This window comes from Algoriphagus algorifonticola (genome assembly GCF_007655305.1).
In the GTDB taxonomy this organism is placed as follows: Bacteria; Bacteroidota; Bacteroidia; order Cytophagales; family Cyclobacteriaceae; genus Algoriphagus; species Algoriphagus algorifonticola.
This window is the reverse complement of the sequence record NZ_VLOG01000053.1, coordinates 1-112,632: the sequence shown is the minus strand read 5'-3', so window position 1 is coordinate 112,632 and position 112,632 is coordinate 1. Positions and strand designations below refer to the sequence as shown.

The window sequence follows — 112,632 nt, the reverse complement described above, 5'->3', positions numbered from 1 at the left end:
GCTTCATCCATTCTACGGATAAGGCTTTCATGAAGTGAATCGAGGAATTTTGTCCTTCCTGTCTTTCTGATACGTATTTCGAGGAATGTGCGGTGGTATTGTCCTAAATCAACTCCAAAAGTGTCTTCCATACATTTGGAAATTTCTTTCAAGTCTGCTCTACCATGGTTAAAAACCCCACGGGCATGGAGGGCGTACATCAGCTCAATCAGCGCTACTTTGGAGTCTGTCCATGTCATTTTCACCTTCGGTTCGACTTGTGTTTTTCCGTTGTTTAAATCTGTCAAGCTCAGCTTGTTCAACTCATCTTCCAGATAGACATTGAGCAAATCATTTGCAAGAATGTTAGAAACCTTGAAATCGTGGCTGGTAGAGAAATTTGGATCAGTCTCGAAAAAAAATGAATCAAGGGTTAAGCGTATATCTTGCTTGCCACGGACAAAATACTTGTGGTCTAGGTAGTTGCTGTGGGTACGGTAATAGCGGTAAAATTCCAGGTTATTATCAAAATACCGTTTGAGCTTGTCTAGCTCATTCTGATAGTATTTACGTTTTACCTTGATTCCTCCGTTTGGGTTTGTTAGTTTCGATATTGAACACACTCAGATGATAGATCAGCTTGCTGATGAACTTGGGTTTGATCTCCTTGAAAAACGAGATTTCATCGTTTTGTGAGACCAGCGGTTTTTGTTGCAAGTTATCTCTCAACTGATTAATTGCCCGAAGGGCTATTTGAAAGCTTTGCTCTGATTTTTTGAGAATGTTGTCCTCTTCCAGATCAATCATTCTAAGCTTGTCCTCTAAATCTTCATATAGGTGGTTATAAATTTCAGACATTTAAAAACTGAGTTTATTATTTTCATGGCTTAAAGTATTCTTAGTTTCTCTGTATCCTCACGGCATTCAATATTGCCAACAGCGCCACACCTACATCGGCAAAGACAGCTTCCCACATGGTAGCCAGGCCTCCGGCTCCCAGTGCCAACACAATGAGCTTCACCCCAAAGGCCAGGCTGATATTTTGCCATACGATCCGTTTGGTTTGTTTGCCAATCTGGATGGCAGTGGCAATTTTAGAGGGCTGGTCGGTCTGGATGACCACATCGGCCGTCTCGATGGCGGCATCACTGCCCAGGCCTCCCATGGCCATGCCCACATCGGCCAAGGCCAATACGGGGGCATCATTGATGCCATCACCCACAAAGGCGATGACACGGTTGGCGTCTTTTTTCAACTCTTCCACCTTCTCCACCTTTTGCTCGGGCAGCAAGTCTCCAAAAGCCTTGTCTATACCCAGTGTTTTTGCTACTTGTTGAGTCACAGCATCCTTGTCTCCTGATAGCATGATCAGTTCCCGAACTCCTGATTTGTGTAAGGCATTGATTGCCTGGGCAGCATCCTCTTTGAGTTCATCTGCTATCACCAGGTAACCGGCATATTTTTGGTCAACGGCTATATGGATGACGGTATTAACCTCTCCGGCAGCATCAGCACAGGTAACGATCCCCTCCTTGTCCATCAGCTTTTGATTGCCGATGAGCACATGCTTGCCATTTACTTTTCCTTTCAGACCGTGCCCGGCTATTTCTTCCTGTTGCTCGGGTTCTGAAATTTCTTTGCCCTGCTTTTTAGCATACTCTGTAATGGCTTTTGCGATGGGATGGGTGGATTTGCTTTCCATTGCTGCCGCCAAACTCAGCCAATCTGTGGTGATTCCGTCCATGGTCACTGCTTTCTGAACCTCAAACACTCCCTTGGTAAGCGTGCCTGTTTTGTCCATCACCACGGTATTTACTTGGGTCATGAGGTCAAGAAAGTTGGAACCTTTGAACAGGATGCCTTTGCGGGAAGCTGCCCCAATCCCTCCGAAATAACCAAGTGGAATAGAAATGACAAGCGCACAGGGACATGAGATCACCAAAAAGATTAATGCCCGGTAAAGCCAGTCTTCAAACACATAGTTTTCTACAAAAAAGTAAGGCAGGAAGGTCAATCCCACTGCCAGAAAGGTAACAATGGGTGTGTAAACCCGTGCAAACTTACGGATGAACTGCTCGGTTTTTGCCTTGCGGGCGGTGGCGTTCTGCACCAGCTCCAAGATGCGGGCAAGTGAACTTTCGTTGAACCGTCTGGTTACTTTCAGCTCAATCAGCCTGTCGAGATTCACCATCCCAGCCAGCACATTTTCTCCTTTGTTGTAGGTGGCAGGTTTACTTTCACCAGTCAGGGCGGAAGTATTGAAGCTGCTTTTTTCACTGATCATTTCCCCATCGAGCGGTACTTTTTCTCCGGGTTTCACCTGTATGGTTTCCCCAATTTGTACTTCTTCCGGGTGTACGGACACCATTTGCCCGCTTCTATATACAGAGGCCGAATCCGGGCGTATGTCCAGCAGGGCTTTGATGTTGCGTTTGGCCCTGTTCACTGCTGCATCCTGAAACAGCTCCCCGATGGCATAGAAAAGCATCACCGCCACCGCCTCAGGATATTCGCCTATGGCAAAAGCTCCCAGAGTGGCTATGCCCATGAGGAAAAATTCAGTGAACACATCACCTTTCAGTATGGACTTCCAGCCTTTGACCAATACCGGCCAACCCACAGGCAAATAGGCCAGCACATACCAGCCTATGCGGATCCATCCCTGGAAAAATGCAGGCTGTCCCCATTGATCAGCGGCTATTCCTGCAAGCAGAATGACAAGGCTTACAATACCACTTCCCCAGGTTTGCAGGAAACTGGAGGAGGTTTTTTCCTCCTGCTTTTTTGGTTTGTCCGGATGCTGGTCGGTGCTGCAGCAGGCTTTGTTGTCTATATTGTTAGTATTAGTCATACGCTTGTCTGTTTTAATGTGTGAAAAAGGAAATGATGCCCGTGACAATGAGGATGCACCCCGAAACCAGCCCGGTATTATGCTCCAGCCTGTGCCAGTTGAAACGGTGCAGGCCTTTCTGGGCGAGGTACACCCAAAAGGTGATCCCTAACACGGAAACGATGGTGTAGAGCAAGCCCACGGTCAGGATCATCGGCCATCCATGAGTCCCTGCCATCAGAAAGTAGGCTTCAATTTCCAGGCAGGGGGAAAGAAACATCATAAATACCAGCAAGGTCACTACTTGTGTTGCTCCGGCCTGGTCCAGCTTTTGCTTTTCATTGAAGTGAAAATGATGGTGTCTGTGGTGTTGGATGATGAAATAGAACCCTATGGCAATGAGCAAAGCAGGAATGACCCAACGGGTGTAACTGTTAAGCGTTTCTGCCAGTGAAAGGCTGAATAAGCCCAGAAACACGCCCAACAGAAAGGTACTCAGCGAATGAGCCAGAGCTGCCATAGCCGCAATGCGAACCGTCTTGCTACCTTGCCAGCCAAACCGTTCTTTCAGTGCCAGCACAAGCAACCAATGGCTGGGGATCAGACCGTGCAGGAGACTGAGCATGATGGTACCGGTGAGTAAGGTGGTCATGTTCGGCTTGGGTTAAATCTAGAATTCTATCTCGTTTTCGATAAATGCTTTTGCTCCACCGGGCCCTGATAGTTCAAGCCAGATAGGAGATCTTGGCCCGGCAACCGTAAGACTGAAAGTGAAAAAGTCACAGCAAAGCCGTTCGGTTTTGATGAAGTCGCTGATTAGGTCCAGCGTTTGATCCGAGCCATCAAACCTGTACCTGAACCCGTTGACAAGTTCCTGTTTTTCTAATACCATCTCTTTTAAGGAAGCTATCACAGTAGCTTTTCTTAACCTCAGCTCCAGAGTAGTGAGCTTGCAAGTGATTTTGTTTTCGTCCATAGTGATTGCTTTAAGAAGTTCGTGGGGCATACATGATTATGAGTATTGAATCTCATCTTGTTAAGTACCTACCTGAAAATACGTGTAAACACAATGCACAGTCATTGCAATTTTCATCCTGCACACTTACCACAAATACCCTTTACCACCAGGTTGGCTTCTTCACCTATGAACTTACCGGGCAGGTCAATTTCAGGGATTTTGTACTTGGGCAAACAGAAGGTTTCACTGCATACCCGGCAATGGAAATGTACGTGCAAATCCCGTTCAATATTGCATTCACAGCCTTCTTCGCATAAGGCGTATTTAGGTGCTCCGGTACCGTCATCTATACTGTGCACCAGTCCCTTTTCCTGAAAGGTCTTCAGGGTGCGGAATAGTGTAACCCTGTCTGACTTTTCAAATGCTTTTTCCAGGTCAGAAAGGCTGATGGCTGCCTCCTGAATGGTCAGGGCTTCCAGCACCAACAGCCGCATGGCGGTTGGCCGGATGTCCTTCTCCTTGAGTTTATTTTCGAGTTCTTTGATCATTCCAACTTTCTTTTTGCGATGAATTTGGCTCCACATGAATATGTACATTCAATACACGAGGTACTTTTTCATTATTTTGTCCTTTATTTCATGGGCTATATCATGGACATGTTTTACCGTCAATTCACCATTGATCCAGATATGTAAATCAACATGGTAGCCAGTGACCATTTTCCGGGAATGGCACTTTTATTCGTGCTGCACAGCATTTACGTTCTCTTCAATCCTAGCGATTTCCTCCTGAAGTCCAGGCTCCAGGGCTTCATCTAACAGTTCACCAGTAGCGGGACGAGCAATGCCATAAGCATTGTAAATGACGAACCCACCTGCTAAGAGGGCAGCAAAGTCATCAGCTACTTCATAACCCTCTCCGCCAATCACTGCAATGGAAATCCCTATGAAGGCAGCCGCAGAAGTGATGGCATCACTTCTGTGGAGAAAGGCATCTGCTTTTATTGCACGGCTATTGATTTCAGTTCTCATTTTCGGTAAATAGCGGTACAAAAGTTCTTTAGTCATTATTACCACCACCAAGATGATAAGTGTATAAGGAGCCGGGTTTTGTGCGGTTTTATAATGTGCAGCCAGCTATCCCAGATGACAATACAAGTAGCTATTACCAATGCCAGGGAATGACCAAAGCAATTAACGCTTCGGCTTTTCCATGACCATAGGGGTGATTTTCGTCAGCGGGCTTTGCCGACCACTTCAAGCCAACCCACAGCATGGTAGAGGTAAAGACATCTGCTTCGGATTCTATGGCATCCGCAATCAGGGCATAGGAATGGCCGAAAATGCCTCCCAATGCTTTTACAATAGCCAATAGTGCACTTCCAACAATACCAGTCAGGGTGGTTTTTAACCCTTTTTCAGATATTGCATTGGGATTTCTTTTACTTTTCATTTAGCCAATTTCAAAATTTTTACAGCCCTCGCATCACAAAGACGAAAACTATCCCCTCTAATCGCCAGGTCAGTCCTTTACTATCCAGCCATTAAATCAGCACGCCAGCAGCTTACTCGCCAACTGTTTTCTTTTTGGCAACTGCCCAGTGCCAACTTTTAAATTTCTATTTCTTATACGCTAACAACCTCAACGCATTAAACACCACCACCAGCGTAGAACCTTCGTGAATCAGTACCGCAATACCTATATTGGCCCATCCTAAAATGGTTGAGGGAATCAGAATCGCAACGATTCCCAAACTCACCCAAAGGTTTTGCCTGATAATTCCTTTGGCTTTTCGGCTCAGGCCGATAGCAAAAGGCAAGGTTTCCAGTTTGTCTGCCATTAATGCAATATCTGCTGTTTCCAGGGCTACATCGCTTCCCGCTGCTCCCATGGCAATGCCCACTGTACTGTTGGCCATGGCCGGAGCATCATTTACACCATCGCCTACCATAGCTACTTTGTCTTCTGTTTTGCGGAGTTTTTTAATGGCTTCTACTTTTTCCTCGGGAAGCAAACTTCCCCAAGCATCTGTAAGGCCAATTTCCTTGGCTACCGCATCGGCTACTTTTTGGTTATCACCGGTAAGCATGATCATACGCTTGATGCCGATTTTCTTCAGTTGCTTCAAGGTTTCTTTGGCCTCTTTTCTCGGGGTATCCATCAGGGCAATGATGCCTATGTAATTGTCATTTTGCCTGATGAGCATGGTGGTGTTACCATCTGATTCCAGATTTTTGACCTGTTCCTCTATTTCATTGGATGGTTTTTTATCGTCTAGTTCTTCATACAAATCCAAGTTTCCAATATAGATTTTGTCATTTCCTAAAGAAGCCTTAATTCCTTTTCCCAAAACGGCTTCTAAGTCTTTTGCCTCAGGAATATCAGTACCTTTCAATCGCTCTTTGCCGTCTCGCACCACAGCTTTAGCCAAAGGATGGTCACTTAATCCTTCTACTGCCACTGCTATTTTCAGCATTTCATCTTCGCCAATATCTTGTAGAGCAACCACCTTGGTAAGCTTTGGTTTGCCTTCTGTAAGGGTCCCTGTTTTGTCAAAAGCCAAAGCCGTAAGCACTCCCAGGTCTTCCAGTGGTCGCCCGCCTTTGATAAGTACGCCACCTCTCGCAGCCCTGGCTACTCCGCTGAGCACTGCACTAGGGGTGGAAATGGCCAAAGCACAGGGGCTTGCAGCTACCAGCACAGCCATGGCCCGATAGAAGCTTTCACTGAATGTTTCATCTATCACCAGAAAAGCAAAAAGCAAAATCACCACGAGGGCCAAAACTGAAGGCACAAAAATCTTCTCAAACTTATCAGTAAGCAGTTGGGTAGGCGATTTTTGCGTTTGAGCTTCGTTTACCAGTTTCACCAACCGAGAAAGCGTAGAATCTTTTGCCTCTTTGATGACTTTGATTTCCAGTGTATTGTTGCCATTGATGGTGCCGGAAAAAGCACGGTTCTGGTCTTTGATATCATCCTCCTGCGACCAGTCTTTATCAGGATCATCCACTGGCTGTTTATCTACGGGCACACTTTCCCCGGTTATCGGAGCCTGATTTACACTGCTCGTACCGCTGACGATTACCCCATCAGCCGGGATTTTGCTATTGGGCTTCACCACGATGATGTCTCCAATCTTCAGTTCTTCTATACCAACTTCTTCTGTTTTACCATTTCTCTTGAGCAATGCTGTTTTAGGCGTGAGTTCAGCTAAAGCAGCTATTGATTTCCTTGCCTTGTTCATGGCGTAGTGTTCCAGCGCATGCCCCATGCTAAAGAGGAACAGCAGTAATGCGCCTTCTGCCCATTCACCCAAGATGGCTGCACCAATGGCTGCCACGAGCATAAGGAAATCAATCTCAAAGCCGCCCTTGGCAACCGTTTGGATGGCTTCCTTAGCTGTAAAATATCCACCAAAGAAATATGCCCCGATGTAAAGTGAAAGGCTGACCCAGGAAGGAATTGTATCTACATAGGAAAGGCCGAAACCTATACCCAAAAATGCACCGCAGATAATGGAAAAGATCAGCTCTGTGTTTTTTCCGAAAATACCACCATCAGAGTGCCCATGATCTTCTTCACCATCCGGATGGTCATGTTCTTTTTGATCGGGTTCATTCTGATCTACTCCCGTTATTTTAATATACCGTTCCACATCTACATCAGTGACAAGAATATCGAGCCCTTCTTTGCGCAAAGCTGTCAGGATCTTCTCCTCATTAATTTTTGAGGTTTCAAACTCTATTCCTATCATTCCGGATGCAGAAACCGCAGCCTGTAGAATACCATCCATCCTGTTGAGTGACGCTTCAATTTTTCTAGCGTGTCTGACATGGCGAATACCTTCCACCTCAATTAATTTATGACCGTATTTTTCTCCAATCTCCGCTCCCGTACGCTTGGCTATTTGTTGAATGCTATTGATAGAGATTAATTCAGGATTGTAGTGAAAGCAGAGCTGTGGCACACCATTGTCGGTTTCATCAGCCACATGTACCTTTTCCAGCCCCTCTGTATCCTGTAGGGCATTGATCAGTTTCTCCACACACTGATCTTTTTCATCCTGTACTTTCGGAAGAATGAGTGGGATTTGTATTTGTAGTTTTTTCATTTTTGTAGCTTATTGTATTTTTTCAAAATAGGTAAGTGATGCAAAACGAGCAGCAGGGTGATTAGCAGCGTTCCGGTAACGCTGATATAATACATGCCATAACCAACCGCTATGCCTACTCCGGCTGTAGCCCAAATTGTGGCCGCTGTTGTCAGGCCTGAAACAGAGTTATTGGAGGAATCCCTGAAGATAATGCCCGCACCCAAAAAACCGATACCGGAAACAATGTTCGCTACAATGCGGGTTTGATCGCCCACCTCAATGTGCGAATTAACGATTGTTATTAAAGTTGCACCCAGGCACACGGCTGCATAAGTGCGTATGCCGGCTTCAATACCATGCATTTGCCTGTCAATGCCAATTATTATGCCCAGCACCACGGCAATGACCAAACGTGGTAACAGGTCTATTTCAGTTTGAAAGTCCATGCGATATTGATATTTAGAGTTTTCATATATTTTATCTTATGTCTAGTTGTTACAAAATGTAATAAGTTGAGGGGTTAACCTTTTCAGGGATTTCCCTATCATCAATCATCTGCCGTATGTTTATTTCAATTGTCTGAGCCAAATCCGTCATGGGTATATCCATCGGCTTATTTTCAAAAGGATCTTGCATAAGAATGGATGTCTTTTCTATGGCAATAAAAACGATAGGGATACCGATGGTAATGGCTATTTCCACTAAAAGGTATTCGTCCGACAGGCCGAAGGGGAGCAGCGTAGCAAAAACGTAAATGATGGTGTGGATCAAAAGGCTGTAGGCTTTTGGAAAAACTGTATTTTTTATCCGTTCGCATTTTCCCATCGAGTCGCACAACCGGGCAACCGTAGCATCCATTTGCACGTGTTGAAATGGATCGATCATTGAATTTTCTCTTGCATCGGCCAGTGCTCTGGAATGTTCCAGAAGAATGGCGTTAGGCACATTTTGAGCATTCATTTGGTCAGAATGTGCATCTATGTATGTTTTTACTCGTGCCGAAAACGGTATTCTTCTTAGGGATTCACCTAATGCGTAGCACCACATGATTTGACGCTGAGCAATCTCCTTTGTCTTCACCATGTACTGTTCATGATCTTTATCATAAAAGGAGATTGCTTGCCTGATGAGGGTGCGTGAATCGTTGACAATGGCACCCCATATTATTCGTGCTTCCCACCATCGTTCATACGACTGGCTGGTGCGAAAAGCCAATAACAAGGATACCGCAGTACCGAACACGGCTGTTATTCCAAGGGGAACGGAAATCTTACTTAACAAAGAATACTGATCCAAGACACCCACTGTAATAGCATAGCTGGTGATCAGGATAATATCCAACTTGATGGTTTTAATAAAATCCGGTACGGATATTCGTGTATTGAGTAGCATTCTTTATCTATTTATGGTGTCTTTTCCTCTCAGTGATTATTAAAATGTTGTTCGATATAATCGAGTGCTTCTGGTATATCTAGTTCACGGGTACTGTTTCCGGTACGTAGATGAAAGTGGGAACGATCCCCTTTACGGAGGTAAACCGGAGATCGGGTTGGTTTAATAACTAGATGACATACATCCCTTCCTTCCATTTGATAAAACGCTACTTCGACCTGTTTGCAAAACTGCGTGCCTAATTTGGTAGAAACTAGTTGCATGATAAATTGCTCAAAGCCGTCTCTTCCGGGTTTCTTTAATGAGCGATAATCCTCTAACAAGCCCAAGGGTTGCCCATCGTCATCTATACCAATAATCAGGTTTCCTTCATTGGTATTCATAAATCCTGCAATTGTTTTTACTACCACATCTTCAAGTGCCCCATTGGTTTTAAATTGGTGTAAATCCCATCGCAAAGTTGATTTAAACTCAGTATGCTGATTTTCACCTTGCCTGATTAGTGCTTTTACCGCTTGCAGCTTATCTCTTTGGCTGGTGAGGTGGAAAATCTTGTTACGTGCCGCAAACATCAATGCAATGGCAATACCCATCAGCCCAAAAAGCAGGCTTATAGCTACCTGATCTATATCTCCAATAGCAGCAATGTTGTTGAAACTTGTCAAAAGATAGTTCCCCCAACTGCCCCGGTCTTCCTGCATATCGAACATGTATAGAGATATAACAAGAGGGCGTAGCAATAATATGCCAAGAACAAACCCGAATATGGCAGTCTTAAATACTTGTGCTTTACTTCTCATAATTTTCTAATAAATTTTTGTCCCGGCAGGGGAATCGAACCCCCGATAAACTTTACACAGCATAACTGGGCAAGGCTTGTTCTTCCATTGAACTACCGGGCGAATGGCCAGTATGATAGCAGTGAAAAACAATTTTATTTGCTTCATTTGCTTCATTACATCCATACTTCGCCAGCCTTTCTGTATTCTGATTGCGATTGATTCATGTATAAATTTTTATTTAGAGGAAAGTCCCTGAAAATTGCAATTCAGGGACTATCACTTTTCCTAAACAATTTCTTTAATGCGCATGGCCTTCCTCCTCGCTGTTTTTCATTTTACCCAACAGGGAGAAAGCACCCTTGGTAACGATACTGGTGGATGACATATCAAGCCCGGCTGGTAAGAGGATTTCGGTAAAGCCATTTTCTGATACTCCCGTCTGTACCTGGGTCATTTCAAATGCATACAATTCTTGTCCATCCTCCATTTTTTTACCTTCGTCCAAGTAGATAAAATAATTACCCTCAAACTGTACCAGGGCTTCATCCGGTACAGAAGGCACCTGATTGCCTGCCGCCTCAATGACCGCCTGTATGTACATACCCGGCACGAGTTGGTTATCTTCATCTTCCAAGTGTGCGTGTATGCGCAAGCTCCTGTCTGATTCAATCTTTTTTCCCATCAAATAGACTTCCGCTTTATACTCCCTGGAGGGATCGTTCGGGATCGTGAACCGTACCTTCTGGCCAATGGCAATCTTAGGAAGGTCTTTTTCATAAACCGTAAGTTCGGCATGTAGGTGCTTTGCATCGATCAGCTCGAACATTGCATCCGTGGAGTTGACGTATTTCCCCAGGTTCACATTTACCTCTGATACATACCCGGTAACCGGTGAGTAGAGGTGAATGTACCGGGAAATTTTATCCTCCGTTAGATTGGTTGCATTAATTCCCAAAATCGCCAATTTCTCTTCTAAGCCTTTCACCTGTGCCTGCAGGTTTTTGTATTCCGCCTGGGTCTGCTGGAAGATTTTCAAAGCACTTACGTTCTCCCGGCTCAACTCTTCCTGTCGCTTGTATTCCAGCTCCATATAGGCCAACTGATTTTTGCTTTGTACATATTCCTGCTGAATGGTTACATAATCGGGATGTTCTAGGGTGACTAATAGCTGGCCTTTTTTAATGGCCATTCCCTGCAGCAAATCCGTTTTCCGTACAAAGCCCCCCATTGGAGCGCTGATGTTGATCAGGTTTTGTGGAGGTGCGTCAATGAGGCCGTTTACCCGCAGGGTGCTGCTCAGGTTTCTCATTTCTACCTTACCGAGTTGGATACCTGCGGCCTTAAATTGTGCAGGGGTGATCTCTGCTATGTTTTCCTCATCATGGCCTTCTTCACCATGTGCCTCGTCCTCATGCCCACCTGTTTCCACTGGTTTTTCCGTAGGGTTTTCCGAACCGGACGACCCTCCTGAACATCCCGCCAGAACAAGAATGAGGATTACTATCAAAGCCTTTCCGGCTTGATTTACCCACATGATGGGTGTTATTTGATTTATTGATATTTTCATTGCTTTAATGCTTTAGATTTTTACTGTTGACCAAATAGAAATTCCAGGTTGATTACTGCCTGATTATACTGATTGAGTGCATCGAGGTAGCCTGATTTGATGTCCATCGCACGTTGTACACCCTGCACATATTCCACATAACCTATCGCCCCCTGGCTAAATCCCCTTTCTGCATTTTCAAGGATGATGTTGGCCTGGGGCAGGGCGTTTTCTTCATAATAAGAGAGGGTGTTTCCCAGCTTTAGGTAAGCCTGTGAGAGCTTGGCGTATTCAGCACTAAGGTCATTCTCTGTAGCTCTGTAATCGGCTTGTGCGGCCTGTTTCAGTTTGTCGGCTGCACGGATGCGTGCCGATTGTGCTCCGAAAAACAGTGGTATGCTGATGCCGGCCTGTATCCCGGAAAAGCGATTGGAACCTGTGGCCAGTCCACCATCGCTCAATGGACTTCCAATGAGAGACTGGTTGAAGTAACCAATGGAGAAATCAGGGAGCAACTGGTTTTTCTCCAGTTTTTTGCTTTGCGCAGCTATGGCAATATCCTGTTTGGTATAAGCCAATAGCGGATTATTGGCCAAAGCGGCCGAATCCATTGACAAAACAAAGGGTCTGGCAATTAGCTGCCCCATGTTCAGTATCAGGCTGTCCTGCGTATTCAGCAGGGTCTGCATTTGTTTGTACCACCCGAGGTAGTCTGCCCTGTTTTGATTGAGCAGGTTGCGGATTTCCATGAGTTGTGTTTCTGCCGTGGCTTTTTCCAGCATATTGCTCTCCCCGGTACGGAAGCGGACATCTGCTGCCTTGGCGAACTTTCCATATAAAGTATCCTGCTGAAAGAGCAGGTTTTGTACTTCGTCCAGATAGACCAACTGGTACCAGGCGGCTTTTACCCTGGCAGCAAGTTGGTTGGTTGTAATTTCCTTTTCCAGTTCCAAACTGGTGACCTGCTCCCTGAAGAGGGCTGCCTTGGCCGTGTACACCGTAGGAAATGAAAACCGCTGCGAAAGGTTGAGCGCCAGATCGGTTTCAAAGCTGTTGTACTGCCCGTATTGGAGGCCAACGTCAGTTTTAGCCGGATCAAAAGCCGTGCGTTTCAATGATCTTCCACCTTCTATCCGGTAGTCGTCTGCAGCAAGTGCCGGATGGCTGTTTTTGGTTGCCTCAATGGCCTGCTCCAGAGTATAGGACTTGGGTGTATTGCTATCCTGAGCCTTGGCTTGGTTAGTGGAGGCCAAACTCAATGCAAACAACAGGATGACAGAAGCGACTGTTTTATTGCCCAGTTTTTTAAACCCATTTTCCAAATAGGTGTACAGCACCGGCAATACCACAAGGGTAAGAAGAGTAGCCGTGAGGAGGCCACCAATTACCACGGTAGCTAATGGCCTCTGTACTTCCGCCCCGGAGGAGGTAGATAGGGCCATAGGCAGGAAGCCGAAGGAAGCTACCAAAGCGGTCATCAATACGGGCCTGAGCCTAGTGCGTGTTCCTTTGAGTATCCGTTCTTTCAGGTCAGTTACTCCATCCGCTTTCAGGTGGTTAAACTCCCCGATCAAAACAATGCCATTCAGCACAGCCACACCGAAGAGGGCAATGAAGCCAACACCCGCAGAAATGCTAAAAGGCATATCTCTGAAATAGAGGGCATAAACCCCGCCAATGGCCGACATGGGTATGGCCGTGAAAATGAGGACACTCTGCTTCACTGAATTGAAAGTGAAGTAGAGCAAAGCGAAAATAAGCCCCAACGCCAGGGGTACGGCAACAGCCAGACGCTGGCGTGCCTCTATCAGGTTTTCGAATTGGCCACCATAGGTGATGTAATACCCTACTGGAAGTTCGAGGGACTGGTCTATTTTTGCCTTGATCTCGTCCACTATACTCTCTACGTCCCTGTTCCGCACATTGAAGGCAATGGTGATCCTGCGCTTGGTATCGTCACGCTGGATCTGGATAGGGCCAGGGATCAACTGTATTTCTGCCACTTGGGTGATGGGCACCTGCTGGCCAGTGGGTGTATTGATATAGAGGCTCTTCACATCGCTAATATCCTTACGGTTGTTTTGCTCCAGCCTTACTACCAGGTCAAAACGCCTTTCACCCTCATACACAATTCCGGCACTTTGTCCGGCAAATGCCGTGTTGATCACATTATTGATGTCTTCCACATTCAACCCATAACGTGCAATAGCATCCCTGTCCATCTCTACTACGATCTGAGGTAACCCCGTTATTTTCTCCACATATAAATCCTGAGCGCCCTCTACGGTGTTCACAATGTCACCGACTTCTCTTGCTTGTGCGCTCAATACGTCCAGATCTTCACCATATATTTTGAGCACTACATCTTGCTTTGATCCAGTCATGAGTTCGTTGAACCGCATCTGGATGGGTTGCTGGAAGCTGAACACCACACCCGGCAAAACGGATAAAGCCTCATTCATTTTATTGGCCAACTCTTCCCTGTCTTCTGCACTTGTCCACTCCTTCTTGTCCTTGAGTACCACGATCATGTCGGTTGCCTCAATGGGCATGGGGTCGGTTGGGATTTCCCCTGATCCGGTTTTGCCTACGACTTCTTTCACTTCAGGAAAATTATCCATTAGGATTTTTGCCGCTCTGTTGGAAATTTCCACACTTTCAGTCAGTGAGGTTCCCGTCATCACCATCGTACCGATGGCAAAATCCCCTTCGTCCAGCGTTGGGATAAACTCCGCACCCATTCGGGAAAAAGTGAAGAGGCTAACGAAAAACAATACAACGGCAATCAGGACTACTGTAACCCTTCTTTTCAGAGCCAGACCAATTACGGGGCTGTATAGCCGCTGGAAAAAATCCATCATTTTGTCGGAAAAGTTTCTCTTATGTTCAGTCCTTTTACTCAAGACAAGCGCAGACATCATGGGTACGTAGGTTAGGGACAAAATGAAAGCACCCAGAATAGCAAAGCTTACCGTCATCGCCATAGGGCCAAACATTTTTCCCTCTATACCCACTAGGGTAAGCAAAGGCAAGTACACGATTAGGATAATAATCTCCCCGAAGGCAGCTGACTGCCTGATCTTGCTGGCTGCCCCGTACACCTCATCATCCATCTGCTGTTGGTTTAGCCGGGCTATGCCCATGTGATGGGATTTGCTCATGGTAATGCGGTGAACCACACTTTCTACTATGATCACTGCTCCGTCCACAATCAACCCAAAGTCAATGGCTCCCAGGCTCATCAGGTTACCGGATACTCCAAAAACGTTCATCATGGCTATGGCAAACAGCATGGCCAGCGGGATAACCGATGCGACCAGCAGACCGGCCCGCATGTTTCCAAGAAAAAGCACCAAAATGAAAATAACAATCAATGCCCCTTCTATCAAGTTTGTGGAAACGGTTGAAATTGCTTTGTCGACTAGTTTGGTACGGTCTATAAAAGGTTCGATAGTCACACCATCTGGTAAAGAATTTTTGATCTGTTCTACCCGTTCCTTTACATTTTCGATGACCTGTGCCCCATTCTCATCTTTCAGCATCATCACTACTGCTCCCACTACTTCTCCTTCGCCATTCCGTGTAATAGCTCCATAGCGGACAGCATGACCCAACTGCACCTTGGCCACATCCTTTACCAAAACGGGGATACCACTCTGGTTGACCCGCACTACGATCTTTTCAATGTCTTTCAGGTCATTCACTAAGCCAGAGGAACGAATGAAATAGGAATTTGGCTGTTTTTCGATATAAGCTCCACCAGTGTTCTGATTGTTCTTTTCCAAAGCCTGAAACAGATCTGCAATGGTAACATTCATACTACGAAGCTTATCCGGGTCAATCGCTATTTCGTATTGCTTGAGATAGCCCCCGAAGCTGCTCACGTCCGCAACACCGGGAGTCCCCAGCAACTGCCTGCGCACAATCCAATCCTGGATGGTGCGAAGTTCCATCGGGGTGTATTTTTCTTCATAGCCTTTCTCAGGCTGCAAAGTGTATTGATAAATTTCGCCAAGCCCGGTACTGATGGGAGCCATATAAGGGTCGCCCACGCCTGGAGGGATTTCCCTTGCTGCTTGTCCCAGCCGTTCGTTGACCTGCTGCCGTGCCCAATAGATATCGGTATTCTCCTTGAATACGATGGTAACAACTGACAGGCCGAACCGGGAAAACGAGCGTATCTCGTCTATCTCCGGGATGGTGGCCATGTTGATCTCTATAGGGAAGGTGATGAGTCGCTCCACTTCCTGGGCAGCCAGGGAAGGGGAAGCAGTAATAACCTGCACCTGGTTGTTGGTAATATCCGGCACCGCATCGATGGGAAGCTGTGTAAGCGAATAGCCTCCCCAGATGACCAGGGCCAGCGTGAACAGCCCAATGATCAGTTTGTTCCTGATGGAAAATTGAATGATTTTATCCAGCATTGAATTATGTTTGAAATTTTGATTTATTGAATAGAATAGAACGGGCGAAAAATGCCCATAGGAAGTATCCCGGACTGGAATAAACGAAAAGCCGCTTAAGGGCAATAGCCGATAACGGTGTAAATTTTAAAAGAAAGTCCGGTTAAATCAGGCCTGTGGAGGCTGGAAAGGGGATTCTGAGTACTCAGAACAAAGAGAAAAACTATAGCGTGTTGCTCTTATTTCTGTTGTAATGTGAATGGGAGTCATTTCTGTATACCCCCATAGTTGGGCTATGTAAGTGTATCCGTGACAGCACTGGTGCTGACCGTGAAAAGGTAAGTTTTTGTCATGCTCGTCATCATGGTGGCCTTTTGCATTTTGCCCGTCACCATAATGAAAGTCAATAAACTCTGCGAATGAAGTTCCATTATGTTCTGCATATTCCTCGTAGTGTTCAAAAAGCACCGGAAGCTTTGCTAATTCACAACATAAATCCAAAGTAGGTCCCATTGCCTGCATCAGGAACAGAAAGCTGAACGATATGGATAGAATGGAATTCATTTGCCTGCAAATATACGCAAAATTAATGTGCAAGGGTATTGCAAAAGTCGGCAAGTACCCTTGGGGATTCCTAAATAGTTCAGCTTTTCATCTTCCTTTTCAGCAATTGCGCATTAATGGCCACTATGACCGTACTCAGGCTCATGAATACTGCGCCTATTGCAGGACTAATCACCAGACCCGGAATAAATCCTGTGGCCAAAGGCAATGCGATGGCATTGTAGCCGGTGGCCCAGGCGAGGTTCTGAATCATCTTGTTGTAGGTGGCTCTGCCAAACAGTACCAGGTTGGCAATGTCTTTTGGGTTGCTATTGACCAGGATGATGTCGGCTGTCTCGGCAGCAACGTCTGTGCCTGAACCAACGGCAATGCCCACGTTGGCCTGTGCCAGTGCAGGGGCATCATTCACCCCATCACCCGTCATGGCCACAAAGTGCCCTTCTTTTTGGAGTTTCTTAATGATTTCCACTTTTTGATGGGGCAGTACTTCACCATAGTAGCCATCCAGCCCGAGTTTTTCACTGACTGCCTTGGCGGTTTTCTCATTGTCTCCGGTAGCCATATAGAGCTTCATGCCCTTTTCCCGAAGGGTTTCGATGGCTTTAGGGCTTTCTTCCCTGATTTGATCGGACAAGGCTATGAAGCCAATCAACTTTTCTTCCAAAAGCACAAAAACTATGGTTTCTGCGGCATCAGATCCTGCCTGTTCAGGGATGTTTATGTTGTTTTCTTTCAGATAGCCGGGGCTGACCACTTTCCAGTTTTGTCCATCGATCTTGCCCTGAATGCCCTTGGCCGTCAGCGATTCAAAATTTTCAACCTTTTTCAATGTCAGACCTGCCTCTTTCGCTACTTTCACAATGCCTTGAGCAATTGGATGCTCGGACTGCTGCTCCAACGAAGCGGCAAAGGCCAATAGCTCTTCTTTGTCTATATCATCCGTCAGACTCTCATATCGTGAAACCCCAAACTTCCCTTCGGTCAGAGTCCCGGTCTTGTCAAATACCATTGCAGTAATTTTCCGGGCATTTTCAAAAGCGGTACGGTTACGGATTAGCAAGCCTTTGCTTGCGGAAACAGCAGTGGAAATGGCTACAACCAGTGGTATGGCCAAACCCAATGCATGTGGACAGGAAATAACCATGACGGTCACCATTCGTTCCAGTGCAAAATCTAACGGCTTACCCAAGCTGATCCAGGTCACCAGCGTAGCTGTACCGGCACCAATGGCGATGAACGTGAGCCATCTGGCGGCAATGTTGGCCAGGTTTTGGGTTTTCGATTTAGCTTTCTGAGCCTCTTCTACCAGCGTGATCACTTTGTTGAGGTAGCTTTCTTTCCCGGTTTTGGACACCTTTACTTTGATGGACTGGCTGCCATTTACCGATCCACCAATGACCTGGTCTCCTTTGGATTTTTTCACCGGCTTGCTCTCACCGGTGAGCATGCTTTCGTCCAGGTGGCTTTCCCCATCCACCACTGTGCCGTCCGCAGGTATTTTCTCATTGGCTTTTATCAGGATGATATCCTCCTTTTTCAGTTGATCAACCTTGATGTCCTTGATTTGGTCTCCCTGAACCAAATGTGCTTCGGAAGGCATCATCTGCACCAGTAATTCGAGCGCTCTTGATGCACCCATTACCGATTTCATCTCGATCCAATGCCCCAGCAGCATGATGACGATCAGTGTGCCCAACTCCCAGAAGAAATCCATCCCTTCCAAACCAAACACCACTGCCGAGCTGTACACGTAGGCCACAGTAATGGCTACTGCAATCAGGGTCATCATACCCGGGTTTTTGTCTTTCAACTCATCCCAAAGTCCTTTGAGAAAAGGCCAGCCCCCATAAAAGAAGACAATGGTGGAAAGCCCAAAAAGGATGTACTGATCACCAAAAAAGGTCAGCTCAAATCCCAGTAATTGCTGAATCATGTGAGACAATGCAAGAATTGGTACGGTGAGCACAAGAGAAACCCAAAAACGTTTTTTGAAATCCTCGATCATCATGGCGTGGTGGTCGTGGTGTCCATGCTGATGGTCTGATTTGTTGTTGGTTTGATGCCCTGATGAATGGGACTTTTTAGTCTCGCTACCATGCTCATGATGGTGATGCTTTTGATGATCGTGGTTATGCTTTTCCATGAGTAAAATTTTTAGTGGTTAATCTGTTTTAAAGGGAAGGGAAATACTGAGCTTTTCCCATGACATGTGGATGGCACCTGAGCCTTCTCCTTTGTCTTCTATGGTATAAGTTAGCCGTTCGGTAAGTGGCATTCCCGTTTCCGGTGTTACCTCAATCCTGATGACATCATCGGCCTGATCGTAATCATCGGCCAGGTGCTGCTCCCAGTTTTTATTCAGGATCAATGTCCAGCGTTCCTGTCCGGGAATGGTAAAGAACGCATATTTTCCTTTTGGGATCGTAGTTTCTTCGATTTGGATTACTTTGGAAAATTCTATCGTGGTGGCACTGTGTGCCCCGGTTACCCAAACCTCATCATAGGGTACTAAGCCTCCCCAAATGACCCTACCTCTAACGGCTGGTGAATGGTAGTTAATAGAAACATGGGCATTACCCACATTGCCATGCGCTTCCTGAGGGATGCTCTTTTTCGAGTTGTCCGATTGCTCAGTAGGTGCTTTTTCCGGCTGATGGTGTTCGTGACCACCATTTTCACCTTTTTTGTTTTGGCAGGATACGATCAGCAATCCCAGTGCAAGTGTGTAAATCAGTTTGTTCATCATTTATTCTTTTTAAGTTTTGAAGTGGTTTTTAAGAAAGTTTTAGAGGATACTGCGTAAAGTGTAAAGCCTGATAGCACTGTAAATAGGCCAAAGACTGAAAATGCCCTGAGCAGCCAATTGTTAAAGTTGTCCCGCCCGGCATAATCCATGGTGTGGAACATCCAAAGAAAATCGAACCAACGCCAACGGCTGTGGCGTACCCGTTCGAAGTTGCCGTTACGGGCATCTACGTAGGCCGTAAGGTTTTCGGGATGCTCAAAGTGGACAGCCCAGGCTGGTAGCGGCCTGCCACGGTATTCATGATGGTTGTCGGTTTCAGTAATCCATTCTGTTTTCAGGATTTCCAGGTTTTTTACGAGATGGTTCTGTGCGATTTCAGTCGCCTCTTTTTCGGTTATACCTTTCTTTATTTGCCCGGTTTCTGCATTAAAAAGCAGGCTATCGTTGACCCAATAATGCGGTTGGTGATTGATGTAGCGAAGCTCAAGGGATGAAATACCAATCGTTGAATCCAATTGTGCCGGACTGATCAGGTTCCGGGGTGAATGGGTCGTGACATGCTCATGGTGGAACTGGTCTCCATGGATTTCGTCAATATCCGTCCAACTGAAATAGAGGCCGCTGACCGTCCACCCAATAAACTGAATGCCTATAAAAATCCCCAGATACCGGTGTATTTTTCGGATGTAGTAGTTTCTGTTTCGTTTCATTTTTGGGTAGATTTATCTGCTCGACTTAAGAACCATTTTTCACCTGCGAAAACTAGTAGCATCACAGATGCAGAAACAATAAGAACCAAAAGGTCAGATGATGCCTTGATCCATAAGAAAGCTGCCAATACGATGAAATCCAACACCATCGCTGTGAGTACAATTGTTCCATTGGCTTTCACCTCTTTCCTCAAATACTTATATACACCCCAATGAATAATGATGTCCATCACCAAATAAAAAATGGCTCCTATGGAAGCAATTCTGGACAGATCAAAGAAAATAGTCAGGATGATAGCGATAAACACCACATACACCAACATATGCTTCTGTATTCGGCCTGACATGCCCAAATGACTATGTGGAATAAGTTCCATATCTGTAAGCATAGCCGTCATACGAGAGACTGCAAAAATGCTGGCAATCACTCCCGAAATAGTAGCTATTATGGCAATAGCAACGGTAAAATGAAGACCAAAATCTCCAAAAGCAGGTCTGGCAGCTTCAGCAAGTGAGTAATCTTTGGCCTGAATAATTTCAGAGATTGTAAGGCTTGAGTTCACAGCGAAAGCAACCATAAAATACACCACTGTGCATATCAATAAAGAAATAATAATAGACCGGCCAACATTTTTTTTGGGTTCTGTAATTTCGCCACCACTATTAGTAATCGTAGTGAATCCTTTGTAGGCCAAAATGGAAAGTGCTAAGGCCCCAATATAACTGGTTGCTGAATAATCAGTGTTTTCGATGGCTTTTGGTATCAACCCTTCCAGAGAAAAGCCCACTGCCCAGAGAGCTCCTATGGCAAAAACCAGAATTCCGATAATTTTGATAAATGACATGAACTGTGATGACTTTCCTATCAGCTTGTTGCCAGAGATGTTAATCAACAATGCGCAGATCAGAAGAGCAACACCCAAAATTGGAATCCACAGTTCCTTATTTTCAACTTCGAATAATTGAAGAGTATAAGAGCCAAAAGTTCTGGCAACCAGGCTTTCGTTGATTACCATGGATAGTGCCATCAACAGTGATGCAGAACCTGTAATGGTTGATTTACCATAAGCTTTTTTCAAAATCATGGCTATTCCCCCGGCCGAAGGATAAGTATTAGAAACTTTGATGTAGGAGTAAGCACTGAAGGCTGAAATGATGGCTCCCAAAACGAAAATGTAAGGAAACCAGGTCCCTGACAGTTCAGCCACCTGGCCCAATAATGCAAAGATTCCAGCACCGATCATTACACCAGTACCTAAAGCAATTGATCCTAATAAACTTAAACTTCCCTTTTTATAAACTTCTTCCATAACTTCCATTTAAAACATGACTGACAATCCTGCACCTGCCCCAAAGCGATTGTCGTAGCTAGTCATCAGTGAAAAATTCTTAGACAGCATGTATTGTGCACCGGCACTCCATACAATTTCTTCTTTGTAATCTTGGCCAGCCTCCAGGCTGTTTACCCATCCTGCGTCAATTTGATATTCGTAATAGCCAAAAACGGACAATTTTGGAAATACCATAAGCGAGCGACCAATTCCGATCCTGGGCCGAAGTTCATTATCTACCCGCAGATCAACACTGAACATATAAGGTGTAAACCATCTGATGCCAGCCACTGCAATTGTCTTCATTTCATCTAAACTATTTCTGGTGGTATTCTCAACATTGACACCTCCGAAAACCCTCAAATAATCGTACAGATAATACTCATAAGAAAATTCAGCTTCCAGATTTTGATTCCATCCGTATTCCATTGATAAATTGAATTGATTGCGGATGTTTGAGGTGGTCAGATTTACGGTTGTATTATGTGAAGCAACATCTGCCATTCCCCAACTGTAAAAGCGGTTGGTTTCGTGGATCAGTTTGGAAATGGGAAATGGTTTCATTCTTGGGTCTTCCGGGGTATCATAGCTGACTACACGTGCCATTCCTCCCATCATGTGATAAAGAATATGACAATGAAAGAACCAATCTCCATATTCGTTCCCGTAAAACTCAATTGTAACTTTCTGCATCGGGGGTACATTCACCGTATGCTTCAGGGGCGAGTAGTCCCCGTTTTCGTTGATGACACGGAAAAAATGACCATGTAAGTGCATTGGGTGGTGCATCATGGTAAGGTTATTGAAAGTAATCCTTGTTACTTCTCCTTCATTGATCTTAATCTTATCGGTTTCAGAAAGTGGTATGCCATTCATACTCCAGATATAGCGGCTCATATTACCTGTCAGATTTAAGAGAATTTCTTTTACGGGAACATCCTCCGAGTAGGTTGTATTTTCTGTAGACTTGAGGTAATCATAGTTATATTCAGAAAACATATTCATTCCGCCCATTTCTGCAGATTCCATATTGGTTGATGGTGGTGAGGTTTGCATCATTTTATCATCACCCATTCCGCTCATTTTAGTTTCTTCAGGATCGTCCTTTTTCATATCCATCCCCTGATGCATTGATATGTCACTTTTCGTGTTGTCCATGTTCATGCCGCTCATTCCATCCTTCATCTGCATTCCCCAGTTTCGCATCATTTTTTCAGGGTCAACTTTTTTTGGACGGAATTTCAGGGCTGGGGCTCCCATACGCATATCCATTTTGGACATTTGCTTCATCATTGCAATTTTATCTGGCCGGGGCACCGCAGGTGCTGGTAGCATTTCACCTTGCCCCAGAAATGCGGATGCGGTACCGGATCCATCTTGCGCAGTGATTTTAAATTCCATTTTGCCTTCTTCTGGAATAGTCACAATGAAATCATACGTTTCGGCTATGGCGATGAAGGTCTTGTTGTGGGCAACAGGCTCCACATTAAGACCATCGGCAGAAACAATAGTGGGATTTCCACCACCAAAGGTCATCCAAAACTGCGTTGAAGCTGCGCCATTGATAATCCGTAACCTTACTTTTTCACCTGGTTTGAAGTCAGGGTATTCTTGCTTTTGCTCGCCATTCACCAAAAAAGCCGGGTAATAAATATCTGCTATGTCGGCACTTTCCATTCTCTGCCTCCAAAAATTAAGCTGTGCACCCAGTGCTCCACGAGCGATTACCTGGTTCAGTGGCGTGGCCGTTCCTTTTCGCCAGTTATACCACTCCGTTCCTCTTTTTAGAAAACGAAGAACGCTCATTGGATTTTCATTTGTCCAGTCTGAAAGCACCATCACCAACTCTTTATCATATTCAAGGGGCTCTTCCTTTGGTTGAATGACAATAGAGCCGTAAACCCCACTTTGTTCCTGAAGCATGGTATGCGAATGGTACCAGTATGTACCGGATTGCTTTAAAGGGAATTCATATTTTTGGGTATGGCCCGGCTCGATGGGTGGAGTGGTCAAGTAGGGTACCCCATCATAAAAATTAGGTAAAAGCAGTCCATGCCAATGAACTGAGGTTTCCACGTCCATTTCGTTTTTTACGTAGATCACGGCATACTCTCCTTCAGTGAACCGGAGGGTAGGCCCGGGAATGCTGCCATTAACAGTCATTCCTTTAACATCTTTGCCGGCTTTGTTGACCATTTCCTGTTTAAGCGTGATCGTGTATTCCCTAACCGGAAGGTTATCCACATTTCCTTCAACTGACTTTTCTGTAAGGTTTTGAGCCCTCGTAGACAGGCTAAGCAACGAAAAAGAAATGGTCAAAATATAGTAGAATCTTAAGTTCATGATTTCCGTAATTAAATTTGATTTTTGATTTTCAATGATTTAGTTCCCTCATAATAGCAAAATGACCCGATCCTGGTATTAATAAAGCCTGTCTCCTGCACATCCGAAAACCCTGCCTCACGGATGTAATCCGGCAGCAAGCCCTTCACATTGGCTGTGGTGGTTTAGAAACCGTCCAGAAGCTGCACGGTGTAAAAAACTGTGCGCATCCATCGGTTCTTTGCCTTGCCCCAATCGCCAATGATGAGCTTGCCTCCGGGCTTTAGAACCCGGTAGATTTCACTGAAACAATGCGCTTTAGTTTCATCATCTAACTGATGAAATACCAGACAACTGTAGGCCTTGTCAAAAACAGCATCATCATACGGAAAAATGCCCCCATTGTAGAGTTGGAGTTCAACCAGAATGTCTTTGTCTTTGAGCTTTGAAAAGGCAATCTCCCGTACTTTAGGGTCAATGTCTAATCCGAAAAATGAAGAGTTGGGAGACCGTGAAGAGGCAATCGCCAGATTAGCCCCTGTGCCAAAGCCAAACTCAAAAATTTGCTCATGAGGTTCGGGCTTTAAACGGTCTATTAGTTCGCTTCTAAATTTCTTTTCGGGCATGGTCAGCCTTATGGTGGTATCATAAAGGCCAGTAAGGAAATCATACCCCAGTGCGGGGATGAATTTCTTCTCAGTTTTATGTTCATGATTTTTCATTTTTTCTCTTAATTGTTTTTGTTCTAATTTTTCCCAGCCTTGGCTGACCAAGCATTTATGTGAGCCGAATGCACAAAAAATGCAGCATTGATCGCCCGGAACAGTAATCTCGCATTCACATCCCTTACAAATGAAGCTATCCAGCCGCTCGTTATAAGGTATTCTGCAAACCTGCTGCTGGCCACATACCGGACAGGTAAGTACCGAATCAAAAAATAACCCAGGCATACTGGTGATTTCAAGTCATTTAATGGTCATGCTCCAGTTCCAAAAATTTACCTTCCGGCCCTACACCTTCTATGTGTACCAATTGTGCTCCGTAATGTCCTGCCTGTGCCACAGCATAAGCAGCGCTCAATAACACAACTGCTACAATAGCCATTGCCCATCTTCTGGATTTGAAAATGAACAGGTTGACCCCTTGCAACAACACTCCAATAAACCCAAGATTGATCGTCCAGTCAGCCCAGAAGTCATGTTGTTCGAGCACGAGCTTGGCATGTTCGGTTAGTCCGTGCGTATGGGGATGGAAGTTTCTGCCGGCCAAGTACGCAGCTACAAAACCTACCAGCACCAGGGCAAAGGCTGTCCACGCCAATTCCTTTTTGATGAAATAGATGTTGACAACCGCCAGAATGGCCCCCACAATCAGTAATACGATAGCGAAATGGACAATCAGTGGATGGATTGTGGGGAAATCTGCCAAATCAGCCGTGACCTTTTTTTCGTGGTGTGCATCTTGAGGATGTGTATCGTGGCTCACTGCCTCACTGGTATGTTCATGTTCACTTTGATCTGCCTCGCTGGTGGGGGTGGTCATCACAGTATCCGCTTGTTGGGCGGTGCTGTCTTGTTTGCTTTTGTGGCCGTCATGAGCCGATACGGTTGCTGTAGCAAATAGTACCAGTACAACTGCTTTTAGAGTATTTTTCATTGTCATATTATTTAGTTGGTTAATGATTGGTCTGTGGTTTTCTTGCTGATGAATGGGTTTGCCATATTTTCCATTGACCGTTTTCTTTTTTCAAAATGCTGGAGGCAACTCCTTTTCGCTCAATAACTGACTTGTCCTTGCTTAGCACAATGGTGTATTTGTAGGTTTCAGTAGCAAAGGCAAATGGCAAAGCGACTTCAATGGCTACTTCATAGTCACTAAACTTGAAAGATTCGAAATGATGGAGCTCCGGGCCCAGGTGGTTGGCCAGATAGTCCTGATATCGGCCTTCAACTTTGCCTGATTCAATAACAATTGATTGCGATACAAATAAATTACCTGTGCCCGTTGTATCGAGGCTTTCAATGGCCTGTTTGTATGATTCCAGGACTTGTTTTACCTGGTTAATTTCATCCGACTGTTGCGCTTGAGTCTTCACGGCCACTATGGCAGCAAGACCAAAAAAAAGCAGTTTCAATTTCATAGATTTTGGGTTAAAGGATTGTTTTTAGTTTTTCTTAAATGCGTTGTAATTAGCCTCTGATTCAAAGTAGGCAACTGCGCCTTGCGGGTTCATCAGCACGATGTAAGCCTCCGATTTATCTACAGGATTACCACTGTACGGATCAATGGCGATCCTTGCACTTTCCAGGTTGTTAAGCTTATCCACGCACATTTCACAGCAACCATAATAGGTTTTGCCATTGACCGGTACCGGGATTTGCGGCTTGCCCATGTAGGCGTCATTCACCATGCATACCAGGCTTGGTTCCACCGGTCGCTCAATTTCATCTGGGCTATAGCCTATAGAAGGCTGTAGCTGCTGATGGTTAATCCAATACACCAATGCTGTGGCTGTCACTAATAATGCCGCAATGGTCAGGTAGGCATACACCAGATTCCGGGTAGATGTCTTAGGGTTGTCCTTGTTACTTTTCTTCTTCATGACTTTTCCGTTTGGTGCCTGATGGAAGAGTGGCGGCAGGATTGTATGCATGACAACCTACACAAGGGCCACTCTCCAACAGGGCTTTAATTTTACTTATCTTCCTCTTTTTTCATTTCCTGTTCCAAGAAGAAACAGTGTGTAGCACACGCATGAAGCTTATAGTTTTTGTGTACTGTGCCTTTCTTGTGACCTTCCGGATCCAGAATCTCGCATTTATCCCCTATCGTTTTGGTGCTCAGGATGAAGACTCCATCGTTGTTGTAATAGCGGCCATCTTTTTTAGCCTTTCCTAATGAATTGCCTTCCGCATCGTAAACCCTGCCGCCTTTGATGAAGCCCAGTTTTTGACCTTGGTTGTTAAAGACTATGTCTTCTTTACTGATGTACCCGAGTTTGGTGCCCCGGTCATCCGATACCTCTCCTTTTCCATTGATGTGAATAAGGCGTTGCTCTGTCTTGCTACTTGGCTGTGCCAAGACCCCCATGTGCTACCAGCAGCATTCCTCCAAGGAATACGATGCTGAAAATGATGTGCTTGTTCATGATACATTTAATTTGTACCTGCATGAAAAGGAGGGAATAGTACAAAAGTCCATTCCATCCGATTCATACAGGTCTTTGATTCAATTGATCGTCTCTTTCACGCTTCCGCACTTCAGCATTTTGTCACCGAAGTAGGGATTGCTGATTTCCTTTTCATTGGATAGCCAATAGCCTCCGGTGTTGCCGTTGGCCATGGGGCAGTATTCCAGATAGAGTTCTCCCATGCTGATATCAGCTCCCTTCACCAAGGTGGCCATCTCATTGCTTAAGGCGGTAAAAGCCTTTCGCTGGTTTTCCAGTGAACCTGCTTGCGCAACATTGGCCGCCTCTGTATGGACTTTATCACTTCCTTTGATATTGTGAAGGGCCTTCACCAAAGATTCAGAAGCAGATTTTGCTTTATGAAAATCAGACGCCACCAAAGCATTCTTCAAATGGATGTAGTGTGTGTAGGAAGAACCCAGTGCCTTGTCTTTAAACATTGGTTCCATCTTTTCACTGCTTGCTTGTGCACCATGCGCTGCATGGTCGTGTTGTGCGGTTGCCCCCCAGCTTACTAAAGCCAGACAAAGCATGATCATTGTTTTTTTCATTTTTCTATTTGTTTAAAGGTTAAATACTTGAATCAGGGCTAAACCAGTGACCAGAAGAATGACTATTCCCCAGACCATCCGGCTGACCCATTTTTTTATTGTTGAAGGAGCTTTTTCATCTCCGGTTTTACAGCAACTTTTCATCTCTTAATGGTTATGTCCACTGGCTGCTTGCTTGGCAGGCCCTCCATCCTCAAAGACTTTTTGACCTTTGAGATACGTCTCTTTCACCTCCCCACAGGAAAGCATGGCCTCACCGAAGTAGGGGTTGAGAATCTCTTCCGTTTCACTGAGCCAAAATGCGCCCTTATTGTCAAATGCCATCGGGCAGAAATCTTTGTACACTTTGTCCTTTTCCAGTCCGAAAGATTCGGTCATCTCCAGCATATTTTCAGAAAGCATTGAGAAGTGTTGCCGCAGGCCATCCAGGCTTTCTTCAGCCTGCATCATTTTAGTTGCTTCTGAAAACTTCTGTTTCAAAGCCATCCAGTGATCGTGTGCCTGGCCTTTCAGCCCGGCCATGTCAATCTGGTCCAAAGCTGCCTCCAACTGTTCCAATGCGGATTGTGTAGCCTTTGGATCATCAGCGACCAAACCATTCTTTACTTTGAAATAAGCATCGGCCAGCGCTGTGATTTGTTCCCTGAAAGCCTGTGGTACGTCCATGGTTTTCACATCCGGACGCATGAGCATACTGTAGTTTCCGGAAAGTTGTGCAGCCGCATCGATGGCAAATACTCCATTGGTCACTATCTCTTCACCCGCTTCCAGTCCGGCTTCCACCAGCCACATTTCGCCCATACGTGGGCCAATGGTGATTTCACGCATTTCGTAGGTAGGGAATTCTGTGTCGGGTACCTTGACATATACAATGGAGCGTTTGCCCGACCAGAGCAAAGCGGTACGGGGTATGGCCAAAGAGGATTGCCCTTTGCGTAAAGTGGTCCGCACCCTGGCGTTGATGAACATTTCAGGTCGCAGCTCTCCGTTGCTGTTGGAGGCCTCAGCCCTCACAGAGGCTGCACGGGTTGAAGAATTTATGACCGGATCTATGTAGGTAATCTTAGCTTTAAAGGTCTCTCCGGGAATGCCTGCTGCGGTAAAGTTGACCTCATCACCGATTTTTACAAATGGGAGATCGGATTCATACGCATCAATCATTATCCATACCCGGTTCAGGTCAACTATATCAAATAAAACTGATCCAGTGTTCACATAATCACCAACTGAAATATTCCGCTGGGTTACAATACCACTTTTGTCGGCCAGCACATCAAATTGATCCTGCACTTTTCCAGAACCTTCAAGATCGTCAATTTGCTTCTCATTAAGTTTCCATAAGCGCAGTTTTTCCCTGGCTGCCTGATAAAGTTCGGGATAGGTGGATTTGGTAGAAGCAGCCTCCAAAAGTTCCTTTTGTGCTGTAACCAGCTCGGGTGAATAAATGGTGGCCAACCTTTCGCCCTGCCGGACAACCTGGCCGGTGAAATTGACAAAAAGCTGATCGATACGTCCCGGAAATTTGGCCGTGACAGAAGCCAGTTGGCGTTCATCGGCTTTCACTTTTCCGGTTAGAAAAAGCTCCCCTTCAGGTGACACTCCTGTAACTCTGGAGGTATGGATATTGGCCATGGCCACCGCTTCAGGGGTCATCTCATGAATCAATGGATTCGAACTGGCTGATGACCGTTTAGTGGAAGCTGGTATCAGGTCCATTCCGCAAATGGGACATTGGCCGGGTTCCGATTGCCTGATCTGCGGGTGCATAGAACAGGTCCAAACCTCATTACCTTCATCATGGTTATGCACGGCTGCTTCCGTCTCCTGATGACCTGAAGATGGTTTTACCATCCAGCCGAGTACGCCTCCCAATGTCAGCGCTACGAGCACGATCAGTAGGAGTTTTTTATTTTTAAATATTTCTTTCATCATTTTAACTTTTTAGATCAATTAATTCAGTTCTGTTGCTGCCAGGTTTTCCAGCATGGCAATGGTGACGTGCTGATCTACTATTGAAGTGATCAGCTGGAGTTGATAATCGAGCAATTGCTGTTGTACCCGCAGCACTTCCTCGAAATCCCGTCCGTCAGTAGCGTAGCTGGTCATCAGCAGGTTCAGGGTTTGCCCGGCCAGGTCGGTTTGCTCCCGGTACAGCTTTGTCCTTCTGGTTGCATCGTCCAAATCCCGCAAGGCGGTTGACCATCGGGTGGTCAACTGATTGACGGTGTTTTCCCTGCGCTGCTGAACGGCCAATTGTTTCAATTCCGCCTCTTTCTGTAAAGCATTATACTTTTTCCGATAGATGGGTATAGTCAGCCTCAACATGGGCATCACCATGTCATTGCCGCCCATCGGCATTCCATTTTCTGTCCTTGGACTAAAGGGCACATAGTTGACGCCTGCCCCCAACATAGGCCTGCCTTCCAGCCGAGCCATCTTTTTCTGTGCCTCATAGGCTTCTTCCTCGGCATCCAGCATTTTCAACATGGGATTGTTCTGCGTAATGCTGTCCAGCAAAGCCTGGCGCTCCCAAGAGACTACTGATCCGCTCAATGAATCGGCTATGCTTACCACTTCATTGATATCCCGGTTAAGCAACTGATTGAATTCGGCTTTAATGGGCAGTCGGGAGTCTTCAAGCAAGGCAAGTGTGTTTTCCAGTTCCTTGATCTGAATCCTTACCCTGAGCACATCACTCATGCCTGACCCGCCCCCGTTCATTGATGAGGAAGTACCCATTGAAGAACCACCTTTTGAACTGCTTTTACCGGAAGTGCCACTGGTCATTCCACCGCTCATTCCACCCATTGACGATGCTGATGAGGTGGAGGAACCGCTGTTCATGCTTGTAGCTTGCTGCATATTGCTAGGGCCGGAACCGGTTCCTATATCTGCACTCTGAAAACGAATGAGCGCCAGCCGCTCATACTGTTTAAGAATCTCAAGGTTTTCCTCCGTAATGCGGATTTCCTCTTCTAGCCGATACAGTTGATACCAGGTGTTTTTTACCTGATAAAACAAGCGGTATTTGGCATCCTGAAACACTTCGTACTGCGCCAGTGCCATTTTGCTTGCTTCATCCTTTTGGGTTTTCAGCATGCCGAACCAGGGAAACATCTGCATCAACTGGATGTCGGCTTGCTGGTTGCCCATGAACCGCTCCATTGGTTGAAAGAAGAAACCCATGGTCAGTTCAGGATCAGGAAGTGCTCCCACCTGAGGTACTTTTTCCAAAGAGGCCAGATATTCATTGAAGTAGGCTTTTAACTCCGGGTTGTTTTCTGCTGCTACTTTCAGGTATTCATCCAGGCTTTGTGAAAAGCTTGTGGACTGAACTCCTAAAAACAACAGGAATATGATTGCTATTTTTTTCATCTTCCTCTATTTATGATTCAGTAAATACTTTGGGATTGCGTTTAATCTTGCGCTCTGCCCACCAACAGTATAGGACTGGCACCAGCAGAACCGTCATAATTTCGATGATCATGCCCCCGAATGAAGGAATGGCCATGGGTATCATAATGTCGGATCCTCGCCCGGAAGATGTGAGTACAGGTAAGAGGGCCAGTAAAGTGGTGGCGGTGGTCATCATGGCCGGGAGTACCCGCTTTTGACCAGCCTCCAATACAGCTTTGCGAACCTCCTTCACGTTTTCAGGTTCCCGTTTCTCAAAGCTTTGCTTGAGGTAAGTAGCCACCACTACGCCATCATCGGTAGCGATTCCAAACAGTGCTATGAAGCCTACCCAGACGGCCACACTCAGGTTGTAGGTCTTCATCTGGAAGAGTTCTCTCATATTGGTGTCAAAGACCGAAAAATCCATGAACCAACCCTGACTATACAGCCAGAGCATCAAGAACCCACCTGAAAAAGCCATAGCAATGCCTGAGAATACAAATAAGGTGGTAGAGATGGCTCGAAACTGAAAATACAGGATCAGGAAAATGGCCATAAGGCATAGCGGGACTACAATTGCGAGTCGTTTCTCTGCCCGCACCTGGTTTTCGTAGCTTCCCGAAAATTCATAACGAACCCCGGCAGGTACAATGAGTTCGCCCGAATCAATTTTCTCGCGAAGGTGGCGTTGCGCATCTTCCACTACTGTTACCTCCGCAAATTCCGGGAGCCTGTCCAGGAGTACATACCCCACCAAAAAGCTATTTTCCCCCCTGATCATTTCGGGCCCGGGGCGATAGGTGATTTTCGCTAATTGACCCAACGGAATGTAGTTGCCTAAGGGTGTGGGTACCTGCATGTTTTCAATGGATGAAGGATCATCACGGTATTCACGGGCATAGCGTACCCTTATCGGAAAGCGCTCCCTTCCTTCCACCGTGGTGCTCAGCTTCATGCCACCGATGGCTGTTTCTATATAGTCTTGCACGTCCCGTACGTTCAATCCGTAGCGGGAAATCTGATCCCGGTCTATGTCAATCTCCAAATAAGGTTTTCCCACAATCCGGTCAGCAAAGACAGCTTCACTTTTTACCGATGGCACTTCTTTCAGGTATTTCTCGAGTTGAAGGCCGAATTCTTCAATGGTCTTCAAATCAGGTCCATACACCTTAATACCCATAGGGGCCCGCATACCCGTTTGCAACATCACCAGGCGTGTCTCAATAGGCTGTAATTTGGGAGAGGAGGTTACGCCCGGAATATTGACGACACCAACAATTTCGTCCCAAATGTCATCCGGTGTTTTGATGTGATCCCGCCACTGGCGGAAATATTCTCCATCAGGATCAGGAGTGAGATGCTTTATATCTATTTGCTCAGGGGACATGGTTTCCGGGTCATAAACGTCTCCATTTTGAAGCAGAAACTGACCATCATCATTCACCCGAAAGCGTTGCTTGGTTCCATCTATATCCGAAACATATTCGCTTTTGTAGCTGATGGTATTTTCAAACATGGAGATAGGGGCCGGATCAATGGCCGTTTCCGCACGGCCGGCTTTACCGACCACCATTTCCACTTCGGGGATGGCCGTTACCATCATATCCAGTTTTTGCAGTACCTCACGGTTTACTTCTATGCCGGAGTGCGGCATGGATGTGGGCATCAGGAGAAATGAACCCTCATTGAGAGACGGCATGAACTCTTCGCCTAAGCCCGGAAACACTTCAGATACAGCCGTCCATCCCGGGGTTTCCCTTAAGTTCCAGCCTAATTTTTCTGTTGCTTTTGGCAAAAAGCCGAATACCTTGTCAAAACCCAGCCAGATATTGGCACCTAATAAAATAATGACAACAGGTATAACCAGGAACAAGCCCTTATTGTCCAGGCACCACATGAGTATTTTAGGGTAAAGCCTGAGGAACAAAGCGAAGGTGCCAAGCATCAGTCCGAGGATTACAGCAATAAACAGAAAATTGACAAGCAGGCTATTGGATACCCCCAAAGGTACCCATTCGGTGGTCAGTAGCCAGGCTACAGTCACTACTGTTACGCCCACCATCATCAGATCGCGGTATTTTCCCAGTCTATCAGGGTAGTGGTGCAGCAGCACGTTCACCAGCCCGAAACCAAACAGCACCCAGCCTGCCCATGACCAGACGGTGAAGGCTATTACCGGGCCGGCAATGAGTAACAGGTAATTCAGGTACAGACTTGTTTTGCCTTTGCCTTTTTTCATGGAGAATATCCAGTGAGAAAAGGCAGGCATGATGATGAGGGTAAATATCAGAGCAGCAACCAAAGCAAAGGTTTTGGTGTAGGCCAATGGCCCGAAGAGCTTACCCTCAGCTGCCTGCAAGGTGAAAACTGGTAAAAAACTGACAATGGTGGTACTCACTGCGGTAACAATGGCAGAAGCTACCTCTGTAGTGGCATCATAGACAGTTTTTAACTTGGACTGGCCTTCCGGGGCAATTTCCAGGTGCCGGAGAATGTTTTCATTCAGGATAATCCCCAGATCGACCATGGTGCCGATGGCAATAGCGATACCCGAAAGCGCTACGATGTTGGCATCCACTCCGAAGTACTTCATAAAGATAAAGCACATGAGCACGGCCAATGGCAGCAGGGCGGATATCAGAATGGAAGCCCGCAGGTTGTACACCATCACGATGATGACTATGATAGTAATCAGGATCTGCAGGCTGATGGCTTCATACAATGTGCCGAGGGTCTCATAGATCAGGCCGGTGCGATCATAGAAGGGTACTATCGTTACTTTAGAAACCGTGCCGTCTGCCAGTGTTTTGGACGGAAGGCCATCGGCTATGGAGTTGATTTCTTCTTTTACTGCATTGATGATTTTCAGCGGATTATCACCGTAGCGGGCAATGACCACACCGCCCACTGCTTCGGCTCCTGATTTGTCCAGAATGCCGCTCATGTTTCTTGGTTGGGGACCAATATTGACCTTGGCAACATCTTTTACCCGGATCGGGACATTGTCCGTTACTTTCACCACGGCCTTATCCAGGTCGGCCAGCTCTTCTACATAGCCCAGGCCCCTGACAAAATAATCGACCCGGTTTACTTCAATGGTGTTGGCCCCTACATCGATGTTGCTGTTCCTTACGGCCTGCATCACATCCATAAGCGTAACACCATGTGCTTTCAGAGCGGCAGGGTCAACATCCACCTGGTATTCTTTGACATATCCACCCACAGAAGCCACCTCTGCCACCCCTTCCACTGCAGTGAGGGCGTAGCGTATGTAATAGTCCTGGATGGTGCGCAGTTCGTGAAGATCCCAACCTCCGGTAGGGTTTCCGTCTTTGTCCCGGCCTTCCAGCGTGTACCAATACACCTGCCCCAGGGCGGTAGCATCAGGGCCAAGTTTTGGCTGCACATCCGGTGGAAGCAAACCTGCCGGTAAAGAGTTGAGTTTTTCCAGCACCCGTGACCGGCTCCAGTAGAACTCAATGTCTTCATTAAAAATGATGTAGATGCTGGAAAAGCCAAAAGCTGAACTACTCCGCACACTTTTTACACCTGGAAGACCCAGCAATGCCGTGGTGAGCGGATAGGTGATTTGATCCTCCACATCTTGCGGGGAACGACCCATCCACTCGGTGAAAACGATTTGCTGGTTTTCTCCAATATCCGGGATGGCATCTACGGGTACGGGATCACGGGGAAGGAAGCCCACCTCCCAGTTGAACGGGGCTGTAACAATGCCCCAGGCTACAATGAGTAGCAATACGAGAACAGTAACGAGCTTATTCTCGAGAAAGAATTTGATGATGGAATTGAGCATATTTTGATTATTTGATGAATACAATGGTTTGATGGTCTGATGGAATAAATCCAACATACCACGTAGCATAGTTGAACCCGGCCGGTAATCAAATTATCGGAGGTTCAGATCATCAAAAATCAAATAAGGAAGGATTGAACGAGCACAGGTATGTCACGCTCAATCAATGGGGGGGAATAGTCGTTAAACGTATAGTGATCAACGGCAGTGGCACTAAAAAGAAACGATACCACTGCGAAGAGAACTGCGATCATTTGAAAGTCAGGAACCGCCACTTTGGACACTTGGGTAAGGTCTTCATGTCCTTCCATTACTACAGTCTGGTCTTCGCAACAACCCTTTTTAGTGACCTGCTGATGTTCGCAATCTGGATCATGCTTATCCGTGGCACAAGGTGATTTCTGTGTGGCCATTTCGCAGGGCTCAGCCCCGGAAAAAAGTGCAATGCTCTCCAACTGCCCCATGCAAAAATGCATACCAAAGGTGAAGCTCGTGGAACTGAGCAGCACCAATATGGAAAGCAGGATGGCCGATATTTTTCTAAAACGTTGCACTTTGTAGAAAGTCTAATGCGAATTTACGGAATTTAGTTCAGAATGTTCGATTTTAATATCAAAAATGATGGTTTGTATTTCAAATACCTCAATATGTAGATGTTTGAGATTTATTTTCCATCTAAAAATTTTGGTCTGTTGATGCTTATTTTTAAAGTCGTTATCTCTTATTCAGGAATGATCAGGAATGAAAAGAACCCCGTGTGGGTGAACTCATCCACACGGGAGTTCCGTCAGAAACTAATCACCGCTTCAACCACGACTCCACTAAATTCAGCCCCGGCAAAACGCCCTGTCCACGCATTGCCTTCATATTGCTGCTTCATGTACTCAACTTTTGTTAAAACGTTCTTTGAAATAAACCAGCCTCCACCAAAGTTGATCCGGCTGATATCGAGGTTCTCTGATGCACTTTCTCTCATCTTGCCATTTACTGTATTGTACCTTCCACCTATGTAGAACTTTTCATTTGTACCAAACCGATAAAGAAGTTCAGCGGCAAGCTGTGTGAAGCCCCCTTCAGTATCTGATTGGGGCTGGGTAAATTCATTGTTGCCATTGGCCAACTCATATATCCCGAAGAATTCTAGTCCCTTGAATTTGATGAATGGATTGATCTGTAAGGCGGTAAGTTTTGTGAATCTGGCATTGAACCTTCCATCTCTTGGACCTCCTTCAGCAACTCCATTGGCATCAGGTAATGTGTACAATACATTATAATACCTGGTCCCTGCCCTGTCACCACCATATAACCAGGTTCCAGTTGATGTACCATTATTGATATACCAGGAACCTGTTAACCGCACTCTGAAGTCTTCATTAAGTTGCTTGTCAAATCCAAGTTTGCCATAAAATGATGGCTTGTTGTCGGTATTATCGTTCACCGTTACATTTTGATTGAGCTTACCGTTTGTGAGCCCAACCACCGCCAATAAACCATTCTTTTGAACTGTAAGCTCTCCGAATGCCTCGGTCGAGAATGCATCCATAAGATAATTCCCCACAAAGGGGTTGAAAATACCTCTGGCATTGTCTGTTCTCCTGAAACGTGCGTCCCCATAGTTGAACTCATCTAACCCTATGGTAATACTTGCATATTTCATCACTCCCTCCAGAAACCCAGGTTTAACAAAGTCAAGATTATCCACTCTCATGTATCCACCCTTAATCCATGCTTCGTTGTGTGCTCTGGAAGAAAGATAGGTCCTAAGATGCATGCGAACTCCGTCCAATACCTAGACGTCCAGGTTGAGGTTGGCAGACGGCAAATTGAAGTCTGATCCCAGTTTGGTCAGGTTACCTGCCGTATTGCTTTGCCTAATACCTTGAAATTGCATGGCGAAATCACCGCCTACTCTTACTTTGAGGCCATCAAAGATAACTGTATCCTCTTTTGAGGGCTCGAATACATTCAGGCCGTTTTTATCGTTTGGCCTGAAATACTGCAAGGCCGGTTGCTGGGCATACACTACGCCAGATGCCAATATTAGAATGGCAACAAGCAAGGATTGAATTATTTCCTTAAATCCGCAGTGCGGATTTAAGGTATATACTGACGGTACCAAAATAGAGGCCAATGCAAACAGGTACAGCTTTGTATGGGGGAAAACCATAAAGAAAAGCAGGGAACGGATAAGCAGACAGCTTGAGGAACTCTGGGATTATGCTTCCAAAGTGGCCAAAGATGAGCTCGGACAGCCTGAAGAGAAGTTTGAAAATCCAAGTCCGGAGAAAGTACGGGAGACAGTTGAAAAGATCAACGCAGCGCTTGAGGGCAAGGAAGTTGATCCTAAAGTAAAGCAGAAACTCAGGTATGCAGGAAAGAACTGGCCGGAAAAGCTTGCCGAATACGAACAGAAAGAAGAGGTTTTACAGGGCCGTAACAGTTATTCGAAGACCGATCAGGATGCTACTTTCATGAGGATGAAGGAAGACCATATGAAAAATGGCCAGCTCAAACCGGGCTACAACCTGCAGCTCAGCACACACGGACACTTTGTGGTAAACTACAGCATACACCAGAACGCCAACGACATCAATACACTCATTCCCCACCTGGAATCGTACTATAATCTTTACGGTACATATCCGGAGACACTTACCGCAGATGCGGGATACGGAAGTGAAGAAAATTACTCAGCACTTGAAAAAAACGGCACCAAAGCATACGTGAAGTACAACTACTTCCATAAAGAACTCAGAGAAGAGGGAAGAAAAAACAGGGAACGTGGACTGCTTGACAATCTTCACTATGACAATATCAGGGATATTTACATATGCCCAATCGGACAGCCAATGGAAAGAAGCGGGACCAGAATAAGAACCACTTCATCAGGATATAGACAGGAGTATGCAAAATATACAGCAACAAAGTGCGCCGGATGCCCACTGGCAGCTTCATGCAAACCCATGAAGGATGAAAAGACTATTGAGGTAAACAGAAAACTTGAAAGATATAAATCCGAAGCAAAGAAAAGGCTGACCTCACCTCAGGGACTGGAAAAAAGAAAACGCAGGGCCACAGACGTTGAACCTGTTTTCGGACACCTTAAGCAGAACAAAGGAATGAAGCGCTACATGCTCAGAGGACTGGACAAGGTAGATATTGAAACAGGACTCCATTTAATAGCCCATAACATCGCCAAAATGACCGCATTAAAGGCAGGTTAGCTTTAAAGAAGCCTTCTGGTCACTCAAACAGGCAGGGATTTTCCATTACCGAAATAGAAAATGAAAAAGTTAAAGAAATGGCACAAAACAAGAATTTTTGAACAGCATTCAAAAAAACAGAGGCCGATTTAATGAAAATCGGCCTCTATCGCTCATTTGGGGCTATTCTGTGAATTTAAATTTATTCTGAGACAGCCTCTTCATTTTTTTAAGTTAAGGCATCTGTTGGTAGGCCTAAATGATTTTTAGAAAAAAATTACTAAATCACTGCTTAAGGTTTTTTTAATGGTATATTGGAAAAAAACACGATTACATTATGTCCAATACCAAAGTACCTAAGTCCAGTAAAAATGTCAGGGGTACCATTACCTGTGACAATACCACCATCCATTTGCTTCAGGCCAATGATTTTGTGGCAGAGAGTATCCGCAATCAGATGGCGGAAAAAAAAGTGCTGATGATCAACATCACCTCATCTGCTGGAAGCGGTAAAACCACACTTATGCAAGAAACAGTCAAACGATTAAAGGATGAGATAAGCATGGGTATTCTTGTTGGTGACCTTGAAACGGAAAGAGATGCAGACCGCATCAAGGAAGTAGGAGGGAGAGCTTTACAGATTGTGACGGGAGGTATTTGCCATTTGGAGGCCCAGATGGTGTGGCAGGCTCTAAAGAGTTTTGATATTTCCGGTTTGGATGTGCTCTTCGTTGAAAATGTAGGCAATTTAGTTTGTCCAGCCTCTTTTGATCTTGGGGAAGATTATAGGGTTACACTTATTGCCACCACAGAAGGTGATGATAAGCCTCAAAAGTATCCTAAAATGTTTTTGACCAGCGAAATGATGTTGGTTTCCAAGGCAGACCTTCTGCCTTATCTCCCATTTAGCGTCGAGGCGGTCACCAATGATGCCAGGGCCATTAATCCCAGTATCGAGGTAATTGAAGTTTCTTCTTTGGACGGAACGGGCATTGAGGCTTGGTGTAATTGGCTAAAAGCTAAAATCAAAGAGAAAAAATCATCAGATTCAGTTGCTGTCTAGTGCCATTTTGGAGCGTTCATATTGAAGGACAGGTGCAGGGAGTGGGGTTTAGGCCACACGTTTCGCGCATTGCTCAAGCAAAGGGCTTGGGCGGTAAGGTATTCAATACAAGCAAAGGAGTAACCGTAGAAGTCTATTGTTCAAAACTTGATCTCGATGAGTTTTTGGAAGAATTACAATCCAAGCTTTCGCCACTGGCAGTAATTTCCAATTTACAGATTGAGCAAATTTCCAACATAGGAGACATTACCAAGGATTTTCAGATTCTACCCTCTCAAGAAGGTGAGAGTAAGAGTGCCAACGTCAGTCCAGATTTTGGAGTTTGTATGTCCTGTCAATCGGAGTTGTTAAATCCAAATAGCAGGCGCTATCAATATCCTTTTATTTCCTGTACACAATGCGGTCCCAGGTATTCTATCCTAAGAGGCATTCCTTATGATAGGCATCGCTCATCCATGGGGAATTTTGAGATGTGTTCTTCTTGTATGGATGAATATCACGACGAACATGACAGGCGCTTTCACTCCCAAACCAATTCATGTCCTGATTGTCCAATAGATTTGAGGATTTTTCCCGAAACGGGTCCTACTATTTCTAAGCCCATTGATTTTGTAGATCATGCCGTAACTATTATCCAATCAGGTGGAATTCTTGCAGTAAAGGGAACAGGAGGCTTTTTATTGCTAACAGATGCTACCAATTCGGATGCTGTAAAATTACTCAGAAAAAGAAAGCAGAGGCCCAGAAAACCCTTAGCCTTGATGGTTCATGATGAAAATATGCTTTCAGATTTTTTCACAGTTTCACATGAAGAAATAGAGTTGTTAAGGTCAGCTGCCCGGCCCATTGTGCTTTGCAAACCGAAGGAATATACTGCTCTTCATGGCACTCAAGCTTGGGTTGCTCCAGGTCTTTCTCTTTTAGGTGTTTACTTGCCTGCAGACCCATTGATGTTCCTTATTTCCAGAAAAGTTGGCAAACCGATTATTGCCACTAGCGGTAACCTTCACCTAAGCCCCTTGCAATTTAAAGATCAAGAAGCCATACAAAATCTTCTCGGAATTGCCGATGCCGTCATTTATCACAATAGGGAAATCCATTTCCCTCAAGATGATAGCGTTTTGCGCATTGCTGAAAATTCCCAACAAAAAATAATTCTGAGAAGGAGCAGGGGCTTGGCCCCGTCTTTTTGGAATAAGGTCAGGATAAAAACTGAGCTTCCGATTTTAGCATTAGGGGCTGATTTAAAAGCTACTTTTGCACTTTGGGATGTGTATAATGTTTATGTGAGTCAGTACTTAGGAAACCTGGACAGTTTTGATACACAGGAGAGATACCTGGACACTTTGACCAAGTTTTTAGACCTTACTGGTATCCAACCTCAGCAAATATTGATGGATAAGCATCCTTTGTACCATAGCAGAAGGTTTTCAGGCAATTTCCCTCATGTGAATGTTACAGAAGTTCCCCATCATGAAGCACACTTTGCCGCCTTGCTTTGGGAACATGCTGCTCTTGATGCTGATGAACCCATCTTGGGAGTGATTTGGGATGGGCTGGGATTTGGAAATGATGAAGCTTTATGGGGCTCAGAATTTTTTGTTTTCAATTCAGGAGAATTTGAGCGGGTTTGTTCTTTTGACTATTTTGATTATATCCTGGGGGACAAAATGTCCATTGAACCACGACTTTCGGCTTTGGTGCTTTATTATCATACAGGAGAACCGCTTGACTTCCTCAAAGAAAAGTATTCTACTACCGAATGGGTACTTTATACCAAAATGCTTGATAAAGGTGGCCATGCCCAAACCAACAGCATGGGGAGGATTTTTGATGCGGTCTCTTCCATCTTAGGGCTTTGTGATTTCAACACCTATGAAGGGGAGGCCGCCATGCTATTGGAACAATTGGCCAGGAACTACTTTGACGCAAATGGTCATGCTGCTACCCAATCTTATTTTATGGATTCCATTGTAAAAGATAAGATTTCGGGTGCTGATTTAATTTCTCAAATAATAAAGGATAAGTCAAACGGCTTGGATTCAGGCCTTATTGCTGCCAAATTTCATCTGACCTTGGTTCACATCATTTCTCAAGTCATCCAAAATACATCTTGTAGGAAAATTGGATTTTCAGGAGGAGTTTTCCAAAATGCCCTTTTGGTTGATTTGCTTCAGCAATACTTGGGGGATGAATATCAACTTTTATTCCATGAACAGTTGTCACCCAATGACGAGAATATATCCCTTGGCCAAATGGCCTGGTATCATATAAAAAATAGATCACAAAACCTTAAAATAAAATCTTATGTGCTTGGCGATTCCCGGTAAAATAAAAAGTATAGAGACCATGTATGATGGTCTGGTCAGAATGGCTAAAATCCAATTTGGAGGCATTATAAAGCAGGCCAGCCTTGAAATGGTTCCCCAAGCAAAAGTTGGGGATTATGTGCTTGTCCATGTTGGCGTTGCCATCAGTATTGTGGACGAGGAGGAGGCAATGAAATCATTCGAATACCTAGAGCAGATTGGTGAAATTGATGAATTGATCGAACATACCCAAACCGACAGGAACGACCTGCCTTCCATCAATTCAAGTAAAAGCCAATCGGCGGATGGTGCTTAAGGTTATATTATAAGCAAGGCTTGATTTTTAAATTTCTTGCTCTAAAAACAATAAACTCACTTAACCACAAAATCTGATCGAAATGAAATACCTATCGGAATACAGAAATCCTGAATTGGTAAAGAAATATTTAGATGAAATACGCCAATCCTGTACAAAACCTTGGATGATCATGGAAGTGTGTGGAGGACAGACCCACAGTATTGTGAAAAATGGATTGCTCCAATTGCTTCCCAAAGAAATTACCATGGTTCATGGACCAGGTTGTCCGGTTTGTGTGACGCCCATGCACCTGATAGATAAAGCAGTTTATCTGGCGCTTAAAGAAAAGGTGATTTTATGTTCCTTTGGAGATATGTTAAGGGTGCCGGGGTCTACAGATAGTTTATTGGAAGCCAAGTCCAAGGGAGCGGATGTAAGGATATTGTATTCTCCTTTGGAAGCTGTGAAATTGGCCAAGGATAATCCTAATAAACAGGTGGTTTTCTTTGCGGTGGGCTTTGAGACCACTGCGCCTGCCAATGCCCTTTCTGTGCTTCATGCCCACAGGGAGGGATTGGAAAATTACTCCATTCTGGCTTCTCATGTCCTTGTGCCTCCAGCTATAGATGCTGTGATGAATGATGATTTGGTAAATATACAGGGTTTTCTTGCAGCAGGACACGTATGTACAATTATGGGAATTGGGGAATATGGCCCTCTGGTAGAGAAATACCAAGTACCTATTGTCGTTACAGGGTTTGAGCCTGTAGATATTTTGCATGGGATATTAATGGTAGTCAAGCAATTAGAAAAAAGTGAGCATAAACTTGAAAACCAGTATGCCAGAGTAGTCAGGCCGGAGGGCAATCCGGAGGCAAGAAAAGTGATTGAGGAGGTTTTTGAAATTACGGATAGGGAATGGAGAGGAGTGGGGAATATCCCCTTAAGTGGATATCAAGTAAAAGAGCAGTATGCAGCATTTGATGCCAATAAAAAATTCTCTATCAAAATACCCAAAGTGGAGGAAAACCCGGAATGTATTGCAGGTCAGGTCTTGAAAGGGATAAAGAAACCACATGAATGCCCACAGTTTGGAAAAGGTTGTACACCGGAAAGACCACTTGGTGCGCCTATGGTAAGCAGTGAAGGCGCCTGTGCTGCTTATTACCATTTTTCCAAAATCAGCGGTCAGTTAACTGAAGCCTGACACTTAAAACCAGAATAAATTTAATTTATGTCGGATTATAAAAGTATTTTATCGGCATCTTGTCCAATGCCCAAGCTAGATTTTGAGATCATCACTATGGGACATGGTAGTGGGGGCATGCTTACCCACAAACTTCTGGATGCGGGGGTTTTTGATGTCCTTTCCAATGAATACCTCGACAAGCAACATGACGGGGCTGTCTTTGACGTAACTCCTGGAAAGATGGCATTTACCACAGATAGCTATGTGGTTTCTCCCATATTTTTTCCGGGAGGAAATATTGGGGAACTGGCGATCAATGGGACGGTGAATGACCTTTGTATGTGTGGCGCCAAAGCGGCGTTTATTTCATTGTCTTTTATCATTGAGGAAGGTTTACGGGTAAGTGATTTTTGGGAAATATTATTGCATATCAAACAGGCAGCAGATCATGCCGGAGTCAAAATAGTAACAGGGGACACCAAGGTAGTAGAGCGTGGAAAAGGGGATAAGATTTTTATCAACACAAGTGGTGTTGGAAAGGTACATCCAGAAGCAGCTATATCGGTTGACCGAATCAAAACAGGGGATAAAGTGATTATATCCAATGATATTGCAAGGCACGGTATTGCCATCATGAGTGTGAGGGAGGGCTTGGAATTCGAATCCGATATAGAAAGTGATACCTGTCATTTCAATCATATAGTAGAGCAGCTTTTGGAAGATTTTGGAAATGGAATTCACTTTTTAAGGGATGCTACCAGAGGCGGATTGTCCACCATTTTGAATGAGGTCTCCCAGTCTCTATCCAAAGGAATTGCCATTCACCAAAAAGACATCACCGTAGATGAATCAGTCGCAGGAGCTTGTGAATTATTGGGTTTGGACCCACTATATGTAGCCAATGAAGGAGTTTTTGTGGCATTTGTAGAGGCTTCTATTGCGGATCAGGTGGTCCAAAAATTAAAAAGTTGGGAAAATGGGTTGCATGCAGCAGTGATTGGAGAAGTTGCCGACCAACATCCCGGTCAGGTGGTATTCCATAGTCAAATTGGAGGGAGAAGGGTTGTCAATATGTTGGTTGGGGAGCAGTTGCCGAGAATTTGTTGATATGGATAAAAAAGAACCAAATATAGTGCTGAATATTACCTTGAAAAGAGCTCCTGCTCCTTCCGTAAGCCCTGCTAAGGAAATTCCAATAATTGAGGGTAAAAGTAAGTTTTTTTTAGGGGATACGGAGAGTCCATTTCTTGCCCCAAGAGGAGTATATGTTCATGGCAATAAACTATTGGTGTCTGATACAGGGCAAAACAGGGTTTTCATTTGGCATCAGATTCCCAAGAGTGAAAAGCAAAAACCAGATTTGATTATCGGTCAATCTGATTTAAAGAATACCGGTAGAAATGAAGGTGGAGAAGCTTCTGCCCAATCCCTTCAATATCCTTCGGCAGTATGGACTGATGGGAAAAAGTTAATTGTAGCAGATGCATGGAACCATAGGGTTTTGATATGGAAGGAATTTCCTCAGCAAAATCATCAACCTGCGGATGTTGTGTTGGGTCAGGAGGATTTTCAAGGTAACCTACCCAATAGAAAAGGAGTTAACTCAGACCCTTCCGCTGAATCTCTTTATTGGCCATACGGGATAGCTGTGCATGATGAAAGATTATTTGTGGCTGATACCGGTAATAGAAGGGTACTGGTTTTTAATCAAATCCCTGAATGTTCAGGGCAAGCGGCAGATGCGGTTATTGGCCAAAAAAATTTGGAAAGTAGAAGCTATGATCCAGAGAATGCCATTTGGCCTTATGGAGTTGCCCTTGGGCCAAAAGGAGAGTTGGCCATTACAGATACACAGTACTATAGGGTCCTCCTTTGGAATCATTGGAAAGATTCGTTAAATCAGCAAGCGACATGTCTTGTTGGCCAACCCAATTTTGAGTCCAATGGGCAAAACCAATTTGGCTTATCACCAGGTCCAAATACATTGAATTGGTGTTATTTTGCAGGATTTTACAAAGAGGGGGTTTTTGTAAATGATACAGGGAATTCGAGAATTCTCTGGTTTGAAAAAATTCCTAAAGAGCATGGTGTATCTGCGGACGCTTTGATTGGTAAGCCGGATTTTTATACGGGCAGTGAATTTGGGGAGACAGTATTTGGCACTGAAAAGTCTCTGTACTGGCCTTTCAGTTTTAGTATGTTTCCTGCGAAAAATCAAATAGTAATTGCTGATACAGGTAATCATCGGATCGTATTGTGTGATTTACAAATGTCTTAAAAAGGTTAACATATGAATGGGACAGAGAGCTTGTTAGAAATGATGAAGCAATTTAACCTGCCGGTTTTGACTCAGCATGGGAAGCATATCGAGACACAGAATGGCTATGTAATTGAGGTAGAAGGCCCTGCTCTTTATAAGCTCATCCATTTGGGTGATGTCATCGCTCCGTTTGATGACCTTGAGGAACTATGTGGATTTATTAAAACTTACAGCTAAATGAAGGATACTTTAGAATTGGTGGAAGTTTTTATCGTTGCCATGTCACCAAGTACGAATTTCCCTGGTAAATTCGCTTTGATTTTGGAGGACTTGGATAAAAAAAACAGGTTTCCTTTGCTTATTGGCGAGGCTGAAGCTTTATCCATTGGGGTTGCTTTGGAGCAGATTAAAACCCAGCGGCCACTTACCCATGACCTTTTTTTCGATGTGGTGAGTTTGTTTCACGCCAAAGTGGAATATGTTTGGATTAAAGAGATCAAGGATAATATTTTTAAGAGCGAAATTGTTTTCAAAACGGCTGAGCGTAAGGAGCTGTGCGTGGACAGCAGGACATCTGATGCTATTGCCTTAGCCTTAAGGTTTGATAGCCCGATCTTAATTCCTAAGCAACTTTTGGAGGAACAACGCATAGATATGGACATTTATGTAGGGGAAAGCAAGCGAACTGCCTTTTCTTCGTATACCATGGAAGAATTGGAGAACCTCTTACAAAAGGTACTGGAAAAGGAAGATTATCAAAGCGCTGTCAGGATAAGAGAGGTAATTGCAAAGAGAAAAAATATTAATAACTAATCATGCACGAAATATCATTGGTCAAAAATATTTTCGGATCCCTTGACTCAGTCTATCCGGAAAAGGAAAGAAAAAGAATTAAAAAGATCCATATGAAAGTTGGGCTACTTTCCAATGTTGAGCCCATTTTGATGCAAAATGCATTTGAAGCGGTAGTGGCTACAGAAAGAAAAGAGTATAGGGATTGCGAGCTTTGTATTGAAGTATTGCCTATTTTAGTACATTGCGATGAATGTAATAAAGAATCGGAAGTGGTTAATTATAAGTTTGTTTGTTCTTGTAATAAACCTACCAATAAGGTAACCCAGGGAAATGAGTTGTTGATTTCAGGGGTTGAACTTATTGATTGACTTCCTTCGAGCCAAAGCCGTTTGATTGTCAAACCTAGTGTGAAGCATATGCCTGAAGACTAAATTCCCGATTACAATGCCTAGGAAAGATACCAAAACAAGAATTAAGGAGGTAGCCCTGAAACTTTTTAACAGGGATGGTTTCGTCAATGTTAGATTACAGCACATTTCAGATGTCTGTGGGCTTAGTTTGGGAAATATTGGTTACCATTTCAGAACAAAAAATGATATTCTTTATGCCTTATTCAGTGACTTTGTGGAAGAACAAAAGCTTTTACTGTCTGAATTTCGTGTTTTGCCACTTTTTGAAGATTTTAACCGTTTTCTCAATTCTAATTTTGACTTACAAAAACGGTATGTGTTCTTTTACAAAGATGCTCTGGACTTGACCAGGTTGTATGAAAACATTTCGAAGCAATACAGGGAACATTTGACCTGGCAAGAGCTACAATTGCAAGGAATGTTGGTTTTCAATGAAGCAAGGGGGGCTTTGGACTCAAAAGGGAATCAGGATTTCGTACAAAAAATGTCCTCGCTTTTGGTTTGGGCCAGTGAAAGTTGGATCAGTAGGCAGGCAGTAACAGGTGCAGAAGAATTGGATAAAAGTAGCTATCTGGAAATGGTTTGGTTTTTGTTGAGGCCTTACTTTACGGATACAGGAATAGAAGAATTTGAAAATAGGGTTATAATACATGAACTATGAAAAAAAATCCGGTTTTAGATTTTCAAACGTATAATTGGTTACTTCGCTCCATCAATCAATTATCATTGTATGAGGATAGATTGGGAAACGAGACAGAATTTAATTTCTTGCGATCCAACGAATGGCTTGTAGATACTGCTGTAATAGACAGGTTGATTTACCGAAGAGGAGCTTTTAGAATAGATCTTGTTTTTGCACATCATAAACAACCCTTAAAGTTCTTGGTCCGAAACATTACAGTCCAATCAGATAGAAAAAAGGCGGAAATTATGTCCCAGTTGTTTAGGCGACAAGAAGCAAAAGATCAACGGGGAACATTGATGATCAAAGAGGGGTTATTAAATTTGGATTATAATTAACAGCTGGGAAAATGTCTAAAACTAAAGACAGAATTTTAGAAGCAGCGATAAGCACTTTTAATGAACATGGGGTAGCCAATGTAAGGTTGCAACAGATAGCGGATGCTGCGGATATAAGCGTAGGAAACTTAGCTTATCACTTTAAAAACAAAGAGGCAATAGTTTCTCATGTCTATGACTTCATTTTTAGTGAGTTCTCTGAAATATTGTCTGATTATCTTTTTATAGAGAACTTTCAAGGACTGGACAGAAATCTCGAGCAATACTATGCTTTTTTCATGAAGTACCGCTTTTTCTTTACGGACATGTTTGAGATAGAGCGAAATTATCCAGATATCCTGGAGAAATGGCACAAGTATTCCAACCGGATGTTATTACAGGTCAAATCCAGGATTGAATTTGATGTTCAGCGGGGTGTCCTTGTTCCTCAATCTGATGAAATGAATGAGTTACTTTCCAGTAATATCTGGATGTCTATAATTTTTTGGTTACCGCAGAGAATATTAAGAGGGCTTCCAGCTGAGGAGAAACTTTTCAAAGAGGCCGTTTGGAGTCAAATGACACCCTACCTGACAGACAGGGGAGAAGAAGAGTTTGTGGCTTATATATATCCCATTCTTATCTAAGCTCTTTTTTATTACATAAACTGATAAAATCCAAGGATTTAAGATTAGTATGCTTTCAAAACCCTCTCAGTTATCATTTTTCTAATTTTTAGAAAAATTTTTCTAAAAATTAGAAAAAAATATTCAAAAAAAATTAGGAAACGCTTTCTAATTTGATTGAGAATTTTTAAATTTGATATCATTGCTTGATTTCAATATTTTGTTTTGTGATCAAGTGAATTTCATTTAACAATTTAACCTAAAACAACAACTTAAATGGCAAATGTTCTTTGGTTGCAAGGAGGGGCATGTAGTGGTAACACCATGTCTTTTTTAAATGCAGAGGAGCCAACTGTAGTGGAATTGGTAACCGATTTTGGTGTCAATATTCTCTGGCATCCATCTATAGGTCTTGAAATAGGCCATCAGGTCTCTGACCTTTTGGAAAGCATCGTTGCTGGTAAAACCCAACTGGATATTCTGGTTTATGAAGGTTCCATCGTACAAGGGCCAAACGGAACCGGTACGATGAATTATTTTGCTGAAAGGCCTATGATGGATTGGATCAAAGACTTGTCCAAAGTTTCAGGCTATGTGGTCGCGATAGGTGACTGCGCAACTTGGGGAGGTATTCCAGCGGTGCCGCCAAATCCTTCTGAAAGTACCGGAATGCAATTTCTCAAAAAAGAGAAAGGAGGTTTTTTGGGTGCTGATTATGTTTCCAAAGGAGGATTACCGGTAATCAATATCCCAGGATGCCCCGCGCACCCTGATTGGATTACCCAAATTTTAGTAGCCATTTCTACAGGAAGAATAGGGGACGTTTTATTGGATGAGTTTCATCGACCTAAAACCTTCTTCACCGATTTTGTTCAGACAGGTTGTCCAAATGCCATTTCATTTGCCCAAAAAGTGGATGGTCAGTTCGGTAAACGGGGCGGATGCTTATTTTACGAAGTAGGCTGTAGAGGTCCCATGACCCGTGCTAGTTGTAACCGTATATTATGGAACCGCCAATCCAGTAAGACCAGGGCAAACCATCCTTGCTTAGGCTGTACAGAGCCTGGCTTCCCTCACAATGATCTTGTAAAAGGCTCTGTTTTCAAAACCATGAAATACTTGGGTTTTTTACCAAAGTCAGTCCCGGCCGGTAATACCAAAGCAGGGTACTATGCGAGAGCCGGATTTGAAAAAGCGATGGGTACCCTGGATAAGGTGATTGTAGGAACAAGACCTCAATTTGAAAGCTCAAAATAACCAAAACAATGTCAACATATAAAGAATTAAATATATCTCCGGTCGGACGTGTAGAAGGAGACTTGGACGTAAAAGTGTATATGGAAAACGGGGTAGTGACAAGAGCACATACCCAGGCTGCCATGTTCCGTGGTTTTGAACAAATCATGGCCGGAAAAGACCCTCAGTCTGGGCTAATAGTCACCCCAAGAATTTGTGGGATATGTGGTGGGTCACACCTGTATTGTGCCTCCTCTGCCTTAGATACCATATGGAAGACACAGCTCACTCCAAATGCCCTTTTGTTAAGGGCTATAGGACAGGCTACTGAGACGCTACAGAGTATACCAAGGTGGTTTTATGCCATTTTTGCCACCGATATGGCCAATAAAAAGTTTGCGAATAAGCCGCTATATGAAGAAGTGACCAAAAGATTTGCAGCATATGTGGGTACTTCCTTTCAAACTGGCTTAACTGCCTCTGCTTTGCCGGTGGAGGTCTATGCTATTTTTGGAGGACAATGGCCACATTCCTCTTATATGGTTCCAGGAGGTGTAATGTGCGCCCCCACCTTGAAAGATATCACAAGAGCACATGCAATCCTGAATCATTTCAGAAACAGATGGTTGGAGACAAACTTCCTAGGCGGCTCTATAGAAAGGTATTTACAAATAAAATCATGGGATGATATGTTGGCCTGGGTAGAGGAAAATGAAAGTCAGAGAAATAGTGATTTGGGACTGTTTATCAGAGCCGGTCTAGAATTTGGAATAGATAAGTTTGGACAGGGAGTAGGCAAATTTATCGCCTATGGTACTTATTTGCACAAGGATAGATATAATCATCCGACCATAGAGGGGAGGAATGATGCGGTTATTTCAGCTGGAGGATTTTATGATGGATCCAAATTTCACCGCTTAAACCATCTGGATATTCAGGAGCATGTGGATCACGCTTGGTACAAACAAGTTCCACCTGCCCACCCTTGGGATGAGCCTATTCCGACACCGGTACCTTCTCAGAATCTGGAAAATACTGATTTTTCAGGTAAGTATAGTTGGTCTAAAGCTCCGAGATATATGGGGTTTGCTGCTGAAGCAGGTCCATTATCCAGGGTGATTATGGCAGGAAATCCTGATAATTTGGAGCACCAAAACAGAGACCCTTTGTTTTTGGATATCATGGATAAATTAGGACCTTCTGTATTTACAAGAACTTTGGCCCGGCTTCATGAGGCCCCAAGAATCTATGAATATTTGAATGAATGGCTCAGTCAGATAGATCTGGACGGTGAATTCTACATCAAGCCAGAAGAAAGAGATGGAAAAGGATGGGGAGCAACTGAAGCGGCCCGTGGTGCTTTGGCACATTGGGTTGAGATCAAAAATGGTGTGATTGAAAATTATCAAGTGATGGCCCCAACCACATGGAATGTAGGCCCAAATGATGGTAAAGGAAACCCTGGCCCTATCGAAGCAGCGCTCGAGGGAACTGAAATCGAAGATCCGCATGATCCCGTAGAAGTGGGTATGGTGGCGAGGTCCTTTGATAGCTGCCTTGTATGTACAGTTCATGCCCATGATGGAAAGAGTGGAAAAGAATTGACCAAGTTTAAATTATAATGCCTTCCCCAGCTAAAAAGTGGAATCCTGGAAAGGCTTCCACTTTTTTATTTTCATAACTTGGCATTTGTCAAGTTTTAGGGATTTCCACTGTTATTTACTCTTTTAGAAATCATGATAAAAACTGCCATACTTGGATTTGGTAACCCTGTGAGAAGTGATGATGCTGTAGGTTGTGAGGTAATTCGCTTATTAAAAGATAAGTTGAATCCTGTTAATGAGCACTTGACCATTATTGATATGGGGACTTCAGCCTTCGAGGTCTTGTTTTCGCTTAAAAATCATGATAGGATTTTACTCATAGACGGTGTCATACATTCTGGCCACGAAGACGGAAGTCTATTTAAATTGCCTGCTGAGGAGATCCAATCAGCCATACAAGATGATCCCATGGTTTTTCTGCACAGTCTCAAGTGGGACCAAGCGCTCTCCTACGCCAAAAAAATCTTTAGGGATGAATTTCCTGAAGACAATATCACCGTTTATTTGATAGCAATCACAGATACTAAATTAAGCGTTGGTATGTCAGAAGTCATCCAACGATCTGCGCACAACTTGGCCAATAAAATTATTGAAGATTTAGAACTATTTGAGAAAAATGGAAAGGGCCTTTGATTTCAATCAAAATATTCCACAGCAAAGCAAAATACTGGATACTCCTGTTCAACTCCAAAATCAACACCTGATTATCCAAAATGATTTGGCAAACCAGGTGATTGGTGAGGAAAGACAAACCTATGCGGCGATGATGCCAGAAGAAAGGAAAATTCTTTTGACAAAGGCAAGTAATAAGGCGTTTAAGGCAAAGTTTAAACCCATTATGCTATTTGTCAAACAAAAGAATATTAAAGGGGACAAATCAATTTCCTTACAAGAGTTTTTTGCAGATCATCCTGATTTATCTCAAGAAAATCAGGTGCTGAAATATAGTTTTGACGAAAAAGAAGGTATTTTAGAAATACATATTTTATGATCAAGTTATTCTGTCACATTGGCTTATGGGAAGAAATAAAAGATGCCGTTTATTTCGATTTTAAAATTCAAGAATGGCTCACATTTGCAGATATTGAGACCATTAAGCCTTCAGCATCTGCTAACCATCTTATCGTGGATAAAGGGTATATTACCCTGCCTGTTGATTGGCAAAATGCAATGCCTCCCTATCTCCTTCCGGAAAAAATTTTATTCAGTGAAAAGGCACTTTTGGCCTTAGTCATGATAAGATTGGGAGAATTTGAGAAATCCTTGCAACTTATTTCATTTTCCCCGACACTAAAATCAGAATTTCAAATCATTATCGGTTTGATGGAAGGCGGCGAAATAGATCCTCGGCTGATTTCTGTAGAGAGTTATGAGGAGTTTGATGACTATAGGCTGATGCATAATCATGCCGTGGTAAGACATTATGGCCATGTAAAAGATGCCTCTAAAGTGGACTATTATTACCAGGAAGCTACGATGTCTGCCCCAACTGAGGAATACGCTGCATTTTCAGCCTTTCATTATTTCAATTATCTGTTTGATGAAGGGAGATTTGCTGAAGCGGAGGGACAATTGAGAAGAATTCATACAGCAGAAATTTCCCAAGAAGGAAAAATGAAAATACAGGCTACATTGGCCCATCTATCCACGCAGTTGTTAAGCCCTCCTTATGATGAGAAAGGTTTGACAGTATTAAAAGATAAGTTGTGGCAATGCGTCACCTACTATGATATTCACGGGTTTAAAGTAGAAGAAGCGCAATGTCTTTTGGACGCTGGGATGATAGCCAGCTTTTCTGAAAGCTTTTCAGAAGCATTGGGCTACTATACCAGAGCCATCAAGCTTTTTCAGGAAGAGGGAATGGAAGAATTTGCCCATCAAGCCTTATTGCAAAAGGCAAGACTGCTAACCACTTGGTCTCAAAAAGGCAATCCTCAGTTTTTTAAACCGGCTATGGAAGCCTATCAACAGGCCAGTAGGTTTTTTACGAAGGAATATTTCCCCTTGGCCTATGCAGAGATTCAAGAAAGCTTAGGGATCATTTATTCAGAAATCCCTGATGAAGCGAAAAAGAAAAGTGTTTGGGCGGCAGTTTCAGCTTCGTGCTTTGCAGAGGCCTTGACCATTTTTACCAAAGAAGAATTCCCTTACGATTATGCCAGAGTCTGTACCCATTATGGGAACGCTTTGATGAAATACCCACAAGCTGTAAGGTCAGATAACTTTGTAAAAGCACTTAGCTATTTTCAAGAGGCTTTGGCTGTCAGGGATGCGGAAAATTTTCCGATTGAAAGAAGTATTACTTTATTGAATTACTTAGAAGCTTCATGGTATGCCGATAATTCTTCTGATGAAAACAATCCCGGCAGGCTTCATGAGATGCAAATGCGGATCGATGAATTGATGGACATCCACGCAGGTGAAGAATTTATGCGTGAGGCCCAGCAACATCAAGAAAAATTGAACCAACTTAAAAATATTATTGCAGAAGAAGGGGAAAGTTAGTGGAATTCAGGCATTTAATTTATGGTGTAACAAAATCAACCCAACTAACTCATTCGAGGAAGGACCATCTTTTTGTTTGCAACAGCTTCCAAGGTACACATGGTACCATAAACCTGCTGTAGTAACTGCTCTGTCATCACTTCTTTTGGTGGACCGTCAGCAATCAACTTCTTATTGTCCAAAATGAGTACGCGGTCACAAAACCAAAGTACATGATTGGGATCATGGGTGCAGACCAGGACTGATTTTCCCTCCTTCTTCAATTGTAACAATGTACGCCAAATCAGCAATTGATTTTTAAAATCCAACGAGGAAGTGGGTTCATCCAATAACATCAATTTGGTCTCCTGGGCCAGTGCCCGTGCGATTAAAACCATTTGCCGCTGTCCACCACTTAGCTGATTAAAGGGTTTATCCGCTAAATCCACTAAAGAAAGTGCTTGTAATGCCTCTTCTACTTTGAAGTATTGCTCATCTGATATTTTAAAAAAATTAGCGATGCGTGAAGTTCTTCCCATGAGAACCATTTCTCTGACCAAGTAAGGGAAAGTAATGGGATGATCTTGAGGGACATAAGCTACTTTTTTGGCGATTTCGATGATTTTATGTCGTTTGGCATTGATTCCATCAAAAGAAATGCTCCCCCTTTTTGCATGTATAAAGCCCATAATACACTTAAAGAGTGTGGACTTTCCACTTCCATTAATACCCAAAATAGCACATAGCTCCCCGGCTTTCAAAGCAAAACTGACATCCTGAAAAACAGGTTTGGTATCATACTGAAAACTTAATTGATCTACTTGCAGCAACATGTTATACGGTTTTCGTTCTTAGTAAATAAATCAGATAAGGAGCACCTAAGATTGAAGTAAGAATACCAATCGGGATTTCTCCAGTGGCCATATTTCTGGCAAGGGTATCACAAAAAAGTAAGAATAAGGTTCCAATTAAAGCGGATAATGGAATTACATAACGGTTATCAGGCCCAATGATCATTCTTGCTGCATGGGGAACCATCAATCCTACCCAGGCTATAATGCCTACGTAGGCCACCGAAAGGGATGTTAAAACTGTAGCACACAGGATCAGGATAATCTTATTTTTTTTCGGGTCCACACCTAAGCTCTTGGCTTCTTCATCTCCAATCGAAATCACATTCAACTTCCATCCTAACAACCAAACGAGTCCGGATACAGGAATGATTATTGGAGCTAAAAGATAGATTTCATTCCAACCGCTGTGGTAGAATCCTCCTAAAAGCCAAAATACTATTTCTCTTAGAGCGGCATCGTTGGATAAATATTTTAAAATAGAAACTAGGGATGAAAAGAAAGAACCTATGACCACCCCTGCTAAGATTAAGGATAATGTTTGAATCTGTCCCCTGACAACTCCCAGGGACAAGGTCAGTAAGACTGTCAATCCGGCAAAAAGAAAGGCGGATAATGGAATAGAAAAAAACATGGCAGGAAAAACGATGGCCATCGAAGCCCCGAAAGCCGCACCACTGGACACTCCAAGGATATAAGGCTCCACCAAAGGATTCCTAAAACAAGATTGGAAGATGTTTCCGGAAATGGATAAGGCACTGCCAACCAAAACTGCCAATATGATTCTTGGCATTCGAATTTCCCAGATGATTAACCTTGCCAAAACCCCTCTTTCCGTGGCAGGAAGCGGAAGACTTTTGGTCTGAAAGATCCCATTTAATACCTCCTTTATTGATAAGTCATATGGGCCAATACTCAGAGAAATCAAGGCTGTCAAGATCACGAAAATCCCCAGAATTAGAAGAAGTGGCTTCTTTCTAGTGTAATGTTTTTTGGAAACAAATACCTTATGCATGGTTTTAAAAATAATCAATTGTCCAATCTAACCATTGAGCGCTTCTTAGCTTGATAGCCATTTCCCGATCTATATGGTAAGTTTTTTGATAAAAGTCTAAAACCCATTCATGAATTTGAATGTCTGTAAAAGCTTCCGGATAAGCACTTTTGGCAATCATCATTACCTCTATGGGGTATTCCAGTCTTTTGGAGCAATTGCAAGGTGTCCAAGGTAATGCGATGACTTTTTTTTCTTTAACGGCCCGAAGGTTTTGTAATCGGGAATAGTAGGGTGCTTCATAGATTTCCTCAGGTGGATGATAACCTGAAGCCGTATGTAAAATTATAACATCAGGGTCAAGAGCCAAGATCTGCTCTTCGCTAAGCATCAATGAGGATGACCTTCCACCTCTACCCTGAATGGCATTATTGGCATTTATAACTGTTTCTATAAAATATCCTTCAATAGTATCAGTTCCTCTAGTGACACCTGCACTCCCACCTTCCCTTGCTACTGGAGATAGTCCCAGCATAAGGACTTTAGGCTTTTCATGTTCTTGGAGGTCAAAGGTTCGGTTTTTGATAAATTGAATGGTTTCATTTAAATAAGTCACCAATTGCTGCGCTTCTTCTGTTTTATCAAACAACATCCCTAGTAGCAGGATTTCCTGGTTCAACATATCCAAATTTGGCGGGTCGTAGGAGGTGGTGCCCTTTAAAACCACTACTGGAATACCCATTGACTTCAACATGGATAAGGCCTGTTGGCTTTTAGGGTCATCCAAATTGTTGAGGGTGCAACTTCCTTCTCTGAGAACTACAAGGTCTGGTTGTAAGGCTACCATCTGCTCTAACTGCAGTGGTAATCCAGAACTGGCTATTAAAGGCAATTGTGCAGTTTCCGGATAAAGCACGCGGATAGGATTCATTCCATCTGTGTACCTGTAAGTTTTGTTCTTACCGGGAATATCGTAGGAAAAATTATGCTGCACGCATCTTGAACCTAGGGCAATTACTTTATCTAACTTTCCAAAGGCCCACAATACGGATTCTAGCATCCCATCACTTACGGTAATGATCCGTTCAGGTGAAATGGGAACATCCACCGAAACATTCCGCATATCAGTGATCGTTTTGAGTCCTTCTTTAGTATGGCTGATGGCAGTATGACCTGATTTATGATTGCAGGCTCCCAAAAGTATAACAACCCACATCATTACAAAGTTGATAATACGGAAATCAATCTTAGGTTTAGTCTTACACATTTCAAGTTGTATAATTGTTGCTGCTGAATAGGCAATTCATGCTCAAACTAATCATTCGAAAGTGATTCTTCACCATTCTTAATTAGTAAAAATTTTCTAGATTCAATTCAGAATTGTAGAGATTAGTGCTAGTTGTATATATTTCATAGCTTTACATTGACCTTATTTATGGAACTCCAACTCTCCACACCTGCATTGCTTTTTTCGGCCATTACCTTGATGATGCTGGCTTTTACTAACCGGTTTTTGGCCATTGCCAATCTGATACGGGGGCTTCATAAAAAATACCTGGAAAACCCTGAAGAAAACATCATCATTGAGCAAATTCACAACCTGAAAAGACGATTGAGCTTGATCAAGTACATGCAGCTCTGTGGGGTATTGAGCTTTTTGCTTTGTGTGGTTTGTATGTACCTGATTTTCATTGAAGCCCAGGAGGCAGCCAATTATGTTTTTATTGGGAGCATGCTGGCCTTATTGGTTTCTTTGGGGATTTCATTGATTGAAATATTGATATCAACCAAAGCCTTAAATTTGGAAATTCAGGACATGGAAGAATTGTTTCAAAAACGCTCTTCCAGATTTTGGTTTAAAAAAGATAAAAATGAAGACTAAGATTTATGGACTATTGATCTTGTTGCTTCTTTTTTCCTGTAAAAAAGAGGCCTCAGACAGTCAAAAAACAGCTGTTGCTTCAAATGATCTGCATAAGATAGTGCTTTCCAGGGTAGAAGAGGCCAGGGACTTCTACGCTTGGACTTCCGATAGGATTCCGATGGTTTCTGCCCACAGGGGAGGACCTTATCCGGGTTATCCCGAAAACTCCATAGAGGCTTTTGAAAACACTTTAAAACATACGCCTTCCATCATCGAATTTGATGTAGCGCTGACCAAAGATTCGGTTTTGGTTTTGATGCATGACAATACCTTGGACCGAACCACAACAGGTAAAGGGAAGGTAATTGATCATACTTTTGAAGAAATCAGGGAATTATTCCTGGTGGATAAAGAAGGCCATCAGACAAATTTCCGCATACCTACTTTTGAGGAAGCATTGGCATGGGGAAAAGGAAAAACCTTATTCACTGTGGATATCAAAAGAGAAGTTCCTTTTGAAATGGTCGTGGATGTTATCAAGAAGTATAATGCCGAACCCTACGCTGCGGTGATAACCTACAGTGTAGAGGCAGCAAAGAAAATGCACAGATTGCACCCGGAACTGATGTTGTCCGTGACTATCAGAAATGAGGAAGAACTTCAGCGGTTTGAGGAGTCGGGTATCCCAGTGGACCGTTGGATTGCCTTTACCGGCACTTCCGAGCGTCCGAAGGAATTCAATGAATTGCTCCATGAGAAAGGTGTTTTCACTATTCTTGGGGTTTTGGGCAACCTGGACCGCAGTGCCATTGCCCGTGGGGACCAAATCTATGCGGAGTTTGTTGAGAAGGGCGCTGATATCCTGGCAACTGACAGGCCAATCGAGGCTGCAGAGGCCATTGCGGACTTGATTCCCGGGAATAGTTCTAAGTTGAAGTATTTTAGGTAAGAAGCAAGAACTTAGATGCTAGACACAAGACTTATGACATAAGATTTTGAACAATTAAGGAGTTGAGGGATTCATTAAGAGCCAAGGTAAAAGAGGACCGAGCGTAAATAAAAGCTTTAGTAAAGCTTTTTAGCGAGGGGCCAGGTTGCAGCGCGTGGAAAAGCCGGATTTCGAAAGTGTGATTTCGGAAATAATTAAGGATAAAGGAAGATGGAAAGCGAGAGATCAGGTTTAAGTGTGGTTTCGAATGGCGGTCGACGGGAAGCTCCAGATCTCAAATCTTGCATCTTATGTCTTATGTCTAAGATTTTTAGTCTTTATATTTACCATTTGCGGAAAAGTCTAGCATCTCGCTTCTCGCATCTAATCTCTTAAAAAATATGATAATCGATCTACGTTCAGATACCGTGACCAAGCCTACCAAGGGCATGTTGGAGGCCATGTGGTCTGCCCAAGTGGGCGATGATGTCTTTGGAGAAGACCCAACCGTCAATGCTTTAGAACAAAAGTTGGCGGAAATGTTCGGGATGGAGGCCGGGCTTTTCTGCCCCTCTGGCACCATGACCAATCAGATAGCGGTCAAGTTGCATACCGGCCCGCAAAAGGAAGTTATCTGCCACAAGTATTCCCATATTTACCTCTATGAGGCTGGAGGTATCATGGCCAATGCCCATGCATCTGTTAAACTTTTGGAGGGGGTGTATGGAAAGATTACTGCCCAGGATGTGGCTGACAATATCAGTCCCGATGATGTGCATGCCTGTGAGACATCACTTGTATCTCTGGAAAATACGATGAATAAGGGAGGGGGAAGTATTTATACCTTGGAGGAAGTGAAGCCGATCAAAACCCTTTGTGATCAACATGGGATCAAACTCCACTTGGATGGCGCCAGGCTGTTCAACTCCTTGGTGGTGACCGGTGAAAGCCCCAAAGACTGGGGTGTCCAGTTTGACACCATTTCCATCTGTCTGAGCAAAGGTTTAGGCTGTCCGATTGGATCAGTGCTGTTAGGGACAAAAGCCGATATCAAGAGGGCAAGAAAAATCAGGAAGTCCTTTGGAGGAGGAATGAGACAGGCTGGTTACTTAGCTGCAGCTGCTATCTATGCCCTTGACCATCATGTGGATCGTCTGACTGAAGACCATGCCAGGTCGAAGGTCATTGGTCAAATGTTGGAAAAGCATCACCTCGTATCAGAGGTTTTTCCAGTGATGACCAATATCGTGATTGCGAGATTGCAGGGCATCAGTCCGGAAGATTTTCTTTCCAAACTGGCCGACAAAGGCATCAAAGCCGTGAAGTTCGGCAAAGACCAGGTCCGTTTTGTGACGCATCTGGATTTCAATGATGAAATGCTAGAGTTATTCGGGGAGAGGATAAAGGAGATATAGTAGAAATCGGAGCGTAGCGCAGATCCCGAGAGCTTTAGCGATTCGGGATAGGCCTCGAAAAATGTATAGTTGATATTGGTTGATATTTATTTCATGATATTGGATATTAGTCTCAAAATCAATATCCATGAATATCTAATCAACCTTGTAGCATAAGGCTTTCACATAGTGTTTATATTTTGTTTATGCAGATTTCAAATCATACTTCCTAATAGTGATACCGGCATTGAAGGATATAAATTGAGTCATGCTCGACTCTATAAACCAACCTGTGTTCTAGATTGATCCTTCGTGACCACCAACCTGAAAGGTTATGTTTGTGGGGTTCTGGTTTTCCTGTCCCCTCAAATGGTGTTCTTATGGATTCTTTGATCAACTCATTGATTTTTTTGAGGGTTTTTCTGTCATGCTGTTGCCAAAAAAGATAATCTTCCCATCCGGTGCTTAAAAAAATGATTTTCATGGTGAAAGAGATACTTATTATTCAAAAAGATTTTTTTCTTCTCCCAAGCCTTTTTCAAATTCTTCTATTCCTCTCAAAAGTCGCTCAGCGTTTTTAGGGCTCTTTAACAAATAAAATGTTTCCTGCATGCTCTCATAGTCCGTCTTGGACATTACCACTACGTCTTCGCCATTGGCCCTTGTAACAAAAAGTGGAGACCTGTCATGGAATACTTTATCCAAAAAGCTTTTGAGATGTTGCCTGAAATTTGAGTAAGTTGTGATTTCCATGATTGTTCTTTTTTACAAATTTAAGCAATTTGACTTATTGTACAAAAAGCTGTACAAATTAGTAGCTTGCTGTTTTCTAATTTTATGGATAGTCTTTCCAATTACCGTCTTATTACTAATTTGCATCTTCAAAATTTCCAGGACAAATGATCGACAGCACCCCTTTGGCAGAACGTATGCGGCCTTCCCGATTGGAAGAGCTGATAGGACAGGAACACCTGACGGCCCCAACGGCATTTTTGTACAAAGCCATCAAGTCAGGGAATGTGCCTTCCCTGATCTTTTGGGGACCTCCCGGGGTGGGTAAAACTACCATCGCCAACATCATTGCCAATGAGATCAAAGTTCCTTTCTACACCCTGAGTGCCATAAGTTCAGGAGTCAAGGATATCAGGGAAGTCATCGATAAAGCCAAGTACCAAAGGGGAGCCGTACTCTTCATCGATGAAATCCACCGCTTCAACAAATCCCAGCAGGACGCGCTCTTGGGGGCTGTAGAAAAAGGTGTCATCCGCCTGATCGGAGCCACCACCGAAAACCCATCCTTTGAAGTCAATGCCGCCCTGCTTTCCAGGTGTCAGGTCTATACCCTGAATTCCTTGAGTAAGCATGAACTTGAGTCCATGTTGCAGCAGGCGATGGAAAAGGATGTGGAGTTGAAGAAAAAGCGTATCGAACTCCAGGAAACAGAAGCTCTGCTTCGGATGTCAGGAGGGGATGGAAGGAAGCTGCTCAATTTGTTTGAAATAGTCATCAATGGAATCAACGAGGATCCATGTGTGATCACCAATGAAAAGGTGGTACAGATCGCTCTGCAGAAAATTGCTCTTTACGATAAATCCGGAGAGCAGCATTACGACATCATCTCTGCCTTTATCAAGTCTATCCGGGGCTCTGACCCCAATGCTGCGGTATATTGGTTAGCAAGGATGATAGAAGGAGGGGAGGATGTCAAATTCATCGCCAGGAGATTGGTTATATTGGCTTCCGAAGATATAGGCAATGCCAACCCAAATGCCCTTTTGTTGGCGACCAACTGCTTTGAAGCGGTGAAAATGATCGGCTATCCCGAATCGAGAATTATCCTTTCCCAGTGTGTAACTTATTTGGCTTCTTCTGCCAAGAGTAATGCGGCTTACATGGCCATCAATCGGGCCCAGGCTTTGGTCAAGGAAACGGGAGATCTTCCTGTTCCCCTACACCTGCGCAATGCCCCCACGAAACTGATGAAGGACCTGAATTACGGAAAGGAATACAAATATGCCCATGATTATGAACAGAATTTTGTGGCGCAGGAATTTTTGCCAGAGGAAATCAAAAACACCAAACTTTATGAGCCCGGGAACAATGCCCGGGAAAATGAATTGAGGAGGTTTTTGAAGGATAGGTGGAAGGGGAAGTATGGGTATTAAGTGGGATTTTCACTAATTAGGAGTTAAGGCTTTAAAGAATTTCATTAAGGTTTTTTTAAATAATTAATATGCAGAAAAGTCGTACCTAACGGTAAATTGGATTTTTAATAGACATCACTTACCAGAGAAAATCTTGCCTTGGAAACTTATCCGATTATATCCAATTAGGGTTTTTAAGATGTGTGAAATTAGGATAACTTTATTTTGAAGTTGCTTTAGATATGAATAAAAAGGAGATTACTCAACTGTCTTATGATGTGCTAGGCTGCGCAATTAATGTCCATAAAGAAGTCGGTCCGGGTCTTTTGGAAAGTGTTTACCAAAAATGCCTAACCCATGAATTGAGATCAAAGGGCTTTGAGGTTATGCAACAAGTGAAAGCACCATTGTTCTATAAAAATCTTAAGCTTGAAGTTGAATTGAGGGCAGACATAATAGTCAATGAATCAATCATCGTTGAGCTTAAGACAGTTGATTGTCTCTTGGCTGTTCACGAAGCCCAATTATTGACTTATATGCGGCTTTTGAAAATCCCACAAGGTTAATTGATGAATTTTTATTCAGACAATCTTTCAAAAAATACTATCCCCATGGTAAATGAATATTTTAGAGCATTGCCTGAATAAGAACTTAATGAAGGCCTTTCTGCCTTAAATCCTTAATGATTCAAATAAACACTTCAATTCATTTTTTTTAAAAAAAACTTTTCCGAATTCCGTCTTTCGAAATCCAACTTCACCTTTTTTTCACCAATTAGAATGACCTGAACTCCTCGATCTTTTCTATCTTTTGCCTCAGGTCGCTGATATTGATACTGTCTTTGATGCCGTTGTCCCGGGTAGATTTTTTGTCTTTCAGGTTTTTGCTGATGCGTTCATAAACCTGTTTGGGGGTCTCTTCAGTACCACCTGCCTTTCTTCCTTTGATGATGCCATTGTTATTTGCCAGATCAAGAGCTTCAAGTACCCTGGTATGGTAGCTATCTGCAATTTCGAAGAAATTGTCATAGTACATGATAAACCTCTTTGACAAGTCAGCCAAGGTACCCATGTGGGTGCTGAAGTTTTTTAACTCAGTTTCGCGTTGGAGCAAATTTGAGTAATTGATTTCACCCCTATTGTTTTTATACCTATTCTCAATCCTAGTCAGATAAAGTTGCACATAATCATAGGAAAAACCGTTTAGAACACGGTTAAAATAAGCATCGATGGTTTCGTTATTGAATCTATCAGGGACTTGGTAACCTAACTTTGGAGCTTCTTTTTTAAGCCTTGACATCAATTCCAGCTGAAGGTTTTCAAGAAGTAAAATCCTATCGTTATAGGAGGACTGATTGGCTGCATTGGCTTTGTCTAAGGCAGCGAAATAGGTGAGGTACTTGTTCAGTTCTGTTTCAAATCGGTTCAATTTCTGGAAATCCGGTTTCTTTTCGGTCATCAGGGAACTGTATGCAACATTCAAAAGGGAATTGGAAGCGGATACAGCTTGAGAAACAAATGGGATTCCGGCAGCGATCGGACTGGCAATAACGGAATTGGTGATTTCCAGAAAGCGGTCCATCTTGGACTTGCTCTCAAATATTCCAATTCTTTTTACGGATTCCATGATTACTTCCTCAAATGAAAAACCCAATGGCCCTCCTTCAATGGATCCCAACGAATTGATGAAACCCTGATAATCCTGATCCGTCATCCTGGACTTTAGATTGATGATGTCATCACTAAGTTTTTTATAGATTTGGGTCGAATGAAGAATGCTTGATTTTAGGTTGGTCCATCTTGTCTCATCTGAAATATTTTTGTCACGGATCAGGTCATTCAAAGCCATGTTGGTGATTTCCAAGCTGCCTGATAGATTTTCATTGTAGTTTTTAAGCGTTTCAATTTCTTTTTCAAGCCGTTTGATTTTCAAAGAATCGGCTTCAATTTGTGAAAATGAAGCATGGATGAAGGCGATTATCAATCCTGCTGTCAAAATTACCTTTTTCATAGGTTATAGGGGGATTAAGCTTTTTTGTTGCAATCACAAAAATCAAGCAAGAATTTTAATTTTTTACAGACTGCCTTCAATTATTTTTATTTATTTAAGGACAATGCTGTCCTAAATAATTTTTTCTTCTCTAAGAATATTAGCTTAGAGGTAATTGTGAAGTGATTTATTTATAATCTGGAAAAAGAACCCCCTGTGGGTTATATTTTGGGGGTTTGTCATGATCTTCAAAAGGTCTGTCCAGCCAATTTTGCAATTCAATTTTGACGAAAATATTCAATCTGATAAATGCTACTAGATTTGACAGATGCCATCCGTATTTTGCGGATGCTTTCATTGCTTTTAACAGTAAAATTGTAATCAAGGCAGTCCATATCTGTATCATTACTGCGTTTTTTGAAGTTCCAATGAATGTCTTAATGTGGAGTAGCTGCTTAATATCCCTGAAAAAAACTTCAATTTCCCACCTTGATTTATAAAGGTCTCCGATTGTCTGTGCTGCCCAGGTGAAGTTGTTGGTGATGATTTCTATGGTCTGTTGGTTTTTCTCGTCCCAGACTGCCACTCTTCTGAGTTTTTTAGGTATTTCTCGTTTTCATTTTGTTTGAATTTTTAATTGTTTGATTGTTTAAAAAAGGTTTCGAAAGAAATCTTCAGGTCATTTCCTGTCTTTATGGTACCAAATACTGCTGTTGGCGGATCCATATTGAACTGACTGAAAGTCACGGGCAGGCTTCCTTTGAAGCGAATGTTTTTTCCAGAAACCCGATAGTCTACCTTGAACTCAACTGGCCTGGTAGTACCGGCAATGGTGAGCCTGCCACCGGCAAAGATGGTGAGGTCATCCACCTGTGCCCTGGTCAGTTCAAAGTGGATGTTGGGATGTTGCTTCGCTTTCAGCGCCTTATAGGCATTTTCGTCCATCCCACTTTTGCCGCTTTTCAACGTATTTACCGGTATGCTTACCGACAAGGACGCTATTTCCTTGATCCGCTCACCGCTCAGCGTAATACTTGCCGAACCCTCCGATTTTTCAGAAACCATCTCCCAATCATGTAGAGTGGAGGTTCCTGTTACCTTTAAAGATTGACTGCCCATCAGCTCATAGTGCTGTTGTGCAGTTGCCGGTAGGGAAAGCGCCACTCCTGCTAAAAGCAGGATATAAGTTTTTATTTTTATGAATCGTTTCATTGTTAGGTGGGTTAATGACCAATATCCAGCACCATACGGCCTTCTATCTGTCCCTTTTTCATTTGATCAAAGATTAGGTTGATATCCTCCAGCGGAGCGGATTTTACCGTGGTGGTTACCTTTCCTTCCATTGCAAAGTCGATAGCTTCCTGCAGGTCTTTCCTGCTGCCAACAATGGAGCCACGCACCGTATAGCGATTCAATACGGTTTCAAAAATGGGCAGGTCAAAGCTACCTGGAGGAAGTCCATTCATTACCAGCGTTCCTTTTCTGCGTAGCAGGTCCAGTGCCTGCCGGAAAGCCACCGGTGACACAGCCGTGACCAACACGCCATGAACACCACCCGTTTCTTTCCGGGCATTCATCACTTCATCGGGATTTTTACCGTTGACCACTCTATCAGCTCCAAGCTTTTTGGCCAGGTTCAATTTGTCATCTGACACATCCACTGCAAGCACATGCAAACCCATGGCTTTTGCGTATTGCACTGCCACATGACCCAGGCCACCTATGCCTGAAATGGCCACCCACTGTCCTGGTCGCACTTCGGTTTCTTTTAGGCCTTTATACACCGTTACACCCGCACATAAAATAGGGGCCATTTGCACAAAGTCTATGGCTCCGCTGAACCGCCCTACATAATTGGGATCTGCCAATACGTATTCCGCATAGCCGCCATCTACGCTGTAGCCTCCGTTTACCTGCGACTCGCACAGTGTTTCCCAACCTGTAATGCAATGCTCGCAATGACCGCAGGCACTGTAGAGCCAGGGAACACCCACTATATCACCTTCTTTGGTGTTTTTTACATTGGAGCCCACAGCCGCCACATAGCCAATGCCTTCATGGCCAGGAATGAGCGGCAACCTGGGCTTGACAGGCCAGTCGCCATCAGCTGCATGCAAATCCGTATGGCATACTCCTGATGCCATTACCTGCACCAGGATTTGGTTTTCATTTGGGGCCTTTACAGGTATCTCTTCAATTTTAAGCGGTTGGCCAAACTCTGTGACCACAGCCGCTTTCATGGTTTTTGGTAACATGGTTATTTATTTAAATGAATACTTTCTAACATTGACACATCAGTCAAATTGACATTTAGTCTGTTCCTTTCGCATCCTGCGTTTGGTTGTAGACCGCCAACCGAACGAATCCAAATAGCGCCAAACGCCTGCAAATTTATTGGCTCAACAAGCCTGATCTTTTACGTAATTTTCTTGGTGTTCCATTTTGAAGTTTAAAATTTAAAATCATCTACATTATTGAATATCAACTATTTAATTGTGATAAATTCAAGCTATCTCACATTTTGAATAGCGTTCGTTCAGGAAATTATAGTCTGTATATCCGTTTTTCACAGAACCATTTCCGACATTGCCCGAAGGTTTTGTACCGGGCAACTAACTGATAATCAGATGTCAGCTAAAGAAGAAATGACTGGAACAGGATAGAGCGATACCGCCCTGACCAGCCGGGGGGAGCCTTTTTAGGAGTTGTGTAGTTTCTTGACTCGAAAAATTGTGTAGAAGGCAAATGGAACGATGGCTGAGCCAATGCCGCTGGTGAAGAAGCAATGACCGGAATGTCAGAATGAGGTGTCCTGAAATCATCGAGAGAGAAGATGGTTTCCTGATCCTCACAACCATCACAAGGGTTGCTGTGATCGTCACAGCATGGTTCGTGGTGTTTTAGAAAAATCTCGAATCTGATCAGTTCGCCCCCGCAAAAGTGTTGAAACACTGCCATCCCTTTGCCAGGGAGAAGCATTACAATGAGCAGGACGATATATAAGTTGCGCTTCATGAGCCTTTTAATGTAAAATGCCATTCATTGAAAGGGAATCTATTTAGTATCCACTTCAATATGACTCAAAAGTACGCAACGGTTATTGAGAGGGCTATGACATTGCACATGTCAAAACATGATGTATGTCACATAAAGCATTGTCTACGCTAGCAACATGCTTGATCAGAATCCAATTGTACTGGTGGACAAGGTGCTGAGCCATAGGAGCAATACACGCAACAATCCCCTTCCTTTGGTTTTAGCACCTGGTGGCAGTTTTCACATTCATAGAAATACTGACAGGCGTCAGTCGGCATAGTTTCTTCTTTCTGATGTCCGCAGTTGGGGCAAGTGATGGTAGATTCTAAGATGATTTCCATTTATTTCTCTGTTTTATTGGTCACTGAATATCCGGTTGAGTTGATGGCTTGTTCAATTTCAAGGACGTCCGTTTTGGATTTATCAAATTCTACGATGGCATTGCCCTGGTCGTAGGAGGCGGTTACATTCAGGATGCCGCTGAGCTTATTTACTTCATGCACTACATGCGCTGCGCACCCCTGACAAGTCATGCCTTTGATTTGAAAATTTACGGTCTGAATGTCTGACTTATCAACGATGATCACTTGCTTTTCAGATTTAGGGTAGAAAATGTGAGCATAAAGCGGGAACGCCAACATCAGGGCAGCAAAGACCGTGATTATTGAAAGGAACTTTTTTGTTTGCCAAAAGGAGGGCTGAAGGTCCTCCTCACAGGCACATTCTTTTTCCTTTTTGGCCTTTGGTTTGAGTTTCTGATACCAGGCAAAGCCTAATACAACCACTGTGATGCCGACAAAAAAAGGCCTTGCCGGATCGAGCCATGAGAAAGTGGACGCAATCCCGCTTGCACCGGCCACTAATGCAAGCACCGGGCTGATGCAGCAAAGGGAGCTTACTAAAGCGGCTAAAAGGCCGCTGGTTAAAAGGGAATTTTTCATATACTTAATTTTCAAAAAAAGAAGGGCTCTGCGCCCTCCCAGTTACTTTTTCTTACAGCAGGCGGGTACTTCCGCCACTTTCATGTCATAAGGACATTCAGGAGTGCCTGCCAAAGGGCAGGTAACTTTTGGACAATCTGGAGTACCTTCCAAAGGACAAGCTTTTGGAGATGAGTTGATCCCGTAAGCAAGGCCACCAATTGCGAGAATACCCGCTGTGGCGAAAATCATGAGTTTACTTTTCATATCAATCTATTTTAATGAAACATCTCTCCAAAGGTCAGTCACGGGGGGAGGGGGTGTCCAAACGTTCGGATAAAAATTTCTTCAATTCTTCTTCCACCATGCGGGCTTCTCGTAGTTTTTCAGGCACTTCTTCGAGTCTAAGCTCTGGAAATAGTTTTCTCAGCTTTTCTATTGTTTCTTCATTACCACAGTTACCAGGGCAGCTCTGGTAAGCTGACGAGATCCTTTCTGCTAGTGCTTTCCTGTAGGCATCATCCAATAACTCGTAAGTAGTCTTAGCAAGCATGGATTGCACAGCTTTTAGCTGCAAAAGGATATTTTCAACCTGGTCCGCATCATCTAATTTGCTAAGGATGTATCCCAGTTGACCAGTTGCTGTTTTTAAGGAAACTTTTATGCTTTGGGTGAGAACATGGGGTATCATAGGGCTGGAATTGAATTTGGGAGATTAAACAAATCGAGCACTGATGAAATGATTCGCTGACTTTGCGCTTCTACTGAATAGAATATGGTTTGTCCGGATTTTTTGGTCGTCACGATCCCAGCATCCTTCAGCTTTTTCAGATGTTGGGAGACGGCCGGCACGGTCATGCCCAAGATGTCTGATAAGTCGCACGGACAAAGTTCATTTTCCTGTTTCAAGAGGTACAGGATTTTGAGGCGAACAGCATTACCGGCTAGATTCAGTACATCCGCCAGTTCTAAAAAGCCTTCCTCTTTGCTTTTCAAGTCTTCCCTGCACCTATTGATCTGGTCGCTATCGGCAAAGACACGGATACATGTATTCATAACTTCGTATTTAAGCATTTGCTTAACAAAGCTAAGGAATTAAATGTATTTAAGCAAACACTTAAATAGAAAAAGGGCTATTTCGCCCTTCTCATCAATTTTGGTGCTGCCAGCTTCTCCCGGAGAGTGTGCATGTCTTCACTTACCTTCTTCTCCACCACTTTTGCGTAAACCTGGGTAGTGGTGATTTTTGAATGACCAAGCATCTTGCTCACAGTTTCCAAAGGCACACCATTGCAAAGGGTAACAGTGGTAGCAAATGTATGTCTGGCCAGGTGAAAGGTGAGGTTCTTTTCAATTCCGCAGAGGTCGGCAATTTCTTTCAAGTAGGAGTTCAGCTTTTGGTTAGAAATCATTGGAAATACCGATCCTTTCTGCAGTGCCCTTGGATGGGTCTTGTATTTCTCTATTATTTCCCAGGCTTTGGGAAGGATAGGAACCCTTACTGGCTGGTCAGTCTTTTGCCTGCAGGTGGAAAGCCAGTATTCCCCATCAATGCCAATCGTAATATTGGATGGTGTCAGGTTCATTGCATCGATGTAGGCCAGCCCGGTATAACAGCTAAATACAAACAGATCCCTTACCCACTGCAAACGCACAATTTTGAAGTCTTTGTTTTCTACTGCCTCCAACTCTTCGTGATTGAGGAAATCCCTATCCACTCGGTGAAATTTGAGCTGGTACTTATCAAATGGCTCCCTGCTCACCCATTCCATTTTTACAGCCATAGTCACCATCTTCCGGAAACGCTCCAGGTGCTTCATCACTCCATTATTGCCAAGTGGTTTCTGGTGGTCTTTGGGTTTGTAATTGCGGAGGTAGAATTCAAAATCGGTGATGAACTTATAGGAGAGCTCGGATAGAAACATGTCGGTAGTACCAAACCGCTCTTTCAAAAATCTGTGGATGTACTTCTGAGTGGTGAAGTAGTTTTTCATCGTGCCCCAAGTCAGTGTATCCCTCATAGCCTGGTTGTGATAATCCACCAGCTTGCATAAGGTGAAGTCCTTTTGGTCTGTACCCAGGAACATGCTTTTGATGGCATCTGCAGTGATCAATCGCTTTTGTACCTGCATCTCCTGATAGCATTCCATGATACGGGCCTGAACCTCATCCAAATAATGATTGAGCGATTTGATTTCTTCCCGGCTGCCCTTGGCCATGCCTTTGCTGCCATTCCAGTCGCTTGGTTTGATCCAGCGCTTCAATGATATTTCAACTCTGCGGCCATCAACGGTGACCCTGGCATAGATTGGGAGTAGGCCATCTTTGGCCTTGTTCGTTCTTGTGATGAACTGAACTCCGAAGGTGTTTGTAGTTCTCATGACAATTCAGCTTTTGAGTGTTTGTGTTAAAATGATTCCTCTCGTGGTGAACTGCTTCCACAAGGTCACTCAAACAGACCTAAAGCAGTTCAAAATACTCAATGCAACTATCTGTTTTACAGCTATTTGCATCAATCTAGTGAACTAAAATAAACTATTCATTTGGTTCACCGGATAGGTCTCATTTTTGCTGAAATTGTCTAAATCGAACTGATACATAAAAAATAAAAAAGCCCGCAAATCGTAAGATTTGCAGGCTTTTGGGTTCTGATGAACCTTTGTTGTCGGGGGAGATGGAATCGAACCCATAGGCAACGGTGATTATGTTGTTTCGTGTTGGATAGGCCTGATTTATTATTTGGATAAAGCGGGGAATATGCAAATGCTGATTGACACCCGTGAACAAAAGAAAAGTTCGGCTGACATTGGATACGATCCCATCCAGCGAATAGTATATGTCCCGACCCTTTTTGGAAAATCAGTGGTCGCATATAAGCTTAGGTAATTTTAAATACTCGGAAAAATCTATCAATGAAAAGACAAGTCAACTATAATTTTGAAGGTGCAGTTGCTTTGGTAACAGGAGCAGCACAGGGAATGGGGCTTGCTACTGCAAAAGCATTTGCCCGTGCTGGCGCCTCCGTAGTCCTCGCTGATGTCAGTACAAAAGGCTTGCAACTTGCGAAAGAGGAAATTGCCAAAATCGGTGCGAAAGTACTCACCGTTCAATGCGATGTATCGGATGAGATACAAGTGAAAGCACTGATTGATGAAACAGTAACAACCTTTGGCAGACTGGATGCTGCCTATAATAACGCCGGGATCAACACCGTAGGTATTCCCAGCGCAGACGTTTCCATGGCTGACTACAATCGTATTGTTTCCATCAACCTAAACGGTGTTTGGTATTGTATGCAGCATGAGCTGCGCTGGATGATAAAACAAGGATCAGGAACCATCGTGAATTGTTCATCAATTGGCGGTATGGTTGGTGCTCAGGGCAGAGCTCCCTATAGCGCAACCAAGCATGGTATAGTGGGACTTACCCAAAGTGCCGCATTGGATTATGCCAGTCAGGGAATACGGGTGAATGCGGTCTCTCCCGGAATGATTGACACGCCAATGGCGGATGTAGTCACCGGTGGCCATCGTGACATGTTGGGAGAAATGGTCAAGGCCGTACCCATGGGAAAACTTGGTATCGCCGAGGATATTGCTAACGCAGTCCTGTGGCTATGCAGTGATGGCTCCAACTATATAACAGGTCAGGTTGTTGCTGTGGATGGAGGATTTTTAGCCCAGTAGTAAGCCCCTATCCTTTGCCTAAGTTACCGTCGCCGCCCTTCCGGTCTGCGTAGCCCGGTGGTGTTATGCGCCGGACTTGATAACAAATACCTTACTATCCGCCTGTTCCGAAGCAGAGACGGAAGCTACGAAAAGAATGGAAATCAGAAGAAACCGGAATGCAGGGATCATCGGGTAGATAAACGGGTTCCGTCATTGTTGCTCAGGACAACTACCGGCTTGCCGACGAGATCGGGCCGATAGACCCGCTCGCAGGAGGCGTAAAAGTTGTTCCAATCGACCACAGGGCGTACATCAAAAGGACTTTATGACATAGGATGCTACACCCCAGATTTCAAACTGGTTGTGGGCTCCTACCCGAATGAGCGAGTAGGCATCATTCTCCGGAATGAGCCACAGCTCTGTCCCTCTCTTTTCGATCCGCTTGCCGGTAAACTCACCATCCAAAAAGACCACGACATTCTTGTTGTTCTTCGGAGAGACACTCCGGTCGATGATCATCAGATCTCCGTCTTCGATACCGGCGTTCTTGAGGGACTGTCCTTTGACCTTTCCGAAAAAAGTAGCTGAGGGATTTCGGATCAGGTGCTTGTTGAGATCAATCTTCAGTTCCTCAAAATCCCTGGCCGGAGAGGGAAAACCGGCACTGATCCCTGCAGAGAAATACGGAATCTCCAGAGCGAGGTCAGCCTCAGCCCGGTAAAGATCAAATACATTGTTTTGTGAATAATCATAGTAATAGCTCCCAATCCCAGAATCCAAAGCTACCTGAATAACATTCCAAAGCAAGGGCAGGACTATAAATGTCATTTTTTTAAAATTTTTATGTTTATTAAATGAACATTTTCGTCTAAAAATCTGGGTTTAGTCTTAAAAAATGAGCCCGCCAAGTTCCGCCAGCAGGCTCAATCTGTTAAGTTTAAATCAGAAAGTGCGTTTTGTCTTCAATACTAAAATATTCAACTTAAAACGCTAAAATCAAGTAAAGCCGTTTTTAATACTTGCTACCAGAAATTCATTAACATCCTCAAAATCGCTATAATGGATTCTTTGATCGGAAACACTTGTTTGGATCTTCCAAATTTTCTTCGCCTCTGAGGAAATGATCTTCAAGTCGGTAAACAGTTTACAAATTTTGTTCCGATATCCTCTCAAAGACTTCAAATCCCAGTCGGTACCCAATCCATTTTGGAGGGAGTATTGGTACAACTGAGCAATCTTAATAAATCCGTTGGTGTAAGCTTCCCCAGTAGCGTCGTTATCCAAGTAGAGCTCTACTTTCTGCCTTTCCTTTAAAATATCAAGCATTAGCCGCATACTTAGATTGGCCGTACTGTTTAAAATGATGGCTTTGAAATCAGTCTCTCCGGAAAGCTTCAGATAACTCAGAAAGTCAAACCAGCCTTCAAAAACTTTGATGGATTTAACGGCCCCAAGGACTTGAATCGAAATTCCGCCTCCCAAAATATTACCCTTGAAAATAGAGGATCGGAGTACCCAACCGCCCGATTTATTCGGAAAACCAACTGCGAAATATCGCTTGCCCTTGTTCTGCCAATGAACCTCTTTACCAAAAGGAGCAATATCCTGAAGATCAATCCCCCTGCCTCGAATGTATTGGATAAGTGCATCGTGGCTGATCTCGGAAACTTTCTCCACCACTATCTTTGGACCGATCTCTGGTTTTTGTCTGGGAAGAAATTCTCTAACCGGAACAGTACCGGAGAGGCTTTCCACTGACTCGAAGAAGGTTTTGTTTTCAAATTCCTGCACTGCTGCGATTACGTCTCCGCCCTTTCCTGCAGCATGATCATACCACACATTTGCTTTGTCATCCACGGCTATAGAGCCAGTTCGCTGATCCAAAAAGCCGAAAAAAGATTCTTTGCCGTGGATTCCTTCGTATTTCAGAAGCCCAGATCTTACCAGGCTATGGAAATAATCAAGCACAGGAAATTCCATTTTGATCTTGGCAGCTGCTTGTTTTACTTCAGAGTAGTTCATAATATTTACATTTTTATATAAATACATCTATACATAAATAATGCATCTTATTGACTTAAAGAGGCCTTATCTTTCCTTTTGTCGTGAATTGTCAGATTACCTGCAAAAAGAAAAAGAGGGGTAGTGGTAAGAGGAATTCGTACGATTCGCACACCTCGTACCCCTCGTACAGTTCGATTTTTACGATCGGTGCTACTCGTCTAACTCAAGTTGCTTGAGCCATTTCCTTACAGCTCCCTCTGACACTCCGAGTTCCTGAGCTATCTTCACATTGGTATGGCCTTCATTTTTGAGTTCCAAGGCTTTGGTCTTCAGTTGAGATTTATCGACCGGATTCAACTGCTTTAAATGATCTGACTCTTTCCCAAACTGGAGGAAGCGAAACGAACTGAAATTGGAGTCTTTACCGATTTTACAGACCAGGACATTTTCCGAGGGATATTTAAAAGCACCATACCTGACTTTTATCTGCTTCAGGTATTTAATGGAGGGGTCTTTTTGACTTTCACCTACAGCGAAACAAGAATCAATCAGGTTGATAAAGCTCTTACTACCTTGGATATCGTTTCTACTGATCGGAGCAAACAGGTTCCTTTTTGGAGTATGGGCAATGAGCAAAATCGACCACCCGTGAATCTTCTTCAGATTGTTTAGCCTGATTAAAAAAGGAGTGGTATTCCTTGCCTTCTCATTATCTGAAATCACACAAGACAGATTATCGATGACGAGGATTTTTGCACCGGACTTGGAGGCCTGAACCTCGATCTCTTTAAAAAGAAAGCTTTCATACTCTTCAAAAGCCTCATCAAATCCATATGGATTGATTTCTGCTCTCAGAAAAAGGTCACTGAATTCGAAATGATCAAAAAGGATATCCCTTTCCTTATCGTATTGAGCATATCTCATTTCAAATTGCTTGGCAGTCAGTTCCAGGTCAAAGTAGATGACTTTAGACGCTTTAAGCTCCATCTCCAATCCCAGGGTTGGCACTCCTTTGGATACACTATCGATTATTTGTACGGCAAGCAAAGACTTACCTTGATTGGTATCAGCGAAGAGTATACAAAGCTCTTCCTCATACCAAAACGGACCAAAGATCTTTTTTGGAATAGGTTTGGTCTTGGCTTCATCCATCCATTCATTGGCGGATTTGATGATTAGAAAGTCACCGGAATAGTGATTGTTTGAGTTTGTATTTTCAATTGATGGGATCATGATTTTAACAATAAGATTAGGTCTAGCATTTTGGAGTAAATGCTACATTTCATTTTTAGGAAAACTTTAAGGATTAGACTGAAAGAAAATCAGCCAACAGCCAGTAAGTGGCGAAGAGATTTGTAAGGACTAAAAAAGTCGAAAGAGCTGCCTGACCTAGGTTGACAATGATCAAAAGATTGGCCATCTTAGTGCATGTTTTTAATTTTCTGAGGGTTAAAAGCAATCTAAGGAACTGCCATTTGAGCATTTTCAACAAAAGGAAAGGACGAACATCCTTTCCTTTTTTAGTTCTCAAACTCTCCTGCAAAAAATCTATCCACTTCTCTTTGGTGAATAAATCGTCGCTTGCCACGGTACATAGAGCGAAACTCCTGTCCTTTAGATTCAGAAACTGATTCCATTTTTGAAATGGAATAGTGGGACTTTACTCCCGTTGCCTCCATGAATTCTTGAAGGGACAACCATTCATCTTTGACGGATTTACTGGCTGGATGAATGCTTGAGATTTTCTCCTCTAGATTCTTGAATTTCTCTTCCAGCCATTTTTGGCTAACAGCCGCAAACGGAATAAAAGTGTCTTGATTCATATTGATTTGAGTTTGATTTACTCAAATATATAGAAAAAATATAAATCGGTCACTGGTGACCGATTTTTTTTTATTGATTCAAATCAATTGGATTGAGTCTATAATAATGACTCATTTCGGAATCGAATCGATCATCCATCCATTTTTTCAAACCTGCGATATTCTGATCCCCATCAATTATCGCCATCCTAAATTGAAGCCTATTTACCTCCGGCCAATTCAATGATTTATAAATCCTGAAAAAATCGAATACCCGTCTGACTTCTTCAATCTCCATGCATTGCTGAAAAAGAGCTAGATCAAGATGCTTTAAACCAGACAAAAATCGGGTAGGACCGGCAGCATCTAACAAATCAATCAAGTCTTGATCAATTTCTGCAAGAATCTCTATCAATTCCTTTTCCTCAAAAACTTGATCAAAATAATCAATGACTCTCTCTAAGGCAGTATTCTCGAAGACCTCATTTACCACCATAGAAGGTGTAAACTCAACACCCAAGACATCTTCAAAATAGTCTCTAAGCAGCTCAATATGCTTAACTTCCTCTTCAATCAGACTGATCACATCTCTATTGAAATTGCTTAGGATCGAGGAATCACCACCATTTTCATTGACAAATCGTATTCCCAGCCTCGATGCAAATTTGGTTTTCGCATTCTTGTACCTTACCATGACATATAAAGGAAAGCTAGCAGCAGATTTTCCAATCTTCTCCAATTCCTTGCCGTGGTAATGTTTGATTGCCAGTTTTGTTTTCTTTTGCATACTTATCGCTGAATGAAGGAAAGGATTCTATTGTACGTTTCCACGGTTCTTCTTTCGGTGTAATATTTCTTAAGAACCGAGCCGGGCGAATGCCCAAATATCATTCTTATATCGTTATCATCCATCCCTAGTCGGTCAGTCCAGGTTCCAAAGGTCTTTCTACCTACCTTATTGGAAAGCACATCCGGGAATTTTATTTTCTCTGCAAGGACCTTCAGGTTCTGATTAAACTTTTGCTCTGAAATAGCCACGCCTGCAGGAAAAAGGTAATCTCCACCTTCTTGAAAATACTTTTTGACGATACGTTTTGCGGTATCATTGAGAGGGATCCAAAATTCTTCCCCGTTCTTTTTTCTCTCCCCCTGAAGCACCATGTGTTCAGGGTTTTCTTTAAGCAAGTTCCAATCAAACCCATTTTCTGATCGGATTGCGATCAAATCATTATAGTACAATGCTGTGTTGCACAGCAAAAGAAAAAGATCCCTTGTGATTTCAAGCCTACGCTCCTCAGGAGAAAATTTCATTTCAGACAGCAGTTCATACTGCTTATCATTAACGTAAATGATTTTATCAGGTCGTTTGGTTGACTCGACATCCAGTCTTTCAAAAATTCGTTTCTTAAAAAGAATCCCATACTGGTCACAATACTCCCGATAGATTACCTTCAGACGATCCACATATTTGGCAACCGTGGTGTCGGAATTAATATCTGTTGAATCACTCCGCAAGAAATCAATAAACCCCAAAACAAAAGCCTCATCTAAATCGGCCATCACAGCTTGGCTTTTATAGCTATCGACCAAATTCTTTAAGGTCACGTATACTTTTCTCGTTCCTTCTGCCTTTTTTGAGGAAGCTCCAAAATTGAGTGAATAATCGATATAGGCAGCAATTTTATCACTTGCCCCAGGAGCAACTGTCCCATTGACACCTTTTATTCTTTTGCCTTGGTGTTTTACCAGATATATGTTCTTCAGTTTATCAGAAGTAAGAACCTCACTCCGCTTATAATAATCCTGGATGATTTCTTTGAGATGATGAATTTCCCTTGCAATTACACGATTATGAAAATCCGCGTACAGGTATTGGCTGTTGACCCATTTTAATGGTTTTCCCGACCAAGCATTTTTTGGAATCTTTTCAAGGTTGAGATTAATGTAGTGTCTTCCTTTTCGATTAATGCACAAATAAATCGCTTCCCCATCTGGTGACTTTTTACTTTTCGGATTCAAAACCGCTGAAATTTTGAAATCTATCATGGTTCAAAATACCAAAAAAAATCAAGGCGGACAAGAAGGGGGACAAATTGGGGGACAAAAAGGGGGACAAAATCATTAGAATTTATCAGAATCAAATAGATTTGAAATAGTTCTAAATGCCTGAAAAACAAAAAACTCCGAACAATTTTGACATTGTTCGGAGTTGAGAAGTAGCGGGAACAGGACTCGAACCTGTGACCTTCGGGTTATGAGCCCGACGAGCTACCAACTGCTCCATCCCGCGATATATTTTTAAGCTTGAAAGCTTTATTTTCATTATTTCAATTGCCCTTCCGGCGAATTGTGATACAAAGGTAAGGACAAACTCTCAAAAATCAAGTACCTTTGTAAAAAATTTAGTGAAATGTCGCAAAAATCTCATCAGGCTGGATTCGTCAATATCATCGGGAAACCCAATGTGGGCAAATCTACCCTCATGAATATTCTGGTGGGGGAAAGAGTCTCCATCATTACTTCCAAAGCTCAAACTACCAGACATAGAATCGTCGGACTTACCAACGCCCCTGACTATCAGATCGTTTTCTCTGATACTCCAGGTATGCTCAAACCTCAGTACGAGCTCCAGAAAAACATGATGAATTTTGTCAACATTTCTCTGGAAGATGCGGATATCATTCTTTTTGTGACAGATTTATTCGAAACAGCCGCAGACATCGAGCATGTCATCGAAAAAATCAATAATTCCGGAGTTCCAGTCCTTTTGGTCATCAATAAAATTGACCTCGCAAAACCCGGACAGCTTGATGAAGTAACCAATTACTGGACTTCACTCATCAAGGCTGAATTGGTAATCCCAATATCTGCTCAGGAAAAATTCAATACCGAAAAAATTATGCAGGAAATCTTGGACAGACTTCCAGAACATCCGGCATATTATGATAAAGAGGAACTTTCAGACCGTCCTGAACGGTTCTTTGCCTCCGAGATTATCCGTGAAAAGATCTTCACCAATTATAAAAAGGAAGTTCCCTACAGCACAGAAGTCAGCATAGAGGATTTCAAGGAAGATGCAACCATCATCCGCATGCGCGCCAATATCTATGTGGAGCGAGATAGCCAAAAAGGGATCATCATAGGAGATAAGGGAAAAATGCTCAAAAAGGTCGGAATCGAAGCCCGCCAGGAATTAGAAGCATTTTTCGGAAAGAAAGTCTATTTGGAAACCTTCGTGAAGGTGGAGCAGGACTGGAGAAAAAATAAATTAAAACTGAAAAAATTTGGGTACGACCCATCTTGATATGGCAAACATAGTAGCAATAGTAGGAAGACCAAACGTAGGAAAATCCACACTTTTTAACCGCCTGGTAGAGGAAAGAAAAGCGATAGAAGACAACATGAGCGGGGTGACCCGAGATCGCCATTATGGCCATGCTCAATGGTCCGGAAAATTCTTTTCTGTCATTGATACCGGTGGATATGTCACTGGGTCCGATGATATCTACGAGGCCGAGATCCGCAAGCAGGTAAAGCTGGCAGTTGAGGAATCTGACGTAATTCTATTTGTCGTGGACTGCCATGATGGTCTTACTGATTTGGATAAGGAGTTTGCCGATGAACTGAGATCCAGCAAAAAGCCAATTTTCATCGTAGCCAACAAGGCTGACAATTTGGAAAAATCCCTAATGGCCAATGAATTTTACGCTTTGGGATTGAGTAATTTCGAGATTTTCCCCATAGCCGCAGTGAGCGGAAGTGGAACTGGCGAATTATTGGATGAGGTTGTGGAGCAATTCGAAGATGAAGGAGAAGAGGATCCGGATGCAGGTATTCCAAAAATTTCAATTCTGGGAAGACCCAATGTGGGAAAATCCAGCTTCCTCAATGCCCTTTTAGGTAAGGAAAGATCCATCGTAACCAACGAAGCAGGAACAACCCGCGATGCAATCCATACGCGCTACAAACTATTTGGTCAAGACTTTATAATTACAGACACGGCAGGTATCCGTAAAAAAGCGAAAGTAAAAGAGGATGTGGAGTTTTATTCCGTGATGCGTTCTTTGCGAACTTTGGAAGAATCGGATGTAATTATCGTAATGATCGATGCTACTAGAGGTCTAGAGTCTCAGGATATCAACCTGATTTCCCTGGCAATCAAAAATAATAAGGGCGTCATGATCATGGTGAACAAGTGGGATCTTTTGGAAAAAGACCACAAGACCATGAATAAAATCAAGGATGACATGATGGAAAGATTGGGTGAACACAAGTGGATCCCGATAATTTTCACTTCAGTAACTGAGAAGCAAAGGATTTTTCAAGCGATAGAATTGGCTGTGAAAGTCTACGAAAACAAAAACCGTAGAATTCCAACTTCCAAATTGAACGATGTTTTGCTTCCAGAAATTGAACATTATCCGCCACCGGCATGGAAAGGCAAGTACATAAAAATTAAATATGTAACTCAATTGCCTACAAAAAATCCGGTTTTTGCATTCTTCTGTAATCTCCCCCAATACATCAAAAACCCTTATACGAGGTATTTGGAGAACAGGTTGCGAGAGAACTTTGATTTTGAGGGAGTTCCGGTAAAAATTATTTATAAAAACAAATAAAAAATATTTGAGCGGTTCTTGCATTATTGAAAAAACTTAATCTACATTTGTATCGAATTAAGAAAACCACAAAAAATGAAAAAAGTATTTGCAATTTTCGCAATCGCTGGCTTGATGGCAACTGCATCTTGCGGCAACAAAGAAGTTTCTGAAGAAGCTACTGAAGTAGTAGAAACTGTTGAAGAAACTACTGAAGAAACTGTTGAAGCAGTTGAAGAAACTACTGACTCTGTTGAGGTAGTAGTTGAAGAGACAGTAGAAGAAGTTAAGTAATTTCTTTCTTCCGAAAAATTCGAGAGTCCCCTCACCGGGACTCTTTTTTTTTTGCTACTTTTCGATATGAATTCATCGGAAAAACTCCGACTAATCCTGAGCAAGCATATTCCTGCCAACAGTCTCCCCTACTGCCTACGCTTATGGGAAGAAAAGCCATTTAATTTTACCGTTTCGAAATCACGAAAATCCAAATTAGGAGATTTCCGATACAGAAGGGACAGAAGTATCCAAACCATTACCATAAACGGGGACTTAAACCCATACCAGTTCTTACTCACCTTTATTCACGAAGTAGCTCATCTTCACACCTTCTTAAACTTTGGAATAGAAATCGCACCGCATGGGCAGGAATGGAAGCATGCCTTTCAAAAACTCCTTAGCCCATTGCTTACAGTCCAAGTATTTCCGAGGGACCTGCTAATCCCCCTTCAAAGGCACATGCGAGCTCCCAAGGCTAGTTCTGCTCAAGACTTGTTCTTGATGAAAGAAATGAGCAAATACGACCTACAAAAGGATCTGGAAACAAACTCCTTTCTTTCAGATCTCCAATTGGGAATTACATTTGAATTGGAGGGAAGAGTTTTCAAAAAAGGAGAAACCCGAAGAACCCGGGTATTATGTGAAGAGATCAAGACCGGTAAAAAATATTTAATCACGCGCTTAGCTAAAGTTAAGGTAATTGGGTAAGATTCGATGTGGCAATCTTACTTTTTCTCGATGAGGCGCAGCGGCGCAACGTATAGAGTCGTCTCTGCGAGCGCGGCTTGCGGAGCGAAGCAGTCTCAAAAACCTATATAGTTACTTAGTTAGTGGTTATTGGTTATTAGACTCTCCATCCTAGCAAAAATCAAATCGCACCGCTGGTGCTCTGGAAAGTTTATGACTTTATTCTCTACAATCAGATCGCACCTCTGGTGCTCTAAAAGGTCCCTTCCACTGAAAGCCTCGGAGAGGAGTTTTGTTTGTAGAAACTTGATATATGAGTAAACAAGAGCTTCAGAGAAGCGATGTGATAGTTAATTCTTATAGTTTCTAACAAAAGATAGAAGAGGCAAAGATTTTAAAAAGTTATGTTTTCCATGCTTCCTTCGTGGCTTTAATATAAGTCTCGCTGAGGCGCAGCCGCGCAACGTATAGAGTCGTCTCTGCGAGCGGAGCTTGCTGAGCGAAGCAGTCTCAAAAACCTATATAGTTACTTAGTTTGTGGTTATTGGTTGTTAGACTCTCCATCCGAGCAAAAATCAAATCGCACCGCTAGTGCTCTGGAAAGTTTATGACTTTATTCTCTACAATAAGATCGCACCTCTGGTGCTCTAAAAGGTCCCTGCCACTTAAAGCCTCGGAGAGGCGTTTTGTTTGTAGAAACTTGAGATATGAGTAAACTAGAGCTTCAGAGAAGCGATTTGATAGTTAATTCTTATAGTCTTCTGCAATGAATAGAAAGGGCAAAGAATTTAAGTAAGTTACGTTTTCTATGCTTCCTTCGTGGTTTTATTATAATTCTCAGGGCGGCGAAGCGACGCAACGTATTGAGCCGTCACTGCGAGCGCAGTTTGCGAAGCGAAGCAGTCTCAAAGCTCCATTTAATTACCTAGTTATTGGTTATTGGTTATTGGTTATTGGTTATTAAGCTTTCTTACCGATCTTATATCAAATTGAATCCTAACTCTCTAAACTATTGTGGCTATGTGGTTTTGTAAAAAAATTCTAAAAGCGAAGCAAAAGGTTTTTCTCCTGTAGAAGCTTAATGGACCGAAGCTAAAATTGACTGCCTACTACTCCATATCTGTTTTAAGATTTCTGAATTCAGCTTTCCAAAAGGGTTCGCAGTGATGCTATACTTACTGAAAACTGCACACTTTTCAGCATTCTCACTTTATAATTCAGCCTTTTAAGACTGCTTCTGCTCACTGCCAACTGAAGACTGCTTTACTGAAAACCGCCTTCTACCTACTTTTCAGACTTCAAATTTCAGCCTTCTCACTTCAAACTTCATCCTTCCCTACTCCCTTTCCTCTCCTATTTGATTATCAGGCTGGGAAAAATCCTTGGGTTGTGGTAGTTCCTGAATGGAATTGATGCCAAAATATTCCATAAACTTTGGCGAAGTGCCATAGATCAAGGGACGACCGATTTGATCAGATTTGCCCTTTATTTCTACAAGCTCCTTTTCTAAAAGTTTTTGAACAGAATAATCGCAATTCACACCACGAATCTGCTCAATTTCTCCCTTTGTCACTGGTTGCTTGTAAGCAATAATGGAAAGGGTTTCCATTTGGGCCGTGGAAAGTCTTTTTTGGCTTTGCTGCTTCAGTAAAATAGCAATGGAAGTCTGGTAAGCAGGTTTGGTTAAAAACTGATAACCACCCCCAAGCTTTTCCAAAGCAAAGGAAAAGTCTTCTTGCTTATACTTCTGCTGAAGTTCGGCCAATGCCTGATCAATATGGTCCAAAGGCACATCCGCCTCAAACATTTCACTCAGGCACTTATGAATTTCGTCCTTCCCCAAAGGAGAAGGACTGCAAAATATCAATGCCTCAATATGCCGATGAAGGAAATCCAAAGACTTATTTTTTAGCCAGTTTAGCTTCTATTGAATGCATAGTGTGTGGCACAGCCTTTAACCTTTCTTTAGCGATTAGCTTGCCCGTATCAACGCATACACCGTAAGTACCATTCTTGATTCTAATCAGGGCATTCTCCAAGTTGATGATAAATTTCTGCTGACGGGCTGCCAATTGGCTCAAGCTCTCTCTTTCCAAGGTATCCGCACCATCTTCTAACAATTTGGATGTCGAAGCTGTGTTATCGGTTCCACTGTCATTTTTCTTACTGAGGCTTTCTTTCAAAGAAGATAGCTCTTCCTTAGCCACTGCCAACTTTTGAAGAATGATTTCTTCAAATTCCTTCAGCTCTTCCTGAGAATAAGCTGTTTTTTCTTCCTGACTCATAGTATTCAAATTAAGTAATAGTACTGGGACGATAATTAACTTTAAAAGTTCCCTAAAATACATGGAGCACTTGGATTTACAAAAAATAAAAGGAAACCGATCATCAAAAAATACAATTTGGAATCAGTCAACTTTACCAAAACAATTTTAGAATAATAGGATCGAAAAAATTAATGAAAAGATCCGAAAATCAGGAGGCCATAAAAAAAGCCGTTACGCTACGGCTTTTCCTTTATTCATTAATTTATCGATTCGTTTTTGAAGCACTAATGGATCAATATCTATCCGATACTTCAATTTGAGGTATTGAATTACCTCATTTACTTCTTTTCCTTCGGCAATACAAAGCTTTTGTATAGCCTGATTGATGATTCCGGTTTCCATGGGCTTGAGGGGATGATTAGAACTAAGTTACTGATTTTTAAACAGATCTAGAAACCATTTACAAAAAATTAGAGTCTTTCAGCAATTATGATAGTCTTTTTGATTTGCCGCACATTCCCATTTAAATCAAACAAATCAGCTACAAGGATATAATATCCAGTCCGAACTCGCCCTCCATTTGAATTGGTACCCGTCCAAGAATACAGGCCTGATGTCCCCAAAATTTCATTCTGACCCAAAATCGCAACAATCCGACCAGCCATGTCATATATTCTAAAAGTTCCCACCCAGCCTGGCTCATTTAATTCGTACCTGATGGAGGTAAAAGTGTTTCCATTACTTCCTTCCGGGTCAAATACCTCCGGTTCAACCTGGATTAAATCCCCCAAAAACTCTTCTTCAATCAACTGAGAATTCTTCGTTCCGGGAGTCGCATAGCCCATAGACCCTGAAGCAGAATGCCAATTGGAAAGCACTGTAGCAGGGCTTTGCAAGGAAATCCTTTCCAATGAAACTCCCTTCGTATCCCTAAGCAAGGGGTGATGTAAACTCTCACTATACCGAAAGCTCTCTGCTAGCTCATCTGATGGAGCAAGCAATACTACTGTTCCGCCGGCAATCGGGTAACTAGGCAAAGTATTTACTTGATGAAATAAGCCCATAGCGGACAAAGGATAGTCATATTTAAGCTGAACCGTATCTGTACTTATGGCTAGTTGCGCATTGGGAGGAATTACCAAACTTCTTTGGCTGATTACCCTTATTTGATTGAGTATTCCTTGCACATCTAAATTCGCCAGCTTCCAGCCTCTTAGGTCCAAATAGCGATTTGTAGCATTCACCAACTCCACAAATTTGGGACTTCCTGTCCGGGAGTTGAATAGCACTTCATTGATCATCACATCTCCGATTTTAGCTTCTGAGGCACGAAGAATTTTGATTTCAATCTCTTCCAATTCATTCCCGCTACAATCTTGAAATCCATGAATTTTTAAAGTGGCTGGATTATTTTCCGGAAATGGATTTTGAAAAAACAATGTCACTTCATCGCTATTAATTCCAACAGAGTCTATTTCAATGATTTCTTGAAAACTCAAAAAGTTAGGAAAATAGAGGTTTTGCAGGGGTTCAGAAAATGTCAAAACCAAAGCCTGCTCATTTAAAAATTCAAATGCAAGTAACTCTGGCTTAACTAGGTCTGGACTTAAATCGAAAACCGAATTTTCTTGTCCAGGAGTCCCTCTGAAGGGTGCTATAGAAGGAAGAAGAAAAGGACTTTGGTCGCATTTCAATAATGGATTGACTACTTCCAGACTATATCCTCCCCCACTGAATTCAGTTCCTCTCCAAGAAGCTGCTGTATAGCTAACTTGGTCAATTTCTTTTCCGTTTCTGTCACTTAATTGAACTCGATCTCCTGAGTTGAGTAATGTTGGCCAAGAAGAAACGGGAATTACCGACCCAAAAGGCAAAAATTGATTGGCTTGGTTGGTTGGAGCAAGAATAGTGTAGGAATCTGGCTCTAACCAAAAATTACCAAGAGCAGTCGTATTTCTAGAATTTGAAAGCTGAACTCCCTCTACCCTGACAGGATAATCACCGATGTGGAGCAATTCTATATATTCTACATTCGGAAGGTCATTACCATCTCTTGGAGCAGGCATCAGCTCATTGATGACCAAAGTCTTAAATGGAATGTTGGTAGGATCGAAGAAAGTAAAATTGACCAGTGTATCTTCTAAAAAATTACCCTCTAAATCAGCTATTTGCCGGACTCTCAAATCATATAAGCCCCTGTGAACTAAAGTATCCTCGAAGCTTAAATACACCAAAGAATCTTGCCTGAGAATAGCTGACTCTGGCTCCTTTTCATCCAGTAGATAATTCAATTGAATTTGCGAAAAAACAGGATCCAATTTTTCAGAAAAGGAAAGTTCTAATGTTTTATCGTCATATCCCCGAACATTCAGCAACCTGGGAGCTTCTAAATCCTCTTCGATATCCCCAAACTCGAAATCATCCATCAAAAAACGGGCACATGATCCAGTCCCGGAACCAAATCGAATTTCCAGTTTTAAAAAGATTTCGGGCTCAACACTCAACTCTTCAGGGAGCAGAATTTCAAATTTTCTAAACTCCTGATCTTCATTGGCAAATTCATTTTCTGAGCCTAATCGAAACCAAGAAGAAGGATTATTTTCCAAACTTTTTTCGAATGAATAGAAAGCCTCCGCCGGACGAGTGCCAGATCCATTTCTGACTGCTTTTGCCCAAAATTGAATCTTCGGGTTTTCATACATATTTGGATTCAGCCGGATAAAAACTTTCCCGTCAAAGGTAGAAATTGGCTGAACTGCCAAGGCCTTGGAAGCATTTCGTCCTTGGCTGGATTGAAAAATACGAGATGAGCTGGACCTCAGCTCGTTTCCACTCCATCCCGGAATAAATTCTTGTGGATGATTTACAATTTGAAAATCCTCTTCAAAGCCCTCCCTTTGATTAGCTCCTTTTAAAGTCGCTGCCTGAACTAGTAGCAGCACAAAAAGAAAAAGTCCATCTAAAAATCTGACCATAAACCTTCTAGTCTAAAACCAATAAACTAATCTAATAAATCAAAGTTGATTATTTAAATTTTAGTCTAGAGAAATTATCTATTTGGTTCCTTTCTAGAAATGCAGACTATCATCCTTATTGGATATAAAAAGCTTTGCGTCTTCAAAAACTTAAAAGCCAGCCCAATGCTCGGATTCAGCCTATTTCATAACAAAACAAGATGGGAGCAGTTTTTTAAGAAAAGAGGTTATGAGAGAATATCAGATTCATTATAAAAACGGGAAGACAAAACAAATTCAATTTGCCGGCAGGGAAGACTTGTTGAAAAAGCTTTTTGATGGAGACGAAGAAAAACTGAAAGCAGAAGTAAATCTGTTGAGATGGGAATCTTCCGCTATGTTTTTTACAGAAGACCCACAAACAGGAAAAGTGGAATCCCAAATTACCACTGCGGATACTAACCCTTATGGTTGGAGGAGAGAAGGAAAATTTGAAGACGAGTAAATTTTAAAACCAATCTCAAGATTTTCTGCTGTTCTGCTTTTGATTTTTTATCACTTGAAGACTTTTAGCACGCTTTAAACTGAATTTGATAAAAAGTAATTCAACAAATCGATTCAATAAATTTCAGTATAAATCTGAAAATGAATGCATAGCTGTTAATTTTACAGCTTGAAAATAATTAACCTATTCAAACCATCATGAAATCGAGCACGACGCAAGCGACACACACTGAGATGATTGTAAATTGTGCGAGATTCCATCTGACCTCTAAAAATCAAAATATAAACAGATGAAATTAGCTGTGGTAGGAGCAACCGGCCTGGTTGGCTCTGAAATTCTAGAAGTGCTGGACGAGCACAATTTTCATTACGACGAATTGCTATTGGTCGCTTCCGAGCGCTCAGTAGGTAAACAGATTGAATACAAGGGAAAAAAACATACAGTCATCGGCTTGGCTGATGCTGTAGCTGCCAAACCACATATCGCAATTTTTTCAGCGGGCGGTAGCACTTCACTAGAATGGGCTCCTAAGTTTGCTGAAGCAGGAACTACCGTCGTGGACAACTCATCAGCCTGGAGAATGGACCCGAGCAAGAAATTGGTGGTACCGGAAATCAATGCGAAAGAACTGAGCAAAGAAGACAAGATTATCGCCAACCCTAACTGCTCAACCATTCAGATGGTATTAGCATTGGAGCCTTTGAGACACCAATATGGGATCAAAAGAATTGTGGTCTCTACCTATCAGTCTGTAACAGGCACAGGTAAAGCAGCCGTAGATCAAATGATGGCAGAGCGCGCAGGTGAAGCTAATCCGCCTATGGTTTATCCTCACAAAATTGACATGAATGTACTTCCTCATATTGATGTATTCCAGCCAAACGGATACACCAAAGAGGAGATGAAAATGATCAATGAGACCAAGAAAATCTTCAGTGACAACAGCATCCAAGTAACTGCGACTACCGTCAGAATCCCTACTATGGGAGGCCACTCTGAATCCGTCAATGTGGAGTTCAACAAAGATTTTGATTTGGACGAGGTAAAAAAATTACTTGATGAAACTCCGGGAGTAATCGTACAGGATGATCCAGCCAACTTTGTCTATCCTATGCCGATCAATGCACATAAGAAAGATGAAGTGTTTGTAGGAAGATTAAGAAGAGACGAATCTCAGCCAAACACCCTCAACATGTGGATTGTGGCTGATAATTTGAGAAAAGGAGCAGCTACCAACGCAGTCCAGATTGCTTCCTTTTTGGTAAAGAATCAATTGGTCTAAATGGACTTTAGCGAGTTTCATACTACTGAATTCCAACAATTTGTGCAGGATCATCTCAGTGAAGATCCTGCACTTTTACTTTTAAAATATCAGGGAAAAACAAGCTTTGACCTAAAGGCCGCTGTTCAACAAATTGCTGCAAGACAAAAAGCTTCCAAAAAGCTTCAGGAATGGGTGTCCAATCCACAAATCATTTTTCCACCTAGTATTTCCTTGGAACAAAGCTCATCAGAAGAAACTGCCAGAAAGAAAGCTGAAGGACTGAATGGAAAGTGGATGATAGACTTGACTGGAGGTTTTGGAGTGGATTTTTATTATTTAAGCCAAGGCTTTGAAAAAGGAATCTATTGTGAAAAGCAACCCGAGCTTTTCCAGATCTCAAAGTATAATCTAGAGCTATTGGGACACTCCAAAGGATTAGAACCCTTGAAGGATTTAGAAAACAAATTTGATTTTTTTGAAGGAGATGGTTTGGGATTTTTGGAGAAAACTGAGCTTCATTTTGACCTCATCTATGCTGATCCTGCTAGAAGAGGTATAGGAAATCAAAAACTCTACAAGCTAAAAGATTGTCAGCCTGATTTGGTTTCGGTTTGGGAAGATTTAAAAAAGAAGGCAGATGAAATTCTTTTGAAGTATTCCCCTATGCTCGATCTCAGTCAGGCTTGGTCAGAGCTACCTGAAATTCAAAAAATCACCATTCTTTCCGTGAAAAATGAAGTAAAGGAGCTTTTGCTTCATTGGAAAAAGGATAATACCTCGCATAAGAAAAAGGTGGTTGCGATTGATTTGGGCGGAAATTTACCGGAGTTTGAGTTTGAAAGGGAAGAAGAAGAACTTGCCCAATCCTCATTTGGAGAGGCAGAAAAATACCTGATTGAGCCTTCCAGTAGCGTATTAAAAGCTGGGGCTTTCAAATTATTCGGAGCACGTTTTGGCCTAAAGAAACTGGACTCTAACAGTCACATATATACTTCAGAAAACTTACCTCAAAATATCCCAGGAAAAGTCTTTGAAATACTTGAAGAACTCCCTGCCAAGAAAAATGAACTGAAAAGCCGATTCCCTTCCGGCAAAGTGAATGTGATTACCAGAAATTACCTAATGGGGACAGATGCCCTGAAAAAGAAAATGGGCGTGAAAGATGGAGGGGAAGATTTTTTAATTGGCACCAAGACTTTGTCTGGGTATAAGCTTTTTTGGTGCAGAAGAAAATGAATCTCTCTTTCTTCAAAATTACCGTAGGCAATTAAGCTAGGTAGCCGTGGATTCTCCAAGAAAATCCCTCCATGCCGGAGGTATGGAACATTAATATTTTCTTTCACCCCTACAGGGTGAAGGGAGGTCTCCGATTATCTTATTGCCACCAAGCTTTAATCCCTAACAGGATTTTCCATGACTACAGGTAACAAACAAATAGCCAGAATTAAAACCCATAATTCTGCCCAGTGTCTGAAAAAATGACAAGTTAACTTTAATAATTCACCCAATAAATCAAGCACCCTTTAATAAAAAAAGTGAAGGATTACTCCTTCACTTCTTCATAATCGACGTATTCACCGCCTTCTATATCTTTTTTCCGTTTTGCTTCATGAGATTTGGGAATGTAATCAACCGAGATATCTTCTTTAGGACTTGATTGAGATTGCTGGGCTCTTCTTTGCTCTCGCTCCATCTCCTGAACATGTGCCGCAAACCTTGCCAGCTTTGTCCTCAAGAAGTAGCGAATCAATTGACCCAACAACCATCCTATACCTAAAACTATGATTATAAACTTCACTTAATTTCTCTTTTTTAACTTTTAATCGAAGTCTTATTCCAGTAAATTTTCAGCCTTCTTGCTTCCCTTATCTACTCAGATAGAGATTTCTTTCGGAATATATCTTCAAGAAATAATCATCCATCAAATCATCTATGAAGTAAATCGCTTCACCCGTAGACTTCATTTCTGGACCCAATTCCTTATTTACATTCGGGAATTTGTGGAAGGAGAAAACTGGCTCCTTGATTGCATAACCCTTTTTGGTAGGTTTGAATTCAAAATCAGTCACTTTTTTCTCCCCAAGCATCACCTTAGTCGCATAATTCACATAAGGCTCCTGATAGGCTTTACAGATAAATGGTACGGTTCTGGAAGCTCTTGGGTTGGCCTCAATCACATAAACCTTATCATTTTTGATCGCAAATTGAATATTGATCAAGCCGACCGTTTTAAGGGCCAAGGCAATCTTTTCTGTGTACGTTTCAATCTGACGGATTACCAAATCTCCCAAGTTGTATGGAGGCAATACCGCGTAAGAATCTCCTGAGTGGATACCTGCAGGTTCGATATGCTGCATAATCCCGATGATGTACACATTTTCTCCATCACAAATCGCGTCGGCCTCAGCTTCAATCGCACCCTCCAGGAAATGATCCAGCAAAATTTCATTGTTTGGAATATCTTTTAGCACATTTACCACATGCTCTTCCAACTCTTTTTCATTGATCACGATTTTCATCCCTTGACCACCTAATACGTAGCTAGGTCTCACCAACAATGGGAATCCAATGGTTTTGCAAAGCTCAAGCGCTTCATCTGTGTTGTGGATCGTTCCAAATTCAGGATAAGGCACATTGTTTTCTTTCAAAAGCGTAGAGAAAAGACCTCTATCTTCCGCCAAATCCAATGCTTCAAAGCTGGTACCGATAATCTTGATTCCATACTTATCCAGCTTCTCGGCCAATTTCAATGCAGTCTGACCACCTAACTGCACAATTACCCCTTCAGGCTTTTCGTGCAGGATAATCTCATAGATATGCTCCCAGAATACCGGCTCAAAGTAAAGCTTATCTGCTACATCCGGATCTGTCGAAACTGTTTCCGGATTACAGTTGATCATGATAGTCTCATAGCCCAACTCTTTAGCTGCCAAAACTCCATGAACGCAAGAGTAGTCAAACTCAATCCCTTGGCCTACTCTGTTTGGTCCAGAACCAAGCACCACCACTTTTTTCTTATCCGATCTAACTGATTCATTTTCATCGCCAAAAGAAGAGTAGTAGTAAGGTGTTTGTGCTTCAAACTCAGCCGCACAGGTATCTACTAATTTGTAGACTCGCTTGATCCCCATTTCCTCGTAGCGCTTGGTGAAGACTTCACTTTCCAAGCAACCCAACAAATGAGCAATCTGCCTATCAGCATAGCCTTTCTTTTTGGCCAAATCCATCAGTTCGAATGGGATGGTATCTATCTCATATTTTTCAATTTCACCTTCCAGGTGAATCAATTCTTCTATTTGCTTCAAGAACCACTTGTCGATTTTGGTCAAATCCTGAATGGTTCTAAAAGAGATTCCTAACTTGAATGCATCATACACATGAAACAATCTATTCCAGCTAGGATTAGCCAAGGAGTATAAAATCTGTGCTTGATCTCTCAATTCTTTTCCATCAGCACCCAAACCATTTCTCTTGATCTCTAGGGATTGACAAGCTTTTTGCAAAGCTTCTTGGAAGTTTCTCCCAATTCCCATGACCTCTCCTACTGCCTTCATGGAAAGTCCCAATCGACGGTCAGATCCTTTGAATTTATCGAAATTCCAACGAGGAATTTTCACAATGACATAGTCAATGGATGGTTCAAAATATGCCGAAGTAGTTCCCGTTATAGAGTTTGGCAACTCATCCAAATTATAACCTATAGCCAATTTGGCAGCCACTTTGGCGATTGGATACCCGGTAGCTTTAGAAGCTAGCGCAGAAGATCTGGATACTCGTGGGTTGATCTCTATCCCAATGATTTCTTGATTATCAGGGCTGACAGCAAACTGTACATTACATCCCCCGGCAAAATTCCCGATACTGTTCATCATAGTAATCGCATAATTTCTCATGCGTTGATACACGGTATCCGGAAGGGTTTGAATCGGTGCAACTGTGATTGAATCCCCGGTATGCACACCCATAGGATCAAAGTTTTCGATGGAACAGATAACGATCATATTTCCGATGTTATCCCGCATGACCTCTAGCTCATACTCTTTCCATCCCAAAATACTTTGCTCTATTAACACCTCATGAACAGGCGAAGCTTGCAAACCTGCACTGAGTAATCTTTCAAAATCTTCTTCTTTTTCTACAAAAGCGCCTCCAGCACCACCTAGGGTATAGGAAGCACGGATAATTAAAGGAAATCCAATTTCCTGTGCGATTTCTTTTCCTTGAAGAAATGAGGTGGCAGTAGCTCCTCTACAAACTCCTACCCCGATTTTTTCCATCAAAGCCTTGAATTTTTCCCGGTTTTCAGCTGTATCGATGGCATCGATATCCACCCCGATCATTCTTACTCCGAAATTTTTCCATATTCCTGCTTTTTCGCAGTCAATGGCCAAGTTTAAAGCTGTTTGACCACCCATAGTTGGTAATACCGTATCAATGTCCGGATGATCTGTTAGAATTTTTTTGATGGATTTCTTTTCCAGTGGGAGCAAATACACGTTGTCTGCTGTCACCGGATCTGTCATAATCGTCGCTGGATTAGAATTGATCAAGGTGACAATGATGCCTTCTTCACGAAGAGATCTGGATGCCTGCGAACCTGAATAGTCGAATTCGCATGCTTGACCGATGACGATGGGACCTGAACCGATGATGAGTACGTGCTTGATACTACTGTCTTTAGGCATTAGAGAAGGAGGTTGAAGAGAAATTTTTACTTAAGTCCAAATTGGGGCAAAATTAGAAAAATATTCTAAAGGGGCATGGATAAGTTACAATTAAGTCCCCAAAACTGCCCAAATATCTGAAAAAAGCCTTTACTAGAATTTTAGCTCAGTCGAAAAAGCAAAAATGTCAGTAATCCTAAAACAGTAAGTGTCAGTAAAATCAAGGTCACTCGAAGGAGTTTTTTCCTCAAAATCAAATCGGCAGGATTTAATTCCCTGACCCTGCCTTCCTTCTTAGCTTTCTCTTCCAGTGCTATTCCAATTGGTAAGCCAACCGCTATACCTGTTCCCACAAATGCGAAATTTCCTAATGCCAAACTCAAGGCTATCCCGATAGGAAAGCCCATCAAAAGACCAATCATGACATAGTATCCCTGAGCTTGCTTTTTTTTGGCCTCCATTTTTTTAACGCTTTAGCATGAACCAATAATTTGGATCTATTACTGGTAAAGTTTGGCTTTTGATAAGCACCGGCTTTAAGCCTAGATTCACCTTTTGCATTCCCTCAGATGTTCCAATCTCCACAAGCATTTCAAAGTCAATTCCTTTCAAACTCACTTGCCAGCCCTTTTTGCCCTTATTTTTCACCTCCACTTCAGGAAGGGAGGTTGTCAATAAATATAAATCGAAAAAGCCACGCAGATCTTTTCCAGAGTAATCTAAAACGAAGTTTACAAAATCATCCGAATTAACTCGATTTTGATAAGTAAATCGATCATCATTGGCAAAAGCCTTCAGCATAGGGAAGAATAATTCATCCCCTAGAAAACCTCTCAGTGAGTGCATGATATAAGCTCCTTTCGTGTAAATTTCAGGATGATAGGCCTCTTCTTCCGTGCTGTTGGGAGGACTTTGTACCGACTTGGCATGCGGAATATTTCGAAGCTCTGATTTCACTTTTTTCAAATACGCTTCTTCTCCTCCATGCTCCAGATAAAACAGCCAATCTCCATATGCGGTGATGCCTTCATGAATCCACATGTCTGCCCAATCTCCTACTGAGACTTTATTTCCAAACCACTCATGCCCTAATTCATGATGTAAAAGCCAGTCATATTGAACCTTTCCCATAGGTACAAACTGGAAATTATTCCCATAGGCATTGATGGTCTGATGCTCCATCCCCAAATAAGGAGTTTCCACTACCGCGATTTTATCATCCGGAAATGGAAATGGTCCAAAATACTTCTCATGAGTTTTGACACTTTCCTCCAACACCTGAAGTAATGCCGATGCTTTTCTTCTATTTTCCTGCAAAACATACACTACCAGAGGAACCTGTCTCCCTGATACACTGGTGAAAATAGAATTTTCTTCTTCAAAAACTCCCAGAGTAAAATTGATATTGTAATTATTGATAGGATATTCAGTAGCCCAGTGAAAGGTGGTTTTCTCCTGTCCTTTTTGGGTATCCAATAAACGACCATTAGAGGCTACGAAATAGGGATTTGGCGCAGTGAAATAAAGATCAACTCCTTGACTGGGCTCAGAACTGGGGTGGTCTAATGCCGGCATAAATATTTTTGCTCCTTCTCCTTGAGAAGATAATCCCATCCAATGGTTTCCTAGTCTGTCCTTTTCCCAGGAAAAACCTCCAGTCCAAGGCGGGTTGATAGCTATGGGAGTTTTTCCTGAATAATGTACTGTGACTTGATCACAGGTGCAGTCTATGGGAATAATATCCAAAATATCATTTTGATGGGAAAATGTGACTTCCTCCCCATTCATAATCACTTTGGATACTTCGTATTCATCAATCAGTTGGAAACGGAGCGTATCTAATTTATCAGAACTATCAAAAGTGATGGTATTAGAACCCGCAATGGATTGATTTTCGGGAAAAAGTTCTAGTCTCAATTCATAATGGACTATGCTAAACTTACTTTGGAGCGGGTCCATTGGACCTCCCCAATCCCAATTTTGTGCAAGGGAAAATTGACAACAAAACAAAGTCAGTATAAGGAGTAGCAGGGATAATTTTTTCATGGAGGTAAGATAAGAAAATAGCCTAAGAAGGATAAAGCCTATAAAGCATCTCCAAAAGATGAACCCCAAAATTTCTGGATTTCATTTGAGAAACTTTTTTGAAACCATAACGCTCATATAGACTAATGGCAGGGTCTAAGCCTGAGGTAGTATAAAGGTAAGCTCCTCTGTACCCTTTTTCTTTGTAGAATTCCATCCACTCTTCCATTAATCTTTTTCCCAAACCCATGCCTCTGTAAGTTTTTTCCAGGATAAAATAACGGAGTTGGGCCTGTTCATCTTGTCTATGCATCAAAAGTAAAAATCCGACCATTTTTCCTTCTGACTCCACCACCCAGACTTTATCGCGGTTGGCATCATATTGTCGGTAAAACTCCAAAAGGCTGTCCATTACATAGGCTTCGAAACCCAAACCAAAATTATGTTCCTCCGCATAAATTCTTCCGTGCAGGGCGGCTATTTGCCCCAAATCTCCAGGGTTCAGTTGATTTCGAATGAAAATCTTAGCTTCAGTTTCCATAGAAAAATAATTGAGAGCCTATGAAACTACTCAAAATCAGGCAAAAAGAAAACCGCCAAGATATCTTGGCGGCTACTTTTAATTCTCTGCGTAGTTGAAACTATCTACTTGTTCCTTGACCCAATCCTGATATTTGGACTTTCGGTATTCAGCCCAATCTTCCCTGTATTTGGACTCATCAATCAAAAATTTAAATGCTGTCATTGATTTGGGCTTGGTCAGTGCATTGACCAAATCCTCGGCAAGATTTCTCTCTTTTACCCTTCTATCAATGAAATCCTGCATGACTTGATGCTCTTGAGGAACTTCCATTTTGGTAAACTCCGCGAAATTATCCGGCTCAGCATCAATCTCGTCTAAAATATCCTCTTCGTCAGGAGTCAGATCATAGTTGAAATAATCTTCATCATCAGGCATAAAGTGGATTTTCTTTTTGTCGATCTGGTAAAAACAGACCATACCTTTAAGTAATTGGGCAGCAATGAAATCTACCTCTTTTTCTGTAAGCGAAAGCATGGATGGTTTTGAAATATTTTCAGAAAAATAACGAATGTCAGATTCTGGATCAATTATTTTTTAATGTTACAAATCATGCGCCAAACTAGGAACAATTTACTTGACTTTCATCATCATTTTTAAAATTTCTGTATCAAGTTCATGTCCTCCCTCAAATGTGATCTTTTCAATCGATTTCCCCAAAATTTTGATCAGTTCCTCCTGCTTATCAATGCTTTCCGGAGTAATCAGTTCGTCTTGAGTACCCAAAACTATTTTCAAGTCCGTTTGGGAAAATTTACCTCTTGCATCCTCTAACTGCATGTCATGCGCAAAACCTCCTGCCCATAATATCAGAGTATCCACCTCACCCGACCATCTGCTAGCCCATCTGGTAGCAGTTGCAGCACCTTGAGAGAAACCCAGAATCTTAATCTTTGGCTTCTTTTCAAATTTCCTGAGATATGACTCCATTAACTCATCTAGGTATCGATGGTTATTTTCAATCGCTTTTTCCCGCTCATGCCTAGTCATCCAGTTGGCTCCAACTCTACCTTGAAAATCCTTCAAATAAGCATAATTAGTCCCTTCCGGAGCTATAAATAATCGGTTTTCCTCAAAAAAGGGCTGGAATTTTCTGATAAAAAACTCAGCCAATTGCCCGTAGCCATGGAAAAGCAACCAAATTTCCTTTTCCCGAAAATCAGGCTCTTTGGAAACTACATAATGAGCCTCATATTCAAATCGTATACTTTTTTTCAAAATCTAGCCTTTCAGATCATTGAATTTAAGAGGAAGCAGATTTTCCACTCCATCTATGCGGTAGATTTTCCCATCAGCTCTCAAAAAAAGCATTTTTATGGCCTGATTAAACCGGTTTTCAACTTCGTTGATCGTTTGCCTGCAGATACCACATGGAGAAACTACCGCCCACTGATCCTCTCCCGCTCTTTGCGCTACTACTGCCATCATAATTGGAGCAGATTGCGGATAATTAGCTCCAGCATAGCCTAAAACCAGTTGCTCGGCACAAACTCCTGCGGGGAAGCTGACATTTTCCTGATTACTGCATTGAAGCATATTCCCATTTTCTAAAAGAACTGCCGCTCCCACTCGAAAAGAAGAATAAGGAGCATAGGCAGCTTGACTGATAGACTTTGCTTTTTCCACCAATGCCTGCTCTTGTGGATCTAAATCTGAAAAATCCAGAATCTCTAAATAACTTTTTACCTCTATTTTTTGCATGTAATGAATTGCTTGGGGGAAATCGAACGAGTAAATTAATGATTTGTTCAACAAAAACTGGATTTCTCCCTTTTTCCTGCGAGTTTTATCAGGAGAACTCAAATTTTACTCATGCATAGTATTCTGATTTTAGGAGGCGGAAAATCCTCCACTTACCTCATCGATTATCTGGCAGACTCTTGTCAAAACAAAGACAGGAAATTGATTTTAGCAGACCTGGATGAAAAAGCAGCTTTGGAAAAGCTCAAAAACCGCCCCAATACTTTCGCAAAATCTTTGGATGTTTCCGATCCTGAAAAAAGAAGATCGCTTATTCAGGAATCCGACCTGGTGATCTCCATGCTTCCTGCCTTTATGCACCCAACGATTGCCAAAGACTGTTTGGATTTGGGAAAGCATTTTTTCTCCGCCTCTTATGTATCTGAGGATTTGAAAAAAATGGCTTCAAAGATCAGTGAAAAAGGATTGTTTTTTCTGAACGAATGTGGCTTGGACCCAGGAATAGACCACATGTCTGCGATGAAAATTATTGATGAAGCAAAGTCAAAAGGACATCAAATCACCTCTTTCAAATCCTACTGCGGTGGACTCCTTGCACCTGAATCAGAAGATAATCCCTGGAAGTATAAATTCACCTGGAACCCAAGAAATGTGGTGTTGGCAGGTCAAGGCACTTCGCGTTATGTCGAAAAAGGAGATCTAAAATTCATTCCTTATCATAACCTTTATAGGAGGCTTGAATCCATACATTTTAAAGGATTGGGAGATTTTGATGGCTATGCCAACCGGGATTCTTTAAGCTATAGAAAAGTCTATGGTCTTGAAAATATCCCAACCTTACTTAGAGGAACATTGAGAAGGGCAGGTTATTGCAAAGCTTGGAATGTGTTCGTTCAGCTGGGGATGACGGATGATAGTTTCGAGGTAAATTTCCCGGAAAACAGTACGCTTCGGGATTTCATCAATGCATTTTTACCCTATGACCCTCAACTTTCCGTGGAAGAAAAATTAGGAGAGTTGATCCAAGATTTGGATTTCCCAACCTTTGAAAAATTACAATGGCTGGGTTTTTTCAGTGATCGAAAGCTGCCAAAAACATCCGGAAGTCCTGCCGCCTTACTTCAAGCAATTTTGGAAATCGACTGGGCTTTGGGGAAAGAAGATCGGGATATGATCGTGATGCAACATTTATTCGAACTAGAAACTGATCAAGGAAAAGAGGTACTCACATCAAGTTTAGTCTGCTTTGGAGAGGATTCGACCTACACCGCCATGGCCAAAACTGTAGGATTACCCCTCGCAATTGCGGTGGATTTATTTTTGGATGGAAAAATAAAACTAAGCGGATTACATCTACCCATCCTCCCAGAAATCTACCTACCCATACTGGAAGAGTTGGGAAAAAGAGGGATCATATTCCAAGAAAAATCTGAATTCCAGCCATAGACCGGAATTCAGACTAAGGATTCCAATCAGCAGGCGGAGCGAGTTGGGCTCCAGGAACTTCCCTGCAATCATCGGGAATAATTGCTTTGTTTTGCCGGAAGGTTAAATCATTCTGGTCTATATAAATTCTTCTGACAGTCTCTGCACCGACTATAAAGTAACCTAAAACCACTTCTTCAGGGTTTTCCAAATTAATCATATTGCCACGAATACTTGCAGGAGGAGGATCAAAGACAGAACCACTGATTTCTGTTTGTTGCTTTACCAACCTGAGAAAGCGGTAGGCTTCCTGTGAAATGCTCATCTGTCTCACATCTACCCGGTAGGTCTTGACAAAGCGCAAGCCATCATCTTCAATAAATCCTACTGGAATTCGGGTAGTCAAGCCATTGAAATTATCATCGTTGGCAATAAATATACTTTGGTTTCCTACTTGTTCAGACCTAAAACATGCAATACAGCAAGGTTTGGGCTGAGGATCACGACTTGGGTTAGCATCAGATGGTCGAGGGGTAAATAGGTCAGGTCTGGTCTCCAAAACATAAACTGACGGCCCATTTCGCCAGAAGTAGAAGTTATTTTCATCCACAGGATCATTGATCTCTGCTATCAACTGAACTCCTGATCTATCATTCAATTCTCCTTCTACAGGAATCCGAACAGTCTGAACACTGAGATTATTGATTTCAGGCACTGCATTTACTTTCTCAGGAAAAGAAGTATAGACTGTTCCATCTGGCGTTTGTATCTGCAAGGTGTAGCTTCGTCCAAGCTGGGCAGCAAAATTTTCAGGTGTAAAATAAGCTCCTCTATCATTTGCTGACTCAGCTAGAAAAACTACATTTCCCAAATCATCTCTTACAATAACCGTAGCACCTGTGACTGGCCGTATCAGCCCTTCAAATACAGAACCATAAGTTGCACTTCTAGTCAGTCGAATTACCTGTCTACCCGGCTGTGTGGTAATCATTCCCTCTATGGTAAGCAACTGTTCCCCTTCCCCAACTTCCACTTCATAGGGATCAATGCAGGCCATAGGCAGCATCAAAAGGACGTAAAAAAGCTTTTTAAATACTCTCATCTCAAAACTTAATTGAATAGCTTAAACTTGGTAAAGGAACTCCCAACACTGCCAAACGAAGGGCTTGAGGAGGTGCTCCTGCTTCATCCACAAAAAAGAGAGAGAATGGATTTCTTCTCCCGTACACATTAAGCACGGAGAAGGTCCAATCACCATCATAGAACTTGCCTTTTCCTTTCAACTTAAAATTCACTGAAAGGTCCAGTCGGTGGAAATCCGGAAGTCTCTGTTCATTTCTTCTGTCAAAGAAAGCTAGATTATTCCCTGAGTAATCAAACTTGGCCTCAGGAAAAGTAACTGGTCTCCCTGTACTGTATCCGAAAGTTGCAGAAATAGAGGTATTGGTGGAAACCTTGTAATTTCCTATCAAAGTCAGGTCATGAGGCTTATCGAAATTGGAAGCAAACCATTCTCCATCGTTGATCATTTCTTCCTCAAATGGTGTGATTACTCTTCTCAAGCTTCTGGAATAGGTATAGGACACCCAACCTGTCAATCTTCCCAAATTCTTTTTCACATACAACTCAATCCCATAAGCCCTGCCCTGTGCCGGAACAAGCTCTGTTTCAAGATGATTTTGAAGAATTAGATTAGCACCATCTTTATATTCCACTACATTCTGAATGTCCTTGTAGTAGACCTCAATAGAGGTCTCGAAAATATTACCCTTGAAATTGTTATAAAATCCCAAAGAGTATTGATCTACAACTTGAGGATTCAAAAACTCGTCACTCAACTTCCAAACATCTGTCGGCGCGATGGTAGCAGTATTGGAAATTAAATGGATGAATTGATACATCTTGTTGTATCCTGCTTTGATAGAGCTGTATTTGGAAAGCGAGTAGCGAATCGAGCCCCTAGGGCCAAGTCCATCATAGGAAATGATGTTTTCACCATCCGCATAACTTCTTTCCGAAATAGCTGATCCTTCAGATTTAGGTTGGTTTTCGGCATATTGTCTCACCGTCCTTGGCCCCAAATACTGATACATGTCATACCTTAATCCGTAGGATATCCCAATTTTCTCTCCGAATTCCAATTCATGCTGAAAATGGACCCCGGATTCCCTACCAAATTCATCCTGCACTTTTTTGGGTAATATCCCGGATTCCTGCTCGCTGGAGGGGATCAATTCACCGGGCTGAACAGTCAAATCTTTGAAATCACCGCCAAAAGTCACTCTATTATTTTCTCCAATCTGATAAGTCATGAAGGCCTTCATTCCGAAATCCTGAATTCCTGAATTCAAATCAAAATCATTGATCCCTGATCGATTAAAGATGCTGTAATCATATTGGGTATAATAACCCAAAGCCTCCAAGCTCAACTTCTCGCCAAACTTGCTTTTCCACTGAAGAGAGTGAGAATTATTTTTCCAGGAAATTGTAGTATCTGAGGCAAAAGCAAAATCATCGTAAGAGGTGTAATAGCTATAAGTGAATTCATTGTTTTCAGAAATAGGCGCTGAAATCACCAAATTGCCATCATAAAAATTCGCCTGCGAATTATTCAAGTCAGGATTGCTCAAAGCACCCAAAAACCAATTGATATAGGAGCCTCTAAAGCCTCCCCTGACAGAAAGTTTGTTTTTAATCAGGGGACCATTGACACCTATTTTCCCAGAAAAATTACTCAACATCAAGTCTCCTCCCCATTTGTCAATACTTCCGGTTTTTGGTAGAATATCCAAAATGGATGAACCCCTGCCCCCATATCGAGTGGGAATCACAGACTTGTACAAAGTCACATCATTCACCACATCCGCATTGAAAGAAGTAAAGAGCCCAAAAAGGTGAGTTGGGTTATAAATTGGAGCCCCGGCAAACTGAATTAGGTTTTGGTCTGCTCCTCCTCCACGGACATTCAATCCTGCTGCTGCCTCACCAACTTGCGAAACACCCGGAAGTGTGGCCATAGAGCGAATAATATCGACTTCCCCGAGGAATGGCGGGAGTTCCTTGATGGAATTCATACTCAAAGTAATCGCTCCCATATCGGTAGATCGAATATTTTTCTCCGGATCTCTTCCGAAAATCACCACATCATCCAATTGAAAATCTTCTTGCAGCATTCGAATAGACATTCTTCCATCTCCTACAGCCACAATGGGATATTTGATGGTTTCATATCCCACATATCTAAACTCCAAATTGTATTCTGCCCGGTCAAGGACCAGCTCAAACCCTCCATTGGAATCGGTGATACGCGTGATGTTCAATTCAGGAACTGTAACAGTCGCGCCCACCAGTGCTTCGCCTGTAATCTCATCCATTATCCGTCCTGAGATTTTGATGTTTTTCAATTGCCCTATATCTCTACCTACTACCTCCCTTTTGGGTTGGGTTTGGGTAAAAGCCACATGTGTGAGCAAGAAAAGTATAAGAGGTAAAAGTCGCTTCATAGTCAAATCTTAAAATCCCTCAGGTGTAAATTTGTACATATTCATAGGAAATGATCCGGCCAAGGTAATGTCTGGGACACGCATGATATATAAAACTCCATCTTTGACGAAGTGTCCTACCAAAATACTCTGAGGCAACCCTGGCATGGGATTTTTTGGCTTCCATGTCATAGTATTCAGGTTAAGCTCCCATAGCTCATCAGATCTGCGATAAAGACCAACATAAGCCTTATCTCCAATTACTCTGCCCATTCCATATCCATCACCCAATCCACCTGGATAACTGGAAACTATTTGCCAAGAATCGCTTGATGGAGTATAGGACCAAACTGATTTATCTTTCCCAATTATGTAGGCTCTCCCTTGATAGATAAAATGAGCATTTTCTGCATTGAAATTTTCAGGGGGTGTTCCTAGCAAACTCCAAACTTTAGTTACAGGATTATACTTTCTAAAAGATGCCTCGTTACTTTGCTTAGTTCCCAAAACATAGAGCGTGGAGTTAATTTCAAAAGCTAAAGACTCCCTACTTTCAAAAGGTAAATCACCCAATTGTTCAAAACCAGAGTCTGTAATCTTCCAAAAGCTGGAATTTATGACAATGGGATTGCCCAGTCTGGCAGTTCCTCCACCAATATAGTTGTCCGTGAAAAAAGCAAAAGATCTTGGAGAGCCGGGAAATTCCACTCTATCCCAAGTTTTAGTTGCTATATCATATCGCTGGAAATACTCTAACTGAAAAAGTCTTCTTTCAGAACCTAAACCTATATGAAGACCTGAGTTTCTCTGGAAAAACACATTGTCGTAAACCTTTATTTCCTGAGGAAAAGCGGTGATCAATTCATAAGTACCTACTCTATATTCAAATTTTTCAGGAAACTCTACTACATTATTTTGAACCTGAATTTTGATAGGAACCGTCACACCATCCTTAGGGGCAGGTATTCTTACCCGAATTCTGCTTTCTAGGGTAATGCTGATGATTTGAGCTTCCACAGAGCCAAAAAACACTTTGGTGTCTTTGGTGAAGTTTCTTCCGATAATGGTCATCTCTTGTCCAGTAGCTCCAAAAGCGGGACTAAATGATTCCAAACCAACCGGTAAAGTCCGGACTTCAACTACATTTCCGAATTCATCTCCTGTGCCAGAATTGAAAAATGACTTGGCATAATAGAGTTGATTGACATCCAAATCAGATACTTGCCCGATAAACCTTCCCGGGCCATCCTTTGCCCCTAAAGAAATGATGATGGGGGATGCAAAATTAGGGTCTTTAGAAAGGTAAAAACCATGATCCTGAACCTGCACGGATTGATTACTGATTACCCTTCCCAAAAGTCGAACTTGTTCACCACTGGCATATAGTATTTCTTCAGTGACTACAAATGTGGTTTCATTTTCTTCGGTACAGGCCCATCCCAAAAAAAGCATTGCCAAACAGCAAAGAGACAGAATTTTTTTCATAAAACTGGGGTAGCTAATAAGTCCCCAAAAATAGAGAAATACCTATTTATTACAACCCCTGAACCTGAATCTTTCAGGGATTTAACATTCAACCTAAGTTATTGAACGCGATCCTTTCAAAAACCTAATAAAAATCCTGAAATAAGGCTTTTATAAATATCCGAATAGTCCCCAGAATCTTCTTTTATGAAAATTCGAGTTTGCCTCTTTTCCTGAAAAGTCCTGTGAAAGGACCTCACTATTCTGTGAATAGGTTTGATCGGTCTATCCTGTACCTGTATTTCCTGTCCAGAGTTAAAACCAAGTTTGGAAAAAATCAACTCTAACTCTTCCATTTGGCGCGGTGGCAATATCACCCAAAACGCGCCATCCTTAGTCAAAAGCTGGTCTACTGAATTCGCTAAATCCTCAAATGATAGACTGTCTGTATGTAATGCTTGGTTTCTTTTGGAATCTGTCGATTTCAAATGATCAGGGAAATATGGGGGATTTGATACGATCAAATCGAAAGAGGACTTCTTCTTCAAATCCTGAATAGCACCTTTTGAAATTTCTAACCTATCAGAAAAAATGCTTTGCTCAAAATTCATCTTAGCCTGCTCAAAGGCATCCTGATCAATCTCTATTGCAGAAATATGTGCTTGTTCAAAGCGCTGAGCTAACATCAAAGAAATGACACCTGTCCCAGTTCCTATATCCAGAATAGTTTTGACCTCTTCCCCCTCCGCTAATGATCCTAAAAGGACTGCATCGGTAGAAATCTTCATGGCACAGCGATCCTGTTCCACCCGAAACTGCTGAAACTGAAACCAGCTATTGCCCATCAAGTCCTGGCTTTACTGAATAATCTGGATTTGAATCGTGGCCTGTCCTCCATCACATTCAATTCATCTTCTGAAACCCGCTTAACGCTCTCTATGGTGTAAAAAGCCTTTTCATCAATTTCCTTAACCTTTGCGATGAATTCCTGAAGATTCTCCCGCTTCATCACAGTAAAAAGTAGATTCACCTTTCCATACCTTCCTTCCGCTCCCACGCTGGTAAACCTGTAATCTCTTTCCTTCATAAACTCCAATAATTTGGGTTCAGAAATTGGCGTAATGATTCTTACCAACACTCTCCCTAAGGCCAATTTTTCTTCGAAAAACATCCCCACGAAAGTTCCGGTACCAAAGCCGGCAGCATAGGCAATGTAGGACATAGGATTATTGATGTTTTGGAAGATTTGCCCGATAGCGAGCAACCAGATGAGCGCCTCAAAAAACCCTAAAAAAGGAGCAACATTCCGCTTTCCGCTCATCATAAACATGATGCGAAGGGTATTAATCGATACATCACCGACCCGCGCTATGAATATCAAAGCAGGCATGATGACATAGTTAAAAAGCTGTTCGGATACCCCTAATTCGTATAAGAAATCTTGCATTTGCCTTCGGTCTTGATGAATGCACAAAGGTACCACTTTCCCGGCAAGGCGAGAAGAATATCTTCCAAACTCAGATTTTTCTATTTCGGCCGGCTGGAATGCCAAATGCCAAGAATTGAGCCGTCATGATTATCAAAAACCAAATCAACAAATCCCAATCTCCGATCAAATCCAAAGAAATCCCGAATAAAAGTGGGCCTAAAGCAGCTAAAACATACCCTGCAGATTGTACCATGCCAGAAAGCTTGGCAGTAGTCCTATCCTCAATGGTTCTAAGAGAAATCAAGGTATATGCGATACTCAAGCTGGCACCGCTCCCTATTCCTATGATGGTCAATGATACAAAGGCCACCCAGTCCAGCTCAATGAAAAGCAATCCATAGCCTAAGAAATAAGCCAGGCCAACACCGATTATTACTCCGGTCTGTTCTTTTTGCTTGATCAAAAAATTAGGAGCGAAAAAGGTCCCCAAAAGCGAAATAAGCTGTGCATAGGACAGGGCTACTCCAGCTAATACCGGACTCATTCCTCTTGAGATCAACATGTCAGGAAGCCAAGTGACCATGGTAAAATACATGACTGATTGAGCACCCATGAACAAAGTGACCTGCCAAGCAAGGGTGGATTTCCAGACATTTTTAATGGCCTCATTACTCAAATTTGCAGCTTTGGGCTTCAATTTTACTTGAGGAAACCAAACAGCCAAGGCCAATAGCATGACCAAAGACCAAGAAGCCAGGGAGCCCCTCCAACCTAAATTTAAATCTACAGCCAAAGGTACACTCAGGCCCGAAGCTATCGCGGCAAAAAGCGACATGCCCGTGGATAGAATTGCGGTCATCAAACCCATTTTTTCCGGAATTCTGGCTTTGAAAAGGGGAATCATCAGCACATTGGCAATGACAATCCCGATTCCAGTCAAGGCAGTTCCAACAAAAAGCAAGGTAGTTCCGCCCAGTACTCGAATAATTACACCAACTGTCAGCAGGGAAATACCCAGAAATATCGCTCTTGCATTCCCAATGCGTTTTCCTATTGATGGCGCAAATAGGGAGAAGATCGCGAAGGTGATCAATGAAAGCGTAGTGAGAAACCCGGCCAAACCATTGGAAATATCCAAATCCTCCCGAATGAAAGGAATTAGAGGTCCCACAGACGCGATAGAGGTTCGCAAATTGATAGAAATCAACGCAATCCCAAAAATCAATAAGAGCTGGCTTTTTTTAGATGGAGTCAAAGAAGAGACATTAATTCAGTTTCCCTAATCTATTTTATGTTGGATACTTTTATTTGGATTAAAATTTTTCTGATTATCCGCAATCATGCCAGTTGCCTTATTTTCTTTGCTTGACAGTTTGGAAGACCGATGACCGAAGACCGAAGCTTCCGGATTCTGATCCTTTTAGCAGACAATAAGCCTTATTTTTTTCAATATTGGTAAGAATGCGGATATCCATAAAATTTTACAAAGTCTCCCCTTCAAGCACTCCCTTTCTTCATTTCAGCTTTTGACTTCAGCTTTCTCACTTTGAATTTCAGCCTTCTAACTTCAGCTTTCAGACTTTTAACTTCGTCTACAGCCTTCATGAGACCGCTTCGTTCCTCGCGGTGACGGCACTGTCTTCTACCTACTGCCTACTTTTCAGCCTTCTCATTTCAGCTTTCTGATTTTGAAATTTCAGCCTTCTAACTTCAGCTTTCAGACTTTTCAAGAATGTGTTTCCACCAAATCTTTCACACAGTCTACCCAAGTATCAGTAGAATTTAAGCTAGGAACCAAATCCCATTTTTCGCCTCCCAACTCCTCAAATTCTTCTTTATACTCCTCTCCTACCTCCACGGTAGTTTCCAAACAATCCGCCACAAATGCCGGTGAGAAGACCAGTACTTTTTTGACTCCCAGCTCTGCGAGCTCCTTGATTACATCTTCTGTGTAGGGCTTAATCCAAGGGTCCTTTCCTAATCTGGACTGAAAACAAGTCATGACTTTATCCTCCGGCAATCCCAGTTTGGCAGCAACTAAGCGGGTGGTGTGAAAGCATTGAGCGCGGTAACAAAACTGGTTTTTAGGTCCGTATTTATTGCAGCAGGCTCCCAGCTTACAATAATTATCCACTGATCCTTTGCGGATTTGTCTCTCCGGTAATCCATGATAAGAAAAGAGGTAACGATGATAGTGATCTTGCTGCATCATCTCTTTACCCAATTCTTCCCAAGCCTGAATGAATAATGGATGCTCCACAAAATTATTGATAAAAGAAATCTCAGGAATAATCTGCCAGCCACGGGCAATTTCCATGACCCTATCTATTACAGAACCATTGGTTGCAGAAGCATATTGAGGGAATAGAGGCAGGACAATGATCTTCCTCACCTTGGCATCCATCAACTCTTTCAATCCTGACTCAATACTTGGACTTTGGTAGCGCATAGCCATGGAAACCAAATACTCCTCAGTGTCTAGCTTGGCAACCAGTTTTTCTTTTAAGTCTTCTGTATGAAAAAGCAGAGGAGACCCCCTGTCCGTCCAGAGTTTTCTATATTCTTTGGCAGATTTTGGAGCCCGAAAAGGCGCAATAATCAAATTCACTAACATCCAACGAGGAATAAATGGAAAGTCAATCACTCTTCCATCCATCAAAAATTCCCGAAGATATTTTCTTACGTCTCCTGTTTTCGTGCTATCTGGAGTCCCTAAATTGACGAGTAAAACGCCAATTTTTCCGCTTTTGGCCATGATTTATTGTTTGATAATGGGTGTTTGAACCTTTACAACTCAAAATTACGAGAGAAAGTTAAATCAAGCCAATTGAACCGACTTATCTGCCATTGAGAAAAGCTTTTAGATTTTGAGCCTGCCTGCCCAGCCCATCAAAGGACCTGAAGCAATGGAAGAAACTAATGCCAAAATCACCAAGCCAATAAACAGAGAGTCTGAAACCAAGCCGGATTCCAATGCAATCAATCCTAATATGATATCCATGCTACCTCTGGTGCTCAAGCCGAAACCCACAATGATAGACTCTCTTCTAGGGATTTGGGCCAATCTACTTCCAAAGTAGGCTCCATAATACTTGGTCAATAAGCCGACGATGACAATCACTCCCGTCACTCCCAAATCAAAACTTTCAATAAAATTCACCTTCAATCCAATTGAAACAAAGAATATGGGAGCGAAAATATTATTGATAAACTGATGAAGAATTTCCTTGGCTTTTTCAGTCAAATACTCCGAATCTCCCAAGGCTACTCCGATAATAAAGGCTCCGAAAATTGCGTGAATTCCTATAAACTCTGTAAAGGAGGCTGCCAAAAAACAAATGGCTAAGGAAAGCGACAATAAGCCTCCCGGCCAGGCCATTTTCTTGTTTACCCATGGAAGTGTCTTATTGATCAAGCCTTTGCCAATAGTCAACATGATTAAGGTAAATGCCAGCGTCAGACCGATAGTCGGCCAGACTCCCAGGCCACCACTTCCTGATTCTGATAGGGAAAGAATCACTGAAAATACAATCCAACCCAATACATCCACAATCATCGCAGCGGCTATAATCAGTAGTCCGGTTTGGGTTTTGAATAAATTCAAATCCATCAAAATCCGGGCAACCACAGCCAATGCCGTGATTCCTATCGCCAAGCCAAAGAAGGTAGAAGCTACTATTCGATCATTAATATTGACTCCCAAAAACTCCGGGAAAGCATAGGCTACCACAAATCCTGCAATGATAGGAAGCACCATGGAGGCTACGGCAATCTTGAGGGCATTTTTCCCCTGACTCCAGACAATCTGAAGTTCCACTTCTAGCCCTGCTATAAAAAGTAGCAAAACCACAGAAATCTGCACGAAACCATCCAATGCTATATTGGACATTTCATGCGAACCAAACAGATATTCCTGAAAGCCCGGCATCAGGGAACCCAAAATAGTGGGACCCAAAACAATACCTGCTAATATTTCGCCTACCACAGCAGGCTGCTTCAATTTTCTGGCAATCTCAGCAAAAACTCTGGCCATGATCAACATAGCCGCAAGTTGGAGGAGGAGATTGATGACCTCCTTATGGTTTAACGTTTCCATGGAGGTTTATTTTTTTACGATTAAAAGATTACAAGGAAGGGTGCTGAGCAGCTCTTCCAAGTCATGCGGGAAAATCCTATCAAAGAAATTGAGCTTTCTCTCGTCTCCTACCACCAACAGATTTGCATCAGTTTTTTCACAGAACCTTGCCAACTCCACAGCCCATTTTCCTCCGGTAACTTTTATATTAATTTTCAACTTTCCTTTATCTAGGTCTTTAAGAATTTGCTCCACGTAGTCAATCTCATTCTGAACCAGCTGTCTTCTGGTATGAGCAATCTCTTCTTCCGAATCCTCACTAGCCGTTCCCATCTGCAAACCATACATTTTGATTTCATTCAAAATGGACACTTGGTCTGCCTTGACCACTTTTGAAAACTCCAAACCATGCTTGATCACTTGAGGGGTAATTTCCAGCTGGGTTCCGTTAATGACCACTCTGGAAAACTCGGAGGTTTTCACTCTTGGCTCGATCAGGGTCAGTACCGAGCAAGGAGATTTTCTGATGATTTTTCTCCCGACAGAACCCATATAATACTTAAACAGGCCTTCTTGTTTCAAAGCTCCGGCAACCAACAGATCCACCTTTTCCTCTCTGCAAGCCTGAAGAATCATTTTTACAGGCTTTCCTTCCTTCCACAAGACTTTGGTTTTTGCAGGATCACATTGATTTTTTTCAATTAATTCATTTAGCTTTTTCTCTAATTCGGGCGTTTTGACACCTACATGAATCAGGACCAATTCCGAATCAAAAAGCAATACCAGCCTTTTGACTTCAGCAATAAGCGCCTCAATTCGAGGGGAAAATGCTATTGCAAGGGCAATTTTTTGATACATAAAGGTTGATGGGTTTAATCCAAATAAACGAAAAATCGTGAACCTAACAACAAAAAAATGCTTCCCGCCATTTATCCAAAGCTGTTCCCACTCACGCATATTTATGGCTTCCAGAAAAACAGCCCTGCATTTTGTCCTTAATTTTTAATAAAATTCAGGTGAAATAATCTTTGAAAAATCATACAAAACAGAATTTTAAACTCAATTGATTTATGAAAAAAATCGTACTCGGTTGCTTGATTGCTGTCGGTATGGCCTGGTCGGGAGCAGCTTCGGCTCAATCCGATTATCCCACATTGAGCCAGCTCAATCAGCGCCTGCAGCGAATAGGCTCCAATGCCTCTGCTGAATTAAAGTCCCTCACCAAAACCCCGGGAGGAAAAGATGTTTGGGTTTTGAAAGTTGGCACTGGGGATAAAGACCTAAAGCCGGCTATCGCAGTAGTCGGTGGGGTAGAAGGATTTCACGTACTCAGCGTAGAATTGGCTACCAGATTTGCTGAAGATCTGATTAGCAGACATGCATCTGCATTGGAGAATACCACATTTTATATTTTTCCAAATATGTCTCCTGATGCTTATGAGCAATATCATGCTTCTCTGAAATATGAAAGAAGGGGAAATGCAGCATCTGTAGACCATGATCGTGATGGAAAGGCAGGAGAAAATGGCTATACAGATCTCAATGGAGATGGGTACATCACCTGGATGAGAGTTGAAGATCCAATGGGAGACTATATGCTATCCAAGGAAGATGATCGGGTACTGGTCAAAGCAGACAGAAGCAAGGGAGAAGCTGGAAAGTATTTCGTTTACAAGGAAAGCAAAGACGATGATCAGGATGGAAATTTTGCCGAGGATCTTCAAGAAGGCATTGCATTCAACAAGTCCTTGACCTATAAATTCCCGGTTTTCCAGCCATTAGCAGGTGATATTCCTGTCTCTCAGCCAGAATCTAGAGCCATGTTGGACTATCTTTTTGACCAATGGAACATTTTTGCCTTTGTGACCTTTTCGCCTGCAAACAATCTTTCATCTCCATTGAAATACAATGCAGGTGAGGCAAGAAAGCGGGTAGTCACTTCCATTTTGGAGAAAGATCAGGCCATCAATGCCATGGTTTCCGGGATTTATAATGAAACAGTTTCCCAAAAACCCTATCAGCAAACTAATCAGGGCACAGACGGGGACTTTTTCCAGTGGGCTTATTTCCATTTTGCCCGCTTGAGCTACAGCACTCCTGCTTACTGGACTCCCGAATACAAAGGTAAAAGCAATCCTGAAGCTAACTATTTAGCCTGGGCTGATTCATTGGGCTGGAAGGACGTCTTTGTTCCTTGGAAGGAAATTTCACACCCGGATTTCCCTGGCAAAAAAGTAGAAGTGGGAGGTATTAAGCCATTTGTCATGCACAATCCTCCTTTTGAAAAAGTTGAGAAAATCGCTGAAGAACATACCGATTTCATTCTTAAGCTGGCTGAAATGCAGCCTAAATTACAAGTGCAGAATTTGAAGATTGAATCTTTGGGGAACGGTTTAACCCGTGTGAGTTTGGATTTATTCAACAACTCTCCCCTTCCTACACACTCAGAAATGGGAGAAAGATCCAGATGGCTTCGCAAAATCCGTGTAGACTTGAACGCTCCGGCGGACAGAGTGATTTCCGGAGAAAAAATCCAACTGATTGATTCTATCGATGCTTTCGGAAAAAGCAGTTTAAGCTGGATCATCCGAGGAAAAGGAGATGTCAGCATCAAAGCAGGAGCACCTCATGTGGGCTTTATCAACGCAACTTTCAAACTCTAAGCCATGAAACAGATAAAAACAAAGAACTTAATTCTTGCCTTGGCCATGAGTGCATTAGGCTTTGGCCAAATAGAAAGCCAGGCTCAGGAAAAATTTTTCAGGGCAGTGGGCACACCCCATCAACCTAAAGTAGAAACCGCCTGGAACAGGTATTATACTTACGAAGGACTGGTGGATGTCATGCAAAAAATCGCAAAGGCACATCCCAAATTGGCAAAAATAGAAGCCATCGGAAAATCTTATGAGGGAAGGGATATTATGACTCTCACCATTACAGATTTTGAATCCGGAAAAGATACAGACAAGCCAGCCATGTGGATTGATGGGAATATTCACTCCAATGAAATTCAGGGAGCTGAGTTTGCCCTGTACACTGCCTGGTATTTGACGGAAATGCATGGAAGCAATGAGTTTATCCAGCAACTCCTAAAGGATAAAACTTTCTATATCACGCCTACGATTAACCCGGATGCTAGAAATGATTTCTTTTTGAAGCCAAATACTCAAAACACTCCTCGCTCTGGTGTAATGAAGCTGGATAATGACGGAGATGGCTTGGCAGGTGAAGATGAAATGGACGACTTAGATGGAGATGGACATATCACCATGATGATTAGAAAATCACCAACCGGCAGATATATCAAAGACCCATTGGATCCTAGAAGACTGGTAGCTGTAGGTCCTGATCAGGTAGGAGAATATGAGATGCTGGGACAGGAAGGGACCGACCTTGATGGAGATGGGAGAATCAATGATGATGATGTGGGTTATTACGACCCCAACAGAGATTGGGGCTGGAACTGGCAACCTGACTATATACAAAGAGGAGCTCTTCGCTATCCTTTTACTTTGCCAGAAAACCGCTCTGTAATGGAGTTTGTGATGAAGCATCCAAACATTGCCGGTGCCCAGAGTTATCATAACTACGGAGGAATGATTCTAAGAGGTCCAGGTGCTGAGGAGGATGTCAATACCTACAATCGTGAGGATATCAGAATTTATGATGCCATTGCCAAAAAAGGAGAGGAAATGATGCCGGGATATAGGTATTTGACAGTTTACAAGGACCTTTATTCCGTATTTGGAGGCGAGTTGGATTGGTTTTATGGAAACCGTGGGATATTCACTTATTCCAATGAGTTGATGATTTCCTATCTATACTTCCATCAAAATGCAGGTCGAGGCAATCAGGAAGAACAATTGAAAGTAGATCAGCTCTTGACTTTCGGAGATGCTTTTGTGGACTGGAAAAGTTATAAGCACCCACAGTTTGGAGAGATCGAGATTGGTGGTTTCAAGAAAACCTTTGGAAGAGCCCATCCCGGCTTCTTGATGGAGCAAGACGCACATAGAAATTCTGCCTTTACTATTTACCACGCTTATCATACTCCGAAACTTTCTGTCATGGATGTAAAGGAGGAAGATTTGGGAGGCGGGCTGAAAGCCATCACAGCGACCATTTTCAATGAAAGAATGATGCCTACGCATTCCTCTCAGGATTTGAAATACAATATCGAAAGACCAGACTATGTAAGCATCTCCGGTGCAAAAGTGGTGGCTGGATTTGTAGTAGAAGACGAGGATTTCAAACGCTACAAAGAACAAAAACACTCCCCGGAAAAAATTGCTGTAGAGAATATCCCTGGAATGAGTGCGGTGAAAGTTCGATGGATTGTATCCTCAGGATCCGATTACAGCATCAGTGTTGATTCCGCCAAAGGTGGAAAAGCCAGTTGGAAGAAGTAATGGAGAGCTGAATGCCTAAAAGTAAATCCCGCTGGTCTTGATTGATTAGCGGGATTTTTTTGTAAAGTTTGACCCCTTCAGGGTCAGGACAGCAGTTATTTGTTGGTTCCTTTGCCACGGGTTGCACCCGTGGTTATTATAAAGTTCAAT

General features: G+C 42.7%; 108 protein-coding genes, 2 tRNA genes and 2 pseudogenes. 34 read left to right on the top strand and 78 right to left on the bottom strand.

The features are described from left to right. The 34 genes from FL972_RS14645 to FL972_RS19720 all read right to left on the bottom strand — a co-directional run. Window positions 1–602 (bottom strand): RteC domain-containing protein (locus FL972_RS14645; RefSeq protein ID WP_262710911.1); only part of this gene is annotated, 602 nt, incomplete at its 3' end. Continuing rightward, window positions 547–837, bottom strand: coding sequence for an RteC domain-containing protein (locus tag FL972_RS19695; protein WP_262710910.1), 291 nt, complete (start codon window positions 835–837; stop codon window positions 547–549). The genes FL972_RS14645 and FL972_RS19695, both read right to left, overlap by 56 nt. Window positions 838–877: 40 nt before the next feature. Then, window positions 878–2,830, bottom strand: a complete 1,953-nt coding sequence (locus tag FL972_RS14640) for a heavy metal translocating P-type ATPase (protein WP_144606386.1) — start codon at window positions 2,828–2,830, stop codon at window positions 878–880. Between the two features lie 13 nt (window positions 2,831–2,843). Further along, the gene (locus tag FL972_RS14635; RefSeq protein WP_144606384.1) at window positions 2,844–3,461 is read right to left on the bottom strand and encodes a hypothetical protein; all 618 of its coding nucleotides are present in this window, start codon (window positions 3,459–3,461) and stop codon (window positions 2,844–2,846) included. A gap of 18 nt (window positions 3,462–3,479) precedes the next feature. Next, complete coding sequence (locus FL972_RS14630) at window positions 3,480–3,785, bottom strand: hypothetical protein (protein WP_144606382.1); 306 nt, start codon at window positions 3,783–3,785, stop codon at window positions 3,480–3,482. 113 nt (window positions 3,786–3,898) lie between these two features. Next, entirely contained in the window at window positions 3,899–4,315 is a 417-nt protein-coding gene (locus FL972_RS14625) for a Fur family transcriptional regulator (protein ID WP_144606380.1), read from the bottom strand. A 48-nt stretch (window positions 4,316–4,363) separates the two neighbouring features. After that, the gene (locus FL972_RS19605; protein ID WP_250161365.1) at window positions 4,364–4,486 is read right to left on the bottom strand and encodes a cation transporter dimerization domain-containing protein; all 123 of its coding nucleotides are present in this window, start codon (window positions 4,484–4,486) and stop codon (window positions 4,364–4,366) included. Between the two features lie 18 nt (window positions 4,487–4,504). Further along, window positions 4,505–4,834 carry a cation diffusion facilitator family transporter gene (locus FL972_RS19690; protein ID WP_262710909.1) on the bottom strand — a complete coding sequence of 110 codons (330 nt, stop codon included), beginning with the start codon at window positions 4,832–4,834 and terminating at the stop codon, window positions 4,505–4,507. A 97-nt stretch (window positions 4,835–4,931) separates the two neighbouring features. Next, the gene (locus tag FL972_RS19685) at window positions 4,932–5,219 is read right to left on the bottom strand and encodes a cation diffusion facilitator family transporter (RefSeq protein WP_262710908.1); all 288 of its coding nucleotides are present in this window, start codon (window positions 5,217–5,219) and stop codon (window positions 4,932–4,934) included. A gap of 166 nt (window positions 5,220–5,385) precedes the next feature. Further along, entirely contained in the window at window positions 5,386–7,878 is a 2,493-nt protein-coding gene (locus FL972_RS14615; protein WP_144606378.1) for a heavy metal translocating P-type ATPase, read from the bottom strand. Beyond that, entirely contained in the window at window positions 7,875–8,306 is a 432-nt protein-coding gene (locus FL972_RS14610; RefSeq protein WP_144606376.1) for an MgtC/SapB family protein, read from the bottom strand. Before FL972_RS14610 ends, FL972_RS14615 begins: the two co-directional genes overlap by 4 nt. A gap of 49 nt (window positions 8,307–8,355) precedes the next feature. Then, entirely contained in the window at window positions 8,356–9,252 is an 897-nt protein-coding gene (locus FL972_RS14605; protein ID WP_144606374.1) for a bestrophin family protein, read from the bottom strand. 29 nt (window positions 9,253–9,281) lie between these two features. Continuing rightward, window positions 9,282–10,052 (bottom strand): AlbA family DNA-binding domain-containing protein, encoded by a 771-nt coding sequence (locus tag FL972_RS14600; RefSeq protein ID WP_144606372.1) that lies wholly within the window; start codon window positions 10,050–10,052, stop codon window positions 9,282–9,284. 20 nt (window positions 10,053–10,072) lie between these two features. Further along, window positions 10,073–10,152: transfer RNA gene (locus tag FL972_RS19455), tRNA-OTHER, on the bottom strand. A gap of 180 nt (window positions 10,153–10,332) precedes the next feature. Beyond that, on the bottom strand, window positions 10,333–11,601 hold the full coding sequence (locus tag FL972_RS14595) for an efflux RND transporter periplasmic adaptor subunit (RefSeq protein ID WP_144606370.1): 1,269 nt from the start codon (window positions 11,599–11,601) through the stop codon (window positions 10,333–10,335). A 20-nt stretch (window positions 11,602–11,621) separates the two neighbouring features. Continuing rightward, on the bottom strand, window positions 11,622–16,004 hold the full coding sequence (locus tag FL972_RS14590) for a CusA/CzcA family heavy metal efflux RND transporter (RefSeq protein ID WP_144606367.1): 4,383 nt from the start codon (window positions 16,002–16,004) through the stop codon (window positions 11,622–11,624). Window positions 16,005–16,151: 147 nt separating this feature from the next. After that, a complete protein-coding gene (locus FL972_RS14585) occupies window positions 16,152–16,547 on the bottom strand; it encodes a hypothetical protein (protein ID WP_144606365.1) in 396 nt (131 codons plus the stop codon). Between the two features lie 79 nt (window positions 16,548–16,626). Then, window positions 16,627–18,690 (bottom strand): copper-translocating P-type ATPase, encoded by a 2,064-nt coding sequence (locus tag FL972_RS14580; RefSeq protein ID WP_144606363.1) that lies wholly within the window; start codon window positions 18,688–18,690, stop codon window positions 16,627–16,629. A gap of 18 nt (window positions 18,691–18,708) precedes the next feature. Next, entirely contained in the window at window positions 18,709–19,293 is a 585-nt protein-coding gene (locus FL972_RS14575; protein WP_250161364.1) for a DUF2911 domain-containing protein, read from the bottom strand. Beyond that, on the bottom strand, window positions 19,290–20,003 hold the full coding sequence (locus FL972_RS14570) for a PepSY domain-containing protein (RefSeq protein WP_144606361.1): 714 nt from the start codon (window positions 20,001–20,003) through the stop codon (window positions 19,290–19,292). The genes FL972_RS14575 and FL972_RS14570 overlap by 4 nt, the downstream gene beginning before the upstream one ends. Next, window positions 20,000–21,313, bottom strand: coding sequence for an APC family permease (locus FL972_RS14565; protein WP_144606359.1), 1,314 nt, complete (start codon window positions 21,311–21,313; stop codon window positions 20,000–20,002). The genes FL972_RS14570 and FL972_RS14565 overlap by 4 nt, the downstream gene beginning before the upstream one ends. A 9-nt stretch (window positions 21,314–21,322) precedes the next feature. Further along, window positions 21,323–23,677, bottom strand: a complete 2,355-nt coding sequence (locus FL972_RS14560) for a multicopper oxidase domain-containing protein (protein ID WP_144606357.1) — start codon at window positions 23,675–23,677, stop codon at window positions 21,323–21,325. A 164-nt stretch (window positions 23,678–23,841) separates the two neighbouring features. After that, window positions 23,842–24,606 carry a class I SAM-dependent methyltransferase gene (locus FL972_RS14555; protein ID WP_250161363.1) on the bottom strand — a complete coding sequence of 255 codons (765 nt, stop codon included), beginning with the start codon at window positions 24,604–24,606 and terminating at the stop codon, window positions 23,842–23,844. A 19-nt stretch (window positions 24,607–24,625) separates the two neighbouring features. Beyond that, window positions 24,626–25,312, bottom strand: coding sequence for a hypothetical protein (locus FL972_RS14550; RefSeq protein WP_144606355.1), 687 nt, complete (start codon window positions 25,310–25,312; stop codon window positions 24,626–24,628). 19 nt (window positions 25,313–25,331) lie between these two features. Then, window positions 25,332–25,796 carry a nuclear transport factor 2 family protein gene (locus tag FL972_RS14545; RefSeq protein WP_221444439.1) on the bottom strand — a complete coding sequence of 155 codons (465 nt, stop codon included), beginning with the start codon at window positions 25,794–25,796 and terminating at the stop codon, window positions 25,332–25,334. Window positions 25,797–25,820: 24 nt separating this feature from the next. Then, window positions 25,821–26,258, bottom strand: coding sequence for a hypothetical protein (locus FL972_RS14540; protein WP_144606352.1), 438 nt, complete (start codon window positions 26,256–26,258; stop codon window positions 25,821–25,823). Between the two features lie 92 nt (window positions 26,259–26,350). After that, the gene (locus FL972_RS14535; protein ID WP_144606350.1) at window positions 26,351–26,746 is read right to left on the bottom strand and encodes a 5-fold beta-flower protein; all 396 of its coding nucleotides are present in this window, start codon (window positions 26,744–26,746) and stop codon (window positions 26,351–26,353) included. 138 nt (window positions 26,747–26,884) lie between these two features. Beyond that, window positions 26,885–27,397, bottom strand: a complete 513-nt coding sequence (locus FL972_RS14530; protein WP_144606348.1) for a DUF3347 domain-containing protein — start codon at window positions 27,395–27,397, stop codon at window positions 26,885–26,887. Window positions 27,398–27,544: 147 nt separating this feature from the next. After that, window positions 27,545–29,329 (bottom strand): efflux RND transporter periplasmic adaptor subunit, encoded by a 1,785-nt coding sequence (locus FL972_RS14525; RefSeq protein WP_250161362.1) that lies wholly within the window; start codon window positions 29,327–29,329, stop codon window positions 27,545–27,547. A gap of 18 nt (window positions 29,330–29,347) precedes the next feature. Further along, window positions 29,348–30,772, bottom strand: a complete 1,425-nt coding sequence (locus tag FL972_RS14520) for a TolC family protein (RefSeq protein ID WP_144606346.1) — start codon at window positions 30,770–30,772, stop codon at window positions 29,348–29,350. A gap of 10 nt (window positions 30,773–30,782) precedes the next feature. After that, window positions 30,783–34,607, bottom strand: coding sequence for an efflux RND transporter permease subunit (locus FL972_RS14515; protein ID WP_144606390.1), 3,825 nt, complete (start codon window positions 34,605–34,607; stop codon window positions 30,783–30,785). Window positions 34,608–34,726: 119 nt separating this feature from the next. After that, a complete protein-coding gene (locus tag FL972_RS14510) occupies window positions 34,727–35,161 on the bottom strand; it encodes an HYC_CC_PP family protein (RefSeq protein WP_250161361.1) in 435 nt (144 codons plus the stop codon). Window positions 35,162–35,394: 233 nt separating this feature from the next. After that, the gene (locus FL972_RS14505; protein ID WP_317129950.1) at window positions 35,395–36,393 is read right to left on the bottom strand and encodes a hypothetical protein; all 999 of its coding nucleotides are present in this window, start codon (window positions 36,391–36,393) and stop codon (window positions 35,395–35,397) included. 3 nt (window positions 36,394–36,396) lie between these two features. Then, window positions 36,397–36,666, bottom strand: a complete 270-nt coding sequence (locus FL972_RS19720; protein ID WP_317129949.1) for a hypothetical protein — start codon at window positions 36,664–36,666, stop codon at window positions 36,397–36,399. A gap of 40 nt (window positions 36,667–36,706) precedes the next feature. On the opposite strand from FL972_RS19720, the pseudogene FL972_RS14500 reads away from it, so the two are divergent. From FL972_RS14500 to FL972_RS14415, 18 genes and pseudogenes are all read left to right on the top strand, one after another. Then, window positions 36,707–37,831: pseudogene (locus FL972_RS14500) on the top strand (IS1182 family transposase); the annotation flags it as partial. A gap of 316 nt (window positions 37,832–38,147) precedes the next feature. Beyond that, window positions 38,148–38,873, top strand: a complete 726-nt coding sequence (gene hypB / locus FL972_RS14495; protein ID WP_144606344.1) for a hydrogenase nickel incorporation protein HypB — start codon at window positions 38,148–38,150, stop codon at window positions 38,871–38,873. Further along, window positions 38,873–41,203: a carbamoyltransferase HypF gene (gene hypF / locus FL972_RS14490; protein WP_186300123.1), complete on the top strand. Its 2,331-nt coding sequence runs from the start codon at window positions 38,873–38,875 to the stop codon at window positions 41,201–41,203. Before hypB ends, hypF begins: the two co-directional genes overlap by 1 nt. After that, entirely contained in the window at window positions 41,181–41,498 is a 318-nt protein-coding gene (locus FL972_RS14485) for a HypC/HybG/HupF family hydrogenase formation chaperone (RefSeq protein ID WP_144606340.1), read from the top strand. Before hypF ends, FL972_RS14485 begins: the two co-directional genes overlap by 23 nt. 82 nt (window positions 41,499–41,580) lie before the next feature. Then, complete coding sequence (gene hypD / locus FL972_RS14480; RefSeq protein ID WP_144606338.1) at window positions 41,581–42,687, top strand: hydrogenase formation protein HypD; 1,107 nt, start codon at window positions 41,581–41,583, stop codon at window positions 42,685–42,687. A gap of 27 nt (window positions 42,688–42,714) precedes the next feature. Continuing rightward, a complete protein-coding gene (gene hypE / locus FL972_RS14475; protein WP_144606336.1) occupies window positions 42,715–43,776 on the top strand; it encodes a hydrogenase expression/formation protein HypE in 1,062 nt (353 codons plus the stop codon). Between the two features lies 1 nt (window position 43,777). Then, window positions 43,778–44,947 carry an NHL repeat-containing protein gene (locus tag FL972_RS14470; RefSeq protein WP_144606334.1) on the top strand — a complete coding sequence of 390 codons (1,170 nt, stop codon included), beginning with the start codon at window positions 43,778–43,780 and terminating at the stop codon, window positions 44,945–44,947. A 12-nt stretch (window positions 44,948–44,959) separates the two neighbouring features. Beyond that, the gene (locus FL972_RS14465; RefSeq protein WP_130277242.1) at window positions 44,960–45,166 is read left to right on the top strand and encodes a hypothetical protein; all 207 of its coding nucleotides are present in this window, start codon (window positions 44,960–44,962) and stop codon (window positions 45,164–45,166) included. Further along, window positions 45,167–45,742, top strand: coding sequence for a bifunctional nuclease family protein (locus FL972_RS14460; protein ID WP_130277241.1), 576 nt, complete (start codon window positions 45,167–45,169; stop codon window positions 45,740–45,742). Between the two features lie 2 nt (window positions 45,743–45,744). Further along, window positions 45,745–46,092: a hydrogenase maturation nickel metallochaperone HypA/HybF gene (locus FL972_RS14455; protein WP_130277240.1), complete on the top strand. Its 348-nt coding sequence runs from the start codon at window positions 45,745–45,747 to the stop codon at window positions 46,090–46,092. A gap of 76 nt (window positions 46,093–46,168) precedes the next feature. Continuing rightward, window positions 46,169–46,795, top strand: coding sequence for a TetR/AcrR family transcriptional regulator (locus FL972_RS14450; RefSeq protein WP_130277239.1), 627 nt, complete (start codon window positions 46,169–46,171; stop codon window positions 46,793–46,795). Then, window positions 46,792–47,154: a hypothetical protein gene (locus FL972_RS14445; protein WP_144606332.1), complete on the top strand. Its 363-nt coding sequence runs from the start codon at window positions 46,792–46,794 to the stop codon at window positions 47,152–47,154. Before FL972_RS14450 ends, FL972_RS14445 begins: the two co-directional genes overlap by 4 nt. 11 nt (window positions 47,155–47,165) lie before the next feature. Further along, window positions 47,166–47,780, top strand: coding sequence for a TetR/AcrR family transcriptional regulator (locus FL972_RS14440; protein ID WP_130277237.1), 615 nt, complete (start codon window positions 47,166–47,168; stop codon window positions 47,778–47,780). Window positions 47,781–48,035: 255 nt separating this feature from the next. Next, window positions 48,036–49,016, top strand: a complete 981-nt coding sequence (locus FL972_RS14435) for an NADH-quinone oxidoreductase subunit B family protein (protein ID WP_130277236.1) — start codon at window positions 48,036–48,038, stop codon at window positions 49,014–49,016. An 8-nt stretch (window positions 49,017–49,024) separates the two neighbouring features. After that, window positions 49,025–50,617 carry a nickel-dependent hydrogenase large subunit gene (locus tag FL972_RS14430; protein WP_130277235.1) on the top strand — a complete coding sequence of 531 codons (1,593 nt, stop codon included), beginning with the start codon at window positions 49,025–49,027 and terminating at the stop codon, window positions 50,615–50,617. Between the two features lie 114 nt (window positions 50,618–50,731). Further along, entirely contained in the window at window positions 50,732–51,232 is a 501-nt protein-coding gene (locus FL972_RS14425; RefSeq protein ID WP_130277234.1) for a hydrogenase maturation protease, read from the top strand. After that, entirely contained in the window at window positions 51,216–51,590 is a 375-nt protein-coding gene (locus FL972_RS14420; protein ID WP_130277233.1) for a hypothetical protein, read from the top strand. Before FL972_RS14425 ends, FL972_RS14420 begins: the two co-directional genes overlap by 17 nt. Further along, on the top strand, window positions 51,587–53,104 hold the full coding sequence (locus tag FL972_RS14415) for a hypothetical protein (RefSeq protein ID WP_144606330.1): 1,518 nt from the start codon (window positions 51,587–51,589) through the stop codon (window positions 53,102–53,104). The genes FL972_RS14420 and FL972_RS14415 overlap by 4 nt, the downstream gene beginning before the upstream one ends. Before the next feature lie 44 nt (window positions 53,105–53,148). On the opposite strand, the gene FL972_RS14410 is transcribed toward FL972_RS14415, so the two are convergent. From FL972_RS14410 to FL972_RS14400, 3 genes are read right to left on the bottom strand one after another with little or no spacing between them, the layout of a single operon-like run. Then, window positions 53,149–53,916, bottom strand: coding sequence for an ABC transporter ATP-binding protein (locus FL972_RS14410; RefSeq protein ID WP_144606328.1), 768 nt, complete (start codon window positions 53,914–53,916; stop codon window positions 53,149–53,151). A 1-nt stretch (window position 53,917) separates the two neighbouring features. Continuing rightward, on the bottom strand, window positions 53,918–54,949 hold the full coding sequence (locus tag FL972_RS14405) for a FecCD family ABC transporter permease (RefSeq protein WP_144606326.1): 1,032 nt from the start codon (window positions 54,947–54,949) through the stop codon (window positions 53,918–53,920). Window positions 54,950–54,953: 4 nt separating this feature from the next. Beyond that, window positions 54,954–56,195 carry an ABC transporter substrate-binding protein gene (locus FL972_RS14400; RefSeq protein ID WP_144606324.1) on the bottom strand — a complete coding sequence of 414 codons (1,242 nt, stop codon included), beginning with the start codon at window positions 56,193–56,195 and terminating at the stop codon, window positions 54,954–54,956. A gap of 168 nt (window positions 56,196–56,363) precedes the next feature. Here FL972_RS14400 and FL972_RS14395 point away from each other — a divergent pair, with 168 nt between their 5' ends. The 3 genes from FL972_RS14395 to FL972_RS14385 all read left to right on the top strand — a co-directional run bounded on the left by FL972_RS14395 (window position 56,364) and on the right by FL972_RS14385 (window position 59,135). Next, the gene (locus FL972_RS14395; RefSeq protein ID WP_144606322.1) at window positions 56,364–56,810 is read left to right on the top strand and encodes a DUF2721 domain-containing protein; all 447 of its coding nucleotides are present in this window, start codon (window positions 56,364–56,366) and stop codon (window positions 56,808–56,810) included. Next, window positions 56,800–57,741 (top strand): glycerophosphodiester phosphodiesterase family protein, encoded by a 942-nt coding sequence (locus FL972_RS14390; RefSeq protein WP_144606320.1) that lies wholly within the window; start codon window positions 56,800–56,802, stop codon window positions 57,739–57,741. The genes FL972_RS14395 and FL972_RS14390 overlap by 11 nt, the downstream gene beginning before the upstream one ends. A gap of 380 nt (window positions 57,742–58,121) precedes the next feature. Then, complete coding sequence (locus FL972_RS14385) at window positions 58,122–59,135, top strand: threonine aldolase family protein (RefSeq protein ID WP_144606318.1); 1,014 nt, start codon at window positions 58,122–58,124, stop codon at window positions 59,133–59,135. A 208-nt stretch (window positions 59,136–59,343) separates the two neighbouring features. Here FL972_RS14385 and FL972_RS14380 read toward each other — a convergent pair whose 3' ends face one another. Continuing rightward, entirely contained in the window at window positions 59,344–59,598 is a 255-nt protein-coding gene (locus FL972_RS14380) for a Txe/YoeB family addiction module toxin (RefSeq protein ID WP_106567542.1), read from the bottom strand. Between the two features lie 17 nt (window positions 59,599–59,615). Next, the gene (locus tag FL972_RS14375) at window positions 59,616–59,867 is read right to left on the bottom strand and encodes a type II toxin-antitoxin system Phd/YefM family antitoxin (RefSeq protein WP_144606316.1); all 252 of its coding nucleotides are present in this window, start codon (window positions 59,865–59,867) and stop codon (window positions 59,616–59,618) included. A gap of 146 nt (window positions 59,868–60,013) precedes the next feature. Between FL972_RS14375 and FL972_RS14370 the strand changes: the two genes are divergently transcribed. Together FL972_RS14370 and FL972_RS14365 are read left to right on the top strand one after the other, a co-directional pair. After that, the gene (locus tag FL972_RS14370) at window positions 60,014–61,279 is read left to right on the top strand and encodes a replication-associated recombination protein A (RefSeq protein WP_144606314.1); all 1,266 of its coding nucleotides are present in this window, start codon (window positions 60,014–60,016) and stop codon (window positions 61,277–61,279) included. Between the two features lie 221 nt (window positions 61,280–61,500). After that, the gene (locus tag FL972_RS14365; RefSeq protein WP_250161360.1) at window positions 61,501–61,824 is read left to right on the top strand and encodes a GxxExxY protein; all 324 of its coding nucleotides are present in this window, start codon (window positions 61,501–61,503) and stop codon (window positions 61,822–61,824) included. Window positions 61,825–62,032: 208 nt separating this feature from the next. Here the strand turns inward: FL972_RS14365 and FL972_RS14360 are convergent, their stop codons facing one another. The 10 genes from FL972_RS14360 to FL972_RS14315 all read right to left on the bottom strand — a co-directional run bounded on the left by FL972_RS14360 (window position 62,033) and on the right by FL972_RS14315 (window position 69,584). Further along, on the bottom strand, window positions 62,033–63,268 hold the full coding sequence (locus tag FL972_RS14360; protein ID WP_106567546.1) for a hypothetical protein: 1,236 nt from the start codon (window positions 63,266–63,268) through the stop codon (window positions 62,033–62,035). Between the two features lie 166 nt (window positions 63,269–63,434). Next, a complete protein-coding gene (locus FL972_RS14355) occupies window positions 63,435–63,833 on the bottom strand; it encodes a transposase (protein ID WP_242617423.1) in 399 nt (132 codons plus the stop codon). 47 nt (window positions 63,834–63,880) lie between these two features. Next, window positions 63,881–64,459 (bottom strand): YceI family protein, encoded by a 579-nt coding sequence (locus tag FL972_RS14350; protein ID WP_144606312.1) that lies wholly within the window; start codon window positions 64,457–64,459, stop codon window positions 63,881–63,883. 11 nt (window positions 64,460–64,470) lie between these two features. Continuing rightward, window positions 64,471–65,502 carry an alcohol dehydrogenase AdhP gene (adhP, locus tag FL972_RS14345; RefSeq protein ID WP_144606310.1) on the bottom strand — a complete coding sequence of 344 codons (1,032 nt, stop codon included), beginning with the start codon at window positions 65,500–65,502 and terminating at the stop codon, window positions 64,471–64,473. 909 nt (window positions 65,503–66,411) lie between these two features. Then, complete coding sequence (locus FL972_RS14340; RefSeq protein WP_073094976.1) at window positions 66,412–66,624, bottom strand: GDCCVxC domain-containing (seleno)protein; 213 nt, start codon at window positions 66,622–66,624, stop codon at window positions 66,412–66,414. Beyond that, window positions 66,625–67,224 (bottom strand): mercuric transport protein MerTP, encoded by a 600-nt coding sequence (gene merTP / locus FL972_RS14335; protein ID WP_144606308.1) that lies wholly within the window; start codon window positions 67,222–67,224, stop codon window positions 66,625–66,627. 42 nt (window positions 67,225–67,266) lie between these two features. Beyond that, complete coding sequence (locus FL972_RS14330; RefSeq protein WP_144606306.1) at window positions 67,267–67,470, bottom strand: hypothetical protein; 204 nt, start codon at window positions 67,468–67,470, stop codon at window positions 67,267–67,269. Between the two features lie 34 nt (window positions 67,471–67,504). Continuing rightward, the gene (locus tag FL972_RS14325; RefSeq protein WP_144606304.1) at window positions 67,505–67,894 is read right to left on the bottom strand and encodes a metal-sensing transcriptional repressor; all 390 of its coding nucleotides are present in this window, start codon (window positions 67,892–67,894) and stop codon (window positions 67,505–67,507) included. Then, complete coding sequence (locus FL972_RS14320; RefSeq protein WP_222116042.1) at window positions 67,891–68,259, bottom strand: ArsR/SmtB family transcription factor; 369 nt, start codon at window positions 68,257–68,259, stop codon at window positions 67,891–67,893. Before FL972_RS14320 ends, FL972_RS14325 begins: the two co-directional genes overlap by 4 nt. A gap of 77 nt (window positions 68,260–68,336) precedes the next feature. Then, on the bottom strand, window positions 68,337–69,584 hold the full coding sequence (locus FL972_RS14315; RefSeq protein ID WP_144606300.1) for a site-specific integrase: 1,248 nt from the start codon (window positions 69,582–69,584) through the stop codon (window positions 68,337–68,339). A 531-nt stretch (window positions 69,585–70,115) separates the two neighbouring features. Here FL972_RS14315 and FL972_RS14310 point away from each other — a divergent pair. Continuing rightward, window positions 70,116–70,889 carry an SDR family NAD(P)-dependent oxidoreductase gene (locus FL972_RS14310; protein WP_144606298.1) on the top strand — a complete coding sequence of 258 codons (774 nt, stop codon included), beginning with the start codon at window positions 70,116–70,118 and terminating at the stop codon, window positions 70,887–70,889. 188 nt (window positions 70,890–71,077) lie between these two features. On the opposite strand, the pseudogene FL972_RS14305 reads toward FL972_RS14310, so the two are convergent. The 8 genes and pseudogenes from FL972_RS14305 to FL972_RS14270 form a co-directional block, all read right to left on the bottom strand. Further along, window positions 71,078–71,173: pseudogene (locus FL972_RS14305) on the bottom strand (Y-family DNA polymerase); the annotation flags it as partial. 10 nt (window positions 71,174–71,183) lie between these two features. Next, on the bottom strand, window positions 71,184–71,699 hold the full coding sequence (locus FL972_RS14300; RefSeq protein WP_144606296.1) for a LexA family protein: 516 nt from the start codon (window positions 71,697–71,699) through the stop codon (window positions 71,184–71,186). Between the two features lie 168 nt (window positions 71,700–71,867). Continuing rightward, window positions 71,868–72,893, bottom strand: a complete 1,026-nt coding sequence (locus FL972_RS14295) for a toprim domain-containing protein (RefSeq protein WP_186300122.1) — start codon at window positions 72,891–72,893, stop codon at window positions 71,868–71,870. 192 nt (window positions 72,894–73,085) lie between these two features. Further along, window positions 73,086–74,108: an AAA family ATPase gene (locus FL972_RS14290; RefSeq protein WP_144606291.1), complete on the bottom strand. Its 1,023-nt coding sequence runs from the start codon at window positions 74,106–74,108 to the stop codon at window positions 73,086–73,088. Between the two features lie 287 nt (window positions 74,109–74,395). Further along, window positions 74,396–74,698, bottom strand: a complete 303-nt coding sequence (locus FL972_RS14285) for a hypothetical protein (protein ID WP_077353327.1) — start codon at window positions 74,696–74,698, stop codon at window positions 74,396–74,398. A gap of 70 nt (window positions 74,699–74,768) precedes the next feature. Further along, on the bottom strand, window positions 74,769–75,464 hold the full coding sequence (locus FL972_RS14280) for a hypothetical protein (protein WP_144606289.1): 696 nt from the start codon (window positions 75,462–75,464) through the stop codon (window positions 74,769–74,771). Window positions 75,465–75,466: 2 nt separating this feature from the next. Continuing rightward, the gene (locus FL972_RS14275; protein ID WP_144606287.1) at window positions 75,467–76,723 is read right to left on the bottom strand and encodes a tyrosine-type recombinase/integrase; all 1,257 of its coding nucleotides are present in this window, start codon (window positions 76,721–76,723) and stop codon (window positions 75,467–75,469) included. A 171-nt stretch (window positions 76,724–76,894) separates the two neighbouring features. Further along, window positions 76,895–76,967 (bottom strand) — tRNA-Met (locus tag FL972_RS14270). A gap of 120 nt (window positions 76,968–77,087) precedes the next feature. Between FL972_RS14270 and era the strand changes: the two genes are divergently transcribed. The 4 genes from era (at window position 77,088) to FL972_RS14250 (ending at window position 80,259) form a co-directional block, all read left to right on the top strand. Continuing rightward, window positions 77,088–77,981, top strand: a complete 894-nt coding sequence (era, locus tag FL972_RS14265) for a GTPase Era (protein WP_144606285.1) — start codon at window positions 77,088–77,090, stop codon at window positions 77,979–77,981. Window position 77,982: 1 nt separating this feature from the next. Then, window positions 77,983–79,296, top strand: a complete 1,314-nt coding sequence (gene der, locus FL972_RS14260) for a ribosome biogenesis GTPase Der (protein ID WP_144606283.1) — start codon at window positions 77,983–77,985, stop codon at window positions 79,294–79,296. Window positions 79,297–79,371: 75 nt separating this feature from the next. Beyond that, the gene (locus tag FL972_RS14255; protein WP_091652562.1) at window positions 79,372–79,569 is read left to right on the top strand and encodes a hypothetical protein; all 198 of its coding nucleotides are present in this window, start codon (window positions 79,372–79,374) and stop codon (window positions 79,567–79,569) included. Window positions 79,570–79,635: 66 nt separating this feature from the next. After that, entirely contained in the window at window positions 79,636–80,259 is a 624-nt protein-coding gene (locus tag FL972_RS14250) for a SprT-like domain-containing protein (RefSeq protein ID WP_144606281.1), read from the top strand. A gap of 1,315 nt (window positions 80,260–81,574) precedes the next feature. Here FL972_RS14250 and scpB read toward each other — a convergent pair. From scpB to FL972_RS14235, 4 genes are all read right to left on the bottom strand, one after another. Then, window positions 81,575–82,135, bottom strand: coding sequence for an SMC-Scp complex subunit ScpB (scpB, locus tag FL972_RS14245; protein ID WP_144606279.1), 561 nt, complete (start codon window positions 82,133–82,135; stop codon window positions 81,575–81,577). A 4-nt stretch (window positions 82,136–82,139) separates the two neighbouring features. Next, complete coding sequence (locus FL972_RS14240) at window positions 82,140–82,523, bottom strand: TraR/DksA family transcriptional regulator (RefSeq protein WP_091652554.1); 384 nt, start codon at window positions 82,521–82,523, stop codon at window positions 82,140–82,142. 213 nt (window positions 82,524–82,736) lie between these two features. Beyond that, the gene (locus FL972_RS19450; protein WP_186300121.1) at window positions 82,737–82,907 is read right to left on the bottom strand and encodes a hypothetical protein; all 171 of its coding nucleotides are present in this window, start codon (window positions 82,905–82,907) and stop codon (window positions 82,737–82,739) included. A 68-nt stretch (window positions 82,908–82,975) separates the two neighbouring features. Continuing rightward, window positions 82,976–85,480 (bottom strand): lamin tail domain-containing protein, encoded by a 2,505-nt coding sequence (locus FL972_RS14235; RefSeq protein WP_144606277.1) that lies wholly within the window; start codon window positions 85,478–85,480, stop codon window positions 82,976–82,978. A 229-nt stretch (window positions 85,481–85,709) separates the two neighbouring features. Between FL972_RS14235 and FL972_RS14230 the strand changes: the two genes are divergently transcribed. From FL972_RS14230 to FL972_RS14220, 3 genes are all read left to right on the top strand, one after another. Next, complete coding sequence (locus FL972_RS14230) at window positions 85,710–85,964, top strand: hypothetical protein (RefSeq protein ID WP_144606275.1); 255 nt, start codon at window positions 85,710–85,712, stop codon at window positions 85,962–85,964. A gap of 289 nt (window positions 85,965–86,253) precedes the next feature. Beyond that, the gene (locus tag FL972_RS14225; RefSeq protein ID WP_144606273.1) at window positions 86,254–87,246 is read left to right on the top strand and encodes an aspartate-semialdehyde dehydrogenase; all 993 of its coding nucleotides are present in this window, start codon (window positions 86,254–86,256) and stop codon (window positions 87,244–87,246) included. After that, entirely contained in the window at window positions 87,247–88,464 is a 1,218-nt protein-coding gene (locus FL972_RS14220) for a class I SAM-dependent methyltransferase (RefSeq protein ID WP_144606271.1), read from the top strand. It abuts the gene before it with no gap. Window positions 88,465–88,771: 307 nt separating this feature from the next. Here the strand turns inward: FL972_RS14220 and FL972_RS14215 are convergent, their stop codons facing one another. The 8 genes from FL972_RS14215 to FL972_RS14180 form a co-directional block, all read right to left on the bottom strand. Continuing rightward, on the bottom strand, window positions 88,772–89,026 hold the full coding sequence (locus FL972_RS14215) for a DUF4834 family protein (RefSeq protein ID WP_144606269.1): 255 nt from the start codon (window positions 89,024–89,026) through the stop codon (window positions 88,772–88,774). A gap of 67 nt (window positions 89,027–89,093) precedes the next feature. Further along, window positions 89,094–91,913, bottom strand: a complete 2,820-nt coding sequence (gene carB, locus FL972_RS14210) for a carbamoyl-phosphate synthase large subunit (RefSeq protein ID WP_144606267.1) — start codon at window positions 91,911–91,913, stop codon at window positions 89,094–89,096. 140 nt (window positions 91,914–92,053) lie between these two features. Continuing rightward, window positions 92,054–92,353, bottom strand: a complete 300-nt coding sequence (locus FL972_RS14205; protein ID WP_144606265.1) for a hypothetical protein — start codon at window positions 92,351–92,353, stop codon at window positions 92,054–92,056. 4 nt (window positions 92,354–92,357) lie between these two features. Beyond that, window positions 92,358–93,938, bottom strand: a complete 1,581-nt coding sequence (locus tag FL972_RS14200) for a M1 family metallopeptidase (protein WP_144606263.1) — start codon at window positions 93,936–93,938, stop codon at window positions 92,358–92,360. A 22-nt stretch (window positions 93,939–93,960) separates the two neighbouring features. Continuing rightward, entirely contained in the window at window positions 93,961–94,458 is a 498-nt protein-coding gene (locus tag FL972_RS14195; protein WP_144606261.1) for a GNAT family N-acetyltransferase, read from the bottom strand. Window positions 94,459–94,536: 78 nt separating this feature from the next. Beyond that, window positions 94,537–94,974 (bottom strand): UPF0158 family protein, encoded by a 438-nt coding sequence (locus FL972_RS14190; RefSeq protein WP_144606259.1) that lies wholly within the window; start codon window positions 94,972–94,974, stop codon window positions 94,537–94,539. Window positions 94,975–95,070: 96 nt separating this feature from the next. After that, the gene (locus tag FL972_RS14185) at window positions 95,071–95,715 is read right to left on the bottom strand and encodes an alpha/beta hydrolase (RefSeq protein ID WP_144606257.1); all 645 of its coding nucleotides are present in this window, start codon (window positions 95,713–95,715) and stop codon (window positions 95,071–95,073) included. A 3-nt stretch (window positions 95,716–95,718) separates the two neighbouring features. Next, complete coding sequence (locus FL972_RS14180; RefSeq protein WP_144606255.1) at window positions 95,719–96,198, bottom strand: cytidine deaminase; 480 nt, start codon at window positions 96,196–96,198, stop codon at window positions 95,719–95,721. Between the two features lie 111 nt (window positions 96,199–96,309). Between FL972_RS14180 and FL972_RS14175 the strand changes: the two genes are divergently transcribed. Then, on the top strand, window positions 96,310–97,644 hold the full coding sequence (locus tag FL972_RS14175) for a saccharopine dehydrogenase C-terminal domain-containing protein (protein ID WP_144606253.1): 1,335 nt from the start codon (window positions 96,310–96,312) through the stop codon (window positions 97,642–97,644). A 13-nt stretch (window positions 97,645–97,657) separates the two neighbouring features. Here FL972_RS14175 and FL972_RS14170 read toward each other — a convergent pair whose 3' ends face one another. The 9 genes from FL972_RS14170 to FL972_RS14130 all read right to left on the bottom strand — a co-directional run bounded on the left by FL972_RS14170 (window position 97,658) and on the right by FL972_RS14130 (window position 108,931). Continuing rightward, the gene (locus FL972_RS14170; protein ID WP_144606251.1) at window positions 97,658–98,725 is read right to left on the bottom strand and encodes a DUF4249 domain-containing protein; all 1,068 of its coding nucleotides are present in this window, start codon (window positions 98,723–98,725) and stop codon (window positions 97,658–97,660) included. A 1-nt stretch (window position 98,726) separates the two neighbouring features. Beyond that, on the bottom strand, window positions 98,727–101,126 hold the full coding sequence (locus tag FL972_RS14165) for a TonB-dependent receptor (protein WP_144606249.1): 2,400 nt from the start codon (window positions 101,124–101,126) through the stop codon (window positions 98,727–98,729). A gap of 9 nt (window positions 101,127–101,135) precedes the next feature. After that, the gene (locus FL972_RS14160; protein WP_144606247.1) at window positions 101,136–102,590 is read right to left on the bottom strand and encodes an IPT/TIG domain-containing protein; all 1,455 of its coding nucleotides are present in this window, start codon (window positions 102,588–102,590) and stop codon (window positions 101,136–101,138) included. A 116-nt stretch (window positions 102,591–102,706) separates the two neighbouring features. Continuing rightward, a complete protein-coding gene (locus FL972_RS14155; protein ID WP_144606246.1) occupies window positions 102,707–103,414 on the bottom strand; it encodes a tRNA1(Val) (adenine(37)-N6)-methyltransferase in 708 nt (235 codons plus the stop codon). Beyond that, window positions 103,414–104,016, bottom strand: a complete 603-nt coding sequence (locus FL972_RS14150; RefSeq protein WP_144606244.1) for a DUF2179 domain-containing protein — start codon at window positions 104,014–104,016, stop codon at window positions 103,414–103,416. Before FL972_RS14150 ends, FL972_RS14155 begins: the two co-directional genes overlap by 1 nt. Window positions 104,017–104,086: 70 nt before the next feature. Further along, window positions 104,087–105,190 carry a CynX/NimT family MFS transporter gene (locus tag FL972_RS14145; RefSeq protein WP_317129951.1) on the bottom strand — a complete coding sequence of 368 codons (1,104 nt, stop codon included), beginning with the start codon at window positions 105,188–105,190 and terminating at the stop codon, window positions 104,087–104,089. Between the two features lie 534 nt (window positions 105,191–105,724). Continuing rightward, window positions 105,725–106,753, bottom strand: a complete 1,029-nt coding sequence (gene hemH, locus FL972_RS14140) for a ferrochelatase (RefSeq protein WP_144606240.1) — start codon at window positions 106,751–106,753, stop codon at window positions 105,725–105,727. A gap of 105 nt (window positions 106,754–106,858) precedes the next feature. Beyond that, a complete protein-coding gene (locus FL972_RS14135) occupies window positions 106,859–108,094 on the bottom strand; it encodes a cation:proton antiporter (protein WP_091652502.1) in 1,236 nt (411 codons plus the stop codon). 6 nt (window positions 108,095–108,100) lie between these two features. Further along, on the bottom strand, window positions 108,101–108,931 hold the full coding sequence (locus FL972_RS14130; protein ID WP_144606238.1) for a universal stress protein: 831 nt from the start codon (window positions 108,929–108,931) through the stop codon (window positions 108,101–108,103). A 212-nt stretch (window positions 108,932–109,143) separates the two neighbouring features. Between FL972_RS14130 and FL972_RS14125 the strand changes: the two genes are divergently transcribed. Next, complete coding sequence (locus FL972_RS14125; RefSeq protein ID WP_144606235.1) at window positions 109,144–110,736, top strand: M14 family metallopeptidase; 1,593 nt, start codon at window positions 109,144–109,146, stop codon at window positions 110,734–110,736. A gap of 3 nt (window positions 110,737–110,739) precedes the next feature. Continuing rightward, a complete protein-coding gene (locus tag FL972_RS14120) occupies window positions 110,740–112,482 on the top strand; it encodes a M14 family metallopeptidase (RefSeq protein ID WP_144606234.1) in 1,743 nt (580 codons plus the stop codon). Window positions 112,483–112,632 lie beyond the last annotated feature (150 nt).

What these genes read in the sequence shown, in the direction of transcription:
- FL972_RS19695 (WP_262710910.1), bottom strand. Translation starts at nt 837, where the DNA reads ATGTCTGAAATTTATAACCACCTATATGAAGATTTAGAGGACAAGCTT.
- FL972_RS14640 (WP_144606386.1), bottom strand. Translation starts at nt 2,830, where the DNA reads ATGACTAATACTAACAATATAGACAACAAAGCCTGCTGCAGCACCGAC.
- FL972_RS14635 (WP_144606384.1), bottom strand. Translation starts at nt 3,461, where the DNA reads ATGACCACCTTACTCACCGGTACCATCATGCTCAGTCTCCTGCACGGT.
- FL972_RS14630 (WP_144606382.1), bottom strand. Translation starts at nt 3,785, where the DNA reads ATGGACGAAAACAAAATCACTTGCAAGCTCACTACTCTGGAGCTGAGG.
- FL972_RS14625 (WP_144606380.1), bottom strand. Translation starts at nt 4,315, where the DNA reads ATGATCAAAGAACTCGAAAATAAACTCAAGGAGAAGGACATCCGGCCA.
- FL972_RS19605 (WP_250161365.1), bottom strand. Translation starts at nt 4,486, where the DNA reads ATGGTCACTGGCTACCATGTTGATTTACATATCTGGATCAATGGTGAA.
- FL972_RS19690 (WP_262710909.1), bottom strand. Translation starts at nt 4,834, where the DNA reads ATGACTAAAGAACTTTTGTACCGCTATTTACCGAAAATGAGAACTGAA.
- FL972_RS19685 (WP_262710908.1), bottom strand. Translation starts at nt 5,219, where the DNA reads ATGAAAAGTAAAAGAAATCCCAATGCAATATCTGAAAAAGGGTTAAAA.
- FL972_RS14615 (WP_144606378.1), bottom strand. Translation starts at nt 7,878, where the DNA reads ATGAAAAAACTACAAATACAAATCCCACTCATTCTTCCGAAAGTACAG.
- FL972_RS14610 (WP_144606376.1), bottom strand. Translation starts at nt 8,306, where the DNA reads ATGGACTTTCAAACTGAAATAGACCTGTTACCACGTTTGGTCATTGCC.
- FL972_RS14605 (WP_144606374.1), bottom strand. Translation starts at nt 9,252, where the DNA reads ATGCTACTCAATACACGAATATCCGTACCGGATTTTATTAAAACCATC.
- FL972_RS14600 (WP_144606372.1), bottom strand. Translation starts at nt 10,052, where the DNA reads ATGAGAAGTAAAGCACAAGTATTTAAGACTGCCATATTCGGGTTTGTT.
- FL972_RS14595 (WP_144606370.1), bottom strand. Translation starts at nt 11,601, where the DNA reads ATGAAAATATCAATAAATCAAATAACACCCATCATGTGGGTAAATCAA.
- FL972_RS14590 (WP_144606367.1), bottom strand. Translation starts at nt 16,004, where the DNA reads ATGCTGGATAAAATCATTCAATTTTCCATCAGGAACAAACTGATCATT.
- FL972_RS14585 (WP_144606365.1), bottom strand. Translation starts at nt 16,547, where the DNA reads ATGAATTCCATTCTATCCATATCGTTCAGCTTTCTGTTCCTGATGCAG.
- FL972_RS14580 (WP_144606363.1), bottom strand. Translation starts at nt 18,690, where the DNA reads ATGGAAAAGCATAACCACGATCATCAAAAGCATCACCATCATGAGCAT.
- FL972_RS14575 (WP_250161364.1), bottom strand. Translation starts at nt 19,293, where the DNA reads ATGATGAACAAACTGATTTACACACTTGCACTGGGATTGCTGATCGTA.
- FL972_RS14570 (WP_144606361.1), bottom strand. Translation starts at nt 20,003, where the DNA reads ATGAAACGAAACAGAAACTACTACATCCGAAAAATACACCGGTATCTG.
- FL972_RS14565 (WP_144606359.1), bottom strand. Translation starts at nt 21,313, where the DNA reads ATGGAAGAAGTTTATAAAAAGGGAAGTTTAAGTTTATTAGGATCAATT.
- FL972_RS14560 (WP_144606357.1), bottom strand. Translation starts at nt 23,677, where the DNA reads ATGAACTTAAGATTCTACTATATTTTGACCATTTCTTTTTCGTTGCTT.
- FL972_RS14555 (WP_250161363.1), bottom strand. Translation starts at nt 24,606, where the DNA reads ATGCCTGGGTTATTTTTTGATTCGGTACTTACCTGTCCGGTATGTGGC.
- FL972_RS14550 (WP_144606355.1), bottom strand. Translation starts at nt 25,312, where the DNA reads ATGAAAAATACTCTAAAAGCAGTTGTACTGGTACTATTTGCTACAGCA.
- FL972_RS14545 (WP_221444439.1), bottom strand. Translation starts at nt 25,796, where the DNA reads ATGAAATTGAAACTGCTTTTTTTTGGTCTTGCTGCCATAGTGGCCGTG.
- FL972_RS14540 (WP_144606352.1), bottom strand. Translation starts at nt 26,258, where the DNA reads ATGAAGAAGAAAAGTAACAAGGACAACCCTAAGACATCTACCCGGAAT.
- FL972_RS14535 (WP_144606350.1), bottom strand. Translation starts at nt 26,746, where the DNA reads ATGGGGGTCTTGGCACAGCCAAGTAGCAAGACAGAGCAACGCCTTATT.
- FL972_RS14530 (WP_144606348.1), bottom strand. Translation starts at nt 27,397, where the DNA reads ATGAAAAAAACAATGATCATGCTTTGTCTGGCTTTAGTAAGCTGGGGG.
- FL972_RS14525 (WP_250161362.1), bottom strand. Translation starts at nt 29,329, where the DNA reads ATGATGAAAGAAATATTTAAAAATAAAAAACTCCTACTGATCGTGCTC.
- FL972_RS14520 (WP_144606346.1), bottom strand. Translation starts at nt 30,772, where the DNA reads ATGAAAAAAATAGCAATCATATTCCTGTTGTTTTTAGGAGTTCAGTCC.
- FL972_RS14515 (WP_144606390.1), bottom strand. Translation starts at nt 34,607, where the DNA reads ATGCTCAATTCCATCATCAAATTCTTTCTCGAGAATAAGCTCGTTACT.
- hypB (WP_144606344.1), top strand. Translation starts at nt 38,148, where the DNA reads ATGTCCAATACCAAAGTACCTAAGTCCAGTAAAAATGTCAGGGGTACC.
- FL972_RS14485 (WP_144606340.1), top strand. Translation starts at nt 41,181, where the DNA reads ATGTGCTTGGCGATTCCCGGTAAAATAAAAAGTATAGAGACCATGTAT.
- hypD (WP_144606338.1), top strand. Translation starts at nt 41,581, where the DNA reads ATGAAATACCTATCGGAATACAGAAATCCTGAATTGGTAAAGAAATAT.
- hypE (WP_144606336.1), top strand. Translation starts at nt 42,715, where the DNA reads ATGTCGGATTATAAAAGTATTTTATCGGCATCTTGTCCAATGCCCAAG.
- FL972_RS14470 (WP_144606334.1), top strand. Translation starts at nt 43,778, where the DNA reads ATGGATAAAAAAGAACCAAATATAGTGCTGAATATTACCTTGAAAAGA.
- FL972_RS14465 (WP_130277242.1), top strand. Translation starts at nt 44,960, where the DNA reads ATGAATGGGACAGAGAGCTTGTTAGAAATGATGAAGCAATTTAACCTG.
- FL972_RS14460 (WP_130277241.1), top strand. Translation starts at nt 45,167, where the DNA reads ATGAAGGATACTTTAGAATTGGTGGAAGTTTTTATCGTTGCCATGTCA.
- FL972_RS14455 (WP_130277240.1), top strand. Translation starts at nt 45,745, where the DNA reads ATGCACGAAATATCATTGGTCAAAAATATTTTCGGATCCCTTGACTCA.
- FL972_RS14450 (WP_130277239.1), top strand. Translation starts at nt 46,169, where the DNA reads ATGCCTAGGAAAGATACCAAAACAAGAATTAAGGAGGTAGCCCTGAAA.
- FL972_RS14445 (WP_144606332.1), top strand. Translation starts at nt 46,792, where the DNA reads ATGAAAAAAAATCCGGTTTTAGATTTTCAAACGTATAATTGGTTACTT.
- FL972_RS14440 (WP_130277237.1), top strand. Translation starts at nt 47,166, where the DNA reads ATGTCTAAAACTAAAGACAGAATTTTAGAAGCAGCGATAAGCACTTTT.
- FL972_RS14435 (WP_130277236.1), top strand. Translation starts at nt 48,036, where the DNA reads ATGGCAAATGTTCTTTGGTTGCAAGGAGGGGCATGTAGTGGTAACACC.
- FL972_RS14430 (WP_130277235.1), top strand. Translation starts at nt 49,025, where the DNA reads ATGTCAACATATAAAGAATTAAATATATCTCCGGTCGGACGTGTAGAA.
- FL972_RS14425 (WP_130277234.1), top strand. Translation starts at nt 50,732, where the DNA reads ATGATAAAAACTGCCATACTTGGATTTGGTAACCCTGTGAGAAGTGAT.
- FL972_RS14420 (WP_130277233.1), top strand. Translation starts at nt 51,216, where the DNA reads ATGGAAAGGGCCTTTGATTTCAATCAAAATATTCCACAGCAAAGCAAA.
- FL972_RS14415 (WP_144606330.1), top strand. Translation starts at nt 51,587, where the DNA reads ATGATCAAGTTATTCTGTCACATTGGCTTATGGGAAGAAATAAAAGAT.
- FL972_RS14410 (WP_144606328.1), bottom strand. Translation starts at nt 53,916, where the DNA reads ATGTTGCTGCAAGTAGATCAATTAAGTTTTCAGTATGATACCAAACCT.
- FL972_RS14405 (WP_144606326.1), bottom strand. Translation starts at nt 54,949, where the DNA reads ATGCATAAGGTATTTGTTTCCAAAAAACATTACACTAGAAAGAAGCCA.
- FL972_RS14400 (WP_144606324.1), bottom strand. Translation starts at nt 56,195, where the DNA reads ATGTGTAAGACTAAACCTAAGATTGATTTCCGTATTATCAACTTTGTA.
- FL972_RS14395 (WP_144606322.1), top strand. Translation starts at nt 56,364, where the DNA reads ATGGAACTCCAACTCTCCACACCTGCATTGCTTTTTTCGGCCATTACC.
- FL972_RS14390 (WP_144606320.1), top strand. Translation starts at nt 56,800, where the DNA reads ATGAAGACTAAGATTTATGGACTATTGATCTTGTTGCTTCTTTTTTCC.
- FL972_RS14385 (WP_144606318.1), top strand. Translation starts at nt 58,122, where the DNA reads ATGATAATCGATCTACGTTCAGATACCGTGACCAAGCCTACCAAGGGC.
- FL972_RS14380 (WP_106567542.1), bottom strand. Translation starts at nt 59,598, where the DNA reads ATGAAAATCATTTTTTTAAGCACCGGATGGGAAGATTATCTTTTTTGG.
- FL972_RS14375 (WP_144606316.1), bottom strand. Translation starts at nt 59,867, where the DNA reads ATGGAAATCACAACTTACTCAAATTTCAGGCAACATCTCAAAAGCTTT.
- FL972_RS14370 (WP_144606314.1), top strand. Translation starts at nt 60,014, where the DNA reads ATGATCGACAGCACCCCTTTGGCAGAACGTATGCGGCCTTCCCGATTG.
- FL972_RS14365 (WP_250161360.1), top strand. Translation starts at nt 61,501, where the DNA reads ATGAATAAAAAGGAGATTACTCAACTGTCTTATGATGTGCTAGGCTGC.
- FL972_RS14360 (WP_106567546.1), bottom strand. Translation starts at nt 63,268, where the DNA reads ATGAAAAAGGTAATTTTGACAGCAGGATTGATAATCGCCTTCATCCAT.
- FL972_RS14350 (WP_144606312.1), bottom strand. Translation starts at nt 64,459, where the DNA reads ATGAAACGATTCATAAAAATAAAAACTTATATCCTGCTTTTAGCAGGA.
- adhP (WP_144606310.1), bottom strand. Translation starts at nt 65,502, where the DNA reads ATGTTACCAAAAACCATGAAAGCGGCTGTGGTCACAGAGTTTGGCCAA.
- FL972_RS14340 (WP_073094976.1), bottom strand. Translation starts at nt 66,624, where the DNA reads ATGGAAATCATCTTAGAATCTACCATCACTTGCCCCAACTGCGGACAT.
- merTP (WP_144606308.1), bottom strand. Translation starts at nt 67,224, where the DNA reads ATGAAAAATTCCCTTTTAACCAGCGGCCTTTTAGCCGCTTTAGTAAGC.
- FL972_RS14330 (WP_144606306.1), bottom strand. Translation starts at nt 67,470, where the DNA reads ATGAAAAGTAAACTCATGATTTTCGCCACAGCGGGTATTCTCGCAATT.
- FL972_RS14325 (WP_144606304.1), bottom strand. Translation starts at nt 67,894, where the DNA reads ATGATACCCCATGTTCTCACCCAAAGCATAAAAGTTTCCTTAAAAACA.
- FL972_RS14320 (WP_222116042.1), bottom strand. Translation starts at nt 68,259, where the DNA reads ATGAATACATGTATCCGTGTCTTTGCCGATAGCGACCAGATCAATAGG.
- FL972_RS14315 (WP_144606300.1), bottom strand. Translation starts at nt 69,584, where the DNA reads ATGAGAACTACAAACACCTTCGGAGTTCAGTTCATCACAAGAACGAAC.
- FL972_RS14310 (WP_144606298.1), top strand. Translation starts at nt 70,116, where the DNA reads ATGAAAAGACAAGTCAACTATAATTTTGAAGGTGCAGTTGCTTTGGTA.
- FL972_RS14300 (WP_144606296.1), bottom strand. Translation starts at nt 71,699, where the DNA reads ATGACATTTATAGTCCTGCCCTTGCTTTGGAATGTTATTCAGGTAGCT.
- FL972_RS14295 (WP_186300122.1), bottom strand. Translation starts at nt 72,893, where the DNA reads ATGAACTACTCTGAAGTAAAACAAGCAGCTGCCAAGATCAAAATGGAA.
- FL972_RS14290 (WP_144606291.1), bottom strand. Translation starts at nt 74,108, where the DNA reads ATGATCCCATCAATTGAAAATACAAACTCAAACAATCACTATTCCGGT.
- FL972_RS14285 (WP_077353327.1), bottom strand. Translation starts at nt 74,698, where the DNA reads ATGAATCAAGACACTTTTATTCCGTTTGCGGCTGTTAGCCAAAAATGG.
- FL972_RS14280 (WP_144606289.1), bottom strand. Translation starts at nt 75,464, where the DNA reads ATGCAAAAGAAAACAAAACTGGCAATCAAACATTACCACGGCAAGGAA.
- FL972_RS14275 (WP_144606287.1), bottom strand. Translation starts at nt 76,723, where the DNA reads ATGATAGATTTCAAAATTTCAGCGGTTTTGAATCCGAAAAGTAAAAAG.
- era (WP_144606285.1), top strand. Translation starts at nt 77,088, where the DNA reads ATGTCGCAAAAATCTCATCAGGCTGGATTCGTCAATATCATCGGGAAA.
- der (WP_144606283.1), top strand. Translation starts at nt 77,983, where the DNA reads ATGGCAAACATAGTAGCAATAGTAGGAAGACCAAACGTAGGAAAATCC.
- FL972_RS14255 (WP_091652562.1), top strand. Translation starts at nt 79,372, where the DNA reads ATGAAAAAAGTATTTGCAATTTTCGCAATCGCTGGCTTGATGGCAACT.
- FL972_RS14250 (WP_144606281.1), top strand. Translation starts at nt 79,636, where the DNA reads ATGAATTCATCGGAAAAACTCCGACTAATCCTGAGCAAGCATATTCCT.
- FL972_RS14240 (WP_091652554.1), bottom strand. Translation starts at nt 82,523, where the DNA reads ATGAGTCAGGAAGAAAAAACAGCTTATTCTCAGGAAGAGCTGAAGGAA.
- FL972_RS19450 (WP_186300121.1), bottom strand. Translation starts at nt 82,907, where the DNA reads ATGGAAACCGGAATCATCAATCAGGCTATACAAAAGCTTTGTATTGCC.
- FL972_RS14235 (WP_144606277.1), bottom strand. Translation starts at nt 85,480, where the DNA reads ATGGTCAGATTTTTAGATGGACTTTTTCTTTTTGTGCTGCTACTAGTT.
- FL972_RS14230 (WP_144606275.1), top strand. Translation starts at nt 85,710, where the DNA reads ATGAGAGAATATCAGATTCATTATAAAAACGGGAAGACAAAACAAATT.
- FL972_RS14225 (WP_144606273.1), top strand. Translation starts at nt 86,254, where the DNA reads ATGAAATTAGCTGTGGTAGGAGCAACCGGCCTGGTTGGCTCTGAAATT.
- FL972_RS14220 (WP_144606271.1), top strand. Translation starts at nt 87,247, where the DNA reads ATGGACTTTAGCGAGTTTCATACTACTGAATTCCAACAATTTGTGCAG.
- carB (WP_144606267.1), bottom strand. Translation starts at nt 91,913, where the DNA reads ATGCCTAAAGACAGTAGTATCAAGCACGTACTCATCATCGGTTCAGGT.
- FL972_RS14205 (WP_144606265.1), bottom strand. Translation starts at nt 92,353, where the DNA reads ATGGAGGCCAAAAAAAAGCAAGCTCAGGGATACTATGTCATGATTGGT.
- FL972_RS14200 (WP_144606263.1), bottom strand. Translation starts at nt 93,938, where the DNA reads ATGAAAAAATTATCCCTGCTACTCCTTATACTGACTTTGTTTTGTTGT.
- FL972_RS14195 (WP_144606261.1), bottom strand. Translation starts at nt 94,458, where the DNA reads ATGGAAACTGAAGCTAAGATTTTCATTCGAAATCAACTGAACCCTGGA.
- FL972_RS14190 (WP_144606259.1), bottom strand. Translation starts at nt 94,974, where the DNA reads ATGCTTTCGCTTACAGAAAAAGAGGTAGATTTCATTGCTGCCCAATTA.
- FL972_RS14180 (WP_144606255.1), bottom strand. Translation starts at nt 96,198, where the DNA reads ATGCAAAAAATAGAGGTAAAAAGTTATTTAGAGATTCTGGATTTTTCA.
- FL972_RS14175 (WP_144606253.1), top strand. Translation starts at nt 96,310, where the DNA reads ATGCATAGTATTCTGATTTTAGGAGGCGGAAAATCCTCCACTTACCTC.
- FL972_RS14170 (WP_144606251.1), bottom strand. Translation starts at nt 98,725, where the DNA reads ATGAGAGTATTTAAAAAGCTTTTTTACGTCCTTTTGATGCTGCCTATG.
- FL972_RS14165 (WP_144606249.1), bottom strand. Translation starts at nt 101,126, where the DNA reads ATGAAGCGACTTTTACCTCTTATACTTTTCTTGCTCACACATGTGGCT.
- FL972_RS14160 (WP_144606247.1), bottom strand. Translation starts at nt 102,590, where the DNA reads ATGAAAAAAATTCTGTCTCTTTGCTGTTTGGCAATGCTTTTTTTGGGA.
- FL972_RS14155 (WP_144606246.1), bottom strand. Translation starts at nt 103,414, where the DNA reads ATGGGCAATAGCTGGTTTCAGTTTCAGCAGTTTCGGGTGGAACAGGAT.
- FL972_RS14150 (WP_144606244.1), bottom strand. Translation starts at nt 104,016, where the DNA reads ATGCAAGATTTCTTATACGAATTAGGGGTATCCGAACAGCTTTTTAAC.
- hemH (WP_144606240.1), bottom strand. Translation starts at nt 106,753, where the DNA reads ATGGCCAAAAGCGGAAAAATTGGCGTTTTACTCGTCAATTTAGGGACT.
- FL972_RS14135 (WP_091652502.1), bottom strand. Translation starts at nt 108,094, where the DNA reads ATGGAAACGTTAAACCATAAGGAGGTCATCAATCTCCTCCTCCAACTT.
- FL972_RS14130 (WP_144606238.1), bottom strand. Translation starts at nt 108,931, where the DNA reads ATGTATCAAAAAATTGCCCTTGCAATAGCATTTTCCCCTCGAATTGAG.
- FL972_RS14125 (WP_144606235.1), top strand. Translation starts at nt 109,144, where the DNA reads ATGAAAAAAATCGTACTCGGTTGCTTGATTGCTGTCGGTATGGCCTGG.
- FL972_RS14120 (WP_144606234.1), top strand. Translation starts at nt 110,740, where the DNA reads ATGAAACAGATAAAAACAAAGAACTTAATTCTTGCCTTGGCCATGAGT.